This is a genomic window from Pseudomonas sp. UYEF17 (assembly GCF_040546125.1).
Taxonomy (GTDB): domain Bacteria; phylum Pseudomonadota; class Gammaproteobacteria; order Pseudomonadales; family Pseudomonadaceae; genus Aquipseudomonas; species Aquipseudomonas putida_Z.
Genome location: NZ_JBEPNE010000007.1, coordinates 171854 through 284032, shown reverse-complemented (window position 1 = coordinate 284032; position 112179 = coordinate 171854). Strand labels below are relative to the sequence as shown.

At 63.9% G+C, this 112179-nt stretch carries 104 protein-coding genes, 2 tRNA genes and 2 pseudogenes (2 of these 108 only partly in view); 49 read left to right on the top strand and 59 right to left on the bottom strand.

Annotated features, from left to right (window positions below; all coding sequences use genetic code 11):
• Window positions 1-43, bottom strand: partial view of a hypothetical protein gene (locus ABIB24_RS14345; protein ID WP_025338356.1) — the 5' end (the start) only. It extends 221 nt beyond the left edge of the window; 43 of the gene's 264 nt are visible here — the first part of the coding sequence; the start codon lies at window positions 41-43; its stop codon lies beyond the left edge, outside the window.
• 130 nt (window positions 44-173) lie between these two features.
• Here ABIB24_RS14345 and ABIB24_RS14340 point away from each other — a divergent pair, with 130 nt between their 5' ends.
• Complete coding sequence (locus tag ABIB24_RS14340) at window positions 174-494, top strand: ElaB/YgaM/YqjD family protein (RefSeq protein ID WP_025338355.1); 321 nt, start codon at window positions 174-176, stop codon at window positions 492-494.
• A gap of 22 nt (window positions 495-516) precedes the next feature.
• Here the strand turns inward: ABIB24_RS14340 and ABIB24_RS14335 are convergent, their stop codons facing one another.
• On the bottom strand, window positions 517-1134 hold the full coding sequence (locus tag ABIB24_RS14335; protein ID WP_085665501.1) for a MiaE family protein: 618 nt from the start codon (window positions 1132-1134) through the stop codon (window positions 517-519).
• Between the two features lie 154 nt (window positions 1135-1288).
• On the opposite strand from ABIB24_RS14335, the gene ABIB24_RS14330 reads away from it, so the two are divergent.
• Window positions 1289-2152: a universal stress protein gene (locus tag ABIB24_RS14330; protein WP_137163416.1), complete on the top strand. Its 864-nt coding sequence runs from the start codon at window positions 1289-1291 to the stop codon at window positions 2150-2152.
• Window positions 2153-2315: 163 nt separating this feature from the next.
• Here the strand turns inward: ABIB24_RS14330 and ABIB24_RS14325 are convergent, their stop codons facing one another.
• The 7 genes from ABIB24_RS14325 to ABIB24_RS14295 form a co-directional block, all read right to left on the bottom strand.
• On the bottom strand, window positions 2316-2519 hold the full coding sequence (locus tag ABIB24_RS14325; RefSeq protein WP_015269628.1) for a formate dehydrogenase subunit delta: 204 nt from the start codon (window positions 2517-2519) through the stop codon (window positions 2316-2318).
• Window positions 2516-5398: a formate dehydrogenase subunit alpha gene (gene fdhF, locus ABIB24_RS14320; RefSeq protein ID WP_354316682.1), complete on the bottom strand. Its 2883-nt coding sequence runs from the start codon at window positions 5396-5398 to the stop codon at window positions 2516-2518. Before fdhF ends, ABIB24_RS14325 begins: the two co-directional genes overlap by 4 nt.
• Entirely contained in the window at window positions 5395-6963 is a 1569-nt protein-coding gene (locus ABIB24_RS14315) for a formate dehydrogenase beta subunit (RefSeq protein WP_137163414.1), read from the bottom strand. The genes fdhF and ABIB24_RS14315 overlap by 4 nt, the downstream gene beginning before the upstream one ends.
• Complete coding sequence (locus ABIB24_RS14310; protein ID WP_137163413.1) at window positions 6957-7439, bottom strand: formate dehydrogenase subunit gamma; 483 nt, start codon at window positions 7437-7439, stop codon at window positions 6957-6959. The genes ABIB24_RS14315 and ABIB24_RS14310 overlap by 7 nt, the downstream gene beginning before the upstream one ends.
• Window positions 7440-7789: 350 nt before the next feature.
• Window positions 7790-8884 (bottom strand): dimethylsulfone monooxygenase SfnG, encoded by a 1095-nt coding sequence (sfnG, locus tag ABIB24_RS14305; RefSeq protein ID WP_354316679.1) that lies wholly within the window; start codon window positions 8882-8884, stop codon window positions 7790-7792.
• 170 nt (window positions 8885-9054) lie between these two features.
• On the bottom strand, window positions 9055-9342 hold the full coding sequence (locus ABIB24_RS14300; RefSeq protein WP_039614149.1) for a DUF3077 domain-containing protein: 288 nt from the start codon (window positions 9340-9342) through the stop codon (window positions 9055-9057).
• A gap of 103 nt (window positions 9343-9445) precedes the next feature.
• Complete coding sequence (locus tag ABIB24_RS14295; protein ID WP_075044237.1) at window positions 9446-9703, bottom strand: hypothetical protein; 258 nt, start codon at window positions 9701-9703, stop codon at window positions 9446-9448.
• 483 nt (window positions 9704-10186) lie between these two features.
• On the opposite strand from ABIB24_RS14295, the gene ABIB24_RS14290 reads away from it, so the two are divergent.
• Entirely contained in the window at window positions 10187-10690 is a 504-nt protein-coding gene (locus ABIB24_RS14290; protein ID WP_137163410.1) for a hypothetical protein, read from the top strand.
• Window positions 10691-11337: 647 nt separating this feature from the next.
• A pseudogene (locus ABIB24_RS14285) lies at window positions 11338-11613 on the top strand (chitin deacetylase); the annotation flags it as partial.
• A 33-nt stretch (window positions 11614-11646) separates the two neighbouring features.
• Here ABIB24_RS14285 and ABIB24_RS14280 read toward each other — a convergent pair.
• Window positions 11647-12684 (bottom strand): sterol desaturase family protein, encoded by a 1038-nt coding sequence (locus ABIB24_RS14280; protein ID WP_354316676.1) that lies wholly within the window; start codon window positions 12682-12684, stop codon window positions 11647-11649.
• Window positions 12685-12928: 244 nt separating this feature from the next.
• Between ABIB24_RS14280 and ABIB24_RS14275 the strand changes: the two genes are divergently transcribed.
• The 5 genes from ABIB24_RS14275 (at window position 12929) to ABIB24_RS14255 (ending at window position 21768) form a co-directional block, all read left to right on the top strand.
• Window positions 12929-15337, top strand: a complete 2409-nt coding sequence (locus ABIB24_RS14275; protein ID WP_354316674.1) for a TonB-dependent siderophore receptor — start codon at window positions 12929-12931, stop codon at window positions 15335-15337.
• A gap of 253 nt (window positions 15338-15590) precedes the next feature.
• Complete coding sequence (locus ABIB24_RS14270; protein ID WP_274079410.1) at window positions 15591-17111, top strand: NCS1 family nucleobase:cation symporter-1; 1521 nt, start codon at window positions 15591-15593, stop codon at window positions 17109-17111.
• A 366-nt stretch (window positions 17112-17477) separates the two neighbouring features.
• On the top strand, window positions 17478-18488 hold the full coding sequence (gene dusA, locus ABIB24_RS14265; protein ID WP_354316672.1) for a tRNA dihydrouridine(20/20a) synthase DusA: 1011 nt from the start codon (window positions 17478-17480) through the stop codon (window positions 18486-18488).
• A gap of 295 nt (window positions 18489-18783) precedes the next feature.
• A complete protein-coding gene (gene tal, locus ABIB24_RS14260; RefSeq protein WP_075044231.1) occupies window positions 18784-19710 on the top strand; it encodes a transaldolase in 927 nt (308 codons plus the stop codon).
• Window positions 19711-19917: 207 nt separating this feature from the next.
• The gene (locus ABIB24_RS14255) at window positions 19918-21768 is read left to right on the top strand and encodes an alkaline phosphatase D family protein (RefSeq protein ID WP_274079408.1); all 1851 of its coding nucleotides are present in this window, start codon (window positions 19918-19920) and stop codon (window positions 21766-21768) included.
• 140 nt (window positions 21769-21908) lie between these two features.
• Here ABIB24_RS14255 and rssC read toward each other — a convergent pair whose 3' ends face one another.
• On the bottom strand, window positions 21909-22391 hold the full coding sequence (rssC, locus tag ABIB24_RS14250) for an anti-sigma factor antagonist RssC (RefSeq protein ID WP_013971741.1): 483 nt from the start codon (window positions 22389-22391) through the stop codon (window positions 21909-21911).
• Window positions 22388-23572 (bottom strand): two-component system response regulator RssB, encoded by a 1185-nt coding sequence (rssB, locus tag ABIB24_RS14245; protein WP_015269551.1) that lies wholly within the window; start codon window positions 23570-23572, stop codon window positions 22388-22390. Before rssB ends, rssC begins: the two co-directional genes overlap by 4 nt.
• Window positions 23573-23842: 270 nt before the next feature.
• Between rssB and ABIB24_RS14240 the strand changes: the two genes are divergently transcribed.
• Window positions 23843-24142, top strand: coding sequence for a PilZ domain-containing protein (locus ABIB24_RS14240; RefSeq protein ID WP_085601673.1), 300 nt, complete (start codon window positions 23843-23845; stop codon window positions 24140-24142).
• Between the two features lie 166 nt (window positions 24143-24308).
• Here the strand turns inward: ABIB24_RS14240 and ABIB24_RS14235 are convergent, their stop codons facing one another.
• Window positions 24309-25016 carry an MlaA family lipoprotein gene (locus ABIB24_RS14235; RefSeq protein WP_137163349.1) on the bottom strand — a complete coding sequence of 236 codons (708 nt, stop codon included), beginning with the start codon at window positions 25014-25016 and terminating at the stop codon, window positions 24309-24311.
• 200 nt (window positions 25017-25216) lie between these two features.
• Between ABIB24_RS14235 and pcrP the strand changes: the two genes are divergently transcribed.
• Both pcrP and ABIB24_RS14225 read left to right on the top strand, forming a co-directional pair.
• Complete coding sequence (gene pcrP, locus ABIB24_RS14230) at window positions 25217-25780, top strand: HAD superfamily inactivated hydrolase PcrP (RefSeq protein WP_025338338.1); 564 nt, start codon at window positions 25217-25219, stop codon at window positions 25778-25780.
• A 122-nt stretch (window positions 25781-25902) separates the two neighbouring features.
• Complete coding sequence (locus ABIB24_RS14225; RefSeq protein WP_004376395.1) at window positions 25903-26166, top strand: DUF4404 family protein; 264 nt, start codon at window positions 25903-25905, stop codon at window positions 26164-26166.
• Between the two features lie 125 nt (window positions 26167-26291).
• Here the strand turns inward: ABIB24_RS14225 and queF are convergent, their stop codons facing one another.
• Entirely contained in the window at window positions 26292-27122 is an 831-nt protein-coding gene (gene queF, locus ABIB24_RS14220) for an NADPH-dependent 7-cyano-7-deazaguanine reductase QueF (protein ID WP_085721133.1), read from the bottom strand.
• Window positions 27123-27386: 264 nt separating this feature from the next.
• Between queF and cinR the strand changes: the two genes are divergently transcribed.
• Window positions 27387-28067: a two-component system response regulator CinR gene (gene cinR, locus ABIB24_RS14215; protein WP_015269546.1), complete on the top strand. Its 681-nt coding sequence runs from the start codon at window positions 27387-27389 to the stop codon at window positions 28065-28067.
• On the top strand, window positions 28064-29416 hold the full coding sequence (locus tag ABIB24_RS14210) for a heavy metal sensor histidine kinase (RefSeq protein ID WP_137163346.1): 1353 nt from the start codon (window positions 28064-28066) through the stop codon (window positions 29414-29416). Before cinR ends, ABIB24_RS14210 begins: the two co-directional genes overlap by 4 nt.
• 141 nt (window positions 29417-29557) lie before the next feature.
• Here ABIB24_RS14210 and ABIB24_RS14205 read toward each other — a convergent pair whose 3' ends face one another.
• From ABIB24_RS14205 to ABIB24_RS14195, 3 genes are all read right to left on the bottom strand, one after another.
• Window positions 29558-30799 (bottom strand): lipoprotein-releasing ABC transporter permease subunit, encoded by a 1242-nt coding sequence (locus tag ABIB24_RS14205; RefSeq protein WP_274079407.1) that lies wholly within the window; start codon window positions 30797-30799, stop codon window positions 29558-29560.
• A gap of 61 nt (window positions 30800-30860) precedes the next feature.
• A complete protein-coding gene (gene lolD / locus ABIB24_RS14200) occupies window positions 30861-31544 on the bottom strand; it encodes a lipoprotein-releasing ABC transporter ATP-binding protein LolD (protein WP_169774647.1) in 684 nt (227 codons plus the stop codon).
• A 7-nt stretch (window positions 31545-31551) separates the two neighbouring features.
• Complete coding sequence (locus ABIB24_RS14195) at window positions 31552-32802, bottom strand: lipoprotein-releasing ABC transporter permease subunit (RefSeq protein ID WP_046615859.1); 1251 nt, start codon at window positions 32800-32802, stop codon at window positions 31552-31554.
• A 93-nt stretch (window positions 32803-32895) separates the two neighbouring features.
• Between ABIB24_RS14195 and ABIB24_RS14190 the strand changes: the two genes are divergently transcribed.
• Together ABIB24_RS14190 and ABIB24_RS14185 are read left to right on the top strand one after the other, a co-directional pair.
• A complete protein-coding gene (locus ABIB24_RS14190) occupies window positions 32896-33480 on the top strand; it encodes a PilZ domain-containing protein (protein ID WP_075044221.1) in 585 nt (194 codons plus the stop codon).
• A 31-nt stretch (window positions 33481-33511) separates the two neighbouring features.
• Window positions 33512-34234, top strand: a complete 723-nt coding sequence (locus ABIB24_RS14185; protein ID WP_274079405.1) for a glycerophosphodiester phosphodiesterase — start codon at window positions 33512-33514, stop codon at window positions 34232-34234.
• Window positions 34235-34276: 42 nt separating this feature from the next.
• On the opposite strand, the gene sthA is transcribed toward ABIB24_RS14185, so the two are convergent.
• From sthA to ABIB24_RS14170, 3 genes are all read right to left on the bottom strand, one after another.
• Window positions 34277-35671, bottom strand: coding sequence for a Si-specific NAD(P)(+) transhydrogenase (gene sthA, locus ABIB24_RS14180; RefSeq protein ID WP_015269541.1), 1395 nt, complete (start codon window positions 35669-35671; stop codon window positions 34277-34279).
• Between the two features lie 202 nt (window positions 35672-35873).
• Window positions 35874-36872 carry an FAD:protein FMN transferase gene (locus ABIB24_RS14175; RefSeq protein ID WP_274079404.1) on the bottom strand — a complete coding sequence of 333 codons (999 nt, stop codon included), beginning with the start codon at window positions 36870-36872 and terminating at the stop codon, window positions 35874-35876.
• A 231-nt stretch (window positions 36873-37103) separates the two neighbouring features.
• Window positions 37104-38567: a glyceraldehyde-3-phosphate dehydrogenase gene (locus ABIB24_RS14170; protein WP_031324543.1), complete on the bottom strand. Its 1464-nt coding sequence runs from the start codon at window positions 38565-38567 to the stop codon at window positions 37104-37106.
• A 167-nt stretch (window positions 38568-38734) separates the two neighbouring features.
• Between ABIB24_RS14170 and mfd the strand changes: the two genes are divergently transcribed.
• From mfd to ABIB24_RS14155, 3 genes are read left to right on the top strand one after another with little or no spacing between them, the layout of a single operon-like run.
• Window positions 38735-42184, top strand: a complete 3450-nt coding sequence (gene mfd / locus ABIB24_RS14165) for a transcription-repair coupling factor (RefSeq protein WP_025338331.1) — start codon at window positions 38735-38737, stop codon at window positions 42182-42184.
• Between the two features lie 9 nt (window positions 42185-42193).
• Window positions 42194-42766 (top strand): CsiV family protein, encoded by a 573-nt coding sequence (locus tag ABIB24_RS14160; RefSeq protein WP_137163344.1) that lies wholly within the window; start codon window positions 42194-42196, stop codon window positions 42764-42766.
• Between the two features lies 1 nt (window position 42767).
• Complete coding sequence (locus tag ABIB24_RS14155; protein WP_274079402.1) at window positions 42768-46094, top strand: DEAD/DEAH box helicase; 3327 nt, start codon at window positions 42768-42770, stop codon at window positions 46092-46094.
• 266 nt (window positions 46095-46360) lie between these two features.
• Here ABIB24_RS14155 and nagZ read toward each other — a convergent pair whose 3' ends face one another.
• Genes nagZ through ABIB24_RS14140 form a run of 3 tightly spaced genes read right to left on the bottom strand, consistent with a single transcriptional unit; the run spans window position 46361 to window position 48660 of the window.
• Window positions 46361-47359 (bottom strand): beta-N-acetylhexosaminidase, encoded by a 999-nt coding sequence (nagZ, locus tag ABIB24_RS14150; protein WP_354316695.1) that lies wholly within the window; start codon window positions 47357-47359, stop codon window positions 46361-46363.
• Between the two features lie 22 nt (window positions 47360-47381).
• Window positions 47382-47906: a L,D-transpeptidase gene (locus ABIB24_RS14145; protein ID WP_274079401.1), complete on the bottom strand. Its 525-nt coding sequence runs from the start codon at window positions 47904-47906 to the stop codon at window positions 47382-47384.
• Between the two features lie 40 nt (window positions 47907-47946).
• Complete coding sequence (locus ABIB24_RS14140; RefSeq protein ID WP_025338327.1) at window positions 47947-48660, bottom strand: TetR/AcrR family transcriptional regulator; 714 nt, start codon at window positions 48658-48660, stop codon at window positions 47947-47949.
• A 215-nt stretch (window positions 48661-48875) separates the two neighbouring features.
• Here ABIB24_RS14140 and lexA point away from each other — a divergent pair, with 215 nt between their 5' ends.
• Together lexA and sulA are read left to right on the top strand one after the other, a co-directional pair.
• Window positions 48876-49484 (top strand): transcriptional repressor LexA, encoded by a 609-nt coding sequence (gene lexA / locus ABIB24_RS14135; RefSeq protein WP_004376420.1) that lies wholly within the window; start codon window positions 48876-48878, stop codon window positions 49482-49484.
• A 13-nt stretch (window positions 49485-49497) separates the two neighbouring features.
• Window positions 49498-49974 carry an SOS-induced cell division inhibitor SulA gene (sulA, locus tag ABIB24_RS14130; protein WP_025338326.1) on the top strand — a complete coding sequence of 159 codons (477 nt, stop codon included), beginning with the start codon at window positions 49498-49500 and terminating at the stop codon, window positions 49972-49974.
• 49 nt (window positions 49975-50023) lie between these two features.
• Here sulA and ABIB24_RS14125 read toward each other — a convergent pair whose 3' ends face one another.
• The 7 genes from ABIB24_RS14125 to ABIB24_RS14095 all read right to left on the bottom strand — a co-directional run bounded on the left by ABIB24_RS14125 (window position 50024) and on the right by ABIB24_RS14095 (window position 58533).
• Window positions 50024-50257, bottom strand: coding sequence for a hypothetical protein (locus tag ABIB24_RS14125; protein ID WP_004376430.1), 234 nt, complete (start codon window positions 50255-50257; stop codon window positions 50024-50026).
• A gap of 50 nt (window positions 50258-50307) precedes the next feature.
• Window positions 50308-50823: a DUF6586 family protein gene (locus ABIB24_RS14120; protein ID WP_274079400.1), complete on the bottom strand. Its 516-nt coding sequence runs from the start codon at window positions 50821-50823 to the stop codon at window positions 50308-50310.
• Window positions 50824-51080: 257 nt separating this feature from the next.
• Window positions 51081-53690 (bottom strand): type I DNA topoisomerase, encoded by a 2610-nt coding sequence (topA, locus tag ABIB24_RS14115; RefSeq protein ID WP_025338324.1) that lies wholly within the window; start codon window positions 53688-53690, stop codon window positions 51081-51083.
• Between the two features lie 100 nt (window positions 53691-53790).
• Complete coding sequence (locus tag ABIB24_RS14110; protein WP_023661154.1) at window positions 53791-54042, bottom strand: DUF1653 domain-containing protein; 252 nt, start codon at window positions 54040-54042, stop codon at window positions 53791-53793.
• Between the two features lie 77 nt (window positions 54043-54119).
• Window positions 54120-55295 (bottom strand): acetyl-CoA C-acyltransferase FadA, encoded by a 1176-nt coding sequence (gene fadA, locus ABIB24_RS14105; RefSeq protein ID WP_013971712.1) that lies wholly within the window; start codon window positions 55293-55295, stop codon window positions 54120-54122.
• A gap of 31 nt (window positions 55296-55326) precedes the next feature.
• Window positions 55327-57474: a fatty acid oxidation complex subunit alpha FadB gene (fadB, locus tag ABIB24_RS14100; protein WP_137163341.1), complete on the bottom strand. Its 2148-nt coding sequence runs from the start codon at window positions 57472-57474 to the stop codon at window positions 55327-55329.
• 621 nt (window positions 57475-58095) lie between these two features.
• On the bottom strand, window positions 58096-58533 hold the full coding sequence (locus tag ABIB24_RS14095) for a hypothetical protein (protein ID WP_274079399.1): 438 nt from the start codon (window positions 58531-58533) through the stop codon (window positions 58096-58098).
• A 110-nt stretch (window positions 58534-58643) separates the two neighbouring features.
• Here ABIB24_RS14095 and ABIB24_RS14090 point away from each other — a divergent pair, with 110 nt between their 5' ends.
• Window positions 58644-59084, top strand: a complete 441-nt coding sequence (locus ABIB24_RS14090; RefSeq protein ID WP_013971709.1) for a universal stress protein — start codon at window positions 58644-58646, stop codon at window positions 59082-59084.
• A gap of 63 nt (window positions 59085-59147) precedes the next feature.
• On the opposite strand, the gene ABIB24_RS14085 is transcribed toward ABIB24_RS14090, so the two are convergent.
• Window positions 59148-61076 carry an ATP-binding cassette domain-containing protein gene (locus ABIB24_RS14085; protein ID WP_137163340.1) on the bottom strand — a complete coding sequence of 643 codons (1929 nt, stop codon included), beginning with the start codon at window positions 61074-61076 and terminating at the stop codon, window positions 59148-59150.
• A gap of 221 nt (window positions 61077-61297) precedes the next feature.
• Between ABIB24_RS14085 and ABIB24_RS14080 the strand changes: the two genes are divergently transcribed.
• Window positions 61298-63223 carry a transglycosylase SLT domain-containing protein gene (locus ABIB24_RS14080; protein WP_025338321.1) on the top strand — a complete coding sequence of 642 codons (1926 nt, stop codon included), beginning with the start codon at window positions 61298-61300 and terminating at the stop codon, window positions 63221-63223.
• Between the two features lie 129 nt (window positions 63224-63352).
• On the opposite strand, the gene ABIB24_RS14075 is transcribed toward ABIB24_RS14080, so the two are convergent.
• Both ABIB24_RS14075 and ABIB24_RS14070 read right to left on the bottom strand, forming a co-directional pair.
• Complete coding sequence (locus ABIB24_RS14075) at window positions 63353-64156, bottom strand: MOSC domain-containing protein (RefSeq protein WP_137163339.1); 804 nt, start codon at window positions 64154-64156, stop codon at window positions 63353-63355.
• 56 nt (window positions 64157-64212) lie between these two features.
• Window positions 64213-65148, bottom strand: a complete 936-nt coding sequence (locus ABIB24_RS14070) for a chemotaxis protein CheV (RefSeq protein ID WP_015269524.1) — start codon at window positions 65146-65148, stop codon at window positions 64213-64215.
• Between the two features lie 350 nt (window positions 65149-65498).
• Here ABIB24_RS14070 and ABIB24_RS14065 point away from each other — a divergent pair, with 350 nt between their 5' ends.
• The 3 genes from ABIB24_RS14065 (at window position 65499) to ABIB24_RS14055 (ending at window position 67929) form a co-directional block, all read left to right on the top strand.
• Window positions 65499-66008 carry a hypothetical protein gene (locus tag ABIB24_RS14065; RefSeq protein WP_025338319.1) on the top strand — a complete coding sequence of 170 codons (510 nt, stop codon included), beginning with the start codon at window positions 65499-65501 and terminating at the stop codon, window positions 66006-66008.
• A gap of 375 nt (window positions 66009-66383) precedes the next feature.
• A complete protein-coding gene (locus ABIB24_RS14060; protein WP_025338318.1) occupies window positions 66384-67280 on the top strand; it encodes a sensor histidine kinase in 897 nt (298 codons plus the stop codon).
• A complete protein-coding gene (locus ABIB24_RS14055; RefSeq protein ID WP_025338317.1) occupies window positions 67270-67929 on the top strand; it encodes a response regulator in 660 nt (219 codons plus the stop codon). Before ABIB24_RS14060 ends, ABIB24_RS14055 begins: the two co-directional genes overlap by 11 nt.
• Here the strand turns inward: ABIB24_RS14055 and yegS are convergent.
• Entirely contained in the window at window positions 67913-68800 is an 888-nt protein-coding gene (gene yegS / locus ABIB24_RS14050) for a lipid kinase YegS (RefSeq protein WP_289515183.1), read from the bottom strand. The two genes, ABIB24_RS14055 and yegS, sit on opposite strands and share 17 nt — an antisense overlap.
• 269 nt (window positions 68801-69069) lie before the next feature.
• Here yegS and ABIB24_RS14045 point away from each other — a divergent pair, with 269 nt between their 5' ends.
• A complete protein-coding gene (locus ABIB24_RS14045; RefSeq protein ID WP_075044210.1) occupies window positions 69070-70296 on the top strand; it encodes a glycosyltransferase family 4 protein in 1227 nt (408 codons plus the stop codon).
• 9 nt (window positions 70297-70305) lie between these two features.
• Here ABIB24_RS14045 and ABIB24_RS14040 read toward each other — a convergent pair whose 3' ends face one another.
• Both ABIB24_RS14040 and moaB read right to left on the bottom strand, forming a co-directional pair.
• Window positions 70306-71493, bottom strand: a complete 1188-nt coding sequence (locus ABIB24_RS14040; protein WP_085589521.1) for a molybdopterin molybdotransferase MoeA — start codon at window positions 71491-71493, stop codon at window positions 70306-70308.
• 22 nt (window positions 71494-71515) lie between these two features.
• Window positions 71516-72055: a molybdenum cofactor biosynthesis protein B gene (gene moaB, locus ABIB24_RS14035; protein ID WP_025338313.1), complete on the bottom strand. Its 540-nt coding sequence runs from the start codon at window positions 72053-72055 to the stop codon at window positions 71516-71518.
• Between the two features lie 188 nt (window positions 72056-72243).
• Between moaB and ABIB24_RS14030 the strand changes: the two genes are divergently transcribed.
• Together ABIB24_RS14030 and ABIB24_RS14025 are read left to right on the top strand one after the other, a co-directional pair.
• Entirely contained in the window at window positions 72244-72465 is a 222-nt protein-coding gene (locus tag ABIB24_RS14030) for a YgdI/YgdR family lipoprotein (RefSeq protein ID WP_025338312.1), read from the top strand.
• A gap of 80 nt (window positions 72466-72545) precedes the next feature.
• Window positions 72546-72622, top strand: a tRNA-Pro gene (locus tag ABIB24_RS14025).
• Window positions 72623-72812: 190 nt separating this feature from the next.
• On the opposite strand, the gene mqo is transcribed toward ABIB24_RS14025, so the two are convergent.
• The 4 genes and pseudogenes from mqo to ABIB24_RS14010 form a co-directional block, all read right to left on the bottom strand.
• Window positions 72813-74387, bottom strand: coding sequence for a malate dehydrogenase (quinone) (mqo, locus tag ABIB24_RS14020; RefSeq protein WP_025338311.1), 1575 nt, complete (start codon window positions 74385-74387; stop codon window positions 72813-72815).
• 313 nt (window positions 74388-74700) lie between these two features.
• A complete protein-coding gene (locus tag ABIB24_RS26855; protein WP_371917556.1) occupies window positions 74701-75405 on the bottom strand; it encodes a methyl-accepting chemotaxis protein in 705 nt (234 codons plus the stop codon).
• Window positions 75406-75633: 228 nt separating this feature from the next.
• A pseudogene (locus ABIB24_RS26850) lies at window positions 75634-75744 on the bottom strand (hypothetical protein); the annotation flags it as partial.
• Between the two features lie 764 nt (window positions 75745-76508).
• Entirely contained in the window at window positions 76509-78272 is a 1764-nt protein-coding gene (locus ABIB24_RS14010) for an ABC transporter transmembrane domain-containing protein (protein WP_274079396.1), read from the bottom strand.
• A gap of 213 nt (window positions 78273-78485) precedes the next feature.
• On the opposite strand from ABIB24_RS14010, the gene ABIB24_RS14005 reads away from it, so the two are divergent.
• Window positions 78486-78659, top strand: coding sequence for a PA1571 family protein (locus tag ABIB24_RS14005; RefSeq protein ID WP_170978823.1), 174 nt, complete (start codon window positions 78486-78488; stop codon window positions 78657-78659).
• Window positions 78660-78835: 176 nt separating this feature from the next.
• Here ABIB24_RS14005 and pdxB read toward each other — a convergent pair whose 3' ends face one another.
• The 3 genes from pdxB to ABIB24_RS13990 form a co-directional block, all read right to left on the bottom strand.
• Complete coding sequence (pdxB, locus tag ABIB24_RS14000) at window positions 78836-79978, bottom strand: 4-phosphoerythronate dehydrogenase PdxB (RefSeq protein WP_025338308.1); 1143 nt, start codon at window positions 79976-79978, stop codon at window positions 78836-78838.
• A 60-nt stretch (window positions 79979-80038) separates the two neighbouring features.
• On the bottom strand, window positions 80039-80281 hold the full coding sequence (gene tusA, locus ABIB24_RS13995; RefSeq protein ID WP_003248727.1) for a sulfurtransferase TusA: 243 nt from the start codon (window positions 80279-80281) through the stop codon (window positions 80039-80041).
• Between the two features lie 829 nt (window positions 80282-81110).
• The gene (locus tag ABIB24_RS13990) at window positions 81111-81329 is read right to left on the bottom strand and encodes a DUF1127 domain-containing protein (protein ID WP_003260420.1); all 219 of its coding nucleotides are present in this window, start codon (window positions 81327-81329) and stop codon (window positions 81111-81113) included.
• A gap of 96 nt (window positions 81330-81425) precedes the next feature.
• Between ABIB24_RS13990 and ABIB24_RS13985 the strand changes: the two genes are divergently transcribed.
• Entirely contained in the window at window positions 81426-82277 is an 852-nt protein-coding gene (locus ABIB24_RS13985) for a LysR substrate-binding domain-containing protein (RefSeq protein ID WP_061552405.1), read from the top strand.
• 111 nt (window positions 82278-82388) lie between these two features.
• On the opposite strand, the gene ABIB24_RS13980 is transcribed toward ABIB24_RS13985, so the two are convergent.
• Window positions 82389-83138 carry a sulfite exporter TauE/SafE family protein gene (locus ABIB24_RS13980; RefSeq protein ID WP_025338180.1) on the bottom strand — a complete coding sequence of 250 codons (750 nt, stop codon included), beginning with the start codon at window positions 83136-83138 and terminating at the stop codon, window positions 82389-82391.
• 114 nt (window positions 83139-83252) lie between these two features.
• Between ABIB24_RS13980 and ABIB24_RS13975 the strand changes: the two genes are divergently transcribed.
• The 3 genes from ABIB24_RS13975 (at window position 83253) to ABIB24_RS13965 (ending at window position 85290) form a co-directional block, all read left to right on the top strand.
• A complete protein-coding gene (locus ABIB24_RS13975) occupies window positions 83253-84206 on the top strand; it encodes a LysR family transcriptional regulator (RefSeq protein ID WP_025338179.1) in 954 nt (317 codons plus the stop codon).
• A gap of 58 nt (window positions 84207-84264) precedes the next feature.
• Entirely contained in the window at window positions 84265-84720 is a 456-nt protein-coding gene (locus ABIB24_RS13970) for a MarR family winged helix-turn-helix transcriptional regulator (protein ID WP_025338178.1), read from the top strand.
• 141 nt (window positions 84721-84861) lie between these two features.
• The gene (locus tag ABIB24_RS13965; RefSeq protein ID WP_013971531.1) at window positions 84862-85290 is read left to right on the top strand and encodes an organic hydroperoxide resistance protein; all 429 of its coding nucleotides are present in this window, start codon (window positions 84862-84864) and stop codon (window positions 85288-85290) included.
• Between the two features lie 211 nt (window positions 85291-85501).
• Here ABIB24_RS13965 and efp read toward each other — a convergent pair whose 3' ends face one another.
• Both efp and earP read right to left on the bottom strand, forming a co-directional pair.
• Entirely contained in the window at window positions 85502-86071 is a 570-nt protein-coding gene (gene efp, locus ABIB24_RS13960) for an elongation factor P (RefSeq protein ID WP_013971530.1), read from the bottom strand.
• Between the two features lie 48 nt (window positions 86072-86119).
• Window positions 86120-87247 carry an elongation factor P maturation arginine rhamnosyltransferase EarP gene (earP, locus tag ABIB24_RS13955; protein ID WP_354316665.1) on the bottom strand — a complete coding sequence of 376 codons (1128 nt, stop codon included), beginning with the start codon at window positions 87245-87247 and terminating at the stop codon, window positions 86120-86122.
• Between the two features lie 130 nt (window positions 87248-87377).
• Here earP and ABIB24_RS13950 point away from each other — a divergent pair, with 130 nt between their 5' ends.
• Entirely contained in the window at window positions 87378-87776 is a 399-nt protein-coding gene (locus ABIB24_RS13950) for a hypothetical protein (RefSeq protein ID WP_354316664.1), read from the top strand.
• A 2-nt stretch (window positions 87777-87778) separates the two neighbouring features.
• Entirely contained in the window at window positions 87779-88249 is a 471-nt protein-coding gene (locus ABIB24_RS13945; protein WP_137163256.1) for a GreA/GreB family elongation factor, read from the top strand.
• A 123-nt stretch (window positions 88250-88372) separates the two neighbouring features.
• On the opposite strand, the gene ABIB24_RS13940 is transcribed toward ABIB24_RS13945, so the two are convergent.
• The gene (locus ABIB24_RS13940; RefSeq protein WP_025338173.1) at window positions 88373-89311 is read right to left on the bottom strand and encodes a LysR family transcriptional regulator; all 939 of its coding nucleotides are present in this window, start codon (window positions 89309-89311) and stop codon (window positions 88373-88375) included.
• Window positions 89312-89429: 118 nt separating this feature from the next.
• On the opposite strand from ABIB24_RS13940, the gene ABIB24_RS13935 reads away from it, so the two are divergent.
• The 4 genes from ABIB24_RS13935 (at window position 89430) to ABIB24_RS13920 (ending at window position 94445) form a co-directional block, all read left to right on the top strand.
• Window positions 89430-90179 (top strand): 3-oxoacyl-ACP reductase family protein, encoded by a 750-nt coding sequence (locus tag ABIB24_RS13935; protein ID WP_137163255.1) that lies wholly within the window; start codon window positions 89430-89432, stop codon window positions 90177-90179.
• Window positions 90180-90421: 242 nt separating this feature from the next.
• Window positions 90422-91609, top strand: coding sequence for an MFS transporter (locus ABIB24_RS13930; RefSeq protein WP_354316663.1), 1188 nt, complete (start codon window positions 90422-90424; stop codon window positions 91607-91609).
• A gap of 120 nt (window positions 91610-91729) precedes the next feature.
• The gene (locus ABIB24_RS13925) at window positions 91730-92110 is read left to right on the top strand and encodes a hypothetical protein (protein ID WP_354316662.1); all 381 of its coding nucleotides are present in this window, start codon (window positions 91730-91732) and stop codon (window positions 92108-92110) included.
• 202 nt (window positions 92111-92312) lie between these two features.
• Window positions 92313-94445, top strand: a complete 2133-nt coding sequence (locus ABIB24_RS13920) for a TonB-dependent siderophore receptor (protein ID WP_274120083.1) — start codon at window positions 92313-92315, stop codon at window positions 94443-94445.
• Between the two features lie 169 nt (window positions 94446-94614).
• Here the strand turns inward: ABIB24_RS13920 and ABIB24_RS13915 are convergent.
• Window positions 94615-94704: transfer RNA gene (locus tag ABIB24_RS13915), tRNA-Ser, on the bottom strand.
• A gap of 198 nt (window positions 94705-94902) precedes the next feature.
• Here ABIB24_RS13915 and ABIB24_RS13910 point away from each other — a divergent pair.
• The 3 genes from ABIB24_RS13910 (at window position 94903) to ABIB24_RS13900 (ending at window position 97529) form a co-directional block, all read left to right on the top strand.
• The gene (locus ABIB24_RS13910; protein WP_274120082.1) at window positions 94903-95592 is read left to right on the top strand and encodes a crotonase/enoyl-CoA hydratase family protein; all 690 of its coding nucleotides are present in this window, start codon (window positions 94903-94905) and stop codon (window positions 95590-95592) included.
• 181 nt (window positions 95593-95773) lie between these two features.
• On the top strand, window positions 95774-96493 hold the full coding sequence (locus ABIB24_RS13905; RefSeq protein WP_137163252.1) for a lysophospholipid acyltransferase family protein: 720 nt from the start codon (window positions 95774-95776) through the stop codon (window positions 96491-96493).
• A 64-nt stretch (window positions 96494-96557) separates the two neighbouring features.
• Entirely contained in the window at window positions 96558-97529 is a 972-nt protein-coding gene (locus tag ABIB24_RS13900; protein WP_015269363.1) for a magnesium and cobalt transport protein CorA, read from the top strand.
• Window positions 97530-97660: 131 nt separating this feature from the next.
• Here ABIB24_RS13900 and ABIB24_RS13895 read toward each other — a convergent pair whose 3' ends face one another.
• Window positions 97661-98392, bottom strand: coding sequence for an amidotransferase (locus tag ABIB24_RS13895; protein ID WP_354316660.1), 732 nt, complete (start codon window positions 98390-98392; stop codon window positions 97661-97663).
• A 219-nt stretch (window positions 98393-98611) separates the two neighbouring features.
• Between ABIB24_RS13895 and ABIB24_RS13890 the strand changes: the two genes are divergently transcribed.
• On the top strand, window positions 98612-98854 hold the full coding sequence (locus tag ABIB24_RS13890; protein ID WP_128637193.1) for a hypothetical protein: 243 nt from the start codon (window positions 98612-98614) through the stop codon (window positions 98852-98854).
• Between the two features lie 66 nt (window positions 98855-98920).
• On the top strand, window positions 98921-99721 hold the full coding sequence (locus ABIB24_RS13885) for a c-type cytochrome (protein WP_137163250.1): 801 nt from the start codon (window positions 98921-98923) through the stop codon (window positions 99719-99721).
• 125 nt (window positions 99722-99846) lie between these two features.
• Here ABIB24_RS13885 and ABIB24_RS13880 read toward each other — a convergent pair whose 3' ends face one another.
• The 4 genes from ABIB24_RS13880 to ABIB24_RS13865 all read right to left on the bottom strand — a co-directional run bounded on the left by ABIB24_RS13880 (window position 99847) and on the right by ABIB24_RS13865 (window position 103307).
• On the bottom strand, window positions 99847-100179 hold the full coding sequence (locus ABIB24_RS13880; RefSeq protein ID WP_003260395.1) for a ribonuclease E inhibitor RraB: 333 nt from the start codon (window positions 100177-100179) through the stop codon (window positions 99847-99849).
• A gap of 176 nt (window positions 100180-100355) precedes the next feature.
• Complete coding sequence (locus ABIB24_RS13875; protein WP_025338164.1) at window positions 100356-100592, bottom strand: hypothetical protein; 237 nt, start codon at window positions 100590-100592, stop codon at window positions 100356-100358.
• A 207-nt stretch (window positions 100593-100799) separates the two neighbouring features.
• A complete protein-coding gene (locus tag ABIB24_RS13870) occupies window positions 100800-102875 on the bottom strand; it encodes an LTA synthase family protein (protein WP_354316659.1) in 2076 nt (691 codons plus the stop codon).
• Between the two features lie 240 nt (window positions 102876-103115).
• Window positions 103116-103307 carry a PLDc N-terminal domain-containing protein gene (locus ABIB24_RS13865; RefSeq protein WP_012271091.1) on the bottom strand — a complete coding sequence of 64 codons (192 nt, stop codon included), beginning with the start codon at window positions 103305-103307 and terminating at the stop codon, window positions 103116-103118.
• A gap of 124 nt (window positions 103308-103431) precedes the next feature.
• Here ABIB24_RS13865 and ABIB24_RS13860 point away from each other — a divergent pair, with 124 nt between their 5' ends.
• Entirely contained in the window at window positions 103432-104370 is a 939-nt protein-coding gene (locus ABIB24_RS13860) for a ZIP family metal transporter (protein WP_085590062.1), read from the top strand.
• A 62-nt stretch (window positions 104371-104432) separates the two neighbouring features.
• Here the strand turns inward: ABIB24_RS13860 and ABIB24_RS13855 are convergent, their stop codons facing one another.
• A complete protein-coding gene (locus tag ABIB24_RS13855) occupies window positions 104433-104963 on the bottom strand; it encodes a hypothetical protein (protein WP_013971513.1) in 531 nt (176 codons plus the stop codon).
• A gap of 60 nt (window positions 104964-105023) precedes the next feature.
• Window positions 105024-105548, bottom strand: a complete 525-nt coding sequence (locus ABIB24_RS13850; RefSeq protein ID WP_137163248.1) for an ankyrin repeat domain-containing protein — start codon at window positions 105546-105548, stop codon at window positions 105024-105026.
• 266 nt (window positions 105549-105814) lie between these two features.
• On the opposite strand from ABIB24_RS13850, the gene ABIB24_RS13845 reads away from it, so the two are divergent.
• On the top strand, window positions 105815-106087 hold the full coding sequence (locus ABIB24_RS13845) for a DUF3509 domain-containing protein (protein WP_025338158.1): 273 nt from the start codon (window positions 105815-105817) through the stop codon (window positions 106085-106087).
• Between the two features lie 124 nt (window positions 106088-106211).
• Here ABIB24_RS13845 and ABIB24_RS13840 read toward each other — a convergent pair whose 3' ends face one another.
• The 3 genes from ABIB24_RS13840 to aroC all read right to left on the bottom strand — a co-directional run bounded on the left by ABIB24_RS13840 (window position 106212) and on the right by aroC (window position 109126).
• On the bottom strand, window positions 106212-106748 hold the full coding sequence (locus ABIB24_RS13840; protein ID WP_354316657.1) for an oxidase: 537 nt from the start codon (window positions 106746-106748) through the stop codon (window positions 106212-106214).
• Window positions 106748-107902, bottom strand: coding sequence for an MFS transporter (locus ABIB24_RS13835; protein ID WP_354316656.1), 1155 nt, complete (start codon window positions 107900-107902; stop codon window positions 106748-106750). Before ABIB24_RS13835 ends, ABIB24_RS13840 begins: the two co-directional genes overlap by 1 nt.
• Before the next feature lie 132 nt (window positions 107903-108034).
• Complete coding sequence (aroC, locus tag ABIB24_RS13830) at window positions 108035-109126, bottom strand: chorismate synthase (protein WP_025338155.1); 1092 nt, start codon at window positions 109124-109126, stop codon at window positions 108035-108037.
• Window positions 109127-109362: 236 nt separating this feature from the next.
• Between aroC and ABIB24_RS13825 the strand changes: the two genes are divergently transcribed.
• Entirely contained in the window at window positions 109363-110325 is a 963-nt protein-coding gene (locus ABIB24_RS13825) for an alpha/beta hydrolase (protein WP_084785076.1), read from the top strand.
• Between the two features lie 214 nt (window positions 110326-110539).
• A complete protein-coding gene (locus ABIB24_RS13820; RefSeq protein ID WP_354316655.1) occupies window positions 110540-111322 on the top strand; it encodes a hypothetical protein in 783 nt (260 codons plus the stop codon).
• A 153-nt stretch (window positions 111323-111475) separates the two neighbouring features.
• Here the strand turns inward: ABIB24_RS13820 and prmB are convergent, their stop codons facing one another.
• A protein-coding gene (prmB, locus tag ABIB24_RS13815; protein WP_015269350.1) for a 50S ribosomal protein L3 N(5)-glutamine methyltransferase crosses the window boundary here: on the bottom strand, window positions 111476-112179 show its 3' portion. 205 nt of this gene lie beyond the right edge of the window; 704 of the gene's 909 nt are visible here — the last part of the coding sequence; its start codon lies off the right edge, out of view; the stop codon is at window positions 111476-111478.

Here is a 112179-nt window from a genome sequence, read left to right as displayed (position 1 = left end):
GCGCCCGTTCCTCGAAGCTCATGTTGGCCAGATTGAAACTCATGAAGGGTACCTGCAGGTTTGAAAATGGCCGCTATCTTACACCCAGGTACTGCAACAGCCCAAAGCCGCCGCAACTTTCCCGACGCGCCGGCATCCATTGTTCAAACCACACCATCGACGAGGACGAGTTCATGGCCCGGAAAAACGCCGCGCTGGCCGACAGCGATCAGATCAAGGACCAGGTATTCAGCGAACTGCAGGCGCTGATCGAAGAATCGGAAAGGCTGCTGAACGACAGCGCCGCCCTGGTGGGTGACGAGGCGGAAACCCTGCGCGCGCAGGTAAGCCTCAAGCTACGCCAGGCGCGCCATGCCGCCGACAAGGTGCGTAGCAAGGCGCAACCGGTGGTGGAGGCTACCCAGGACTACATCGGCGGCCACCCGTGGCAGACCGTGGCCATTTCCGCCGGCCTCGGGCTGGTGGTCGGCCTGCTGCTGGGCCGCCGTCACTGACGCCTGGGCCGCCTGGTGCGAATCAGGCGGCCTGCGCCATCGGGATACCGCTGTGGAAGCGCAGCTCCTGGTCCGGTGACTGGATCAGCTCCACCTCCGCTGCACGCACCAGTTCCACCCGGCGGGCAATGTCTGCTTCATCGCCGTAGTTGTGCGCCAGTTTCAGGTACCCCTGGTAGTGGCGCGCTTCGCTCTTCAGCAGGCCGTGGTAGAAGCGGCCCAGCTCCTCGTCCAGGTGCGGTACCAGCGCGGCAAAGCGCTCGCAGCTGCGCGCCTCGATGAACGCCCCCACCACCAGCGTATCCACCAGCTTGACCGGCTCGTGGGCGCGCACCAGGCGCCGCAGCCCCGACGCATAACGCCCCGCCGACACCGGGCGCAGCGGCACACCGCGACGCTTCATCAGGCGCAGCACCTGCTCGTGGTGCACCAGCTCCTCGCGGGCCAGGCGCGACATCATGTTGATCAGGTCGAGGTGGGTGTTGTACTTGGCGATCAGGCTCAGGGCGGTGCTGGCAGCCTTGAATTCGCAGTTCTTGTGGTCGATCAGCAGGGTTTCCTGGTCGGCGAGCGCCGCTTCGATCCAGGCGTCTGGTGTCGGGCAACCAAGAAAGGCGTCGATTTCGGGGATCAGGGACATGAGCGTGCAACCACAAAGAACAGGCAGGGCCGGCGATTATACCGGCGGCGGCGGGCGGCGCCAGTGACTATGCTTGATGTACATCAAGCGCCAGCGGGGGAAGCGCCGACTATAGTCAGGCATTGGTCGCCACCTTTGAAGGGAGTTAACGCCCATGCAAGCCGTCCGCAGCATCCTCGTCGTCCTCGACCCCGAGCACGCCCACAGCCGGGCACTGACCCGGGCCAAGCTGATCGCCGGTGTCACCGGCGCGCGCCTGCACCTGCTGATGTGCGACAAAAGGCATGACCACAGCGCGCTGCTGAGCCTGCTGAGCAGCCAGTTGCATGATGACGGGTACGACAACGTCACCCATGAGGAGGCCTGGCGCGACAACCTGCACGACACCATCATCTACGTGCAGCAGGCCGAGGGCTGCGAGCTAGTGATCAAGGAACACCGCCCGGACAACCCGCTGAAAAAGGCCCTGCTCACCCCCAGCGACTGGAAGCTGCTGCGCCAGTGCCCGTGTGCCGTGCTGATGGTCAAGAGCGAGCGGCCGTGGACCGGCGGCAAGGTCCTGGCTGCGGTGGACGTGGGCAACCAGGACGAGGACCACCGCCGCCTGCATGCCAGCATCATCGACCATGGCTATGACATTGCTGCGCTGGCCAAGGGTGAGTTGCACGTCATCAGCGCCCATCCGTCGCCGATGCTGTCGGCATCGGACCCGGTGTACCAGCTGAGCGAGACCATCGAAAAGCGCTACCGCGAGGCGTGCAAGGCATTCCAGGCAGAGTACGACATCAGCGAAGACCGCTTGCATGTGGCCGAAGGGCCGGCGGATGTGCTGATTCCGCATACCGAGAAGAAGATCGATGCCGTGGTGACGGTGATCGGCACGGTTTGCCGCACGGGGATTTCCGGGGCGTTGATTGGTAATACCTCGGAGGTGGTGCTGGATGCGCTGGAGGGGGATGTGCTGGTGCTCAAGAGCGAGGAGGCAATTGCCCATCAGGCGGAACTGGCCCGCGGCTAAAAGTGACGCGCGCCATGTAGGAGCGGCCTTGTGTCGCGAAAGGGCCGCAAAGCGGCCCCAGGATCCTGGCGTCTACGCAGGAATCGCTGGGGCTGCTACGCAGCCCTTTCGCGACACAAGGCCGCTCCTACAAGGACCGCGCACGTCTTGGAACTTGAGCCAGTCAGGCCAACGCTTCCTGCACCTTCGGGTCCAACCCCTCCCCTGCATTGGCCTCGATCCATTGCGCCAGCTGCCGGCGCATCGCCGGCGTCCAGAAGCTCTGCAGATGCTGCCGTACCCCTTGCACCGCCAGCGCCCGGTCTGGCTCGCTGTCGAAGTAATGGGCAATCTGGTTGGCCATCTTGACCAGGTTTTCACTGCTCATCGGCGCACCTCGGCTTTTTCCGCAATACGGCGCTCCTTCAGCAAGCGTCGCTGCTCGTCACTGAAGTCCTGGTAGCGCTTCTGCCACTGCGACGGCTGGAACACTTTCACCACCTCCACCGCCGTCACCTTGTACTCAGGGCAGTTGGTGGCCCAGTCGGAGTTGTCGGTGGTAATCACGTTGGCCCCCGACTCGGGGAAGTGGAACGTGGTGTACACCACCCCCGGCGCCACCCGTGCACTGACCTTGGCGCGCAGCACCGTCTGCCCGGCGCGGCTGCCGATGCCGACCCAGTCACCGTCCTGGATGCCACGGCTTTCGGCGTCGGTCGGGTGGATTTCCAGGCGGTCGGCGTCATGCCAGGCAACGTTGCCGGTACGCCGGGTCTGGGCGCCGACGTTGTACTGGCTGAGAATGCGCCCGGTGGTCAGCAGCAGCGGGTAGCGGTTGTTGACCTTCTCCTCGGTGGGCACGTAGCCGGTAAGCATGAAGCGCCCCTTGCCACGTACGAACTGGTCGATGTGCATGGTCGGCGTGCCATCGGGTGCTGCGTCGTTGCACGGCCACTGCAGGCTGCCGTGGCGGTCGATCTCGGCGTAGCTGACGCGGTGGAAGGTGGGCGTCAGGCGGGCGATCTCGTCCATGATCTCGGATGGGTGGCGGTAGCTCATCGGGTAGCCCAGGGCATTGGCCAGGGCCACGGTCGCTTCCCAGTCGGCCTTGCCGGCCAGCGGCTCCATGACCTTGCGCACCCGCGAAATGCGCCGCTCGGCGTTGGTGAAGGTGCCGTCCTTCTCCAGGAACGAGCTGCCCGGCAGGAACACATGGGCGAACTTGGCTGTTTCGTTGAGGAAGATGTCCTGCACCACCACGCATTCCATGGCCAGCAGGGCCGCAGTGACGTGCTGGGTGTTGGGGTCGCTCTGGGCAATGTCCTCGCCCTGGCAGTAAAGGGCCTTGAAACTGCCGTCCAGCGCAGCCTCGAACATGTTGGGGATGCGCAGGCCCGGGTCAGGCTGCAGGGTCACGCCCCAGGCACGCTCGAACTCGGCACGCACGCCCTCGTTGGAAATGTGCCGGTAGCCGGGCAATTCGTGAGGGAACGAACCCATGTCGCACGAGCCCTGCACGTTGTTCTGCCCGCGCAGCGGGTTCACCCCTACCCCTTCGCGGCCGATGTTGCCGGTGGCCATGGCCAGGTTGGCGATGCCCATCACCGCGGTGCTGCCTTGGCTGTGCTCGGTCACGCCCAGGCCGTAGTAGATCGCCGCATTGCCGCCGGTGGCGTACAGCCGGGCGGCGGCGCGGATCTGTTCGGCAGGCACGCCGCAGACCGGGCCAAGCACTTCGGGGGCGTTTTCCGCCAGGCTGACGAAGTCGCGCCAGCGGGCGAAATCTTCGGTTTCGCAGCGGGCATCGATGAAGCGCTGGGCCAGCAGGCCTTCGGTGACGATCACGTGGGCCAGGGCGTTGAGCATGGCCACGTTGGTACCGGGGCGCAGTTGCAGGTGCAGCTCGGCGCGGGCGTGCGGCGAGTCGACCAGGTCGATGCGCCGCGGGTCGATCACAATCAGCCGCGCGCCCTGGCGCAGGCGGCGCTTGAGCTGCGAGCCGAATACCGGGTGGGCGTCGGTGGGGTTGGCGCCAATCACCAGCACCACGTCGGCCTGCATCACCGAGTCGAAGCTTTGTGTACCGGCCGATTCACCCAGGGTCTGCTTCAGTCCATAACCGGTGGGCGAATGGCATACCCGCGCACAGGTGTCGACGTTGTTGTTGCCGAACGCCGTGCGCACCAGTTTCTGCACCAGGTAGGCTTCTTCGTTGGTGCAGCGGCTGGAGGTGATGCCGCCGATGGAATCGCGACCGTACTTCAGCTGGATGCGGCGGAACTCGCTGGCGGCGTAGGTCACCGCCTCGTCCCAGCTGACTTCCTGCCATGGGTCTTCCAGGCGCTTGCGGATCATCGGCTTGGTGATGCGGTCCGGATGGGTGGCGTAGCCCCAGGCGAAGCGGCCCTTGACGCAGGCGTGGCCGTGGTTGGCGCCGCCGTTCTTGTCCGGGACCATGCGCACCAGCTGGTCGCCCTTCATTTCGGCGCGGAACGAGCAGCCGACGCCGCAATAGGCGCAGGTGGTGATGACCGCACGCTCGGGTTGGCCCAGCTGTACCAGGCTCTTTTCCGTCAGGGTCGCGGTCGGGCAGGCCTGCACGCAGGCGCCGCACGACACGCACTCGGAGGCGAGGAAGTTTTCACCACCCGCCGCCGCCACCCGCGATTCGAAGCCGCGCCCGGTGATGGTCAGGGCGAAAGTGCCCTGGATATCCTCGCAGGCGCGCACACAGCGGCTGCAGACGATGCACTTGCTTGGCTCGTAGTCGAAATACGGGTTGGATACGTCCTTTTTCTCGGCCAGGTGGTTGGCACCGTCGTAGCCATAGCGCACCTCGCGCAGGCCCACCTGGCCGGCCACGGTCTGCAGCTCGCAGTTGCCGTTGGCCGAACAGGTCAGGCAGTCCAGCGGGTGGTCGGAGATGTACAGTTCCATCACGTTGCGGCGCAGGCCGGCCAGGCGCGGGGTTTCGGTGTGCACCACCATGCCTTCGCTGACCGGGGTGGTGCAGGAGGCCGGGTAGCCGCGCATGCCTTCGATTTCCACCATGCACATGCGGCACGAGCCGAAGGCTTCGAGGCTGTCGGTGGCGCACAGTTTGGGAATGCTGGTGCCGAGCATGGCCGCGGCACGCATCACCGAGGTACCGGCGGGCACAGTGATGGCACGGCCATCGATGCTCAGGCTGACCTGTACCTCGCTGTCACGGGCCGGGGTGCCGAGGTCGCTGCTTTTATCAGAAGCGGGGTCGAAGAAATTGATCACTGCGCGGCCTCCGTGTGGGTCAGCCCGAAATCGGCGGGGAAGTACTTCAGCGCGCTGGCCACCGGATAGGCGGTCATGCCGCCCATGGCACACAGCGAGCCGTATTGCATGGTGTCGCACAGGTCACGCAACAACAGGGCCTGGTCATGCCGTTCGGTCATGTCGCTGGTGGCGATCAGCCGGTCGACCACTTCCATGCCGCGGGTCGAGCCGATGCGGCACGGGGTGCACTTGCCACAGGACTCCTCGGCACAGAACTGCAAGGCGAAGCGCGCCATGCTGGCCATGTTCAGGGTGTCGTCGGCCACTACCACACCACCGTGGCCGAGCATCGCGCCCATGGCGGCGAAGGCTTCATAGTCCAGCGGTGTGTCGAAGTGGCTGGGCGGTACCCAGGCACCGAGCGGGCCACCCACCTGCGCGGCCTTCAGCGGCCGGCCGCTGGCCGTGCCGCCGCCATAGCCTTCCACCAGCTCGCGCAGGGTCAGGCCGAAGGCGCGTTCCACCAGGCCGCCCTGGCGGATGTTGCCGGCCAGCTGGAACGGCATGGTGCCCAGCGAGCGACCCATGCCGAAGTCGCGGTAGAACGCCGCGCCCTTGGCCATGATGATGGGTACCGAGGCCAGGGTGAGTACGTTGTGCACCAGCGTCGGCAAACCGAACAGGCCCTGCAGCGCGGGTAGCGGAGGCTTGGCGCGGACGATGCCGCGCTTGCCTTCGATAGATTCGAGCAGCGCGGTTTCTTCGCCGCAGATATAGGCGCCGGCGCCGACCCGCACTTCCAGGTCGAAGGCCTGGCCGCTGCCGGCCACGTCGCTGCCGAGGTAGCCAGCGTCACGGGCGATGGCGAAGGCCTGGTCGAGCACGCGGATGGCGTCGGGGTACTCCGAGCGCACATAGATGTAGCCCTTGTCGGCACCCACGGCGAGGCCGGCAATGATCATGCCTTCGATCAGCAGGAATGGGTCGCCTTCCATCAGCATGCGGTCGGCGAAGGTACCGGAGTCACCCTCGTCGGCGTTGCACACCACGTACTTCTGCCCGGCCCCGGCGTCACGCACGGTGCGCCACTTGATGCCGGCCGGGAACGCCGCACCGCCGCGGCCGCGCAGGCCGGAATCGAGCACGGCGGCGACCACCTCGGCACCGTCCAGGGCCACGGCCGCTTCAAGGCCGGCGAAACCGCCATGGGCACGGTAGTCGTCCAGCGACAATGGGCGGGTGATGCCGGCGCGGGCGAACAGCAGGCGCTGCTGGGTCTTGAGGTAAGGGATGTCCTCGACCGGGCCCAGGGCCAGCGAGTGGCCACCAGATTCACCGGGCTCACCGGTAAAGGCGTCGAGCAAGGACGGCACGTCTTCCGGGGTGATCGGGCCGAAACCCAGGCGCCCTTGCGCGCTGTCGCACTCCAGCAGCGGTTCCAGCCAGTACAGCCCGCGGGAACTGGTGCGCTGGATGTCCAGCGGCAGCTGGCGGCGTTCGGCCTCACGTTGCAAGGCATCGGCGACCTGGTCGGCGCCCACGGCACGGGCTACCGAATCGCAGGGGATGTACAGCTTCAGCATGCTGCGTCCTCCCGGCAGGCGTTGACCAGCGCGCGCAGGCGCTCAGGGGTAAGGCGCGCATGCACCTGGCCGTCCAGTTCCAGCGCTGGCGAGCAGGCACAGGCGCCCAGGCAGTACACCGGGCGCAGGCTGATGGCGCCGTCGGCGCTGGTGCCGTGGTCGTCCAGCGCCAGCTGTTCGCGCAGTTGCGCGGCCAGCACCTCGGCGCCCCGGCTCTGGCACGACTCGGCGCGGCACAGGCGCAGGGTGTGGCGCGCCGGTGGCGTGGTGCGGAAATCGTGGTAGAAGCTGATCACCCCACGCACCTCGGCCAGGCTGAGGTTCAGGGCATGGGCAATTTCGGCGACAGCGGCATCGGGGATGTAGCCGATGTCGTGCTGGATGGCATGCAAGATCGGCAACAGCGCGCCGGGGGTATCCTTGTCACGGGCCAGAATGCGGTGGATCACAGGCAGGTGGAGCAATTCATCAGGCATACAGCGGACCTCGGCATCACGGACCCTACCTGAATTGTTGTAAGGGCAGGTATCCGGCGTGTTCTGCTGCGGCGCGCCGGCCACGTCACGGTTGCGTGGTGCCAGCGGCCTCCTTGCCTGCGGCCGCACGTCTGCGCGCGCTGGTCCGAGGCATCCTGCAAGCATGGCACTTGTGGCGCCGGGGGGTTGCGTGCGAACGACCAGGCGCATCCTGAAACCGACGCGGGTTGTTTCTGGCCTTATGCCGTCTGCTGCGCTGTCGCTTAGAGAACTGAATTCGCAAGCGGTCCGCGTACCCTGTGGGAGCGGCTTTAGCCGCGAAGAATCCAACGCGGTGCATGGCACCGGCTTCAGGCCACCGCCTTGTCCACGCTGCGCTCGGCCTCCAGTTCACGCACCAGCGGCAGCACATGTTCGCCGAAGTACGCTACTTCCTCCTGGAAGTGCAGAAACCCGGACAAGATCAGATCCACACCCACCGCCTTCAGCGCAACGATGCGCTCGGCAATCTGCTGCGGTGTACCGATCAGGTTGGTCTTGAAGCCATCGTTGTACTGCACCAGGTCTTCGAAGCTGGACCTGGCCCAGTTGCCCTCGCCCTCCGGGCTGGCAGAACCGGCATGCTTCACTTCCTGGCCAAACGCCCGCACCGCCTCGGGGTTGGCCTTGTCGATGATCTCCTGCAGCACCGCACGCGCCTGCTCTTCGGTGTCGCGGGCGATGATGAAGGCATTGACTCCAACCTTTACCGAATGGCCGTTGGCCGCCGCCTTGGCGCGGATATCGTCGACCTGCGCCTTGATCCCTTCCACGCTGTTGCCGTTGGTGAAGTACCAGTCCGACACGCGCGCCGCCATGTCCCGTGCGGCGCGCGAGCTGCCGCCCTGGAAAATCTCCGGGTGCGGCTGCTGCAGCGGCTTGGGTTTGAGGTTGTAGTCTCGATAGCGATAGAAGTCACCGTTGAAGGTGAAGTTGTCCTCGGTCCAGATGCCCTTCAGCGCGCGGATGAATTCCTCGGAACGGCGATAGCGTTCGTCGTGGTCCAGCCAGGGTTCGCCGATGGCGTGGAACTCGCCCTTGAACCAGCCCGAGACCACGTTGATGGCGATGCGGCCGTTGGTGAACTGGTCGATACTCGCCAGCTGCTTGGCCGCCAGCGCCGGGTTCCACGGGCCTGGCAGGATGGCGGCGATGACCTTGAGCTTTTCCGTGGCAGCGAGCAGCGTGTGGCTGATGGTGACCGACTCGTGCTGGTTGTCGGCGCCGTAGCCGGCGGTGAAACGGATTTGCGACAGGGCGTAGTCGAAACCAGCCTGTTCGGCGATTTGCGCGAGCTTGCGGTTGTAGTCGATGTCCCAACTGGTGCGCTGTTCGATGGTGCTGACCACCAGGCCACCACTGACGTTGGGGACCCAGTAGGCGAACTTGATCGGGGCTTGGCTCATGGTGAGGCTCCTTGGTGATCCTCGGGTTCAAGGAGGCAGGAGCAGCAAACATGCCAGGCTTTAAAGTGTTTTTATTTCAATTGGTTAGCTGAAATTGGCGGCGATGTTGGCTGCATGCGGTCGAACAAGCTGCTGGATCGCTGTTGCCTGTACGCCGCCCCGGGGGCAGGTCAGCGGTTCTTGCGCATGCCCATATGCGCGTCATCCATCAGCGCCTTGGCCATGTCGCAGAGAAAGTGCGAAGCCCAGACCAGCACCGGTTCGTTGTCCATCACCCCGATGAACGACGCTCGCCGTGAGCAGTCCATCAATACCGACGCTTGTTCGATCGCATGGTCGCAGCAGTTTCCCGCCTCTACGCGGAACAGTTTCTTGCCGTCCAGCACACCATCCAGGAACGTGGCCGCACCTACGGTCAGGCCCAGTGTGCCGGTGTCGTCATCCAATTCCTTGTCCATCTGAAACCCTCTTTTGAATCTGCCGGCCAGTGCGATTTCCCGGTTGCAGTCCCTGGCAGGAAAACCACACCGCCCAGGCTGGCAAAATTTGAAAATCAGCTCATCAGTGCAATGTATGCACCGGCTGCCCGCCCCGAAGCTGCACCTGCGCAATCGCCGACTCCAGCAGCGTGCGCACAGCCTCCATTTCATGCATGACCGCCAGGGTCATGATCGTGGCGGGAGATCTGGGGAGCGAGGCTATCGCGTGATGGCCTACGGACAAGGCGCAGAGCACGTATTCCGTGGCCTGGATCAGGGTGTCTTCCAGGTGATGGGGTGACTCAGTGGAGAAAGGTGGATCGGGAACGAGTTTCAGCATGACAGCCTCCAGACAATAACAAGTCGGACCGTCGCCAGATCACTTGCAGATGATAGGGTGGCGGCTACATGCGGGCCTGCAAGACCGGGCTTGGAGGTCGATTCCCGGCTGGCCCGAAGACCACCCGCACGCAGCCACCGTTGAACGAAGCCAACAGCAAACTGAGACCAAACCAAGCATCGGGCTTGCAGACCCGGTCGTTGAATTTGCAACGACAGGGCGAGACTAGGGGGCTCAGGTTTCCATCGCAATGGCGAAACGGCTTGAAAAGGATGATTCAGAAATAGACTACGAGGAAGGGGAAAAAACTGATTCGGTCTTGTAGGACCAGCTCACACCGACGCACCAGAACCATACGCTCAACGTTTTTTAGGCTTACAATTTCCAGACTTGGCAGCAATTGACTATCAGGCTTCAACGCCGATAATTGCCCCCAAGTTTTCAGTAATCGCAGCAAAATCCGAGCAGCAAATGGAGGTATTCATGCCAGTCAAAGCAGCAGCACCGGCGCTCATCGTCGCCGCGCTCGCATTGGTGGGTGATTACACAACTCTCTCACTTCAATCACGTGCCGTTGAGGTTCGTGAAGCCAGCGCTCCCCCCCCCTCTTCCCCTGACCTGCGCAGCGTAATCGCTGAGCTGACTCATGGCTGGCTGGTCCTGGAGTCGATCTATTCGAGGCGTGTTGTTGCACTCATGAAATCGGATACCTTCGACCAGACCAAATACCTCAAGAATGCTGAGTTGCTCAAAGCGGTAAGGCAGTTGGAGGGCGGACTGCAAGCGGCAAACGTGCCAACCGCTCTTTACGATGAGCACCAGAACCTGCGCCGAGCAGTGGCCAAGGTACGCAGCAAAATGGTTGTCATCGATGGGATCTACCAGCAGTTCTTCCTCACGCCGGATGAGTTCCAGAGCGCACTGAGTGCCCCTGGCCTTCGCGATCTTGCCGATCACACTACCCGCAAGCTCAACCGACTGGCGTAAGGTGACCAATGCTAGTCGAGTTATGGCCGGATGCGCACACCAAAGCCCAGGATATTTCGACCATGCAGTATCTGGCTCGACTGGCGAAAGAACGGCGCGATAACAATTGATCGCGATTATCCGAAACGACGGCGTGACTCTCGGATGGCTGGCGTAGATTGAGGTGTAAGGGCGACCACGCCATCGCAACGGAAACACACACCCACCCATCGTCCGCACCGTAGCGCAGAGCTGTGTAAATAACGCTTTCATGACTAGCCCCGACTGCCCAGTTCGCAGGTAAACCCTCCCAACCACACGAAATCCGGCGCTGCTCAGCGCCACGGCGGCGGGCGGGCTCTCATGGAACAGCACATAACTCATTGCATTAGCAGGGACCCTGTGGGAGCGGCTTTAGCCGCGAACACCGGCGCAGCCGGTGCCATGCACCGCGTTGGATTCTTCGCGGCTAAAGCCGCTCCCACAGAGTACGCGCAGCACAGGCCAACGGGCTGGACGATCTTCCAATGGGATCACGGCAAGCCGCAATGCAACCACCACGGACGGTACCCATGCATTCACTGACTGACGAACAAGTGCTGGCAATCATCCACGAGAACCCGATAAACCGGGTATTACTGGCGGCCCTGCCCGCGCTGGATATCCAGCTGGTCAACAACGACGCCCGCTATCTGCTGCCCAATGGTTTCGCCTGCGGTGAAGACTTCTTCCGGCTGCTAAAGGATGCTTTCGGCCTGTTGTGGCAGGAGGGCGCGCACCACCCGAGGATGATGAGCGTGGGCCTGCATGGACGGATCAGTGGCCATCCTGGTCGTGCGATGGCGCTGGCGCGCTTTCTCGATTACGCGCAGGGCCACGACGGGGTGTGGGTCTGCCGGCGCGAAGAGATTGCCAGGCACTGGATAGCCCAGTTCCCCGCCTGAGCGGTCAGTCGTTCGCAACAAACACGGGATCAGCTAACGGCCTGCCCTGCCGGACGCGCCAAGCACAGCCTTGCGCTGGCATTTCACCAGGACCTTGCGGCCTGTTTCGACAAAGGGCGTGACGATCAGGCTATAGACCGTCAGGTAACGCTGGTGGTCCTGCTCGCCGGTACCGAAGCGGATGCATTCGGGCGTTGATGTGGTGACATAGAGCGTGCCGAACATCCAGTCCCAGAGGGACAGGTTGGTGCCGAAGTTCCGGTTGAAATGGCGCGGGGCGTCACTGTGATGGATCTGGTGCTGGGCCGGGCTGTTCAACACATGTTCCAGCTGCGGGCCGAACGACAGCCAGACATGGCTATGCCGCAGGTTGGCCGCCAGGCTGTTGAAGATGAACACCAGGTAGGTGACGCCGAACAGGGTGTAGCGGCTGACTTCACCGCCGCAAAGGTACCAGAAGCATCCGGCGTAGAAGCCGATGCAAATGCCGGTGCTCAGTTTCTCGACGATCTTTTCCACGAAATGCACCCGGCTCGCCGTCGCCGGCACCAGAACGGGCGCCGAATGATGGACCTTGTGAAAGGCCCAGAGCCAGCGGGAGTGAAAGGCCCGGTGCGCCCAGTAATGGATGAAGTCCTTGAGCAGGAACACCCCCAACCCATAGAGCAGGGACAGTGCAAGGTTCTCGCCCAGGCGCGGGCGCGCGCCCCAGAGGTTGCTGAAAAAGGCTAGGTAATCGCCGGAGCGCAGGATGTAGGGGTCGACCAGATGGATGACGGGCAGCACCAGCGCAACCTTGAGGATGGCCCGCACGAAGTAGTAGCGGTAGTCCAGCAGCGCCGAGGGATGCAGATGTACCCGGGCGCCACCGATGAATTGCCAGAACGACTGGGCGTCGCTCAGGCCGCGCTGCTTCCTGAAGCGGAACAGGCCATAGGCTGCGCCATAGGAGATGCAAAGGAACAAGGCCCCGAAACGGCCGTTCACATTGAAAATGCCGAGAAACTGGTCGGTAACGGGCGTGATCACCCAATCGGTCACGTGCTCATAGACAAGCGACAGGGCATCCACGGAACGTCAGCCTCGGCAAAAGGGACGCAATTGTAAATCAGATTGATTTACTCGAGTGGCTTTCTGCATGAAGTGGTGCTTCAAGCACCGGGTAATCGATTGCCCCCCACCCGCAAAACACAACACACCGATTGACAACTGCAGGAGGAAGGACAACTATCCGGCCGCCTTTATGCGAAGCTTTATCATTATCAATACGCTTCTCATCATTGCGCCCGCATAGTCCATCGAAAGGAGCCAATGGATGTCCGCCTGTTTTTCTCCCCCCGCCTTCAGCATTCGCCAAGCCGCACTGGTAGCAAGCCTTTCTGGCTCGCTGCTGGCCAGTGCCAATGCCTGGGCCGTGCCTGTCAGCTACAGCATCCCGGCGGGGCCGCTGGGGGCCGCAATCAATCAGTTCGCCACGGCAAGCGGGGTGACTGTCAGCGTCGGCAACGAAGAAATCGCTGGCCTGCGCAGTGAGGGACTGCAGGGCAGCTACGAGCTGGAGCAAGGCCTCGCGCAACTGCTGCAAGGCAGTGGCCTGCAGGTGCTGCAAGCGGGAGACAAGCACTACATGTTGGCCCGCCCGAGCCAGGATGGCACGATGGAACTCGCTGCAACGACGGTCTCCAGCGTGGGGCTGGGTGCCACCACCGAAGGCACCGGCAGCTACACCACAGGTTCGGCCAATACGGCAACCGGGCTGCGCCTCTCGGCACGCGAGACACCGCAGTCGATCAGCGTGGTGACCCGCCAGCAGATCGAAGACCAGAACCTGAACGATGTTGCCCAGGTACTGGAACAAACCCCAGGCGTGGTCGTCGACAGCATGGGGCCGGCCGGCAGCGACGCCAATCATATCTACGTACGTGGTTTCGAGGTCGGCACCATCCAGGTCGACGGCCTCAACCGGCCTGACAGCTTTGGCTTTCGCGATGACCTTGCCGACATGGTGTCGTATGACCGGGTCGAGGTGGTACGCGGGGCCACGGGGCTGATGTCCGGCACCGGTGACCCCGGTGCGACCGTCAACCTGATCCGCAAGAAGCCGACCTTTGAAACGCAACGCAAGCTGACCCTGAAAGCAGGCTCGTGGGACACCTACCGCACCGAGCTGGACGTGTCCGGCAAGCTGTCGGAAAGCGGCAATGTACGCGGGCGCCTCGTGGCCTCGAACACCGACAGCCAGAGCTACGTCGACCGCCAGTCCCTGGAGCGGCAGGTGGGCTATGGGGTGCTGGAATGGGACATCACCGACAGCACGATGCTGACCGTGGGGGCGGAGTATCAGGAAATGGACAACGACGGCGCCGGTAACCACGGCTTCCCGATGTTCAACTCCGATGGCAGTCACTTCAGCCCTTCCCGCTCGTTCAACTCGGCCTCGGAATGGAGCTACCACAAGCGTCGCACCAAGACCCTGTTCACCACCCTGGATCACGACCTGGCCAACGGCTGGCACCTGAAATTCAATGCTGAGCACAGTCGCCGAAGCTATGACGACGTATTTGCCACCGCCGCCAGCGGCACCGTCAAACCTGATGGCAGCGGCATCCAGACCTGGACTGGCCGTTGGGCAGGCGAACCTCGGCAGACCTCGTTCGACCTGTCGGCTACGGGCCCGTTCGAAGTGCTGTCGCGGGAGCACCAGGCGTACGTCGGGCTCAGCCACTACCGGGCCTACTACCGCAACGACGGCTACCATCTGTGGACCAGGCAAGATATCGACAACATCCATGAATGGGATGGCTCGTTGCCAATACCTGACGCCATCCACAACAAGACGACGGAAAATGCGCTGGACGAAACCCAGGACGGCCTGGTGGCTTCGGTGCGCTGGAGCCTGGCCGATGGCCTGTCACTGATTACCGGCGCACGGGTGATCGACTGGCGACGTGACGAAACCGAGGAGCAGTTGGCGAGCGGCGAAACCAAACCCTCGCGCAGCGAAACCGGGGTCGTCACCCCTTACATCGGGCTGGTTTACGACATCAATGACAACTGGTCGGCCTATGCCAGCTACACCACCATCTTCAACCCGCAAGACAAACAGACTGCATCGGGCAGCTACATCGACCCGTTGGAGGGCGTGAACTACGAGCTGGGCCTGAAGAGCGAGTTCTGGGACAAGCGCCTGACTGCTGCACTCAGCGTGTTCGAAGTGCACCAGGACAACCTGGCCGTGGCGGACGGCGACGCCAAGGCGCCGGACGGCAACCAGGCCTACCGGGCCGAGTCCGGCACCAAGACCCGCGGTTTCGAGATGGAAATGGCGGGCGAGATCCTGCCTGACTGGCAAGTATCGGCCAGCTACACCTATGCCGTGAGCAAGAACTCGGATGGCGCCCGCCTGCTTACCGAAGTGCCACGCGACACCCTCAAACTGTTCACCAGCTACCGCCTGCAGTCATTGCCACAGCTGAAAGTGGGCGGCGGTGTGCGTTGGCAAGGCACGGAATACAAGAAAAACGCAGGCCCCAACCACGAGACCTTCACCCAAGGCGCCTACAGCGTGGTCAACCTGATGGCGCAATATACCTTCACGCCGCAAACCAGCGTCTCGCTGAACCTCGATAACGTGTTTGACAAGACCTACTACACGGCGATCGGCTCACGTGGCTGGTACGGCAGCCCACGTAGCGCCACGGCCACGTTGGTATACGCGTTCTGACCCAGCCGGCGCTTGCTGCCAATGCCCGGCAGCGGCGCCGAACAAGTATCCATATTTGGCGCAGCCAGTAACACATGCGCACAATATGTGTGTACAAATTTCCCATCCCCAGGCTCGCACCAGCGGTGACGGCGACCAATAAAGAGGATACAAAAGCCCGAGAACCGCCAACTCCAACTGCTAGGTGGGTTGGTACGAATCTTGTCTGTATACAAAACCAAAAATAAAAGTACACAAGAGTTACGGAGTCCCGATGGCGTCAATTTCACGTTCCGGTGTCAGCCAGCTTGATGTTCTCCCTGCCGAAACGGCTGGGCCCACTCAGTTGGAGTTGAGCCCGCGCCTTTACAGTGCCGACCTTGCACCGACCCGCGCGGCAAATCGCACCTGGGGCCGCTACAGCCTGTTTGCACTGTGGACCAACGATGTGCACAACATCGCCAACTATTCCTTCGCCATCGGCCTCTTCGCCCTGGGCATGAGCGGCGCCCAGATCCTCGCAGCCTTCGCGCTCGGCGCACTGGTGATCTACGGCCTCATGAACCTGTCCGGCTACATGGGGCAGAAGACCGGCCTGCCCTACCCCGTCATGTGCCGGATCAGCTTCGGCATCCATGGTGCGCAGATCCCGGCATTGATCCGCGCGGTAATCGCCATCGCCTGGTTCGGCATCCAGACATACCTCGCCTCGGTAGTACTGCGCGTTCTGCTCACCGCCATCGCTCCCGAGCTCAAGCCCTACGACCAGAACTCGATCCTCGGCCTGTCGACCCTGGGCTGGATCACCTTCCTCGGCATCTGGTGCGTGCAAGTGGCGATCTTCGCCTATGGCATGGAGATGGTGCGCCGTTACGAATCCTTAGCCGGGCCGATCATCCTGGTCGCCTTCGCAGGCCTGGCGGGCTGGATGTACTGGCGCAGCGGCCTGTCGATTTCCTGGTCCAGCGGCAACGCGCCGACCGGCTCCACGATGTGGCTGAAGGTGCTGGGTGCCGCCGCGCTGTGGGTCTCGCTGTACGGCACCATGATCCTCAACTTCTGCGACTTTACCCGCAACTGCCCGGACAAACGCACCATCAGCGTGGGCAACTTCTGGGGCCTGCCGGTGAACATGCTCGGTTTCGCACTGATCGCCGTGGTGCTCGCCGGTGCGCAGTTCAGCATCGACGGCAAGCTGGTGCAGGGCCCGACCGAGATCGTTGCAGCCATCCCGAACACCGCCGGCCTGGTGCTGGCCTGCCTGGCCTTCCTGATCGTCACCGTGGCGGTGAACATCATGGCCAACTTCGTCGCCCCGGCCTACGTACTCACCAACCTGGCCCCGAACCTGCTGAACTTCCGCCGCGCTGGCTTGCTCAGTGCCGCCATCGCCGTGCTGATCCTGCCCTGGCACCTATACAACAGCCCGTCGGTGATCGTGTATTTCCTCGGCGGCCTGGGCGCCCTGCTCGGCCCACTGTACGGGATCATCGTCACCGACTATTACCTGGTTCGCCGCAGCCGGGTGAACCTGCCGCAGCTGTATAGCGAAAGCAGCGAGGCCGCCTATCACTATCGCGGCGGGGTCAACCTGCGCGCCGTAGCGGCATTCATCCCGGCGTCGCTGATCGCCATCGTGCTGGCGCTGGTGCCGGCGTTCGAAACGCTGTCGCAGTTCTCCTGGTTCTTCGGCGCGGGCCTGGGTGGGCTGATCCACTATGCCCTCGCCAACCGCAGCGCAAGGTACCTTGAGGTTTCCGGCGAAAGCATCGCAGTGGATAGCACGCACCACTGACCGGGGCTGCCAGCGCGCCCTGATCACGGCCAGCGCGGCCCCCTGTAGGAGCGGCCTTGTGTCGCGAAAGGGCTGCGCAGCAGCCCCAGCAATTTGTGCCTCTGCGCTGAACCCCAGGGACTGCTGCGCAGCCCTTTCGCGACACGAGGCCGCTCCCACAAGGGTCCCACCAGCCATCTGAGATGCCCGCTCGCTCGGCAGGACCATCCGATCTGTTTCCAGACGCATGCCCTGCTCTCTTGGTAAACTAGCCGCCTGCCCTGGCAATCACCGATCTCCTGCCGCCGACTTTTGCTACGTCGCGCCCTCGGTTTGCTACAAACACCCTCGAAATTGCTGAATTTGGTACAAGACACGTTGAACGATATGACCACAAACCCAGGCTCTAACCCAGCAACCACGCGCCCTGAGCCTTCGCGTCGCTTCAGCGTTGCACCGATGATGGACTGGACAGACCGCCACTGCCGGTTCTTCCTGCGCCTGCTTTCCAAAAACACCCTGCTGTACACCGAAATGGTCACCACCGGTGCCCTGCTGCACAACGACGCCCACCGTTTCCTGCGCCACGACGTCTCCGAGCACCCGCTGGCCCTGCAACTGGGCGGCAGTGTGCCGACCGACCTGGCCGCCTGTGCCCGTCTGGCCGAGGAGGCCGGCTACGATGAGGTCAACCTCAACGTCGGCTGCCCGAGTGACCGGGTACAGAACAACATGATCGGCGCCTGCCTGATGGCCCACCCGGCGTTGGTGGCCGACTGCGTGAAAGCCATGCGTGACGCGGTGTCGACCCCGGTGACGGTCAAGCACCGCATCGGTATCAATGGCCGCGACAGCTACGCCGAGCTGTGCGACTTCGTCGGCCAGGTGCGCGAGGCAGGTTGCCGGAGCTTTACCGTGCATGCGCGCATCGCGATCCTGGAAGGTTTGTCGCCGAAGGAGAACCGTGAGATTCCGCCTCTGCGCTATGACGTGGCGGCGCAGTTGAAGGCGGACTTCCCGGACCTGGAGATCGTGCTCAACGGCGGGATCAAGACCCTGGACGAGTGCCAGGCACACCTTGAAACCTTCGATGGGGTGATGCTGGGGCGTGAGGCGTACCACAACCCTTACCTGCTGGCCGAGGTGGACCAGCAGCTGTTCGGCAGCGAGGCGGTAGTGGTCAGCCGCAGCGAGGCGCTGGCGCAGTTGCGGCCTTATATCGTCGCGCACATGGAAAGTGGTGGCGCGATGCACCACGTTACCCGGCATATTCTGGGGCTGGCCCAAGGGTTCAAGGGGGCGCGGCGCTTCCGTCAGCTACTGTCGGCGGATATCCACAAGGCGGCGGAGCCGCTGGCGGTGTTCGACCAGGCGGTGGAGTTGTTGCAGGGGCGGTAACCCGGCCCGAGCATCTGACGCGGTCGGGTGTAGGAGCGGCCTTGTGTCGCGAAAGGGCTGCAAAGCAGCCCCGGCAATTTGTGCATCAGCGCTGAAGCCCTGGGGCTGCTTTGCAGCCCTTTCGCGACACAAGGCCGCTCCTACAAGGGGTCGCGACAGCTTCAGACGTGTGCATACGGAACCTAGGGGCCGCTTGCGACTCGAATCCTCACCTTTCGCACCGCGCTTCGCGAGCCCTTGAGTGGCCGTCGGGGCTCGGGTAATGTCGAGTCATTGCACAGGACAGAGCACGCCCATGACCTCCAAGCTGGAACAACTCAAGCAGTTCACCACCGTGGTCGCCGACACCGGGGACCTGGACGCCATCACCCGCCTGAAACCGGTCGATGCCACCACCAACCCGTCGCTGCTGCTCAAGGCGGCGGCTATCCCGGGTTACGCCGAGCTGCTCAAGCAGGTGAAGGCCGATGCCAAGGGTAATGTCGACCTGGCCTGCGACAAGTTCGCAGTGGCCGTGGGTTCGGGCATCCTCAAGGTCATCCCGGGGCGTATCTCCACCGAGGTCGATGCCCGCCTGTCGTTCGATGAACCCGCCCTGCTGGCCAAGGCGCGCAAGCTGATCGAGCTGTACGAAGCCGCTGGCATTGGCCGCGACCGCGTGCTGATCAAGCTGGCCTCCACCTGGGAAGGCATCCGCGCCGCCGAAAAGCTGGAAAAGGAAGGCATCCAGACCAACCTCACCCTGCTGTTCTCCTTCGCCCAGGCCCAGGCCTGCGCCGATGCGGGGGTGTTCCTGATTTCGCCGTTCGTGGGCCGTATCTACGACTGGTACAAGAAGAGCACCGGCAAGGAATACGTGGGCGCCGAAGACCCGGGCGTGCAGTCGGTCACTCGCATCTACAACTACTACAAGGCCAACGGCTACAACACGGTGGTCATGGGTGCCAGCTTCCGCAATATCGGCCAGATCGAGCAACTGGCCGGCTGCGACCGCCTGACCATCAGCCCAGAGCTGCTGCAGCAGCTCAGCGATGACCAGGGCGACCTGCCACAGGTTCTGAAGCCGGGCAATGCCGGCGAGCCCAAGCAACAGCTGAACGAAAGCCAGTTCCGCTGGGCCATGAACGAAGATGCCATGGGTACCGAGAAGCTGGCGGAAGGCATTCGCCAGTTCGCGCGGGACCAGGAGAAGCTGGAGAAGTTGATGGCTGAAAAGGCCTGATACATTTCGGGATTGCCTGACGGGCGGGAAGTGTTCAGCATTTTCCGCCCGTTTTGTTTTACCTGGCCTTAGATTTTGTATTGAATTCCAGGGCCTCTTCGCGGGTAAACCCGCTCCCACAAGGATCCCCACAGGCCAGAAGTTGGCGCTGTACCTGTGGGAGTGGGTTTACCCGCGAAGAGGCTCGAGAAGCCACCTGAGCTGTCGATGACCTCCTCTACCCCATTGCCCCTCGTACTCGCCGGCCCGGTACTGCGCCGCCTGGAACCCCAGCGCCTGGCCATCTGGCTGGTCGCCACGCAACCGCTGCAACCCGAATTCATCTTCCCGGCAAGCGAGGCCCAAGTCGATTGCCAGGTGGTCGCGGTGGGCCAGCACGCCTTCATCCACCTGCTGGACATCCACTTCGCCCAGCCGCTGCCCTGCAACCAGCTGCTCGACTATGACCTGCTCATAAACGGCCAGGGCATCGCCGGCTGGGCACCGCACCTGCTCTACCCCGGCGCCCGGCGCCCAAGCCTGGTGCTGCGCGATCGGCTCGACCACCTGCTGCACGGCTCCTGCCGCAAGCCGCATTTTCCGGCCGCCGATGGCCTGCTCTGCGCCGACCGCCTGCTGCAGGCCTGCGAAACCCCCGCGGACCGCCCCGCCGTGCTGCTGATGACCGGCGACCAGGTCTATGCCGACGACGTCGCCGGCCCGATGCTGCGCGCCATCCACAGCCTGATTGCGCGCCTGGGCCTGTTCGACGAGCAACTGGAGGGCGCGGTGGTGCCCGACAGCCAGGCGCTGTACCAGCACCCGGCCTGCTATTACCACCGCGCCGACCTGCTGCCGGCGCAGGAACGCAACGAAACCCTGCGCGAGCGCTTTTTCGGCGGCAAGCGCAAGCCGATTTTCTCCTCCAGCAACGCCGACAACCATCTGGTGACCTTCGCCGAGGTCATGGCCATGTACCTGCTGGTGTGGTCACCGGTGCCCTGGCAGCTGGTGAACCTGGACATGCCCAACGGGCTCACCGCACCGCGCCAGGCCCGTTACCGGCAGGAGCTGCCGCTGATCCAGGCGTTTGCCGACAACCTCGGCCAAGTAGCGCGAGTGATGGCCCACCTGCCGTGCCTGATGATCTTCGACGACCACGACATCACCGATGACTGGAACCTCTCGGCGCTGTGGGAAGAAACCGCCTACGGCCACCCCTTTTCGCGGCGGATCATCGGCAATGCCCTGCTCGGCTACCTGCTGTGCCAGGCCTGGGGTAACGACCCGCAGGGTTGCAAGCCCCTGGTCGGGCAATGCCAGGCGTTGAACAGCCAGACCCAGGATGAGCTGATCGGCGCACTGCTGCGCTTCCAGGGCTGGCAGTTCAGCCTGCCCACCAATCCACCCTTGCTGGTGCTGGACACCCGCACCCGCCGCTGGCGCAGCGAAAGCAGCCTGGCCAAGCCGTCCGGCCTGCTCGACTGGGAGGCGCTGAGCGAGTTGCAGCAAGCACTGCTGGACCACCCGTCGGCGATCATCGTGTCGCCTGCGCCGATTTTTGGCGTGAAGCTGATCGAGACGGTGCAAAAGCTATTCAGCTGGCTGGGCTATCCCCTGCTGGTGGATGCCGAGAACTGGATGGCCCATCGCGGTGCAGCACAGGTCATCCTCAACATCTTCCGCCACTCGCGCACGCCGGGGCACTACGTGGTGCTGTCCGGCGACGTGCATTACTCGTTCGTCTATGAAGTGCTGATCCGCCACCGCCAGCGCAGCCCGCACTTGTGGCAGGTGACCAGCAGCGGGATCAAGAACGAATTCCCGCGGCGCCTGCTGGATGTGCTCGACCGGCTCAACCGCTGGCTGTATGCGCCGCGCTCGCCGCTCAACTGGTTTACCAAGCGGCGGGAAATGGAGGTGGTGCCGCGTACTCCCAGCCATAGCAAGGCTGGCGAGCGGTTGTGGAATGGCGCGGGGTTGGGGCAGGTGTTCTTCGATGAACAGGGGCGGCCGGCGCGGGTGTATCAGCTGGATGCGGGTGGGGGTGAGGCTACCGAGTTTGCGCGGCGGGGGTGATCAGGCAGGTAATGCTTGTGTTGGCCTTGCCGGCCTCTTCGCGGGCACGCCCGCTCCTACAGGTAGAGTGCATGACTCAAGACTGGTGCATAACCTGTGGGAGCGGGTTCACCCGCGAAGAGGCCGGTACAGGCTGAAGATCAGGTCCGCTCCAGCGCATTGACCAGGTCATGGAAGGCTTCGCGGTTGGAGTCGTTCAGGCCCATGAGGATCTTGTGCGCCTCCAGCACCTTGGAGCGCACCACATCTTCGTTCTGGTCCTGGGACGGCAGGTCGGTCAGGCATTCCGGGCACGGGATCGGCCGATCGACGATGTTGAACACCTGATCGAAGCCCATCGACTGCAACAACCGGGAAATGTCCGGATTGGTGGTGACCACGGTCGGCAACAGGCCCACCTTCTGGCGCGACAGGATCGACAGCTTGGCCAGCAGGCCCAGGGTGGTGCTGTCGATGCTCTCGGTTTCGGTCAGGTCGATGACAATCGCCGAGAAGTTCAACGCGGTGAAAATCTTCTCGATCGTCGCATCCAGCGCCGAACACAGGGTCAGGCGCACTTCACCGACGAATTTCAGGACGAAGGTACCGCTCTGCTCGGCGAACTGGATTCTACCGGTACTCATTGAAGGTTCCTGCTCAACACCAATAGGGCGATATCATCCGGCATCTCCCCAAGCGTAGCCAATCCAAATCGTTGACGCAGCCCATCCAGGCTGCCACCTGCTGCCCTGACGATTTCCGGCAGGGCGGTTTCTTTATCTTTGAGCGTGTCACCCGGCAAAAGGTCCAGAATGCCATCGGACATCAGGCTGAGGCTGAACTGCGGCGGCAGCTCCACCACCAGGTCCTGGTAGGTGGCCTCGTCGAACAGCCCCACCGGCAGGCCGCGGCCTTCCAGGTAGCGGGTGTGCTCGGGGGTGTGCAGCACCGGCAGCGGCAGATGGCCGCCAACGGCGTAGGTCAGCAGGCCGGTGTCTTCATCGATCACCCCGCCAACCATGGTCACGTGCTTGCCCAGCTTGCAGTTGATCAGCCCGCGATTGATGTGGCTGAGCACCTGCGAGGGTTTGAATTCGCGCATCTTGCTGCCGCGCTTGAATTCGAACAACAGCCGCGTGGTCATGAACTTCAGCAGCACGGTGACGAACGCTGACGACGCGCCATGCCCGGAGACGTCGGCGAGATAGAAAGCGATACGCCGTTCGTCCACCCGGAAGTAATCGGCAAAATCACCCGACAGGTACAGCGATGGGATGATCTGGTGCTCGAAGGCGAACTCGCCGGCCACCCAAGGGCTTTCCGGCAGCATGTTCATCTGCACCTGGCGACCGGCGGTCTGGTCCTCCTGCAGCAGGTGCAGGCTGGCTTCCAGTTCGCGGTTGGCGGCTTCGAGCTTGTCGCGGTAGCGCTGGTTTTCCAGCACCAGGCGCGAGCGGTCGAGGGCGCGGCGCACCGAATGCTCGAGCACGGCCAGGTCTTCCAGCGGCTTGATCAGGTAGTCGGCAGCGCCCAGGCGCAACGCTTCCACCGCATCGCTCATGACGCCGGCACCGGACACCACGATCACGGGTAACTGCGGCGCGCGCTCGCTGACCTGGCGGATCAGTTCAAGGCCGCCCATCTGCGGCATGCGCAGATCGCAGATCACGAGGTCGGGCTGGTGTTCTTCGAAGACCTGAAGCCCCTGCTGGCCATTGCCGGCCTGGAGGACGCTGAAGCCACTGTCTTCAAGATAGGCGGCGAGGCTTGCACGGACCACGTCGTCGTCATCGATGATCAGCAGCGTTGCACTGGTTTTCTGCATGTGGGCGAACGGCGCCGATTTGGGTTGGTGCAGCGGTGTCGGCAAGGCAGACGGCCAGCTACGGGAATTCTTTGTGGTCACACTCTACTTGAGTTGTAGGACAAGAACACTTGCCCGGCAACTGTCAGAGGGACCTTGTAAGGCGCAGACGGTACTCCCATCCGGCAGGCGTTTCAAGCATGCAAAGGTTCACCTCGACGCACTTTACAGGCCAAATCACCGGGAGTTATAAGAAAGTCGACCAGCGCAACCCGATGGGAAGGATGCAGCATGCCTCATACGCCCTCCAGCCATGACGAGAAACGCGATTTCATCCGCATGCGCATCGACACCGAGGTCAGCCTGCTGCACGCAGGCCAGGTGATCGCGGCAGTGTGCCTGGACCTGTCCAGCGGCGGCATGCAGGTGCAGGCACCGCAGCGCTTCCATGTGGGGGACCATATCGAGGTACGGATCGAGTCCGACCACCCGGCGCTGAAGGGGCTGCACGCCAGCACCGAAGTGGTGTGGATTGCCGACCAGCCGGGCGGGCAGCAGAAGTTCGGTTTGCGGATTCTGGCGATGCATTGATGGGCCTGCTGGGCACCCCTGTAGGAGCGGCCTTGTGTCGCGATGGGCTGCGCAGCAGCCCCCGGCTTCAGCTTCGCCGCATGAATTGCCGGGGCCGCTTTGCGGCCCTATCGCGACACAAGGCCGCTCCTACACGGGGACTGTGCAGGACCAAGCACGCGCAGGATCAGAAGTCGTCTTCGACCTCGCCATCCTTGACCTTGAACTCGCGGTTCTGCAGGTAGGCGTTGCGAATGAAGATGTACTTGTCACCCTGGATCAGCTTCTCTGCCGACAGCAGGTCGGCGCGGGTGTCGATGATATCCAGGGCGAAGATCGAATTGCGCGTCGGCACATGGTCGATGTAGCGGTAGGGTTCGGTATAGGTGTCCGGGTACTTGGCCACGCCGTCACGCACGGTGCTCGGGCCCAGCAGCGGGATGACCACGTACGGGCCGCTCGGCACGCCCCAGTAGCCGAGGGTCTGGCCGAAGTCCTCGTCGTTGCGCTGTAGGCCCATCTTGGTACCCACGTCGAAGAAGCCGCCCAGGCCGAAGGTGGTGTTGACGATCAGCCGCGCCGTGTCCACGCCCGCAGCATGGGGCTTGAACTGCAGCAGGTCGTTGGCCAGGTTGGTCACGTCACCCAGGTTGCGGAAGATGTTGTGGATGCCATCTTCGAGGAACTGCGGGGTGACCGCCTGGTAGCCCTTGGCCAATGGCTTGAGGGCATAGGTGTCGAGGGTATCGTTGAAACGGAAGATCGGACGGTTGACCGCTTCCCAGGGATCTTCCTCGGTGGCGGCCTGGGTGGCTGCCACGGGCGCCAGCAGCATGCTGGCGCAGACACAGGCCTGGGTGACTCGTTCGATCACACTGGCACCGATCCTACGCATAGGTGTTTCTCCATCGAATTTCTCGGCCGCAAGCGCAAACGGGTGCGCTGCTGTACGGCGGCAGTATAGAGGCTTGCGGGCTGATAAACAGCTTTACACATCTCTGCTCAATATTTTGTGAACAACTGTTGCGCGGCGCCCGCTGTCACAGGGCGGTAACAATCGCCGAATAGCCTGCGGACTATTTGAGGGAAGTTGCCATGGACGCTGCACCCGCCTTCACCGCTGTGCTGTTCGGCTTGCGCGGCTGCCTGGTGCAAGCCGCCAATGGCGCCCCCTCGCCCGCCCCCGGCGCCCTGGCCACCCTCGCCAGCCTGCGCCAGCGCCAGGTGCCGTGCATCTGGCTGGACGACCTCGACGCCACCCAGAGCAAGCGCCTTGCGCACGTACTGCCCGCCTGGCTGCCGGGGCATTCGGTGAACGGCGTGCGCTGGCCGGCGCCGAATGCCTGCTGGCAGGCCCTGATGACGCTCGACAGCCAACGCCTGGACGGCTGCGTGCTGGTCAGCGGCGACCCTCGCCTGCTGCAATCTGGCCTGAACGCGGGGTTGTGGACGGTAGGGCTGGCAGCCTGCAGCCCGTTTTGCGACCGCAGCTCGCGGCAATGGCAAGCCATGACTGCGCAGGAACAGGACCTGGCCCGTGGCAAGGCGACGCTGGAACTGTTCAGCCTGGGCGTGCACTCGGTGATCGACCACCTGGAAGCGCTGGACACCTGCCTGCAGGACATCGCCCAACGCCGGCGTAAGGGCGAAAAACCCTGATACAGCACCTTTGACGCGGATCATGCAAAGCAACGGCAGGTGGATTACGCTGAAGACAGGCCAGAACCTTTGCCGCTTCGCTGAGGTCCATGGCTTGCCAAGCCATTGATGGAGAACTGCCAATGCCTGCCCGCGAATTGCAAGAGCGCCTGAACAGCTTGCGCGAGCAACTGGACCGCAACGTGCCGCTTTCTGACGAGGAACTGGCCGCGCTGCACGAAGAAGCGCGCCAGATCGAGGCGCAACTGAAGCTTGAGGAAGCCACGCCAGACAACAACCTGGTGGACGGCGTGAACCTGGCGATCGAACGCTTCGAGGCCGACCACCCCGACCTCACCGCCACCCTGCGCAGCATTGCCAACTCGCTGCACAGCATGGGGATCTGAAAAAGCCGGGGCTGCTTCGCAGCCCATTCGCAGCACAAGGCTGCTCCTACTGGGGTTATGCGTTTCCCTGTAGGAGCAGCCTTGTGCTGCGAATGGGCCGCAAAGCGGCCCCGGCGCACTTGAACTTACTGCCGAACCAGGCGCTTGTTGTCCGGGCTGATCGCCCCCGTGCTGCGGTAAGGGTTGATATCCAGCCCACCTCGGCGCACATAGCGCGCATAAACCGTCAAATGCTCCGGCTGCAGCAGGTTCTTCAAGTCCAGGTAGATCCGCTCCACACACTGCTCGTGGAAGTCGGCATGCTGGCGGAAGCTGATCAGGTAGGTCAGCAGGCTGGCATGGTCCAGCGCCCTGCCCTTGTACTCGACCACCACGCTGCCCCAGTCCGGCTGGCCGGTGACCGGGCAGTTGGACTTCAGCAGGTGGCTGTGCAGGGTTTCTTCCACCTGCCGCTCCGGGTTGCAGTGCAGCAGCTCTGGCTGTGGCTGTTCGTAATTGCTGATGGCAACGTCCAGCGCATCGATGCACTGCCCCGGCAAGGCCACTACGCCTTGGGCCTCGACCTCGGCCAGGGTGCGCACTTTCACGCCGACCGGCTTGCCGGCGGCGGCGGACAGGTCTTTCTCCAGGCACGCCTGCAGTTCGCCAAGCGAGGCGAACACTGTCTGGTTCAGCGAATTCAGGTACAGCTTGAACGACTTGGACTCGATGATGTTCGGCGAATCGGCGGGGATGGCGAACTCGCCGATCGCCACCACCGGCTTGCCCGACGGCAGCAGCCAGCTCAGCTCGAAGCAGTTCCAGTAATCCACACCCTGCCACGGCAAAGTCTGGGCGGTAACGCCCAGTTCGGCCCACTTGGCGGTACGCGGGATCGGGAACAGCAACTCCGGAGAATAGGTGGCAATGTATTCGCTGGACTTGCCCAGCGGGGAATGTTCGGCAGCGGGATGCATGGAAACTGACCTGAAGGTTCGAAATTGCCCCTAGTCTACCGGTTTTGCACCCCGCCTTGGAGCGCAAGTCAGCGGGATTACATCTTCGTCAGTTTGGGGCGAGCGGGTGCATCGTCACGTATCATCTCAGCATCACCCAATCCCTGTGGGAGCGGGTTCACCCGCGAACACCGGCAAAGCCGGTGCCATGCACCGTGTTGAATTCTTCGCGGGTAAACCCGCTCCCACAGGGTTTTGTGCCGTTTGCTGGAGTCAATTCACCCAATGAAACTGCTGATCGTCGAAGACCAGGCCCGTACCGGCCAGTACCTGAGCCAGGGCCTGAACGAGGCCGGCTTCGCCACCGAACTGGCCACTGACGGCGAGACCGGCCAGTTCCTCGCCCTGACCGGCGACCACGACCTGCTGATTCTGGACGTGATGCTGCCCGGCCGTGACGGCTGGCAGATCCTCCAGGCCGTGCGCCAGGCCGGCCTGGACACCCCGGTACTGTTTCTCACCGCCCGCGATGCCGTGGAGGACCGGGTGCACGGCCTGGAATTGGGCGCCGATGATTACCTGGTCAAGCCGTTCGCCTTCTCCGAACTGCTGGCGCGGGTGCGCAGCCTTCTGCGCCGGGGCACCAGCCCCAGCCAGGACACCACCCTGGGCCTGGCCGATCTGCGCCTGGACCTGATCCGCCGCCGCGCCGAGCGCGCCGGCCAGCGCATCGACCTGACCGCCAAGGAGTTCGCCCTGCTTGAACTGCTGCTGCGCCGCCAGGGCGAGGTGCTGCCCAAATCGCTGATCGCCTCGCAGGTGTGGGACATGAATTTCGACAGCGACACCAATGTGATCGAAGTGGCGATCCGCCGCCTGCGCCTGAAGATCGACGACCCGCACCCCAACAAGCTGATCCATACCGTACGCGGCATGGGCTATGTACTCGAAGAGCGCGCTGAGTGATGCGTCGGGTCTCCCTCGGCAGCCGCCTGGCCCTGCTGTTCGCCGCCTGCACCGCCGCTGTCTCGCTCGGTGCCGGCCTGATATTCAGCCGGGCCAGCGAACAGCATTTCGTCGAACTGGACCAGCAACTGCTGGACTCGCGCCTGTCGCTGTTCCGCACCCAGCTGGCCGGCATCACCACCCCGGCCGAGCTGCAGGCGCGCCTGCCCGCCTTGCGCGATGAACTGGGCCACCAGGCCGACCTGGCCCTGCGCATCAACGGCAGCGACGGCGCCACCTGGTTCGAAAGCCGCACAGGCCTGCCCCGGACGCCACTGCCCGACGGGCTGGCAACCCTGCATGCGCAAGGCACCGACTACCGCAGCCTGGCCGTGCACCTGGCGCAAGACGCCCCGCAGTCGCCACAACTGACCCTGTACCTCGACATCACCCATCACCAGCACTTCCTGCAGGGCATGCAACGGCTGATCTGGCTGACGGTGGGCCTGTCGGCGCTGGCCACGGCGCTACTCGGTGCCTGGGCTGCACGCCGCGGGCTGCGACCGTTGCGGCAGATGGGCCAGGTGGCTGCCAGCGTATCGGCGCGCTCGCTCACCACACGCCTGCCGGTGGCACAGATGCCCGAAGAGCTGGCCGAACTGGCGACGGCCATGAACGCCATGCTGCAGCGCCTGGACGATGCCTTCCAGCGCCTGTCGGCATTCTCCGCCGACATCGCCCACGAGCTGCGCACGCCGCTGTCCAACCTGCTGACCCACACCCAGGTCACCCTCACCCGCCCGCGCAGCCTCGAAGAGTACCGCGAAGCCCTGCACGGCAACCTCGAGGAGCTGCAATGGATGGCGCAGATGATCAACGACATGCTGTTCCTGGCCAAGGCCGACCATGGCCTGCTGGTGCCGGGGCAAGCACCGCTAGTGCTGCATGAGGAGGTGGATGCACTGCTGGAGTACTACGCGCCGCTGGCAGAGGACAGCGGCGTGCAGATGCTGCGCGAGGGTGAGGCGCTGCTGCAGGGCGACCGGCATATGCTGCGCCGGGCGCTGTCCAACTTGCTGGACAATGCCTTGCGCTTCACCCCGGCGGGTGGGCAGATAAAGGTGACATTGGGGCCAGGGCCGAGGATTGGCGTGGCCAATACCGGGGCGGCTATCGAGCCGGCAGTGTTACCACGGTTGTTCGACCGCTTCTACCGGGTGGACCCGGCGCGGCGGGAAGGCAGTAGCGAGCATGCCGGGTTGGGGTTGGCGATTACCCGGTCGATCGTGCAGGCCCATGGTGGGAGCATTCGGGCGCAATGCGAGGATGGGTGGACGCGGTTTTTGATCGAGTTCACTCAGGGTCGGTGAAACTGGGGCTGCTTCGCAGCCCATCGCGACACAAGGCCGCTCCCACAAGGATCGCGTCAGCTTGGCCAATTCGCGATCCTTGTGGGAGCGACCTTGTGTCGCGAAAGGGGCGCAAAGCGCCCCCAGACTCTCAGGTAAACATCAAACTGCCAGGCCAATCGCCGGCTGCACCTGCGATGCCCGATAAGCCGGGTAAATGGTCGCCAGGAAGCTCATCACCAACCCGGCAGTGCAGATGATCGCCACATCGCCCCACTGCAACTGCGACGGCAAGCTGCTGACGAAGTACACATCCGAAGTAAAGATGTGCTGCCCGCTCACCCGCTCCAGCCAACCGACGATCTGGCTGACGTTGAACGCCGCAATTACCCCAAGCACGCCACCGATCAGCGTCCCGACAATGCCGATCAGGCTGCCCTGGACCATGAACGTGCCCATGATCTGCGCAGGCGTGGCGCCCAGGGTACGGAGGATGGCGATGTCCGGGCCCTTGTCGTTCACCACCATCACCAGGGTGGCGATGATGTTGAACGCTGCCACCGCGATGATCATCAGCAACAGCAGGCCGATCATGGTCTTTTCCATCTTCATGGCGCTGAACAGGCTGCCCTGGGTATGCGACCAGTCATCGGCACGGTAGGCATCGCCCAGCCCGGCAGCGATGGCCTTGGACACCTGCGGTGCGGCATACAGGTCGTGCAGTTTCAGGCGCACGCCCTGCACCTGGCCCGGCGCCCAGCGCTGCATGGCGCCGGCATCGTCGACGTGGATGTAAGCCTGCGAGCCGTCCAGCTCGGCGCCGACCTTGAAGATGCCGACCACGGTCAGGCGCTGCATGCGCGGGGTGATGCCACCCGGCTCCTTGCTGATTTCCGGCACGATCAGGGTCAGTTTGTCGCCGGTATTCAGGCGGAAGCGCCGCGCAGTCAGCTCACCGATGACCACGCCGAACTCACCCGGCTGCAGGTCCTGCAGGCGGCCCTGGACGATATGCTGGCCGACGATCGAGACCTTGTCCTCTTCAGCCGGGTCGATACCGCCTACCTGGATCGGCTGCATCGCGCCCTTGTACGACAGCATGCCTTCCATTTCGGTAATCGGCGCCGCCGCCATCACCGCCGGGTCGCGCATGGCCGCGTCCGCCACCTTGTGCCAGTCGTCCAGCGGCTGCACGCCGAGGATGGCGGCATGCGGCACCAGGCCGAGGATGCGCGAACTCATTTCGCGCTGGAAGCCATTCATCACCGACAGCACCACGATCATCGCCAGCACGCCCAGCGACAGGCCGATCATCGAGGTCATCGAGATGAACGAGATGAAGTGGTTGCGGCGCTTGGCTCGGGTGTAGCGCGCGCCGATGAAGATGGGCAAGGGTCTGAACATGTACGAAATCACCCAATGAAAACAGGAAAACGGGGCGGCACCGGCCACCCCGTGCAGTCGATCAGATCGCCACCAGGTGGCCGTCGTCGAGCTTCAATACACGGTCCATCTGGCGCGCCAGGTTGAGGTCGTGGGTAACCACCAGGAACGCCGTGCGCGACGCGCTGGACAGTTCCTGCATCAACTCCTGGATGCCCTGGGCGGTGTGGTGGTCGAGGTTGCCGGTCGGCTCGTCGAGCATTACCAGGCCGGGGCGGTTGACCAGTGCCCGGGCGATCGCCACCCGCTGGCGTTCACCACCGGACAGTTCGGCCGGCTTGTGGTTGAAGCGGTGGGCCAGGCCCACGCGCTTGAGCAGCGCCTCGGCACGCTCACGGGCTTCGGGGATGGGCGTGCGGCCGATCAGCAATGGCATGCACACGTTCTCGATGGCAGTGAATTCCGGCAGCAGGTGGTGGAACTGGTAGACAAAGCCCAGCTCGCGGTTGCGCAACAGGCCACGGGCACGCTCGCCCAATGCCGACAGCTCCTCGCCGGCCAGCCAGACGCTGCCCTGGGTCGGCCGGTCGAGGCCGCCCAGCAGGTTGAGCAAGGTACTCTTGCCCGAGCCGGAGCTACCCACGATGGCTACCCGCTCCCCGGCATGCAGCTCGAGGTTGAGCCCGGACAGCACCTGCACCGATTCCGGGCCCTCGTCGTAGGACTTGCCCAGGTTGCGGCAACTCAGAACGGCTTTATCACTCATGCGCGACTCACTCATAACGTAGCGCCTCTGCAGGCTGGGTGCGGGCCGCACGCCAGGCCGGGTACAGGGTGGCGAAGAAACTCAGGACCAGCGCCGCACCGCAGACCATGTACACGTCCTGGGCCTGGATCTGCGACGGCAGGTAATCGATGAAATACACGTCGGCGTTGAGGAACTTGTGCCCGATCAGTTTCTCGATGCCGGCGATCACCGCGCTCACGTTCAGCGCGGCGACGATCCCGACCACGGCGCCGATCAGGGTACCGATCACCCCGATCACCGTGCCCTGGACCATGAAGATGAGCATGATCTGCCCGGGCGTGGCGCCCAAGGTACGCAGGATGGCGATGTCGCCACGCTTGTCGTTGACCACCATCACCAGGGTGGAAATGATGTTGAACGCCGCCACCGCCACGATCAGCAGCAACAACAGGCCGATCATGGCCTTTTCCATGCGGATCGCCTGGTACAGGTTGCCGTGGGTACGGGTCCAGTCACGGCTGTAGAACTCCTGCTCACCCAGGCGCTGGGCGATGTCCCAGGCCACCCGTGGCGCCTGGAACAGGTCGTCGAACTTCAGGCGCAGGCCCTGGACCTGGTCGGGCTTCCAGCGGTGCAGGCGGGACAGGTCGCTGATGTTGGTCAGGCCCAGGTAGCCGTCGATCTCGCCCGCGCCCACGTGGAAGGTGCCGACCACGGTGAAGCGCTTCATGCGCGGGAACATGCCGGCCGGGGTCACGCTGACCTCGGGGGCGACGAAGGTGAGCTTGTCGCCGATGCCCACGCCCAGCTTGGCCGCGGCCTTGTCGCCGATCATGATGCCCCACTCGCCCGGCGCCAGCTGGTCGAGGCGGCCTTGCAGGACGAACTTGTCGATGATCGACACTTCGCGCTCGCGGGCCGGGTCGATGCCGTTGAGCAGCACCTTCTGCACCTTGCCTTCATGGGTCAGCAGGCCCTGCATCTGGGTGAAGGGCGCAACCGCCACCACCTGCGGATTCTGCTTTACTTGTTGGGCAAGGGCCGGCCAGTCGGCAATGGGCTGGCCGCTCTCCAGCGTGGCATGCGGGATCATGCCCAACACGCGGGTGCGCATCTCGTGGTCGAAACCGTTCATCACCGAGAGCACCACGATCATCACCACCACGCCCAGGGCGAGGCCGATCATCGAGGTCAGGGAAATGAACGAGACGAAGTGATTGCGACGTTTGGCACGGGTATAACGCGTGCCGATGAATGCGAAAAGAGGTCTGAACATGTCGGGGCTTGTTCGGATGAAAGGGAACGTCCTTGTGGCGAGGCGCCTACGGCGGCTTTACACTCGGACCACCGCCGCTACCTTGGGTTCGCCATGACGACATTAGACGAAGAAGATCGCCGCGAATACTACCGCATCGAAGATCGGATCGCACTTCAAATCAGCCCCCTCAGCGCGGCCGAAGCCCTTGACCCAGATGTGTTGCAAGATGATTCGCCACTATTCAACCTGCTCAGCGAACTGCACCTGTCCGACTTCGAGTCGCAGCACCTGCTGCGCCAGCTGAGCGAAAAGGACCGCACCCTCGCCGCCTTCCTGCGCGCGCAGAACAAACGCCTCGACCTGCTTAGCGCGGTGGTTGCCCAGACCCTGATCGGCGAAGTCGGCCAGCCCCAGCCGGTGGTCATTTCCGAGGGCGGCATCGAATTCGCGCAAGCCGCAGCGGTGGCCCCCGGCACCCGAGTCAAGGTGAAGATGGTGCTGATGCCGCGCGCCCACGGCCTGCTGCTGCGCGGCAAGGTAACCCATTGCGACCCGCGCCCGGAGGGCGGCTTCGAGGTCGGCACCGAATTCACCGACATGACCGACGCCCAACGGCAACTGCTGGCCCGCTACATCCTGCAGCGCCAGCAGCAGCAACGGCGCCAGCAACTGGAACAGAACGACCCCGCCTCCTGAGCCCATTTTTCTCTGATTTGAAGGAACGAACGTGACCCTGATCTACGGCCACCGCGGCGCCAAGGGCGAAGCGCCCGAGAACACCCTGAAGAGCTTCCAGCAATGCCTCGCCCATGGCGTGACCCGCTGCGAGCTGGACCTGCACCTGTCGGCCGACAACGAGCTGATGGTGATCCACGACCCCACTCTCAAGCGCACCACCGGCAAACGCGGCAAGGTGGTCGAGCACCCGGCCGCCGAGCTGGTCAAGATCGATGCCCGCAAAGGCGGCCCGGGCCACGTCCAGCCCTGCCCGATCCCGAAACTGGAAGAACTGTTCCAGAAATGCCCGTTCGAGCACTGGCAGCTGGAGGTGAAAAGCGCCTCGCGCACCCGTGCCGCCACTACCGTGCTGGCAATCCGCGAACTGGCCCAGCAGTACGGCCTGCTGGACAAGGTGACCATCACCTCCAGCTCACGCGAAGTGCTGGGTGCCGCCCTGGAGCTGGTGCCGGACGTCAAGCGCGGGCTGGTGGCCGAATACGCCTGGCTCGACCCGCTGAAAGTGGCGCAGAACTACGGCTGCGAGCTGCTGGCATTGAACTGGACACTGTGCACCCCCGAGCGCCTGCTCAAAGCCCAGGGCCAGGGTTTGCACGTGTCGGTGTGGACGGTCAACGAACCGGCACTGATGCGCCGGCTCGCTGATTTTGGCGTGGACAGCCTGATTACAGACTTTCCCGGTTTGGCCAAGACCACCCTCGGGCAGGGTTGAAATCGGTCTCTCCGACCGGCTCAGGCCACCGGTCGGAGCCGCTCAAAAAAGCCGGTTCAGGCCGTCGTAGGCAGCTACCCGATAGGCTTCGGCCATGGTCGGGTAGTTGAACGTGGTGTTGACGAAGTACTTCAGGTTGTTCTGCTCACCCGGCTGGTTCATGATCGCCTGGCCGATGTGGACGATCTCCGAAGCCTGGTAGCCGAAGCAGTGTACGCCAAGGATTTCCAGGGTTTCGCGGTGGAACAGGATCTTCAGCATGCCCTGCGGCTCACCGGCGATCTGCGCGCGCGCCATGCCCTTGAAGAAGGCCTTGCCCACTTCGTACGGCACCTTGGCCTGGGTCAGTTCCTGTTCGTTGCGGCCGATCGAGCTGATCTCCGGAATGGTGTAGATGCCGGTCGGCACGTCGTTGACGAAGCGCCAGCTGCCATTATCGACGATGCTGCCAGCGGCAGAGCGGCCCTGGTCATGAGCGGCACTGGCCAGGCTCGGCCAGCCAATCACGTCGCCGGCACCGTAGATGTTCGGCACGCTGGTGCGGTAGGCCTCGTCGACCTCGATCTGGCCGCGGCTGTTGACCTTGATACCGATGTTTTCCAGGCCCAGCTTGTCGGTGTTGCCGGTACGGCCGTTGCACCACAGCAAGGCGTCTGCCTTGATCTTCTTGCCCGACTTCAGGTGCAGGATCACCCCGTTGTCCAGGCCTTCGACGCGCTCATACTCTTCGTTGTGGCGCACGGTGATGTTGTTGTTGCTGAAGTGGTAGCTCAGCGCCTGGGAAATTTCCGAGTCGAGGAAGCTCAGCAACTGGCCACGGTTGTCCACCAGCTCTACCAATACACCCAGGCCGCTGAAGATCGAGGCGTATTCGCAACCGATCACGCCGGCACCGTACACGATCAGCTTGCGTGGGGTGTGGCTGAGGCTGAGGATGGTGTCGCTGTCGTAGACGCGCGGGTGGTGGAAGTCGATGTCGGCCGGGCGGTACGGGCGCGAGCCGGTGGCGATGATGATGTGCTTGGCGTTGAGCTTTTCCACCACACCGTTCGGGCAGACCACTTCAACGGTCTGCTCGTCGGCGAAGCTGCCGGTGCCGAAGAACACGTCCACGCGGTTACGCGCGTAGTAGCCGGTGCGCGACGCTACCTGCTTGGCGATGACCTTCTCGGCGCTTTTCAGCACGTCCGGGAACGAGAACCAGCGCGGCTCACCGATGGCACGGAACATCGGGTTGGTGTTGAACTGCATGATCTGCCGCACCGAGTGACGCAGTGCCTTGGACGGGATGGTGCCCAGGTGGGTGCAGTTGCCCCCGACCTGGCGACGGCTATCGACCATCGCCACCTTGCGCCCTGCTTTGGCGGCGTTCATTGCCGCACCTTCTCCGGCCGGGCCGGAACCCAGCACCACTACGTCGTAGTTGTAGACAGCCATGCGTACTCCTTCAGAACTGGCCCGCAAGCCACGGTCGCTCGCGGGGCGCGATCATGCCGCCGGGGCGTCATGAGAAAATTCGGGTGCAGTCTAATCAAGCGTGAACGCCGCGCACATTAACCCTTGGTCGCGTCGTAGGCCAATTTTGCCCGCACTACATGTGTGAACCATTCCCTGGCGGCGATCATCCCTGCTTGCGCTTTCATTCGCCTTTCACTGCCCGTTCGAATGCGGGCGTAGCTCGGGAGACGAAGCCACCCTCGGCCCGAGTCACCAATACCGCGGCCAGGTCATGCGCCACGGCAAAATCCCAGCCACGTTCCGGGCCCAGGATCAACAGCAGCGTCGAATAGCCGTCGGCCTGCAGCGCCGAGGCATCGAGCACGGTGACCGCGGCCAGGTCGTGCTGCACCGGGCGCCCGAGGCGGGCATCGAAGGTGTGCGAATAGCGCCGGCCATTCTCCTCGAAATAGTGCCGATAGTCACCCGAGGTTGATACTGAAAGGCCATTGACCGGGATGATCTGGCGGGCTATCTGGCGATCTTCGCGGGGCAGCTCCAGGGCGATGCGCCATGGGCTGCCATCGGGCTTGCGGCCGGCGGCCTTGAGCTCGCCGGTGGCTTCGGCGACAAAGCTGGCCACGCCCATGGCCTGCAGGCGCGCGGCGATCAGGTCGACGGCATGGCCGGCGGCGATGCTGTTGAAGTCGAGTTGCACCGGGGCGTCCTTGCAAAGGGCCTGGCCGTCGATGTGCAAGTGCCGGTAGCCCACGCGCTGGCGCACCTGGGCCAGGGCCAGCGGGTCGGGCACCTGCTCGTGACGGGCCTGGGGGCCGAAGCCCCACAGGTCGAGCAAGGGTTCGACGGTAAGGTCGAAGGCGCCGCCGCTCTGCTCGGCCAGGTGCTGACCAAGGCTGACCAGTTCGAGCATGTCGGACGGCAGGACCAGGCACTGATTGGCGGGCAACTGGTTGAAACGGCTGACGGTGGAGTCGCCGCGGTAGGTCGAGTAATGCTGGTCGATGTCGTGCAGGATGGTTTCGACTGCCGCCTGCACCTGGACCGGCGCCGGGCCGCCGGGTTCGCGCACGTACTGGATGCTGTAGCTGCTGCCCATGGTCGGGCCGCCCAGGCGCTCCAGGGTGGGGCCCTGGTTGCAGGCGGTGAGCAGCATGAGGATGAACAGCAAGGCTGTGCGCAAGGTTCGGGCTCTCGATTACCTGTACTGGCCCTGTGGGAGCGGCCTTGTGTCGCGAAAGGGCTGCGCAGCAGCCCCGGCATTTTCAGATGTGACGCTGACAACCGGGGGCTGCTGCGCAGCCCTTTCGCGACACAAGGCCGCTCCCACAATGACCGCGCCAGCACAGAAAATATCAGGCGAAAAAAAACGGGAACCCGAAGGTTCCCGTTTTTTCATTGCCTTACAAGCGTATCAGTGCGGAAACGCTGGCGGGTTCACACCGGCCATCTCTTCCATCACACGAACCACCTGGCAGCTGTAACCGAATTCGTTGTCGTACCAGACGTACAGAACAACGCGGTTGTCGTTGCAGATGGTCGCTTCGGCGTCAACCACACCGGCGTGGCGCGAACCGACGAAGTCGGTCGAAACCACTTCCTGCGAGCTGACGTAATCGATCTGCTTGTGCAGTTCCGAGTGCATGGCGGTCTGGCGCAGGTACTCGTTGATCTCGTCGCGGCTGGTGGCCTTCTCGAGGTTCAGGTTGAGGATGGCCATCGAAACGTTCGGCGTCGGTACGCGAATGGCGTTGCCGGTCAGCTTGCCCTTCAGCACTGGCAGTGCCTTGGCGGCAGCAGTGGCGGCGCCGGTTTCGGTGATGACCATGTTCAGCGGCGCGGCACGGCCACGGCGGCTGCCCTTGTGGAAGTTGTCGATCAGGTTCTGGTCGTTGGTGAACGAGTGAACGGTTTCGACGTGGCCGTTGACGATGCCGTACTGGTCGTTGATGGCCTTGAGCACCGGCACGATGGCGTTGGTGGTGCAGGAAGCGGCCGAGATGATCTTGTCATCGGCAGCGATGTCACCGTGGTTGATGCCGTGCACGATGTTCTTCAGCGCGCCCTTGCCAGGTGCGGTGAGGATCACGCGGGCAGCGCCCGGGCAGGCCAGGTGCTGGCCCAGGCCGTCGGCATCACGCCATACGCCGGTGTTGTCGACGATCAGCGCGTTTTCGATGCCGTACTGGGTGTAGTCGACTTCGCTCGGGCTCTTGGCGTAGATAACCTGGATCAGGTTGCCGTTGGCGGTGATGGTGTTGTTGGCTTCGTCGATGGTGATGGTGCCATCGAACGGGCCGTGCACCGAGTCACGGCGCAGCAGGCTGGCACGCTTGACCAGGTCGTTCTCGGCGCCCTTGCGCACGACGATGGCGCGCAGGCGCAGGCCGTCGCCGCCACCGGTCTTCTCGATCAGGATGCGCGCCAGCAGGCGGCCGATGCGGCCGAAGCCGTACAGGACAACGTCAGTGCCCTTGCGCGCCGAAGCGTTCTGCTGGCCAACCACCTCGGCCAGTTCTTCACGGACGAACTGCTCGGCAGTGCGGCCATTGCCTTCCTGCTTGAACTTGTTGGCCAGCTTGCCCAGGTCGACCGAAGCGGCGCCCAGTTTCAGCTCACTCATGGCCTTGAGCAGGGGGAATGTCTCGTGGACGGACAGTTCGGTTTCGTCGGCTTGACGATGACGCGCAAAGCGGTGCGCCTTGAGGATCGAGATAACCGAACGGTTGATCAGGCTACGGCCATAAATCGAGCTCACCACGTTGTTGTTGCGGTAGAGCTGACCGATAAGCGGGATCATCGCTTCAGCCAGGGCTTCACGATCGATCCACTCACCAAGACACTGGTCGGGCTTCTGAGTCACGGGAACCTTCCACATGTAGGGACAGAAAAAAGGGGCTACATTATGACGCCCCAACGCGTTACGGGCAATGAGCGCCTGTCGCGGCCACGCAAGCCAGCGTTCACGCCCTTTCGAACCTGACAGCCGGCACCGTCACCGGTACAATTGATCTCTTTGCCGCAACGCTTGGAGTGCAATCTCCCGTGTCAGTTCTGCGCCTACCGCAAATGTCGGCCACGGCCGGCAAACAAACCTGGGGCAATCTACCCGGTGCCACCCTCAGCCTGGCCATCGCCGAGGCCGCCAGCAGCGCGGGCCGCTTCACTTTGCTGCTGACTGCCGACAGCCAGGCTGCCGATCGTCTGGAACAGGAACTTCGCTTCTTTGCCCCGGACCTGCCGGTGCTGCCGTTCCCCGATTGGGAAACCCTGCCCTACGACCTGTTCTCGCCGCACCAGGACATCATTTCCCAGCGCATCGCCAGCCTCTACCGCCTGCCGGAGCTGAGCCACGGCATCCTCGTGGTGCCGATCACCACCGCCCTGCACCGCCTGGCGCCGACCCGCTTCCTGCTGGGCAGCAGCCTGGTGCTGGACGTGGGCCAGACCATCGACGTGGAGCAGATGCGCCTGCGCCTGGAGGCCAGTGGCTATCGCTGCGTCGACACCGTCTACGAGCATGGCGAGTTCGCCGTGCGCGGCGCGCTGATCGACCTGTTCCCGATGGGCAGCAAGCTGCCCTACCGCATCGACCTGTTCGATGACGAGATCGAGACGCTGCGCACCTTCGACCCCGAGACCCAGCGCTCGATCGACAAGGTAGATTCGGTGCGCCTGCTGCCGGCGCGCGAGTTCCCGATGCAGAAAGAGGAAGTGACCCGCTTCAAGGCGCGCTTCCGCGAACGCTTCGATGTCGATTTCCGCCGCAGCGCGATCTTCCAGGACCTGGCCAGCGGCATCATCCCCGCCGGCATCGAGTACTACCTGCCGCTGTTCTTCGAAGAAACCTCGACCCTGTTCGACTACCTGCCGGCCGACACCCAGGTGTTCTCGCTGCCCGGCGTGGAACAGGCCGCAGAACACTTCTGGAACGACGTGCGCGGGCGTTATGAAGACCGCCGTGGCGACCTGAGCCGGCCGCTGCTGCCACCGGCCGAACTGTTCCTGCCGGTGGAAGACTGCTTCGCCCGGCTCAAGCAATGGCCACGGGTAGTGGTCAGCACCGAAGACCTCGACCCGGGCGTGGGCCGCGAGCGCTTCCCGGCGCGCCCCCTGCCCAACCTGGCAATCGAGGCCAAGGCCAACCAGCCCCTGGCCGAACTGGCCAATTTCCTCGACCAGTTCCCTGGCCGAGTGTTGTTCACCGCCGAATCGGCAGGCCGGCGCGAAGTGCTGCTGGAGCTGCTCGAACGGCTGAAACTGCGCCCGCATACCGTCGACGGCTGGGCCGACTTCATCACCGGCAACGAACGCCTGGCAATCACCATCGCCCCGCTGGACGAAGGCCTGCTGCTGGACGACCCAGCCATCGCCCTGGTCGCCGAAAGCCCGCTGTTCGGCCAGCGGGTCATGCAGCGCCGGCGCCGCGACAAGCGCGGCGAAACCGCCAACGACGCAGTGATCAAGAACCTGACCGAGCTGCGCGAAGGCGCGCCGGTGGTGCACATCGACCATGGCGTGGGCCGCTACCTGGGCCTGGCCACCCTGGAAATCGACGGCCAGGCCGCCGAATTCCTCACCCTGGAATACGCCGAGGGCGCCAAGCTGTACGTGCCGGTGGCCAACCTGCACCTGATCGCCCGCTACACCGGCAGCGACGATGCCCTGGCACCGCTGCACCGACTGGGCTCGGAGGCCTGGCAGAAGGCCAAGCGCAAGGCCGCCGAACAGGTGCGCGATGTGGCCGCCGAACTGCTCGACATCTATGCCCGCCGCGCCGCGCGCAAGGGCTATGCATTTGCCGACCCGTCCGCCGACTACGCCACCTTCAGCGCCGGCTTCCCGTTCGAGGAAACCCCGGACCAGCAGGCTGCCATCGAAGCGGTGCGCGCCGACATGCTGGCGCCCAAGCCGATGGACCGCCTGGTATGCGGCGACGTCGGCTTCGGCAAGACCGAAGTGGCCATGCGCGCGGCATTCATTGCCGTGCACAGCGGCCGCCAGGTGGCCGTGCTGGTGCCCACCACCCTGCTCGCCCAGCAGCACTACAACAGCTTCCGCGACCGCTTTGCCGACTGGCCGGTGACCGTGGAGGTGATGAGCCGCTTCAAGTCGGCCAAGGAAGTGGCCAACGCCGCCGCCGATCTGGCCGAAGGCAAGATCGACATCCTCATCGGCACCCACAAGCTGCTGCAGGACGATGTACGCTTCAAGGACCTGGGCCTGGCCATCATCGACGAAGAGCACCGCTTTGGCGTGCGCCAGAAGGAACAGCTCAAGGCCCTGCGCAGCGAGGTGGACATCCTCACCCTCACCGCCACGCCGATCCCGCGTACGCTGAACATGGCGGTGGCGGGCATGCGCGACCTGTCGATCATCGCCACGCCGCCGGCGCGCCGCCTGTCGGTACGCACCTTCGTCATGGAGCAGAACAAGAGCACGGTCAAGGAGGCGCTGCTGCGCGAGCTGCTGCGCGGTGGCCAGGTGTACTACCTGCACAACGATGTGAAAACCATCGAGAAATGCGCCGCCGACCTTGCCGAACTGGTGCCAGAGGCGCGCATCGGCATCGGCCACGGGCAGATGCGCGAGCGCGAGCTGGAACAGGTGATGAGCGACTTCTACCACAAGCGCTTCAACGTGCTGGTGGCCTCGACCATCATCGAAACCGGTATCGACGTGCCCAGCGCCAACACCATCGTCATCGAGCGCGCCGACAAGTTCGGCCTGGCCCAGCTGCACCAGCTGCGCGGCCGTGTTGGCCGCAGCCACCACCAGGCCTACGCCTACCTGCTGACGCCAACCCGGCAGAAGGTCAGCGCCGACGCCGAAAAACGCCTGGAGGCGATCGCCAACACCCAGGACCTCGGCGCCGGCTTCGTGCTGGCCACCAACGACCTGGAGATTCGTGGCGCCGGCGAGCTGCTGGGCGAAGGCCAGAGCGGGCAGATCCAGGCGGTGGGCTTTACCCTGTACATGGAAATGCTCGAGCGCGCGGTCAAGGCGATCCGCAAGGGCACCCAGCCCAACCTTGAGCAGCCGCTGGGCGGCGGCCCGGAAATCAACCTGCGCCTGCCGGCCCTGATCCCCGAGGACTACCTGCCCGACGTGCATGCGCGGCTGATCCTGTACAAGCGCATTGCCTCGGCGGCCGACGAAGAAGGCCTCAAGGACCTGCAGGTGGAAATGATCGACCGCTTCGGCCTGCTGCCCGAGCCGACCAAGAACCTGATGCGCCTGACCTCGCTCAAGCTGCACGCGGAAAAGCTCGGCATCAAGAAAGTCGACGCCGGCCCCAACGGCGGCAAGATCGAGTTCGAGGCCGAGACCCCGGTCGACCCGCTGACCCTGATCAAGCTGATCCAGGGCCAGCCCAAACGCTACAAGTTCGAAGGCGCCACCCAGTTCCGCTTCCTGGTACCGATGGAACGCCCCGACGAACGCTTCAATAACCTGGAGGCGCTGTTCGAGCGCCTGACCCCACAGCCTGCCTAAGGAAGATCCATGCGTGCCATCCGTTGCCTGACCCTGCTGCTGGCGCTGTTCGCCCCGGCCGCCTTCGCCGAAGGCCTGTATCAGGTAGAAATGATCCTGGTGCGGCAGAACAGCGTGCCCGCCTTCACCAGCCCGTTCGCCCCCGAAGACTGGAGCGCTGGCGCTCCACGCCTGGAAAAGGACGCCGAGCGCCGCCTGGCGCTGGAAGATGAAGCCACCCGCCTGGAAGCCACCGCCGACTACACCGTGCTGCTGCACAAGGCCTGGCAGCAGCAAGTGGGCAGCGAGCCCAGCCGCATCGCCCTGGGTGAAGGCACCGAGCAGTTCGGCCACTTCCCCATCGAAGGCAACCTGAGCATCGCCGAGGGCCGCTTCATCGCGGTCGAGGCCAACTTCTGGGTCAACCAGCTGGACGGCAACGGCAACGTGCTGCAAAGCGAGCAGTTCAAGCAGAGCAACAGCAACGTCAAGGGCGGCCAGCTGACCTTCCTCGACGGTGGGCACCTGGCGGTGCTGCTGAAGGTGACACCACCAGGTACGCCTAAAATGCCGGTAATGGACCCGGAGATGATGGAGCAGTGATGTGAGCGACGGTGATGCGCAGCAACTGCTAAGAGCCTATCCGGACTGGGTCGACTTCTTCGAGGCCGGTGCACTGGCACGAGGCCGCAATTATGCGGCGCAAGAGCGGACGCGCATCCTGTCGAAGCATGGCCCGAAGGTCGAGGCAACCTGCAAGGGCTCGGCAGGCCAGACTTACCAGCAGAACATCCAGCTGGTGGTCAACCACGGTGACTTGCGCGTGTTCGGACGCTGCACCTGCCCGGTCGCGCTCAACTGCAAGCACTGCGTTGCGGCGCTGCTGCAACTGCAGGACGGTAACGATGGCCTTGACGCCGCGGCCCCGCCGGAGCAAGCCGCGCTGTCGCTGCCACCGGACCTCAACCTGTGGGTCCAGGCACTCGAGTCACCGTCGCAACCCGCAGCCCCCCACGAGCCCGCGCGCAAAGGCCCGGCAATCTATTACCGTATCCACATGGATCATGAGCACTGTCGGCTCGAACCGATCAAAGGCACCCGGCAAACAGACGGCAGCCTGAAGATCGGTCGCATCACTTCGATGCCCGAGATGATCTACTACACACCCCGTTACGTCACCGAGGACGATGCGCGGCTGTTGCGCCTGATCGATGCCCGCAGCAAGACGATGACACCCATTGTGCAACTGGAAGGCAAACAGGGCGCGGAGCTTTACGGCTACGCCCTGGCCACTGGTCGCCTTCTGTTCGAAGACGATGCTGCGCCACTGTCCCCCGGGCCGGAGCTGCATGCCGAGTTCCGCTGGGTCAGGCTGGACAATGGCAGCTACCGAGGCGCCTGGTACCACAATGGTCACCAGCAGCTACAGGTGCTGCCCATCGAGCCCATGCACTATGTCGACAGGCATTCGCACCAGACCGGCAAGCTGCGCCATGACCTCGACCCTTTCATTGCCAGCCAGCTCGCGCGCGCGCCTATTGTTCCCGAGCACCTGGTCGTCCCCTTGAGTCATCGATTGAACGCCTTGAACCGCCAGGTTCCCACCCCCACAGCCGTGAGCACCAAGCAAATCGACGACCTCGCACCAAGAGGCAGACTGACCCTGGGCAGTCTCGAATTCAGCGCCTACATGCCCAAGACCGGTCGCATGCAACGGCAGATGCAACACCGTGCCGCGCTGGCATTCGACTACGACGGCCTGCGCGCCACCGGCAGCGACGACAAGCCGCTGACCCGCCTGGTCGACGACACCAGCCAGCGCATCCGTCGCCAGCCCCAGGCCGAGCAGGTGCTGCGCAAGGCCCTGCGCGACCTCGGCTTCAAGGCGGCCACCCGACAGAGCAAGGCGCTACCCGACAGCGCCGGCGAAATGTACCAATTGCCCGACGACGAAGCCTGGCTGCGCTTTGCCCGCGAAGGCCTGCCGCGCCTGCGCGAAGCCGGTTGGAACATCGACATCCACCGCGACTTCGCCTTCAACCTGCAGGAAGTGGACGACTGGTACGCCACCATCGACGAAGCGCCCGGCCATGAATGGTTCGACCTGGAGCTAGGCATCGTGGTCGATGGCCAGCGCCACAGCCTGCTGCCGATCGTGCTGCAACTGCTGCGCAGCAACCCGGAGCTGCTGCGCCCCAGCGAACTGGCCCGGCGCAGTGACGACGAGCACCTGCTGATCGACCTCAACCGTGGCCGCCTCGATGCCCCGGCCCTGCGCGTTGCCTTGCCCTATGGCCGCATCAAGGCAGTGATGGGCACCCTGGGCGAACTGTACCTGCACGAAGACGCCGCAGGCCCGTCCCTGCGCCTGGACCGTGCCGATGCCTCACGCCTGAACGACATCGACGGCCTGCCCCTGCATTGGGAGGGTGGCGAGCATGTGCGCGACCTGGGCCGTCGCCTGCGCGATGCCCGTGACTTGCAGGTAGAACCGCCGTCCGGGCTACAGGCCAGCCTGCGCCCTTACCAGCAACAAGGCCTGAACTGGCTACAGGCGCTGCGCGAGATGGGCACCGGCGGCATCCTCGGCGACGACATGGGGCTGGGCAAGACCCTGCAGGCCCTGGCACACCTGCTGCTGGAGAAACAGTCCGGGCGCCTGAGCGCACCGGCCCTGGCGGTTATGCCGACCAGCCTGGTGCCCAACTGGCTGGACGAAGCCCAGCGCTTCGCCCCCGGGCTGCGCGTGCTGGCCCTGCAAGGCCCGGGGCGCAGCAAGCATTTCGCCAAACTGCACGAATACGACCTGGTCCTGACCACCTATGCCCTGGTGCCGCGCGACCTCGAGCACCTGCGCGCCCAGGCCTGGCATGTGCTGGTGCTGGACGAGGCACAGAACATCAAGAGCAGCACCAGCAAGGCCGCCCTCGCGGTTTGCGAGCTGCGGGCCAATCAGCGCGTCTGCCTGACCGGCACGCCAATGGAAAACAACCTGGGCGAGCTGTGGTCGATTTTCCACTTCCTCATGCCTGGCTGGCTGGGTGACCTGAAGCGCTTCAACCAGGACTACCGCACACCGATCGAGCGTCACGGCGACAGCGAGCGCATGGCCCACCTGGCCAGCCGCATCCGCCCGTTCCTGCTGCGCCGCACCAAGGAGCAGGTAGCCACCGAGCTGCCGGCCAAGACCGAGATGGTGCACTGGGTCGAGCTTAGCGATGCCCAGCGCGACACCTACGAGGCCGTGCGGGTGGCCATGGACAAGAAAGTCCGCGATGAAATCGCCCGCAATGGCGCCGCGCGCAGCCAGATCATCATCCTCGACGCCCTGCTCAAGCTGCGCCAGGTATGCTGCGACCTGCGCCTGGTCAAAGGGGTAGAAAGCAAAGGCAACCAGGCCGACAAGGGCAAACTGGGCGCGCTGCTGGAAATGCTCGAAGAGCTGCTGAGCGAAGGGCGCCGGGTGCTGTTGTTCTCGCAGTTCACCTCGATGCTGGCGTTGATCGAGCAGGAGCTGGAGAAGCGCAAGATCCGCTACAGCCTGCTGACCGGCGACACCCGCGACCGGCGCACGCCGGTGCAGCAGTTCCAGCAGGGTGATAGCGAAGTGTTCCTGATCAGCCTCAAGGCGGGTGGCGTGGGCTTGAACCTGACGGCCGCAGACACGGTGATCCACTTCGACCCCTGGTGGAACCCGGCCAGCGAAAACCAGGCCACCGACCGCGCCTACCGCATCGGCCAGGACAAGCCGGTGTTCGTGTTCAAGCTGATCACCCGGGGGACAGTGGAAGAAAAGATCCAGCTGTTGCAGCAGGAGAAGGCGGCGCTGGCGGCGAGCCTGCTGGATGGCGGGCAGGCCGGGCAATGGCGGCTGGGGGATGAAGAGATCGAAGCGCTGTTTGCGCCGCTGCCGGGGAAGCGCGGGCGGTAGCCTAGAATCCTTCGCTGCCTGTACCGGCCTCTTCGCGGGCACGCCCGCTCCCACAGGTACAGCGCTGCTTTTCAGGCTGTTGTGCTGCCTGTACCGGCCCCTTCGCGGGTAAACCCGCTCCCACAGGGATATCAGTGCCCTCAAGGGCGGTGCTGTACCTGTGGGAGCGGGTTCACCCGCGAAGAGGCCGGCACAGGTACAACACTAATTTCGAAACCCGCGCTGCACCTGTGGGAGCGGGCGTGCCCGCGAAGGGGCCGTCGCGGTCAATCGACCAACTGCGCCTCCCGCAACGCCCCCAACACCTCCAGCCACCGCGGCTGCTGGCGATAATCCGTCCGCGCAAACCCTTGCCCACGCATCCGCGCAATCCGTTGCGAGGGCTTAACCTTCATCCGCTGCGCCGCACTCAACGCCAGCTCCGCCGCCGCCCGGTCATTGCACACCAGGCCCATGTCGCAGCCAGCGCTCAACGCCGCCTCGATCCGACTGGCCGCGTCCCCGACCACATGCGCACCCGCCATTGACAGGTCATCACTGAAGATCACCCCGTCAAAGCCCAGCTCGCCACGCAGAATGTCCTGCAACCAGCGCCGCGAGAAGCCAGCCGGCTGGTTGTCGACCTGCGGATAGATGACATGCGCCGGCATCACTGCCGCCAATTGCCCGCTCAGGCGGGTGAACGGCACCAGGTCGGCCTGGCGCAGCTGTTCGAGGCTGCGCTCATCGGTGGGAATGGCCACATGCGAATCCGCTTCGGCCCAGCCATGCCCCGGGAAGTGCTTGCCACAAGCCGCCATGCCCGCTGCATTCATGCCACGGATGAACGCCCCGGCCAGTTGCGTGGCGCGCAGCGGGTCACCCTCGAAGGCGCGGCTGCCCACCACGGCGCTGCGCTGGTGGTCCAGGTCGAGTACCGGGGCAAAGCTGAGGTCCAGGCCAACCGCCAGCACCTCGGTCGCCATCAACCAACCGCACTGCTCGGCCAGGTACTCGGCGTTGTCATTGTCGGCCAGCGCACGCATTGCCGGCAGGCGCACAAAGCCCTGGCGCAGGCGCTGCACGCGGCCGCCCTCCTGGTCCACCGCCAGGATCAGGTCGGGGCGGATGGCGCGGATCGACGCGCACAGTTCACGCACCTGGCGCGGGCTGTCGATGTTGCGGGCAAAGATGATCAGGCCGGCCACTTCAGGCTGGCGCAGCAGGTGACGGTCTTCGGCGGTCAGCCATTTACCGGCGATATCCACCATCAGGGAGCCTTGCAGGCTGACAGTCATGGGTAATCCTTCATTGAAGACTGAGAGAAGCCCACTGGGGGCAGGCGGCCTGCTCGATGCGCACCGGGCAATGGGCCGGCACCTGCTCGAACAGGCTTAGCAAATCGGTGTTGCGCAGGCGTATGCAACCATGGGACAGCGCTACGCCCATGGGTTCCGTATCCGGGGTGCCGTGCAAGTAGATATAACGGCGGAAGGTGTCGACCGCACCCAGGCGGTTGACACCCGGCTCGCAGCCGCTGAGCCAGAGAATGCGGGTAAGGATCCAGTCCCGGCCGGGGCATTGCGCATGCAAGGCCGGTGACCACACCTCGCCGGTCCAGCGCCGCCCGGCCAATACCGCATTCAGCGGCAAGCCCGCACCGATCTTCGCCCGCACCTGGTGCATGCCACACGGCGTGCAACCCGAGCCGTTGCGCTCGCCGGCGCCGTTGCGCGCCGTGGAAACCGGCACGCGCAAGCGCAGCTGGCCATCGGCAAAGCCATAAAGGCACTGGTCAGCGAGGGAAATGTGCAGGAAGTCGAGGTCGGGCATGGGCGCTAGCTTAGCCGAAGCGCCCTGCCCCGCCCAGCCTTCAGGCCTTGGCGGTGGAGGCGCCTGCGCTGGTCTTGGTGCGCGGGCGCAACTGCGCGGTGGCCATGGCGTCGTCGGTAACACCGCTATCGGCACGCATGCCCGCAGCCAGGAACGGCACCATCAGGCGCATTACCTGCTCGATTGAGGTGTTGATGCCGAAATCGGTCTCGGCAATCGCCCGCAGGGCCTTGATGCCAGACATGCTGAAGGCGGCGGCGCCAAGCATGAAGTGCACGCGCCAGAACAGCTCCAGCGGCGGGATGCGCGGTGCAGCCTCGTTGACCAGCAGCATGTAGCGGCGGAACACCTTGCCGTACATGTCTTCCAGGTAACGCCGCAGGTGGCCCTGGCTCTGGCTGAAGGCCAGGCCCAGCAGGCGCATGAAGATCGACAGGTCGTTGTTGCTGCGCGGCTGCACGGCCAAAGCCTGCTCGACCAGCATTTCCAGCAGCTCTTCGAGGCTCGGCTTGTGCTCTGGCTTGGCCTGGCGCCGCTCCAGCTCACGTTCGAGGCTGGCGCAGAACGGCCCGAGGAAGCGCGAGAACACTGCCTGGATCAGGGCCTTCTTGGAGCCGAAGTGATAGTTGACCGCCGCCAGGTTGACCCCGGCCTTGCTGGTAATCAGCCGCAACGAGGTTTCTGCGAACCCCCTTTCCGCGAACAGCTGCTCGGCAGCATCGAGAATGCGTTCAACGGTTTCCGATTGGGCCATGACTACTCCGACTACTCCGCCAGACAAACAGGTGTTTGAAACATACGTTTCAGCCCTGCTTCTGTCAAGGCTCGGTGACCGGCCGGTCGCCATTTAAAAGCGCCATGCGGGCGGCTGCAAGCGCCATTGCTGCTGTTTATTGCAGGTTTTGGCTTGCAGCGCATCCAGTACTGTATATAATCCCAGTCACTGTACAAAAAGACAGAGCGCTCACCATGTTGAAACTGACGCCACGCCAAGCCGAAATTCTCGCGTTCATCAAGCGTTGCCTGGAAGACAACGGCTTCCCGCCGACGCGCGCCGAGATCGCTCAGGAGCTGGGCTTCAAGTCGCCCAACGCCGCCGAGGAGCACCTCAAGGCCCTTGCCCGCAAAGGCGCGATCGAGATGACCCCGGGCGCCTCCCGTGGTATTCGCATCCCCGGTCTGGAAGCCAAGGCCGAGGAAAGCGGCCTGCCAATCATCGGCCGGGTTGCCGCTGGTGCGCCGATCCTTGCCGAACAGCACATCGAGCAATCCTGCAACATCAACCCCGACTTCTTCCACCCCCAGGCCGACTATCTGCTGCGCGTACACGGCATGAGCATGAAGGATGTCGGCATCTTCGATGGCGACCTGCTGGCGGTACACACCTGCCGCGAAGCCCGCAACGGCCAGATCGTCGTAGCCCGCATCGGCGACGAAGTCACCGTCAAGCGCTTCAAGCGCGAAGGCAGCAAGGTCTGGCTGCTTGCCGAAAACCCCGAATTCGCCCCCATCGAAGTCGACCTGAAAGAACAGGAGCTGGTGATCGAGGGCTTGAGCGTCGGCGTCATTCGCCGCTGATCCAGGAGGCGTCATGCAGCAGTTCATTCACGCACCCGAGCAAGCCCAGTTGCCATTGTTCGAAGCATTCCTCGCCCAGCCCGTACTGCCTGGCCTGAAAACCAGCGAAGTGGCGCGCAAGAGCAGCCAGCCCGAGCTGTTCAGCGAACTGTCGCTGCGCGGAGCCCCCGGGCACTGCCAAAGCCTGCTGGCACCGGTGCTGCGCGAACTGAGCGAAGAGGACGAAACCCGCTGGCTGACCCTGATCGCCCCGCCGTCAAGCCTGACCCAGGCCTGGCTGCGCGATGCCGGGCTCAACCGTGAACGCATCCTGCTGCTGCAACCTCGCGGCAATCAGAGCCCGCTTCAACTGGCCTGCGAAGCCTTGCGCCTGGGCCGCAGCCACACTGTGGTCAGCTGGCTGGGCAACGTCAACGCCACTGCACGCCAGCAATTGCTGCGCGCTGCCGGTGCCGGAAACGCACAAAGCCTGAACATCCGCCTCGGCTGATGTTCAGGCTTTGCCTGTCATTGCATGAAACCTGATGCCCTGCTGCACCTCAGTGCAGCACACGCGGCCCTTCATCACGCTCAAGCTCGCCATCCATCAGGCGACCGGCCATCTGCACGCCCACGCTGAGCATGGCCTTGGCCACTTCCACATGCTGACCCTGCAGGAACGCCTTGGCGTCTTCCGAGAAATCCAGGGTTACCAGAGAGCCCTCATCCTCGGCGCGACGCAGTTCGATGCGGCCATCAGGCAACTCGACAATTTCCAGAAACGACGTAGACATAAATGGCAGTTCTCCGCGAAAGGCCAGTATTGTACCAGCCGTAGCAGCTATCAGCACTCACTCAACGCGTCGCGGAAACGTCTCACCAGGCCCTTGAGGTTGCTGCGCCAGCTTTCCAGTTCGGCACGCGACAGCGCCGGATGCTCGGGCTCATCGAGATTGACCGCCTGGATCAATGGCTGGGTGACGTCGGTTTTTGGCGCTTTTTTCGCGACCGGTGGTCGGAACAAATCGGCATAAGCACTGAGCATTTGCGCCAGCCAGGTTTCGCGCTGGCGGGCCAGCTCCAGCAGCTCGGCCACTTCCGGGATGGCGATGCCGTTCAGGGCATCGTCGGCCAGTGCTTGCTCGACCGTTGCAACAACTGGCAGGCGGTAGAAGCCACCAATTTCATGACACAGGCCCATTAGTGCGCCGTAGAGATGGAACAACGCCGACTCGCGCTCGGCCTGGACCAGGCCCTGGGCATTCATGGCCTGGCTTTGTTCGGCCTTGGCCATGGACTCCAGGGCGAGGCCGGCAAAGAACAGTTTCTGATTGGTGCGGGTGTAGAGTTCCTGGGCCATTTCAGTGCCCTCCCTAAGGCTGCAAGGCGGATAGCCTCATCATAAATGATTGGGGCCGCTTTGCGCCCCTTCGCGGGCTTGCCCGCCTGACCGGTTAACGCGGTCAGCTGTAGGAGCGGCCTTGTGTCGCGAAAGGGCTGCAAAGCAGCCCCAGCAATTTGTGCATCTGCGCTGAAATCCTGGGGCTGCTTTGCAGCCCTTTCGCGACACAAGGCCGCTCCTACAAGGGCGCGCGCAGGTCAGAGACTGATGAAGAATCAGCGCTTGTCTTCAACCTTCCACGCATTGCCGTCGTAGAACGCCTTCCAGCCGGTCGGCTTGCCATCAACCTCGGACTGCACGTACTGCTCCTTGGTCTTGCGGCTGTAGCGAATTACCGCCGGGCGGCCTTCCGGGTCTTTCTGCGGCGCATCGCACAGGAAGTGGTACTTCGGATCGATCTCATGCTTGTGCGGCACGATCTCCAGCACCAGCGGTGCGCGGGTTTCGCGATTCTTGGGGAACTGGCTGGCGGCCAGGAACAGCCCCGAAGCGCCATCACGCAGCACGTAGGTATCGTCGACCTTCTCGCACTTGAGCTCTGGCATGTCCACCTTGTCCATCTTCGGTGGCGCCGCCTCGCCGCTCTTGAGCAGCTTGCGGGTGTTCTTGCACGCCGGGTTGGTGCAACCGAAGAACTTGCCGAAGCGGCCAGTCTTCAACTGCATCTCGCTGCCGCACTTGTCGCACTCCAGGCTCGGCCCTTCGTAACCCTTGATGCGGTAGTTGCCTTCCTCGATCTCGTAGCCGGCGCAATCCGGGTTGTTACCGCAGATGTGCAGCTTGTGCTTCTCGTCCAGCAGGTAGGCATCCATCGCCGTGGCGCAGATCGGGCAACGGTGCTTGCCCAGCAACACACGGGATTCCGATTCGCCCTCGTCGTCGGCGGCAATCTCGTCGCCCGGCACCAGGTTGACGGTGGCCTTGCAGCGCTCTTTCGGCGGCAGGCTGTAGCCCGAGCAACCGAGGAACACGCCGGTGGAGGCAGTGCGGATCATCATCGGCCGGCCACATTCCTTGCACGGAATGTTGGTCATGGTCGGTTGGTTGGCGCGCATGCCGTCTTCGCTGGACTCGGCGGTCTGCAGTTTCTTGCTGAAGTCGCCGTAGAACTCGTCGAGCACGTTCTTCCAGTCACGCTCGCCCTGGGCCACGTCGTCGAGGTTCTCTTCCATGTCGGCGGTAAAGCCGTAGTCCATCAGGTTGGAGAAGCTCTCGGACAGGCGCTCGGTGACGATGTCGCCCATCTTCTCGGAATAGAAGCGGCGGTTGTGCAGGGTCACATAGCCACGGTCCTGAATGGTCGAGATGATCGCCGCATAGGTCGACGGGCGGCCGATACCGCGCTTTTCCATTTCCTTGACCAGGCTGGCTTCGGTGAAGCGCGCCGGTGGCTTGGTGAAGTGCTGGCTCGGGTCGATCTGGATCAGCTTCAGCGCTTCACCCTGGACCATTTCCGGCAACACGTCGTCTTCGCCAGGCTTGCTCTGCTGCGGCAGCACACGGGTGTAACCGTCAAACTTGAGGATACGGCCCTTGGCACGCAGCTCGAAGTCGCCTGCGGCCACGGTGACGCTGGTGGACAGGTATTGCGCCGGCGGCATCTGGCAGGCCAGGAACTGGCGCCAGATCAGCTCGTACAGGCGCTCGGCGTCGCGCTCCATGCCAGTGAGCTTGCTCGGGTGGGTATTCACGTCGGAAGGACGAATCGCTTCGTGCGCCTCCTGGGCGCCTTCCTTGCTGCCGTACACCAGCGGTGCCTCGGGCAGGTACTGCTTGCCGAACTCGCGCTCGATGTAGCTGCGCGCCATGTCCAGGGCGTCGGCCGACAGGTTGGTGGAGTCGGTACGCATGTAGGTGATGTAGCCGGCTTCGTACAAGCGCTGGGCCATCATCATGGTTTTCTTCACACCGAAGCCCAGGCGGTTGCTGGCGGCCTGCTGCAAGGTGGAGGTAATGAACGGTGCCGACGGCTTGCTGCTGGTCGGGCGGTCTTCGCGCTTGACCACGCTGTAGCTGGAAGCCTTGAGCTTCTCCAGCGCGGCCATGGCCTGGGCTTCGTTCAGCGGCTTGAAGGCTTCACCCTTCTCGCGTGCCACTTCGAAACGCACCTTGGCGTTCTTGGCGGTGCCGAGGTCGGCGTGGATTTCCCAGTACTCTTCCGGGATGAACGCGCGGATTTCGCGCTCGCGCTCCACCACCAGCTTCACCGCCACCGACTGTACACGGCCGGCGGACAGGCCACGGGCGATCTTGGCCCACAGCAGCGGCGAAACCATGTAGCCGACCACGCGATCGAGGAAACGCCGCGCCTGCTGCGCGTTGACCCGGTCGATATCCAGCTCGCCCGGCTGCGAGAAGGCTTCCTGGATGGCCTTCTTGGTGATTTCGTTGAACACCACGCGCTTGTAGCGGGTGTCGTCGCCGCCGATGGCCTCGCGCAGGTGCCAGGCAATGGCTTCCCCTTCGCGGTCCAAGTCGGTTGCGAGATAGATGGTGTCGGCATCCTTCGCCAGGCGGCGCAGCTCTTCGATCACCTTTTCCTTGCCAGGCAGGATCTCGTACTTGGCCTTCCAGCCGTGGTCGGGGTCGACGCCCATGCGTGCCACCAGCTGGCGGCGGGCCTTTTCCTTCGGCGACAGGGCCGGAGCCTCACCCGCGGCCTTGCCACGCTTGGCGGCTGGCTCTTTGCTGGCGCTGGCCGAACCGCTGGTGGGGAGGTCTCGGATATGGCCGATACTCGACTTCACCACGTACTGGTTGCCCAGGTACTTGTTGATGGTCTTGGCCTTGGCCGGGGATTCCACAATGACCAGCGATTTGCCCATGGATCGGAGTATTCCTGAATCTGAAGATGAAAAACGCGTCAGGTGCCAGACGCGGCACCGCTATATATAGTGGCAAAAGTGTGAGGTCAAGTTCGGACTATCACTCGTGCGACTTGCCCAGCAACCCGGGCAGCCCCTCTTCGGCCTTGACCAAAGCAAAGCGTGGCACCTGCTCGCCGTCAACCTCGACGGACTCCTGGAACATCGAAAGTGGCCGTACCCAGAAGCTGTAATCACCATACAGGCATTGGTAGAACACCATCCACTCTTCGCTTTCAGAGTGCCGCGCAACACTGAAGACACGGTACTCAGGCCCTTTGTAATGCCGGTATACGCCTGGTTGTATCTGCATGTTGCCCACCCTTTTGAATAAAACCTGTAAAAAACAAAACCGGGGCACAAGGCCCCGGTCGCTGTCCCGCTACGCGATCAGACGCGTTCGAAGACAGTGGTGATACCTTGGCCGAGGCCGACGCACATGGTCGCCACCCCCAGGGTACCGCCATTCTGCTTCATGACGTTGAGCAGGGTGCCGGAAATCCGTGCCCCGGAGCAACCGAACGGGTGGCCCAAGGCAATGGCGCCGCCGTGCAGGTTAACCTTCTCATCCATCTTGTCGAGTACTTTCAAGTCTTTCAGCACTGGCAGGGCCTGTGCAGCGAAGGCTTCGTTGAGCTCGATGAAGTCGATGTCGGCCATGGTCAGGCCAGCACGCTTGAGGGCTTTCTGGGTCGATGGCACCGGGCCGTAGCCCATGATCGCCGGGTCGACACCAGCCACCGCCATGGAACGGATGACCGCCAATGGCTGGATACCCAGGTCCATGGCGCGCTGGCCGGACATGACGATCATGCACGACGCACCGTCGGTGATCTGCGACGAGGTACCGGCAGTGACGGTACCGCCTTTCGGGTTGAACGCCGGCTTCAGCGACGCCAGGCCTTCGAGGGTGGTTTCCGGGCGAATGGTTTCGTCGAAATCGAACACCTTCAGGAAGCCGTTCTCGTCATAGCCCTGCATCGGGATGATTTCGTCCTTGAACTTGCCTTCGACCGTGGCCTTGTGCGCCAGCTGGTGCGAACGCAGGCCGAACAGGTCCTGCTGCTCTCGGGTGATGCCGTGCATCTTGCCGAGCATTTCCGCGGTCAGGCCCATCATCCCGGAAGCCTTGGCGGCATGCAAGGACAGGTGCGGGTTGGGGTCGACGCCATGCATCATGCTGACGTGGCCCATGTGCTCCACGCCACCGACCACGAATACATCACCGTTGCCGGTCATGATCGCCTGGGCGGCGGTGTGCAGCGCGCTCATCGACGAGCCGCACAGGCGGCTGACAGTCTGCGCCGCGGAGGTGTGCGGGATCTGGGTCATCAGCGAGGCCATGCGGGCGATGTTCCAGCCCTGCTCGAGGGTCTGGTTGACGCAGCCCCAGATCACGTCCTCGACTTCTTTCGGGTCGACCTTGTCGTTGCGTTCCAGCAGCTTGCTGATCAGGTGCGCCGACATGTCTTCGGCGCGGGTATTGCGGTGCATGCCACCCTTGGAGCGGCCCATCGGCGTGCGACCGAAGTCGACAATCACGACGTCTCTTGGATTCAGGCTCATATCAAATCTCTCGCTCTAGCTCGTTGACCGCTCAGTTGAAGAAGCGCTGGCCGTTCTTGGCCATTTCACGCAGCTTGGCGGTCGGGTGGTACAGCGGCCCCAGGTCGGCGTACTGATCGGCCAGGGCAACGAATTCAGCCACACCGATCGAGTCGATGTAGCGCAGCGCACCACCGCGGAAGGGAGGGAAACCAATGCCGTAGACCAGGCCCATGTCGGCTTCGGCGGCGGTTTCGACGATGCCGTCTTCCAGGCAGCGCACGGTCTCCAGGCACAGCGGGATCATCATCCAGTTGATGATGTCTTCGTCGGTGACTTCACGCTGCTCGAAGATGATCGGCTTGAGCACGTCGAGCACGCTGGCGTCGGCGACCTTCTTCGGCTTGCCGCGCTTGTCGGTTTCGTAGGCGTAGAAGCCCTTGCCGTTCTTCTGGCCCAGGCGGTTGGCCTCGTACAGTGCGTCAACGGCCGAGCGGCGCTCGTCCTTCATGCGGTCCGGGAAGCCTTCGGCCATCACGTCGCGGCCGTGGTGGCCGGTGTCGATGCCGACCACGTCCATCAGGTACGCCGGGCCCATCGGCCAGCCGAACTTTTCCATGACCTTGTCGATTCGCACGAAGTCGACACCGGCGCTTACCAGCTTGGCGAAGCCGCCGAAGTACGGGAACAGCACGCGGTTGACCAGGAAGCCCGGGCAGTCGTTGACCACGATCGGGTTCTTGCCCATTTTCTTGGCGTAGGCCACGGTGGTGGCGACCGCCACTTCACTGGACTTCTCGCCACGGATGACTTCCACCAGCGGCATCATGTGCACCGGGTTGAAGAAGTGCATGCCGACGAAGTTTTCCGGGCGCTTGAGCGCCTTGGCCAGCAGGTTGATGGAAATTGTCGAGGTGTTGGAAGCGAGGATCGCATCGTCCTTCACCTGGGTTTCCACTTCAGCCAGCACGGCCTGCTTGACTTTCGGGTTCTCGACCACGGCCTCGACGACGATGTCGACATTGGCGAAATCGCCATAGGACAGGGTCGGGCGAATGGCGTTGAGTGCCTCGGCCATCTTGGCCGGGGTCAGGCGGCCCTTCTCGACGCGGTTGCCGAGCAGCTTGGAGGCCTCGTTCAGGCCCAGCTGGATGGCTTCCTCGCGGATATCCTTCATCAGGATCGGGGTGCCCTTGACCGCCGACTGGTAGGCGATGCCGCCACCCATGATGCCAGCGCCGAGCACGGCGGCCTGCTTCACGTCGTGGGCGATTTCGTCATGCGCCTTGGCCTTGCGCTTGAGTTCCTGGTCGTTGAGGAACAGGCCGATCAGGCTCTCGGCAACCGAGGTCTTGGCCAGCTTGGCGAAGCCTGCGGCTTCGACTTCCAGGGCCTTGTCACGGCCGAAGTTGGCAGCCTTCTGGATGGTCTTGATGGCTTCGACCGGAGCTGGGTAGTTCGGGCCGGCCTGGCCAGCGACGAAGCCCTTGGCAGTTTCGAAGGCCATCATCTGCTCGATGGCGTTGAGCTTGAGCTTTTCCAGCTTGGGCTGGCGCTTGGCCTTGTAGTCCAGCTCGCCACTGATGGCGCGCTTGACCAGGTCAAGGGCACCGGCCATCAGCAGTTCAGGCGCGACCACGGCGTCGACGGCACCCACTTTCAGGGCGTCTTCGGCACGGTTTTCCTTGCCGGCAGCGATCCACTCGATGGCGTTGTCCGAACCGATCAGGCGCGGCAGGCGCACGGTACCACCGAAGCCCGGGTAGATACCCAGCTTGACTTCCGGCAGGCCGATCTTGGCGCTGGTGGACATGACCCGGTAGTCGGCGGCCAGGCACATTTCCAGGCCGCCGCCCAGGGCGATGCCGTTGATGGCGGCGACGGTCGGCACTTCGAGGTCTTCGAAGGCGTTGAAGATGCGGTTGGCTTCCAGGTTGCCGGCGACCAGTTCGGCCTCGGGCAGCTTGAAGTTGTCGACGAACTCGGTGATGTCGGCGCCGACGATGAACACGTCCTTGCCACTGCTGACGATCACGCCCTTGACCGAGGCGTCGGCCTGGATGGCATCGACGGCCTGGCGCAGTTCGTTCAGGGTCAGGCGGTTGAACTTGTTGACGGACTCACCCTTGAGGTCGAACTTGAGCTCGACGATGCCACTTTCAAGAGCCTTAACCGTGATGGCTTTACCTTCGTAAATCATCAACTGATCTCCACGATATGGAAGCTGAACAGTACACGCCGATCGCTGCAGCAAAAGCAGGCCTAGCTGCCCTGCCCCAGGCACACCCGTCAGCGCGCTAGTCGGAAGTATGGCTTGGCGTCATGACATACAAACGCTCAATTCATACGCCCGTTTGATTTGGGTGTGCACACATTCTCCGAAAAGATCGGCGTTGTCAAATGCTCGCGAGCAAGGTGAAAACACGACTTTCCGGTCATTTTGTAGCGTCTTGGTACAAAACATGATGACAGTGATTGCTGACCATTCATGTCGGCGATTGACCATGAGCCGCAGGAGAATGCTGCAGCTTTTGCCTTGCGCGGCGACCTCGAACGGCTACACTGGCACTTGCTTGAATGCATACCCGGCCTGCCTGGCCTTTTCTGCGCAGCAGAACGCAAAGCGGCGACTTGGCACCCCACCCCTTCAGGGGATCGGCCAAGCCGCCGCTTTGTCGTTATAGAGGCTTAAAGAGCGCCGCATACCCTTGTGCTGCGCAGCAGCCCCGGCAATCTTTGCTTTTCTCTGATATCTCAGGGGCTGCTGCGCAGCCCGATCGCGACACAAGGCCGCTCCTACAGGGCCCGTGCAAAACAGGTTTCAGGCCAGGGTTTCGAGGACGTGGGCAATATCCTGCAACACAGCCGTATCGCCCCGCTCGGTCCAGTACAGCGCGATCATCCGGGCATCGGCCTCGACCTTGTAGACACTCGCCGGCAAGCGCGCCAGGGCCTCCATGAAGCGTGGGTCCGCGCAGGGCTCACGCCACTGGTTCCACCACACTCCCGGGGTGATCTGCCAGAAGCTGAAGCTGTCATCATGCCCGCGGCGACGTGCCCGGTGGTATTGCGGGCACGGGCTTGGCGGCTCCTTTTCCAGCCAGTGCGGCCACTGCTGCGGCGCCAGCTGCATGGCCAAACCCATGCGCCGAGCCTCCAGGCGCAGCTTCATCTGCTCGCTCTGCTTGCGCGAGGTGCGCAACCAGGAAAGCGGGCTGAGAATCAGCGCGAGGATTGACACCACCAGCAATACCGTCATATCTGTAGTTCCCATAAAACGTTGCAAATGAGCTGGTTAGCCATTTTTCACGGAAGACCCGCCCGAAAGCGACCATACTTCTTCTATCGCGATTGTCAGGAGTTCCGCTCATGTCCTACGAACATCTTCTGGTCGCCGTCGACCTGACCGAGGAATGCGACCCGGTGATCAAACGTGCCATGGCGCTGGCCGCACCGTCGAATGCCAAGGTTTCGCTGGTACACATCGTCGAGCCGATGGCCATGGCGTTTGGCGGTGACGTGCCGATGGACCTGTCGCAATTGCAACAACAGCAGTTCGACCAGGCCAAGGAACGCATGGACCGCCTGTTCAACAAATACCCGGACATCCACCGCGGCGACTCGCACCTGACCTATGGCCAGCCGCGCCAGGAAATCCACCAGCTGGCCAAGGACCAGAAGTGCGACCTGATCGTTGTCGGCAGCCATGGCCGTCATGGCCTGGCGTTGCTGCTGGGCTCCACGGCCAATGACGTGCTGCATGGTGCGCCGTGCGATGTACTGGCGGTGCGGTTGCAGAAGAAGGAATGATTCAACCTGTCCCGGCCATTTCGCGGGTGAACCCGCGAAGGGGCCGGGCCAGGCTAACGCCGATCAGCCTTCCAGTTCGGCCCAGCGCTCCACCAGCACATCCAGCTCACCCTGCAGCTTCTCGATCTTGGCCAGCACTGCCGAGGTTTCCGCAATCGGCCGCTGATAGAAGCCCGCCGCATTCACTTCTTCCTGGGCCTCGGCCATGCGCTGCTCCAGTTCGTCGATCTGCCCCGGCAGCATTTCCAGCTCACGTTGCAGCTTGTAGCTGAGCTTCTTCTTCGAACCATCGGCCACCTCTGCAACAGGCGCAGGCGCCGGCTTGGCCTCGAGCTTCTCCACCACCGCGCTGTTGAGCTCGGACTTGCCGCCCTTGCTCTCGGTCACGCCCAGCAGCTTCGGCGAGCCACCCTGGCGAATCCAGTCCTCGTAACCACCGACGTATTCGCGCACCTTGCCCTCGCCTTCGAACACCAGGGTGCTGGTGACGACGTTGTCGAGGAAGGCCCGGTCGTGGCTGACCATCAGCACGGTGCCCTTGTAGTTGGACAGCACCTCCTCGAGCAGCTCGAGGGTTTCCACATCCAGGTCGTTGGTCGGTTCGTCAAGCACCAGCAGGTTGGCCGGCTTGCTGAACAGCTTGGCCAGCAACAGCCGAGCACGCTCGCCACCCGAGAGCGCCTTGACCGGCGTACGGGCACGCTGAGGGCTAAACAGGAAATCGCCCAGGTAGCTCAGCACATGGCGGTTCTGGCCGTCGATCTCGATGAAGTCGCGGCCTTCGGCCAGGTTGTCGATAACAGTCTTTTCCAGGTCGAGCTGGTGGCGCATCTGATCGAAATAGGCCACTTCCAGCTTGGTGCCGCGCTCGACCTTGCCGGTGGTCGGCTCCAGGTCGCCGAGCATCAGCTTGAGCAGGGTGGTCTTGCCGGTACCGTTGGCGCCCAGCAGGCCGATGCGGTCCTCACGCTGCAGGACCATGGAGAAGTCCTTGACCAGCACAGGCCCGTCGGGGTGATGGAAGCTGACGTTTTCCAGCACCATCACCTGCTTGCCGGACTTTTCCGCCGCCTCGATCTGGATATTGGCCTTGCCCTGGCGCTCGCGGCGTTCGCTGCGCTCCACGCGCAGGGCCTTCAGCGCGCGCACGCGGCCTTCGTTGCGGGTGCGGCGAGCCTTGATGCCCTGGCGGATCCACACTTCTTCCTGAGCCAGGCGCTTGTCGAACAATGCGTTGGCGGTTTCCTCGGCGGCCAGCGCGGCCTCCTTGTGCACCAGGAAGCTGGCATAGTCGCCGTTCCAGTCGATCAGGCCGCCGCGGTCCAGTTCGAGGATGCGGGTGGCCAGGTTCTGCAGGAAGGAACGGTCGTGGGTGATGAACAGCACCGCGCCGTTGAAGCCGCGCAGGGCCTCTTCGAGCCAGGCGATGGCACCGATGTCCAGGTGGTTGGTCGGTTCGTCGAGCAGCAGCAGGTCGGGTTCCGACACCAGCGCCTGGGCCAGCAGCACGCGGCGGCGCCAGCCACCGGACAGTTCGGCCAGGGTCTTGTCGGCCGGCAGCTGCAGGCGGCTGAGAGTGCTTTCCACCACCTGCTGCAGGCGCCAGCCGTCACGGGCTTCCAGCTCGTGCTGGACGTGCATGAGTTTTTCCAGGTCTTCATCGCCCTGGATGTTCAGGCTCAGGTGGTGGAACTGCGCCAGCAACTCGCCCACGCCATCCAGGCCTGCGGCCACCACATCGAACACCGTGCGCTCGTCGGCCACCGGCAGTTCCTGCGGCAGCTCGCCGATCTTCAGGGCCGGGGCACGCCAGATTTCGCCGTCGTCGCCCTTCTGCTCGCCCTTGACCAGGCGCAGCATGCTCGACTTGCCGGTGCCGTTGCGGCCGATGATGCACACCCGCTCGCCACGAGCGATCTGCCAGGACACTTTGTCCAGCAGCGGCATGGCGCCGAATGCGAGGGACACATCGCTGAATTTGAGCAGGGTCATGTTGGTCTCCATAAATCGGGCGCGCATTCTACCTGACTTGGCCCTCGACGGCATCCGCCTGGCCAACCGGCGAGGCCTTTGCGACATCTGGTCGAACTTAATATCCCGATACAAGCACAGTGCTTTCACCCGCCGCCGGCAAACAGCTAAGCTAAGGCAATAGCTTCCAACAGTGCTGGCTCCGCCGTCACTTCCCCATGGTTCAACTGCCCGGACGTATCATGCGCAGCCGCCTGTTACATATTGCATCCTGCCTGCTGCTCACCGCCGCCACCTGCGCGGCGCAGGCCGCCGACCTTTCCCTGCAACGCCAGTACTATGACGAGGCCAAGCGCGCGCTGGCCAAAGGCGACAAAGGCCCGTACCTGCGCTATGCCCAGGCCCTCAGCGACTACCCGCTGACGCCCTACCTGGCCTACGACGAACTCACCGCCCGCCTGAAAACCGCCAGCAACCAGGAAATCGAAGGCTTCCTCGCCAAGCATGGCGACCTGCCCCAGGCCAACTGGATGAAACTGCGCTGGTTGCGCTGGCTGGCCGAACGCGGCGAATGGAACACCTTCGCCAAGTACTACGACCCCAAGCTCAACTTCACCGAACTGGACTGCCTCAACGGCCAGTACCAGCTCAGCCACGGCCTGCGCGCCGAAGGTTTTGCCACGGCCGACAAACTGTGGAACGTCGGCAAGTCGCAGCCGGCCACCTGCGACACGCTGTTCGGCATGTGGGCGGCCGAGGGCCAGCTGACCGAGGCCAAGCGCTGGCAACGCACCAAGCTGGCGGCCCAGGCGCGCAACTACGGCCTGGCCAACAACCTGGTCAAGACCCTGACCACCCTCGCCCCGCAGGGGCGCCTGCTGGTCGATGTGGCGCAGAAACCCGAGCTGCTCAACCAGCCGTCGCGCTTCACCCCGGTCAACGAAGCCATGTCCGACGTGGTCAGCCTCGGCCTGCGCCGCCTGGCCCGGCAGGACCCGGAGCGGGCCATGGCGCTGCTCGACGACTACGCCCAGCGCATGCACTTTTCCCGTGACGAGAAGGTGGCCATCGCCCGTGAGATCGGCCTGACCCTGGCGCGCCGCTACGACCCGCGCGCACTCGACCTGATGACCCGCTACGACCCCGAACTGCGTGACAACACCGTCAGCGAATGGCGCCTGCGCCTGCTGCTGCGCCTGGGCCGTTGGGAAGACGCCTACGAACTGACCCGCCGCCTGCCCCAGGACCTGGCCAGCAGCAGCCGCTGGAAGTACTGGCAGGCGCGCAGCCTGGAGCTGGCACAGCCGAACAACCCTCAGATCCCGCTGCTGTACAAGACCGTGGCGCGTGAGCGTGACTTCTACGGCTTCCTCGCCGCCGACCGGGCACAGACCCCTTACCAGCTGAACAACAAGCCGCTGGTGCTCAGCCCGCAGCTGGTCAACAAGGTACGCAACACCCCGGGCATCCGCCGTGCCCTGGAGTTCCACGCCCGCGGCCAGATCGTCGAAGGCCGCCGCGAGTGGTACCACGTCAGCCGCCACTTCACCCGCGACGAAATGGTCGCCCAGGCGCGCCTGGGCTACGACCTGCGCTGGTACTTCCCGGCCATTCGCACCATCAGCCAGGCGCAGTACTGGGACGACCTGGACATTCGCTTCCCGATGGCGCACCGCGACACCCTGGTGCGCGAGGCCAAGGTCCGCGGCCTGCATTCAAGCTGGGTATTCGCCATTACCCGCCAGGAAAGCGCGTTCATGGAGGATGCCCGTTCCCCGGTGGGTGCCAGCGGCCTGATGCAGTTGATGCCGGCCACGGCCAAGGAAACCGCGCGCAAGTTCAGCATCCCGCTGGCATCCCCGGCGCAAGTGCTCAACCCGGACAAGAACATCCAGCTGGGTGCGGCCTACCTGAGCCAGGTGCACAGCCAGTTCAACGGCAACCGGGTACTCGCTTCGGCAGCCTACAACGCCGGGCCCGGGCGCGTGCGGCAGTGGCTCAAAGGCGCCAAGCACCTGAGCTTCGATGTGTGGGTGGAATCGATCCCGTTCGACGAAACGCGCCAGTATGTGCAGAACGTGCTGTCGTATTCGGTGATCTACGGGCAGAAGCTGAACTCGCCGCAGCCGCTGGTGGATTGGCACGAGCGGTATTTCGATGACATGTGATTGCTACTGAGCCTGTGCCGGCCCTTTCGCGGGCTTGCCCGCTCCCACAGGTATTGCACCGGGTTTGAATGCGGTGCAGTACCTGTGGGAGCGGGCAAGCCCGCGAAGAGGCTGGAACAGGCAACACAGCTACTCCAGGATTTCGACCTTCATCCCTACCTCCAACCACCCACTGCCATCCACCGCCAGGTTCTGCCCGAACAGCACATCCCCCTCCTTCTCACGGAAGGTCCTGAGCGTGGCCATCGGCTCGCGGTCCTCGCTGCGCTCGCCGGTAGCCGGGTCGATGGTGGTAAAGATGCAGCGCACACTGGGCTTGAGCACGCGAAACTCCAGGGTGCCGATACGAATCCGCTTCCAGCCATCTTCGGCAAACGGTTCAGCCCCCTGCACCACCAGGTTGGGCCGAAAGCGCAGCATCTCCATGGGGCGTCCGATACGCCGCTCGAGTTCGTCCAGCGAACCCTGGCCGATCAGCAACAACGGGAAACCGTCCGGGAACGCCGCCCGGTCACTGTTGAAGCCATAGCCATTGGGCAGGTAACGCGCACGCTGCTCCGGGCAATGCACCAGGCGCACGGCCTTGCCCAGCAGCTGGCTCAGCCAGGCCGCCGCCGCATCGCCCGCATCCGGCACGCGCAGGGTATCGCGCCAGATGGTCACGCCGCGCAGGGCGTCATCGGCAGGCGGCACAGGCACCCGCAACGGTGCCTGCCCAGGTGCTTCCAGCAGCAACTGGCCGCTGTCATCATCGCTAGCCTTGATCTGGCCTAGCTGAGGCCAGGCGCGCTGGGTAAGGAAGCGTCCGTTTTCTTCCTCCACCACCATCCAGCGCCGGTCACCCTGCAACCCCAGCAATCCCACCGGTGAAGCCTGCAGGCGTTGCGCCTGCCCCGACTTCACCGGGTACCGATACAGCTCACTGAGAAACATCCTTGCCGCCTCGCGTCATGCCAAAACGCCAAGCTTATACCCGGCAGGGGCCGGGATCACGCGGTAGCGGCATCCAGCAACAGGCGTTGCTTGACTACGTCGACCAGGCGATCGGGCTGGAACTTGGACAGGAAGTTGTCGCAGCCCACCTTCTTCACCATGGATTCGTTGAAACTACCCGACAGCGAGGTGTGCAACACCACGTACAGCTGGCGCAAACGGGCATCGCCACGGATCTCGGTGGTCAACCGGTAGCCATCCATTTCCGGCATCTCGGCGTCGGTGAACACCATCAGCAGCTTCTCGCACACGTCCTCACCAGCGTCAGCCCAGCCCTTGAGCATGCGCAGCGCCTTCAGGCCATCACTGGCCACGTGCAGCTTCACGCCCAGCTGGGACAGGGTGTCGCGCAATTGCGCCAGGGCCACGCTGGAGTCGTCCACCAGCAGCACTTCGCGACCACGTGCCCGGGCCAGCACCGGGTCGGCGAGCTTGTCGCCGGAAACCCGGGCGTTGTACGGCACGATCTCGGCCAGCACCTTCTCCACATCGATCACTTCCACCAGCTTGTCATCGACCTTGGTGATGGCGGTCAGGTAATGCTGGCGTCCGGCGCTGGATGGCGGCGGCATGATCGCTTCCCAGTTCATGTTGACGATGCGGTCGACACCGCCCACCAGGAAGGCCTGTACCGAGCGGTTGTATTCGGTGACGATGATGGTGCTGTCCGGCCCCGGCTGCAGCGGGCGCATGCCGATCGCCTGGGACAGGTCGATCACCGGCAGGGTCTGGCCGCGCAGGTTGACCACGCCGCAGACGAAAGCGTGGCGCTGGGGCATCAGGGTCAGCTTGGGCAGTTGCAGCACTTCCTGCACCTTGAACACGTTGATCGCGAACAGCTGGCGGCCGGCCAGGCGAAACATCAGGATTTCCAGGCGGTTCTCACCCACCAGTTGCGTGCGTTGGTCTACCGTGTCGAGAATGCCAGCCATTGGAAAGCCCCCAGGCTTGAGTCGGAAAAAGTGAAATCATCCACCCTGTATCGGCGGCTTCACGCACACCTTGACCCTTGCGGGAAAATGCCGTGAAGGCGATTGATATCACTTTACCATCATGCTTTACTGCGGGAAGTACGGGTGATTAAGCGGGACAGTAAAAGTTCCCCACCTGAGGCCCTTATCAGGGAAACCCTTAGCCACAATCGGGTGCAACCTGATGTTCGCGATATCCTTTAGCCATTAATGTGACGCCATTCTCATTGCATGAATGGAGTCAGGCTTTTGCTAGCTATCGTTTTGGCGTGCCCGTCCCCTGCGCCCGCCCCACGCGCGGGGGCATCATGATGGACAGCGCCTTGTCGTTCGATAACGCCCTGCAGGGGTTCCTGCTGGATGCCCAGGTACTGCTGACCCAGGCCCAGGAATGCCTGCAGCATCTGGAGCTGATCGACAACGACCCGGATGCCTGCCACTGCCTGGACAACGCCCTCGACAACCTTGCTCGACAGGCCACACACCTGGGCCTGCGCGAAGTCGCCCATTACACCACCGCCCTGCAGCAGTTGCTGGCACCGGCCTGCCAGGTCGGTCGCCTGCAGCGCGAAGCCCTGCCCGCGGTAGGGGCCTGCCTGACCCTGCTGGCCTGGCAACTGGAACTGGTCGACCCTTGCACCGGGCGACTCAACCTGGACATCGGCGAGCAGCTGGTACTGCTGGGTGAACTGGCCAAGGCCGTGCAGCAAACGTTTGCACAACCCTGCACCTCCTGCGACGAGCAAGGCAGCGTGTGCATCCACCCGCATACCGAGACGGCAGGCAGCACGCACTCCGGCCGCTCATCTGCCACATATTGAACTGGCTTGAAATGCAGCCGGGCACGTTTATTCAGGCCCACCCAGGTCGAACTTGGAAAGTTCTCGAAGTTTTCCAGGTTGCCGGGGGCCAAGTTGAATCAACAGCGCGCAAGTTCAATGGCAAGTGCCTGTTGTGCGATCAAGCCAAGTGGCACTTTGCTACCCTCCAGCGCCCGCCCCGCAGGCGTTTCATAGCGTTACCCGATCGCGACCAATGCACTGCGAAGTGGTAATATGCGGCCCCACAAACGCTTGCGACCTGCAGCAAGGTCGCAAGATCACGTGTTCGAAAGAAAATATAAAGTACTGCTCCAAAGCCTCTGACATGGATTGTGCAAGGCCTCCATCAGCAATACTTCAGTGGCTTCCCTACCTATGTTTCCACGCTTGAAGACTTCTTTGCGGTGCTGCTTCCGCACTACCCTGCTGCGCTGGGCGACGGTCGGGCTGTGCGTGGCCTCGCTGGTTGCCACCCTGTCGCTGTACCTGACCGACCAGGCGATCCCGGCCAGCCTGCTGCTGCTGCAGCTGGCCGCCACGCTGGGCGCTGCCGTGCACCTGGCCCTGGGCGCCAGGTCGATCAGCCTTCGCCCGGCGGAACTGGCCGGGCGCATGCTCAAGGTCCAGGAAGACGAGCGCCAGCACCTGAGCCGGGAATTGCACGATGACATCGGCCAGCTGCTCACCGCCGCCAAGCTGCAGCTGCAGTGGCTGCAGAAGCGCATGCCCGATGACCTGCAAGGCCACTGCGACGCCCTGCGCAGCACGCTGGATGACACCCTGGGCAACGTGCGCGATGTCTCCGCCCTGCTCAACCCGCGGCAGCTGGCCAGCCTGGGCCTGGAGGCCAGCCTGCGCGCACACCTGGTGCGCACCCTGGGCAACAGCGGCGTGCACTGGAGCCTGGCGTGCAACCAGCGCCTGGGCGGCATCGACGAGGCCGTGGCCATGGCGGTGTTCCGCATTACCCAGGAAGCCGTGACCAACATGCTGCGCCACGCCCAGGCACGCAACCTGGTCGTCCGCCTGCAGCGCACCCCCGAGGGGTTGGCGTTATCGATCCACGACGATGGCCGCGGCTTCGTGCCAGCCAGGCAACCGGCCGAAGCAGGCCAGCGGGGCTTGGCCGGCATGCAGGAGCGGGTAACCGCGTTGCAGGGCAGCCTGGACATCACCAGCCAGCTCGGCCTGGGCACGCGCATCGAGGCAATGTTCCCATGGCCACCGCGCACCCAGGAACGCGCCAGGAGTACTGCAACCCATGACCTGTAGACTGCTGCTGGTAGACGACCACTCGCTGATCCGCGCCGGGGTGCGCGCACTGGTCTGCGACATCCCCGGCTATGACGTGATCGGTGAAGCCGACGACGGCAGCCAGTTGCTCGAACAGGTGCGCACGCTGGCGCCGGACATCGTCTTGCTGGACATCTCCATGCGCTCGACCAGCGGCCTGGACGCCCTCACCCAACTGCGCGCCAGCGGCAACACCTGCAAGGTGCTGATCCTGTCGATGCACACCGACCCGGACCTGATCATGCGGGCCCTGGAAAGCGGCGCCCACGGCTACCTGCTCAAGGACACCAGCGCCACCGAACTGGAACAGGCCCTGGCCGCGGTGCGCAACGGCGAGCGCTACCTCAGCCCAGCCATCGCCCATACGGTCATCAACCAGGCGCTGCAGCACGCCAGGCAGGGCAAGCAACCCGCGGGCGAGCGGCATAACCTCACGGCGCGACAGCTGGAAATCCTGCGCCTGATCGTGCGTGGCAAGTCCACCCGGGAAATCGCCACCGGCCTGGGCCTGTCGATCAAGACCGTGGAAACCCACCGCTCGCAAATCATGAAACGCCTGCAGATCCATGACGTGGCCGGCCTGGTGCTGTTCGCCGTGCGCGAGAAAATCATCAGCCTGGACGACTGAGCAACGGCGACCCGTCCGGCAGGTGGAGGCGCAGTGCAGCGGGCCTGGCCTGGAAGCGCAACTTGTCGGCCTGCACCGGCTCGCCATCGAGGTTGATGTCCAGGCCCTGCGAGCACTTGATCTCGACCCAGGGCAACCTGGCCCTGACTAACAACCCGTTGCCAGCCAACAGCTCACGCAGCGCCCCGACCATCTCCTGTGGTGCCGGCAGGATGGCGATGTCGAGCAAGCCGTCGTCCACCAGGGCCTCGGGGCACAGCACTTGCCCACCCCCGGCCTGGCGGCCATTGCCGATCCCCAGCGCCAGCAGGTCACCCTGCCAGTCGAAGCCCGGCCCTTGCAGCTCCACCGAGGCTGCCTGCAGTTCGCTGAAGCGCGACAAGCCAGTGAACAGGTAGGCAGCCGCGCCCAGCACTTTCTTCAGGTCTTCGGAGGTGTTGGCCGTAACCTGGCTGCCAAAACCGCCCGTGGCCATGTTGAGGAACAACTGATCGCCGGCCTGGCCCAGGTCTATTGGCCGTGCGGGTATGTTCAGCAATGCCAGGGCCGTGGCAGGCTCCAGGGGTATGCCGGCGGCCTTGGCAAAATCATTGGCCGTGCCCAGCGGCAACAACGCCAGGGTGGCCTTGGTACCTGCCTGCCCCATGGCCTCGGCGACATCACGCAGCGTGCCATCGCCGCCTCCGGCGACGATATGGCCGTAGCCGGCGGCCAGCGCCTCGGTGACCAGGCGCTGCGCGTCGCCGGCCTCCCAGGTGACCCGCACATCCAATACCCAGCCGCTGTCGCGCAGGCCATGCACGGCGCTGCGCACGTCTTCGTTCATGGCCTGCTTGCCGTGCAGGATCAGCATTGCCTTGCGCCCTTGCATGTGCGCGCCTCCGTGAAGTGATCAACCCAGATCTCGACCCTTTGCAATTGCGGATCGTTGCATGCGCCCGAAAAAATAGCAGGCCAACGCGATCGATTGTGGGCATCAACCGACAAGCGTCGGCCGGTCTTTTCCCACACACCTGGCAATGCACGGCTATGCTCAGCAGATACACTTTATTGCCACGGACGCGCCCCCGGCAGTGGTTCTACCACTGCTGCCCAAGGGCGCGTCTTGCTATCCGCAGCCTTTAGCGAGGATTTCGGGTCATGCGCATTCTCTGGACACTGCCGTACCTGCCCTGGCCAACCACCAGCGGCAGCAAGACCCGGCAATACCACCTGATACGCGCACTGGCACAGCGGGGCCACCGGATTACCCTGCTGGTGCAATCGAAGATCCCGCTCGGCGATGCCGCCCGCGAAGCCCTGGAACCGCTGCTCGAGCGCCTGATCGTGCTGCCCCGTCGGCCCCTGCACAGCCCGCTGAACCTGCTGGCCTCACCGATCATCGCCTACCCCATGCGGGCAATCATCAATGGCTTGGCCCCTTGCCTGCGGCACCGCTTCGAGCAATTGCTGGACGAGCCTTGGGACGTGATCCAGATCGAACACAGCTACAGTTTCCAGCCCTTCGAAAAGGCCCTGCAGGCACGCGGACTGCCGTACATGCTCAGCGAGCACACCCTGGAGTCGGTGATGGGTGGCGCCAGCCACGATCGCCTGCCGCTATGGCTGCGCCCGCTCAACGCCTTCGACCGCTGGCGCTATCGACGCTGGGAACAGCGGGTCTTGCGCCAACCCACCGAACTGGTGGCAGTCAGCGCCCACGATGCCGAATTGATCGCGCAGATCAGCGGGCGCCCGGTGAACGTGGTGGTGAATGGCGTGGACTGTGATTTCTACCAGCACGTGCAACCCGCGCTGCACAGCCAGCGCCTGCTGTTCGTTGGCAACTTCGAGTATGGCGCCAACCTGGAGGCCATCGAATGGGCGCTGGAAGACATCATGCCGCAGGTCTGGATGAGCAACCCGGCGGTGCGCCTGGCGATTGCCGGGCATGCCATGCCGGCCAGCTGGAAACTGCACTGGAACGACCCACGCATCGAATGGTTCGGCTACCGCCCCGACCTGCGTGAACTGCAACGGCGTTCGGCATTGTTCTTCGCACCGCTGCGCTATGCCGGTGGCTCCAAGGTGAAAATCCTCGAAGCGATGGCCGCCGGCTTGCCGGTGATCACCACCGGCAAAGGCGTTTCAGGCCTGGCCGCGAACAATGGTGAGCACTACCTGGGCAGTGAGGATGGCGACCAGCTGGCCCTGCTGATCACCCAGTTGCTCAACCAGCCCTGGCGCATGAGCCAGTTGAGCGACGCCGGGCGCCAGTTCGCCCGCCAGCGCCACGACTGGAGCGTGGCCGCCCAGCAACTGGAGAACGTGCACATGCGCCTGGCACTGGCGGCACCGGCCGAGGCCACGCCGCTGGCCAGTGCCTGACTGGGCCGCTCAGCCAAGTAGTTCGCTGAAGGGGATGAACGGCACGCTGTCACCCTGCTTCGGCGTACTGCCTTCGCGTACCTCCACCAACCCCTCGGCCCAGGCCGCACTGCGCAACACGCCAGAGCTCTGGTTCTTGTAGATGCGCACCTGGCCCTGTTCGATGCGGGCGCGCAGGTACTCGCGGCGCGTGCCGGCCTTGGGCCAGTCAAAGCCGGCCGGCATGTCGAAGCGCAACGGCGTGACATCGGCCACGCCCTGACGCCGTAACAGGTAGGGCCGGGTCAGCAGGCCGAAGGTGACCAGGGTCGAGGCCGGGTTACCCGGCAGGCCGATTACCGGCACGCCCTGGAAGTGGCCGAAGGTCAGCGGCTTGCCCGGTTTGATCGCCAGCTTCCACAAGGCCAGCTCGCCAGCTTCGCGCAGGGCGGCGCCGAGGTAGTCGGCCTCCCCCACCGAGACACCGCCGGTGGACAGGATCAGGTCGACATCGCCCAGCTCGGCCAGGCAGCTGCGGGTGCGTGCCAGGTCATCCGGCAGGATGCCCGCATCGACCACATCGCAGCCCAGCCTCTGCAGCCAGCTGACCAGCAGCCGGCGATTACTGTTGTAGATCTGCCCCGGCCCCAGCGGCAGGCCGGGTTCGACCAGTTCGTCACCGGTGGACAACACCGCCACCCGCACCTTGCGCACCACGTCCAGCCGGCCATGGCCCAGGGTCGCGGCCAGGCCCAGCTCGATCGGCCCCAGCCGGGTGCCGGCGCTCATCACCTGTTCGCCCTTGCGGGTTTCCTGGCCCTGGGGACGAATGTTCTGCCCGGTCTTCAGCGCTTCGAGAAAGCGTACCCGGCCATCCTCCGCCACTTCGGTGTTTTCCTGCATCTCGACGCAGTCGGCACCTTCGGGCAGCGGTGCCCCGGTGAAGATGCGCGCGCAGGTGCCCGGTTGCAGCGGCTGCGGCGCATGGCCGGCGAAAATCCGCTGGCTGACCGGCAGTGGTTCGCCCTGCCAGTCGGCCATGCGCAGGGCGTAACCGTCCATGGCACTGTTCGGCCAAGGCGGCAGGTCGAGCGAGGCCACCAGGTCGGTGGCCAGCACACGGCCCTCGGCCTCGGCCAGCGGCAGGTTCTCGGTGTCGCGGATCGGTGCCGCTTCGGCCAAAGCCAGCAGCTGCTCCAAGGCCTGTTCTACCGGCATCAGCGGCCGGGCCTGGCGGACCTCAGCCACGGCTGTCGCAGGCCGCTGCCTGTTTCAGGTGCGGCACGAAGTTGCACGGGCGATGGCGGGCATCCAGCTGCTCGGCGAGGATACCGTCCCAACCGGTGCGCACCGCGTTGGTCGAACCCGGCAGGCAGCACACCAAGGTACCGTTGGCCAGCCCGGCCAGGGCGCGCGACTGCACGGTGGAGGTGCCGATGTCGGCCACGGAAATCTGCCGGAACAGCTCACCAAAGCCTTCTACCTGCTTGTCCAGCAGGCAGGCCACGGCCTCGGGCGTGCTGTCGCGGCCGGTGAAGCCGGTGCCGCCGGTGATCAGCACCACCTGCACGCTGTCATCGGCAATCCAGGTGGCGACCTGGGCGCGAATCTTGTACAAGTCATCTTTCAGCAGCACGCGCTCGGCCAGGCGATGGCCAGCCGCGCTCAGCCGGTCGACGAACAGCTGGCCGGAGGTATCGGTGTCGAAAGTACGGGTGTCGCTGACCGTGAGCACGGCGATGTTCAGCGGCACGAAGGGGGTATCTGCCTTGGCTTTCATGGGGGTCCGTCACAAGAAGATGGGATGGCCGCAGTTATAACACAGCGCGCCCCCATCACAGCGTGACGCCCGTGGCCCTTGCCCTCGATCAATGCCCCGGGTTTGCCGCTATGCTGCACTGTAGACGGAACTTGCGTGGACGCCCTGCGTCTTAATGTCATCTAGCACCATCGCACTGGAGAAACACGATGATTCAACGGACCCTACCCGCCTTCCTGCTCGCCTTGGGCCTGGGCGCCCTCGCTGGCTGCGCATCGCCAACCGTCATTACCCTGAACGACGGTCGCGAAATCCAGGCCACCGACACACCGAAGTTCGATGAAGACTCCGGTTTCTACGAATTCGAGCAGCTGGACGGCAAGCGCACACGCCTGAACAAGGACCAGATCCGCACCGTCAAAGAGCTCTGATCGCAGCCTGTTTTTTGCAAAGGCCCTTTTAACAACAAGGGCTTGCGTGCAAAAAAAGTATGCAGTAGGATTTCCTTCATCGGAGTGTAGCGCAGCCAGGTAGCGCGTCTCGTTCGGGACGAGAAGGCCGCAGGTTCGAATCCTGTCTCTCCGACCAAATCCTCGTCAAAAAGCCCGCCTAGTGCGGGCTTTTTGTTGCGCATTGAAATGCCCCTGTAGGAGCGGCCTTGTGTCGCGATGGGCCGCAAAGCGGCCCCAGATCCCGGCATCGCTGCACATATCGCCGGGGCTGCTTCGCAGCCCTCTCGCGACACAAGGCCGCTCCTACAAAGGGCTGCGTCAACCGGTCATAACGCTTGCTCGGCCTCCACCGGCACATACAGCAACTGCAGGCGCTCACTGCTCCAGGCCCGGGTCTGGTTGGTCAGCGCCAGGTTGTTGTTCAGCTTCTGCCCATAGCTTGGCACGATTTCCTTGAGCCTGGCCTGCCAGGCTGGCGACTGGATACGGTCCTTGAAGGTCTTTTCCAGCACGGTCAGCATGATCGGCGCCGCGGTCGAGGCACCCGGCGATGCCCCCAGCAACGCAGCGATGCTGCCGTCCTGGGCCGCCACCACTTCAGTACCGAACTGCAGCACACCGCCCAGTACCGGGTCCTTCTTGATCACCTGCACCCGCTGGCCGGCCTGCAGCAGCTTCCAGTCCTCGTTCTTGGCGTTGGGGAAGTACTCGCGCAGCGCGTTCATGCGGTCATCGAAACTGAGCATCAACTGCCCCATCAGGTAGGTGCTGAGGTCGATGTTGTCGATACCGGCATTGACCATCGGCAGCACGTTGTGGCTGTTCAGCGAGGCGAACATGTCCAGCAGCGAGCCGTGCTTGAGGTACTTGGTGGAGAAGGTGGCGAACGGGCCGAACAGCAGCACCTGCTTGCCATCGATCATCCGCGTGTCCAGGTGCGGTACCGACATCGGCGGCGCACCGACCGAGGCCTTGCCGTACAGCTTGGCCTGGTGGCGGGCGACCAGGTCGGGGTTGTCGGTCATCAGGAACTGGCCACCGACCGGGAAGCCGGCATAGCCTTCGGCTTCAGGGATGCCCGACTTCTGCAGCAGCTTCAGCGCGCCACCACCGGCACCGATGAACACGAAGCGGGCGTTGACGGCCTTTTCCTCGCCGCCGTTGGCCAGGTCGGCCACCCGCACATGCCAGGTGCCGTCGTCGTTGCGCACGATGTCGCGCACTTCATGACGCAGGTTCAGCGACACATTGGGGTTGCGGGTCATCGCCGCGAACAACTGGCGGGTGATTTCGCCAAAGTTCACGTCGGTGCCGATGGCCATGCGCGTGGCGGCGATTTTCTGCTCCGGGTCACGGCCTTCCATCACCAGCGGTGCCCACTTGCGGATCTGCTCGTGGTCTTCGGAGATTTCCATGCCGCGGAACAGCGAGCTGTGCTGCAGGGCGTCGACGCGCTTGTGCAGGAAGGCGACGTTGTCGTCACCCCAGACAAAGCTCATGTGCGGCACGTTGTTGATGAACGACTTCGGGTTGCTCAGCACGCCCTGCTCGACCTGGTAGGCCCAGAACTGCTTGGACACCTCGAACTGCTCGTTGACCCCAACGGCCTTGCTGATGTCGATGCTGCCGTCTTTGCCGACGCTGGTGTAGTTCAGCTCGCAGAACGCGGAGTGACCGGTACCGGCGTTGTTCCAGGCGTTGGAGCTTTCTTCGGCCACCTGGTCCAGGCGTTCGTAGACGTCGACCTTCCAGGAAGGCTCCAGCTCGGTGAGGTAGGTGCCCAGGCTGGCACTCATGATGCCACCGCCAATCAGCAGCACATCGACGGTCTTTTCCGGCTCCGCGGGTTTGGAGCAGCCGATGACGCCCAGGCAGAGGAACGTCAGCAGGAATTTCTTCATTGATGTTATCCAGTTGTTGTGTACACGCGCGCCGCCTTGAGCAGGGAACGTGCCAACTGGGTCTGAAGCAGTGAATACAGGGGGCGGGCGACGGGGAGGATGGCGACAATCCGCCAGAGGGGCCGGATGCACTGCAATGAAATGGCGGATTTCCCCGCCTTGCGCTGCCCTTGTAGGAGCGGCCTTGTGTCGCGATGGGCTGCAAAGCAGCCCCCTGCGATATCCGCACTGTTGCCGAGACATTGGGGCCGCTTTGCGGCCCATCGCGACACAAGGCCGCTCCTACAGGGACCGCGTCAGGCATGACAGGGCGTCAGGCGGTGAGGCGGGAGGTGACTTCACCCAGCTGCCCCGACAACCCATGCAGGCGCTGCCCCGCCCGTTCGGTATGCTGCACCGCCTGCTGGTTGGCCGTGGCGATGCGGGTGATTTCGATCAGGTTGCACGAGATGTCCTCGGCCACGCTGGTCTGCTCTTCGGCCGCCGTGGCGATCTGCCGGTTCATGTCGCGAATCGCTTCCACTGCCAGGGTGATGCGCTGCAGCATCTGCCCGGCCTGCTGCACCTGCTCGGCACCCTCCTCGCTGCGCTGCTGGCCGCTTTCGATGGCCTTGACCGCCTCGACCGCCCCAGACTGCACCGCTTCGATGATCTGGTGGATCTCGGCGATCGACGCCGCCGTGCGCTGGGCCAGGCTGCGCACTTCATCGGCGACGACCGCAAAACCTCGCCCGGCCTCGCCGGCACGGGCCGCTTCGATGGCGGCGTTGAGCGCCAGCAGGTTGGTCTGCTCGGCAATGCCACGGATCACTTCGAGCACTTTGCCAATGCGCGTGCTGTCATGCTCCAGGTCGCGAATCACCGCCGCCGTGCCGGCAATTTCGCGGTTGACCGCGCCGATGATGTCGATGGTCTGCTGCATCACCTGCTCGCCCGCCTGGGCACTGTGGTCGGCGTCGTCCGCCGCGCGGGCAGCCTCGGCGGCGTGGCGGGCGACTTCCTGGGCGGTGGCGGACATCTCGTGCATGGCCGTGGCCACCTGGTCGGTGCGCTGGAACTGGTCGTGGGTACCACGGGCCATGTCGCCGGCGATACTGCGCAGCTGGCCGCTGGCGCCTTCCAGTTCCTGGGCGTTGTCCTGCAGCCGGCCGACCGTGTCGGCGAGGAAATCGCGCAGGGTGTTGGCGGCCCGCGCCAAGCGGCCCAGTTCGTCCTCGCGGCGGCTGTCTACCCGGGCGGCAAAGCGGCCCTGGCTAAGCTGCGCGACATATTCGATCAACTGGCGGATCGGCTCGATCAGGCTGCGGTTGACCAGCCACAGGCTGAGCAGCCCCACCAGCACGGCCGAGGCCAGCATCACCAGCAGGCCCAGCCATACCGTGCGCTCGGCGCCGGCACTCAGGCTGGCGGCGTGCTGACGGGCTTCGGCACGCAGTTGCTCGACCAGTTCGCTCATCTGCTCGCTGGCGGCGCGGTCCACGCCCTTGACCGCCTGGTCGCCGGCTACCGGGTCGCCGCCCGCCGCCAGGAATGCCTGGCGACCCTGCGCATAGGCCTGGCCCAGCTGCCGGTGGCTGTCACGCAGTTGCTGCAGCGGCGCCTTGAGCCTCGCGTCGCTGCTGTCGATCAATTGCCCGAGCAGTTGCTGCACCTGCTGCTCGCGAGCCTGGAACTGCTGCCAGTACTTGTCCATGTCAGCCGGCTGGCGCCCGCGCAACAGCACATTCTTCCATTCCTGCACCTGGATCTTGAACTGCAGGTTGGCTTCGTCGATCAACTGCGAGGCCCGCAGCGGCCCGTCGACCAGCTCGGCGTAGCCGCGCACGCTGGACGAGAGGAACTGGAAGCACACCAGGGCGATCAGCAACATCGCCACCAGACTGCCGCCGAGCAGGGAGAGAATTTGCACTCTGAGGGATTTACGCAACATCTTGGATCTCGGAAAGCAGAAGTAAGACCGGGGGCCGCGCAAGTTGGCAACAAGGTACAACGCAGCCCGGTTGCGGGCAGGCCAAAAAAAGGCTGCCATCAAGCAATGGCAGCCAGGTCGAGCACTTACGCAACAGTTGAGCTAGATACTCTCAGGCAAATACTACAGAAATGTTACAACGCCACTACAAGCTACCCCGTGGTGAACTGCAAGGCCGCCAGCCGAGCATACAGCGGGCTCTCTTCGATCAGCTGGCGATGCGTCCCCACCGCCACCAGCCTGCCCTTGTCGATGACCGCGATACGGTCAGCATGCTGGACCGTAGCCAGGCGATGGGCGATCACCAGGGTGGTGCGCCCGGCCATCAGGCTGGGCAGCGCCTGCTGGATCAGGTGTTCACTCTGTGCGTCGAGTGCGCTGGTGGCTTCGTCCAGCAACAGGATCGGCGCATCGACCAGCAACGCACGGGCGATGGCCAGGCGCTGCCGCTGCCCGCCGGACAGGCCGATGCCGCCCTCGCCCAGCGGTGTCTGGTAGCACTGCGGCAATTGCCGGATGAATGCGTCGGCATGAGCACCCCGGGCGGCTGCCTCGACCTCGGCCAGGGTCGCCTCGGGCCGGCCATAGCGGATGTTGGCCTCGACCGTGCCGCGAAACAGCGAGGGGTTCTGTGCCACCAGGGCGAACTGCTGGCGCAGGTGATCGGGGTCGAGTTCGGTGATCGCCCGGCCATCGAGCAGGATGCGCCCCTGCTGGGGGTCGTAGAAGCGCAGCAACAAATCGAACAAGGTCGACTTGCCCGCCCCCGACGGGCCCACCAGCGCCACGGTCTGCCCCGGCTCGATGGTCAGGCTCAGGCCATCGACAGCCGCCACCGAGGGCCGTGATGGGTAGGCGAACACCAACTGCTGCAGCTCGATATGCCCACTGGCCCGCTGCTGCGGCAGCACCTGCGCCATGGCGGGCGGCAGGATCGCACTGCGCGCCGCCAACAGTTCGGCAATGCGCTCGGCGGCGCCCGCCGCCCTCTGCAACTCGCCGATCACCTCGCTGAGGGTGCCGAAGGCACTGCCTACGATCAGGCTGTAGAACACGAAGGCGGCCAGCTCGCCCGCGGAAATGCGCCCGGCGATCACGTCCATGCCGCCAACCCACAACATCACCCCCACCGCTCCCAGAACCAGCACGATCACCAGGGTGATAAGCCAGGCGCGCTGGGCAATCCTCTGCCGGGCCACGGCAAACGCCGCTTCCACCGTGCCGGCGAACAGCTCGCGGTCATGCGCCTGGTGGTTGTAGGCCTGCACGGTCTTGATCTGCCCGAGGGTCTCGGCCACATAGCTGCCCACATCGGCCACCCGGTCCTGGCTCTGCCGCGACAGGCTGCGTACCCGGCGGCCGAACAGCAGGATCGGCGCCAGCACCAGCGGCAGGGCCACCACCACGATACTGGTGAGCTTGGGGTTGGTGATGAACAGCAACACCACGCCACCGATGACCATCAGCGCGTTGCGCAGGAACATCGACAGCGAAGAGCCGATTACCGATTGCAGCAAGGTGGTGTCGGCGGTCAGCCGCGACTGGATCTCGGAGCTGCGGTTGTCTTCGAAAAACCCGGGATGCAGGCCGATCAGGTGGTCGAACACGGCCCGACGGATATCGGCCACGCAGCGCTCGCCGATCCACGACACCAGGTAGAAGCGGCTGAAGGTACCCACCGCCAGTGCCACCACCAGCAGCAGGAACAGGCCGATGGTCTGGTTGAGCTGATGCGCGGAGCGGGTCATGAAGCCCTGGTCCACCAGCAGGCGGATGCCCTGGCCCATGGACAGGGTGATGGCGGCGGTGACTACCAGGGCCAGCAAGGCCAGCAGCACCTGACGACGGTATGGACGGACAAACTGCCAACCCAGGCGCAAGGCGCGGCGTTGACGCGGGGAAACCGATTCGGGCATGGCGCTGACCACATTGGCGGGGAAACCGCAGCCTACCACTCATCTACGCCTGTGGAACCCTTGCAGGGTTGCTATAGCCTATCGGTCTAACCAGGCTATGGAGCTTTACCGCCGTTTCTGTTCGACTGTGCCTGCCGTGACCCTGCAGGTACTGTCACAGGCCAGTCACGGCACAGGGTTAACCTGCGCTTGAACCTGATGAGGAGACAATACATGAGCTTGCAGCATGGCAGCGACAACCAGAAGCCCCGGACTACCCCTCAGCCGCAGGTGTGCGGTTCGATCATCGATGCCCAGGGGCGCGAAGTACCGATCACCGAGCAGATGATCCAGAAGGCCTGCAAGGCCCTGGAAGAAAGCCGGGTAGAGCGCGTACGCAAAGGTTGATCGGCGAATTCCTTGCAACCCGGCGCTTGCGCCGGGTTTTTATTTGCCTGAATCCTGTACCGGCCCTTTCGCGGGTAAACCCGCTCCCACAGGGACAACACAAGCCTTGAGGTCAGCGGGCTACCTGTGGGAGCGGGTTTACCCGCGAAGAGGCCGGTACAGCTTTCAAGAAGCTGTCAGACCAACACCCCACCCAAGGCACTGACCAGCTGCGCCAACTGCGGCGACTCCCCGCGCAAGCGCACCGCCAGCCCTTCGATCTCGCGCCGTGGCGGGTACTGCTTGCGCAACTGGTCGAACGCTGCACGCTGCTGCTGCGGGTCGTCGCTGAGGCTGCGGCGGAAATCGGCATCGTCGCGGCGTGGGTCATACACCGCGCGGCACAGGGTGGCCAAGGCCCAGGCCGGGTCGGTGCTGGCATCCAGCTCGATCTGCGCCAGCGGCGGCCGGGGCAGCAGGTCGGCCAGTTGCACCTGTTCATCCACACCGAGGAAGCGGCACAGCGCCTGGTAGATCTGCGCCGTACCACGCTGGCGGCCGTCGAGGCTGTAGCCGGCAATGTGCGGCGAAGCCAACGTGCACAGGTCGGCCAGTTGCAGGTCAACCTGCGGCTCCCCCTCCCACACATCCAGCACCGCATGCAGGTCTTCGCGGTCCAGCAGCAGTTCGCGCAGGGCGGCGTTGTCCACTACAGGGCCACGGCTGGCGTTGACCAGCCAGGCACCGGGGCGCAACTGCGCCAGCTGCGCCTGGCCCAGCAGGTGCCAGGTCGGGTGCTCGCCGCCACGCTGCAACGGGGTGTGCAGGCTGATCACATCGCACTGTTGCAGGATGGTTTCGAGGCTGACGTAGTCACCGCCCTCGGCGGCCTGGCGCAGCGGGTCGCATACCAGTACCTTCCAGCCCAGGCCATGCAGCACCCGCACCAGGCGGCCACCCACCTCACCCGCGCCTACCACGCCATACACGCGCTCGGGCAGTGCCACGCCATCCAGTTCCGCCAGGGTCAGCAGGCTGCCCAGCACGTAATCGACCACGCCGCGGGCATTGCAGCCCGGTGCGCTGCTCCAGTGGATGCCGGCCTCGGCAAAGTAGTTCAGGTCGAGGTGATCGGTGCCGATGGTGCAGGTGCCGACAAAGCGCACGCGGCTGCCTTCGAGCAACTGGCGGTCGACCTTGGTCACCGAGCGCACCAGCAGGATGTCGGCGTCCTTTACGCTGGCGGCATCGAGGCTTCGGCCCGGGTAACGACGGATTTCGCCGAAACCCTGGAAGAAGGCATCGAGCAGCGGGATGTTCTCGTCGGCAACTATCAGCATGGCGCTCTCCTGTCTGGGGAACGCAGTGTAGGCGCAACGCCGGGCGTGTTCCAGAGCGGCTCAGTCGGCTTTCTTGCGGATCCAGTACAGGAAGGTACCGGCGTCTTCCTGCTGCTGCAGCAGTTCGTGGCCGAGGAAGTTGCAGAACTTGGGGATGTCGCGGCGGGTCGAGGGGTCGGTGGCGATGACCTTGAGCAGGCCGCCAGCGGCCAGATTGCGCACGTGCTGGTGCAGCATCATCACCGGTTCCGGGCAGTTCAGGCCGGTGGCGTCGAGGATGGCGTCGGGGGTGAAATCGGTCATGGGGGACTCCGCAAATGATCGCTATTGTCGCGCATCGCGCGACGTGGTCCAAGCACCGCCTGTGAAGACGCGCCCTGCTCTTGCTCTTGCTCTTGCTCTTGCTCTTGCTCTTGCTCTTGATCTTGATCTTGATCTTGATCTTGATCTTGATCTTCGCGACTTCAGGAGGCCGAGCAGAGGGCTTGCGGAGGGAGGTGACGGGCATGGATGCCCGTCAAGCGCTGAGGCCCCATGGATGGGGCCTGCAGCGCGTACTCCCGGGAGCAAGACCGGCGCGAGGGAACCCCGGAGCGCAGCGCAGGGGCCGGATGATGGGAGCGCAGCGTTTTTTGGTTACTTTTTGCCGCGTTTGGCAAAAAGTGACTCGCCGTAAGGGCGAAAAGGTGAGTATGCGTCGCCATCGTAAATGGACTATGCGCGAGATCAAGACCAGTAATTTTCCGCTCTTCGCTCTTCGCTCTCAAGCGTGGGCATCAACAACAAGGTCAACATTCATTTTCGAAGGTGGCGCTTATTCACCTTTCCGCCCTTACGGCGGGTCCCTTTTTGTCGTGGCAAAAAGGAACCAAAAACCGTCGGCTCCCATCATCCGGCCCCTCCGCTTCGCTCCGGGGTCCCCTCGCTACGGGCCTGCTCCCGGGAGGACGCGCTGCAGGCCCCATCCATGGGGCCTCAGCGCTTGACGGGCATCCATGCCCGTCACCTCCCTCCGCAGCCCCTCCGCTCGGCCTCCTGAAGTCGCAATCGGCGGCGCCTGAACTGTCGCGCGCTTAGAAGCAAAAGCCGAAACGAGCAAGAGCAAGAGCAAGAGCTGCTGCCACGCTTGGCATCACTTACTCAGCGGATCATCCCAGAAATGCCGCTCGGCCTCCTGCTGGATATCCGCCCGGCTCAACCCCAGGTCGTGCAGGGTCGCATCACTCAGGCTGGCCAGTTCCTGGCGCTGGCGGTACAGCTGCAGCCAGCGCGCCGGGCGCTGCAGGGCGGCATGCCACAGGTGGTTCAGGGAAAAGGCAGGTTGCTGGATGCTGCTGACATGACCTTTCATCGTGAAGCCCTCCGTGTTGATGGCTCCAGTCTCCTGCCAGGCATAAGATCAATCCAACGAATGTTTCTGATGCCATGCATCTCGGAGATTGATGCAATGTCCCAGTACCAGAGCCTCGATGCGGACGTACTGCGCACCTTCGTGGCCATCGCCGAGCAGGGCGGCTTCACCCGCGCCGGCGAGGTGGTCAACCGCACCCAGTCGGCGGTGAGCATGCAGATGAAACGCCTGGAAGAAGACATTCTGCAGCGCCAACTGTTCGAGCGCGACGGCCGCCAGGTGCGGTTGACTGCCGAAGGCCAGGTGCTGCTCGGCTATGCGCGGCGCATCCTCAAGTTGCATGGGGAAGTGTTCAACACCCTGCGCATGCCGCACATGGTCGGGGTCGTACGCATCGGTACGCCGGACGACTATGCCATGCGTTTCCTGCCGACCATCCTGTCGAGCTTTGCCCAAGCCTACCCACTGGTGCAGGTGGAGGTGCATTGCGACTCCTCCAAACAACTGATGCTGCGCCAGGACCTGGACCTGACCATCGTCACCCGTGAGCCGGGTAACGAGATTGGCCAGCTGCTGCGCCAGGAACGCCTGGTCTGGGCCGCCGCGGAAGGCTTCTGCCCGCAGGAGCAACGCCCCATGCCGGTAGCCTTGTTCAACACCGACTGCTTCTGCCGGGCCTGGACCTGCAATGCCCTGGAGGCCCAGGGCATCGACTACCGCATCGCCTATACCAGCCCGAGCCTGGCAGCGATCTTCGCCATTGTCACCGCTGGGTTGGCGGTGACCGCACAGCTGCAAAGCCTGATTGGCGGGAACATCCGCATTCTGGGCGAGAGCGAAGGGTTGCCGCAGTTGCCGGTGGCCAATGTGATGCTGGTGCGCAGTACCCAGAACCCTTCGCCGATTACCGACTGCATGGCCGACTACATTGTCGAAGGGTTCAAGTGAGCCGGGGCTGCTGCGCAGCCCATCGCGACACAAGGCCGCTCCTACAAGGGCACGCGATCCCCTGTAGGAGCGGCCTTGTGTCGCGATGGGCCGCAAAGCGGCCCCAAAATCTCAAAGCTCGAACCCGAGCATCACCGCACACCCCACCAAAAACACACAGAACATCGCCCGCAACACCTTCTCCGGCAACGCATGGGCCAATTTCACCCCCCAGCTGATACTCAGCAGGCCGCCCACCGCCAATGGCACCCCCACCCCCCAGTCAACACTGTGGTGCACCCCATAGGTCACCAGGGTTACCAAGGTACTCGGCGCCGCCAGCGCCAGCGACAGCCCCTGCGCCACCACCTGGGTGGTACCGAACACACTGGTCAGGATCGGCGTGGCCACCACGGCCCCACCCACCCCGAACAAGCCGCCCATGGTGCCGGCAAAGCTGCCCAGCACACCCAGCCACGGCCAGGCATAGCGCAACTCGGCGCTGGGCGGCGTCACCTTCATGAACATCCGCGCCACGTTCCACACCGCCAGGGCCACCAGGAAGCCGACAAAGCCCAGGCGCATGGATTGCGCATCCAGCCCCACCGCCCAGATCGACCCCAGCCAGGCGAACACGAAGCTGCACAGCGACAGCGGCACCGCATGGCGCAACTCGATGCGGTTACGCTGGTGATAACGCCACAGCGCCAGCAGCACATTGGGCACTACCATCACCAGCGCCGTGCCTTGCGCCAACTGCTGGTCCAGGCCGAACAGCACGCCCAGCGCCGGAATCGCGATCAGCCCGCCGCCAATGCCGAACAGGCCACCCATGGTCCCCAGGGCTGCGCCCAGCACGATATACAACAACCACTCGATCATCAGGGGCCTCATCCGCCTGTACACATAATGCGAGCATGCTAACGATTGCGGGCTGGCGGGGAAACGCACAGCAGCGCACAATGGCTGTGCGTTTTTCGCAAAAGCAAGGCAGCCATGAGCCCCGATACCCTGACCGACCAGCTAAGCCTGTTCCTCGATGTGCTGGAAACCGGCAGCTTTTCTGCCGCCGCCCGCCGCCACCCGCTGACCCCGTCCGCCGTGGCCCGGCGCATCGACAACCTGGAAAGCGCCGTGGGCAGCCGCCTGTTCACCCGCAGCACCCACGCCGTGCGCGCCACACCTGCAGGCAATGCCTTTGCCGAACGGGCCAGGCGCATCATCGAGGAACTGCGCCTGGCCCGCGCCGAAGCAGTGTCGCTGAGCAATGCCCCCGAAGGCCTGATCCGCATCGACGCCCCCGCCGCATTCGGCCGCCGCCACCTGGCCCCGGCCATCGCCGATTTCCTGGTCGCCTACCCGGGCCTTGATGTGCAACTGCGCCTGATCGACAGCTTCGTCGACCTGCATGGCAGCCACCTGGGCGAGGTCGACCTGGTGCTGCGCGCTGGCCCCCTGGCCGACACCCGGCTGGTCGCCACGCCATTGGCCTACATGGTGCGCATCGCCTGCGCCAGCCCGGCCTACCTGGCCAGCCGCGGCATGCCCACCTGCCCCAGCGAACTGCCCGGGCACGACGGCCTGGACTGGGACGGCCTGGCGCCGCCATTCGCCTGGCGTTTCAACGTGGCCGGGCAAACCCGCCTGTACCGCCCCTCACGCATGCGCATGGCCGCCAACAACGCCGAAACCCTGCTGTTCGGCGCCCTCGCCGGTTTAGGCATAGCCCACCTGCCCACTTGGCTGATCAGTGAATACCTGCTACGTGGCGAGCTGATACCTTTGTTTTGCGACGGTGGCTTGCCCCAAGCGGAAACCAGCGGTATCTACGCGCTTCGCCTGGAACATGAAACGAACTCTCGCAGCCGTTTGCTGCTCGAATTTCTCAAGAGCCGCTTCAGCCCGATTCCACCCTGGGACCTGGCCTTGCGCAGTGAACTGCGCGAATAAAGCGCGCACTAACGATCCGCGTGCCAGACTTTCCCATTGATTACCTTCAAGGACCTGCATGAACGCCAACACCCAAGCCTCCTGTGACGAGCTGCTGCTGGACAACCAGGTCTGTTTCGCCCTGCACTCCACCTCGTTGCTGATGACCAAGGTCTACAAACCGCTGCTGCAGGCCCTGGGCCTGACCTACCCGCAGTACCTGGCCATGCTCGTGCTGTGGGAGCACGACGGCCTGACCGTAGGCGAGATCAGCCAGCACCTGCTCACCGACCCCGGCTCGCTGACGCCGCTGCTCAAGCGCCTGGAAAGCGAAGGCCTGCTGCAGCGCAACCGCAGCCGCGAGGACGAACGGGTGGTACTGGTGCAGCTGACCGACAAGGGCCGCGCCTTGCAGCAGCAGGCCAAAGAAGTGCCGCAGTGCATCCTCAAGGCCAGCGGGCGCAGCCTGGAACAGTTGCAACAGCTGCAGGCCGACCTGCTGGCGCTGCGCGAGAACCTGCAGAAAACCCTCTGACAGCTATGCTGTGCAATGGCCGTTCGGATGAGCGGTGACGATTTATCTTGCGCACTAACTAATTGCGCGCTAATTTAAATCCCACACCAACCCGCGCCCTCCTCCAGACGGGGAGCGCACAGCACATTAGCGAGGCTCAAGATGCAAAAGGTCACTCCGCTGTACATCGCAGAAGCTACCTCCACCGGTGGGCGCGACGGCAAGTCCCGTTCCAGCGACGGCAAGCTGGTGGTCAGCCTGAGCACCCCCAAGGAACTGGGCGGCGCAGGCGGTGACGGCACCAACCCCGAGCAGATGTTCGCCGCCGGTTACTCGGCGTGCTTCATCGGTGCCCTGAAGTTCGTGGCCGGGCAGGAGAAAAAAGCCCTGCCGGCGGACGCCTCGATCACCGCGAAGGTGGGCATCGGCCAGATTCCAGGTGGTTTCGGCCTGGACATCGACCTGCACATCAACCTGCCGGGCCTGGCCCAGGCCGATGCCGAAGGGCTGGTGGAAAAGGCGCACAAGGTATGCCCGTACTCCAACGCCACCCGCGGCAATGTGGATGTGCGCCTGCACGTGACCGTGTAAGGCTGTGGGAGCGGCCTTGCGTCGCGATGGGGCGCGAAGCGGCCCCGGAATCTCGGGTACACCTTGATATTGCCGGGGCCGCTTTGCGGCCCTTTCGCGACACAAGGCCGCTCCCACAAAAGCAAGAGCAAGAGCACGCATCGAGATCTGCAGGAATCGCAGGCACAAAAAACCCGGCCTAGGCCGGGTTTTTTGCGTTTCACAAGAAGGATTACTTCTTGGAACGGCCTTTGAAGCTGTTGTCGCGAGTGTCGATATCGATCCACTCGTCGATCTGGATGAAGTCGGCAACCGAGATCTCGGTACCGTTCTTCAGCTTGGCAGGCTTCATCACCTTGCCCGAGGTGTCGCCGCGTGCAGCGTTCTCGGTGTAGACAACCTGGCGGCTGATGGTGGTCGGCAGTTCAACCGATACCAGGCGGCCTTCGAAGAACACGGCTTCGCAGACGTCTTCCATGCCTTCTTCGATGTACGGCAGAACGGCTTCGATGTCCTCGGCGTTCAGTTCGTACATGGTGTAGTCGGTGGTGTCCATGAAGGTGTATTCGTCACCGTTGATGAACGACAGGGTCGCTTCTTTGCGATCCAGGATCACGTCGTCCAGCTTGTCGTCTGCACCGTAGACGGTTTCGGTCTTGTAGCCGGTCAGCAGGTTCTTCAGCTTGGTCTTCATGATCGCGCTGTTACGGCCCGACTTGGTGAACTCAGCTTTTTGAACCAGCCACGGGTCGTTGTCGATCCGCAGGACGGTACCGGGTTTCAGTTCTTTACCAGTTTTCATTACGAAGTATCCGAATCTGGATGGATTTATAAAAATCGAGGCCGCGTATCATAGCGAATTTCGGTAAAAGTGTACTAGCGCTGTGGCAAGGTCCGGCTGAGCGGCCTGTCGCGCTGCCCAAAGCCGGGCATGCTGCTGCAGTTCCGGCCAGTGCTGGCGGGCCGCCTGCCAGGCCTGGCCCATGTCGCGGTCCATGTTCCAGGCACGCCACAAGCCAAGCAGCGCGGCATCGGCATCGCCTGACAACCCCTGTCGATAATGCGCGAGAAACGCTTCGAGCTTTTCCCAATGGGCATTCTCGTCCTGCACGTAGATGTGCCACAGCATCGGCTGCCCGGCCCACTGCGCGCGCACGAACGAGTCTTCGCCGCGCACGGCATTGAAATCACAGCTCCACAGCAACCGGTCGTAGTCGTCCTGGCTGACGAAAGGTAGCACCTGCACGGTCAGCGCCCCTCGCTTGCGCACGCTGCCCACTTGCAGTGCCGCCTCGCCAAACCACTGGCCGAGCCCCGCGACGACGCGCCCTTGCGGCACCAGCAGGTGGCAAGGTTGCTCGCCTGAGGCCAAGGCATCAAGCCAGTTGCCCAGTTGCGGGTTTTCGTAGGCGAACAGGGAAATCAGCAACGCCCCCGCTTCAGGGTTTACGCCAAGCCCCTGCAAGAAGGCCTGACGTGCGCCTTGCTGGAACGCATCACGCCGCGCCAGCAGCGAGCCCTCGCGCAGCAGGCCACCGGTTTTTTCGGTAAAGCCGGGAAAGAAAAATACCTTGCGCAAGCCATTGGGCTGCGGCGAAGGCAAGCCATGGCAGCCCTCCACCCAGTCCTCGGCACTGAGGTATTCGAGGTTCAACCACAGCGGCGGCGTGGCACGAACACGCATTGCCTCCACATAAGCTGCTGGCAACTGGCAGGCGAAGGCACCGATTACCACATCAGCCGGCGCCACCGGCAACCAGGTCACCGGCCACTGGCGCACTTCCACACCGTGCTGCCACTGCTGCGGGGCGTCGGCATCGGCCCCGGGGCACATGGGCGTGAACGCATTGAGGTCATCCACCCACAGGCGCACTGCCAGGCCGTGCTCGGCCACCAGCTGCCGGGCCAGGCGCCAGGTCACGCCTATATCGCCGTAGTTGTCGACGACGCTGCAGAAGATGTCCCAGGTGGCTTTCATGTGCCCTGCCCTCGCCCAGCGGAAAAACCGCGCATTCTGCGCATAAATTGTCGCTGACAAAAGCACCTGCGCGGAAAAATACCCAGGCGCATGCGACAATGCACCCCGACCACCCTGCCAGGAGGCTGCCATGCCGCGCCACCGTGAATTGAAGATCACCCTCAAGCCGATGCCGTTGATCCTGTGCGTTGCCTTTGGCCTGTGGCTGGGCGCCGTGGCCATCGCCGCCAGCCTGTGGCTGGCCCTGCAACTGTGGCCACAGCAGGTACAGCCACTGGCCCAGGCCGTGGCCCCCGCCGCGTACCGGCCTGCCGCGCCGCCAGCGCCAGCCCCTGCGGCGGATGCCCAGGCGGAAATGTTCGAACGCTACAAGGACATCCTGCACAAGCAGGAGGTGCAACAGGCCGCCGAGGCCGCCCAGGGCAACCCGCGCAACCTCAACAGCCCCAAGTGCCAGTTCTGGCTGCAGCAGAACCGCACCGCGCCCACCGACAAAAGCCAGGCCAACGTGCTGGAGTTCTGTTACTGACCATGGACAAGCCCAGCCTGCTGGCGCAAATAGTCGCCACCCTCGAGCATGACCTGGATGTGCTGACCCGCGCGGCGCAAACCGCGTACGAAGCCGCCACTGCCGAAGAGAACATCGCCGAAAACAAGTACGACACCCTGGGCCTGGAAGCCTCGTACCTGGCTACCGGCCAAGCCCGCCGCAGCGCCGAGATCCGCAAGGCGCTGGTGACCTACCAGCAACTGCTGCTGCGCGATTACGACCCGGCACGCGGGGTGCAGGTGAGCAACCTGGTAACGCTGGAGGATGAAGATGGCGGGCAGCGCCGACTGTTCCTCGGGCCCGAGGCGGCGGGGTTGAAGATTGGCGAGGGGGATGGGCTGGTGACGGTGATTACCCCGCGCTCGCCGCTGGGGCAGCAGTTGGTCGGCAGGAAGGTTGATGATGAGGTGAGCCTGGGGGCACAGGCATTGTTCATAGTCGATGTTGTCTGAACCGGCCTCTTCGCTCCCCAGGCCAGTGATCCCCGTGTAGCAGCAGCCTTGTGCTGCGAAGGGGCCATGAGCGACACAGAAAGTCATTTGCCTTACCGGCCTCTTCGCAGCACAAGGCTGCTCCTACACGGATTGCAAGGCATCGAACCGCCGCGCCAACCCCTGCTCTTCGAACTGTTCCACCACAAAATCGATAAACGCCCGGGTCTTGCCCGGCAACAGCTTGTGCTCGGCGAAATACAGGCTGATATGCCCATCGTCCACGTACCAGTCCGGCAGCACCCGCTGCAGCCGCCCGCCTTCCAGGTACGGCACTGCAAACGGCAGGCTCACCAGGGCAATCCCCAAGCCCTGCTCGGCCACCGCGCAAGCCGCATCCGAATCGCTCATGGTCATCGCCTGGCGCAACTGCAATGGCTGCTGCACCTGCCAACGGCTGGTCAACGGCCATGAACGCACCCGCCCGGTCTGCGGCGAGCGGATCAGGATACCGTCATGCCGTTGCAATACCTGCGGGTCGTCAATCGGCGCGTGCCGGCCCAGGTACGCCGGCGCCGCCACCAGCACCCGGTGCGCGGGGGTCAGCTTGCGCGCCACCACCCCTGGCGGCAAATCGAAGCCTCCGCCAATCGCCGCATCGAAACCCTGGCCGATCAGGTCGACCTGGCGGTTGTCGAAATGCCAGTCCGGGGTAATGGCCGGGTAGCGACGCAGGAACTCGGCCAGCAATGGCAACACATACAAGCGCCCGAACACCGTGCCCATGCTCACCCGCAACAACCCGGCCGGCTGGCCTTCGCTGCTGGCCAGGTTGGCCACGGCGTACTGGATGGTGCGGAAGCTGTCACTGACCTCCCCCAGAAATCGCTGCCCGGCCTCGGTCAGGGTCAGCTTGCGGGTACTACGCTGGAACAACCGCACGCCCAGGCGCGCTTCCAACTGGGCAACATGCTTGCCCACGGCAGCCGGGGTAATGCTGAGGCGCCTGGCGGCCTCGGCAAAGCTGCCGACTTCGGCACTGCGGATGAAGCATTCCAACGCGTTGAACGATTCCATGGCCATGATTGGCAACCAAAGGTTTACTCTGCTGATACTGATTGCCATCTTATCAGCAGGTAATCAAGCGCCGATACTGCGCCCATCCTAGGCATTCCGGCCTGGCTTCCAGCAGGAGATCAGCATGTCCAAGCAACACACCCTCGAAGGCAAAGTAGCCCTGGTACAGGGCGGTTCCCGCGGCATCGGTGCAGCCATCGTGCGACGCCTGGCCCGCGAAGGCGCGCAGGTGGCCTTCACCTATGTCAGCTCCGCCGGCCCGGCGCAGGCGCTGGCTGAGGAAATTACCAAAAATGGCGGCAAGGCCCTGGCCCTGCGGGCCGACAGCGCCGACGCGGCGGCCGTGCAACTGGCCGTGGATGACACTGTGAAGGCCTTCGGCAGGCTGGATATCCTGGTCAACAACGCCGGTGTGCTGGCGGTAGCACCGGTGACCGAATTCGACCTGGCCGACTTCGACCACATGCTGGCGGTGAACGTGCGCAGCGTATTCGTCGCCAGCCAGGCCGCTGCGCGCTACATGGGCCAAGGTGGGCGCATCATCAACATTGGCAGCACCAATGCCGAGCGCATGCCGTTTGCCGGCGGCGCCCCCTATGCCATGAGCAAATCGGCGCTGGTCGGCCTGACCCGCGGCATGGCCCGTGACCTGGGGCCGAAAGGCATTACCGTGAACAACGTGCAGCCAGGTCCGGTGGACACCGACATGAACCCGGCCAGCGGCGAGTTCGCTGACAGCCTGATCCCGCTGATGGCGATCGGGCGCTATGGCGAGGCGGATGAGATTGCCAGCTTCGTGGCTTACCTGGCGGGGCCTGAGGCGGGGTATGTCACTGGGGCCAGCCTGACGGTCGATGGCGGGTTTGCTGCCTGATTGAAGGGTTGCCTGTTCCGGCCTCTTCGCGGGTAAACCCGCTCCCACAGGGATATCACAGGCCCCGAGCCCAGTGGTGTACCTGTGGGAGCGGGTTTACCCGCGAAGAGGCCAGCACAGGCTTAACCGACCCCCGACCTCCAGCCCCCTCCCCCGCTCTGCTCTGCCGCACAATTGCATTGATGTAGTGCCCGACACTTTCCGATAATCCCCCCTTTACTCCTGCCCGCCACGAGAACTGCATGAACGCCCCCACTCTCAGCCGCGCCCTGATCCTGCTGATGGCCACCGCCACCGGCCTGGCCGTGGCCAGCAACTACTATGCGCAACCACTGCTGCACAGCATCGCCCAGCAGTTCGGCCTGAGCACCGCCAGTGCCGGCAGCATCGTCATTGCCGCGCAACTGAGCTATGGCGCCGGCCTGTTGCTGCTGGCGCCGCTGGGCGACCTGTTCGAGCAGCGTCGACTGATCACCGTGATGACCGCCATTTCCACCCTGGGCCTGGTCATCAGTGCCTGCGCACCGAGCCTGCCCTGGCTGATCCTTGGCACGGCGCTGACCGGGCTGTTCTCGGTAGTGGCGCAAATCCTCGTGCCCATGGCCGCGACCCTCAGCGAGCCACACCAGCGCGGGCGCGCGGTCGGCACGTTGATGAGCGGCCTGCTGCTGGGCATCCTGCTGGCACGTACCGCCGCCGGGTTCATGGCCGAACTGGGTGGCTGGCGCAGCATCTACGTGCTGGCTGCAGTGCTGATGGCCATCACCGCCGTGGCGCTGTACCGCAGCCTGCCGCAACACCACAGCCATGCCGGGCTGAAATACCCAGCGCTGATCGGCTCGGTGTTCCGCCTGTTCGTCGAAGAACCGGTGCTGCGCCTGCGCTCGCTGCTCGGCCTGCTGGCATTCAGCCTGTTCGCGCTGTTCTGGACGCCACTGGCGTTCCTGCTGGCGAAAGGCCCATACCACTATTCGGACGCGGTGATAGGCCTGTTCGGCCTGGCCGGTGCAGCGGGTGCGCTGTCGGCCAACTGGGCCGGGCGCCTGGCCGACCGTGGCAAGGGTTCGCTGGGCACCACCGTGGGCCTGGTGGTATTGCTGCTGTCGTGGGTGCCGCTGGGCTTTGCCGAGCAATCGTTGCTGGCCTTGCTGCTGGGCGTGCTGATGCTCGACCTGGCAGTGCAACTGGTGCACGTGAGCAACCAGAACGCGGTGATTGCCCTGCGGCCCGAAGCGCGCACGCGGCTGAATGCCGGGTATATCACCTGCTACTTCATTGGCGGGGCCTTGGGGTCGTTGCTGGGCACGCAGTTGTTCCAGCGCCAGGGCTGGATGGGGATTGTGGTGGCCGGGTTGGTGATTGGCGGGCTGGCGTTGCTGGCGTGGGGTTTGGCCGAGCGCAAGCGCAAGAACGCTTTGCAGGTGGCCTGAAGTCCATTGACCTGGGCGACAATGCACCGCACGACCCTCCGTCGCATGGCCGTTGACTTGCCTGCCCGGGCAGCGCTCAGTAGGCGCTGGTCACTGCCCTTTCCCTGACAGGACGACGTTATGACAAGACTCACGGTGCAATCCGGCGATTTCTTGCAAGGCGAAGGCGAGTATCGCAACGGATCGCTCACACTCAAGACCCCGCGCAGCCCCTCCCCGGGCGAGCGGATTTCCCTGGCACGCATCAGCGACCTGTGGCTGCCCAGCCTGGAATCCAGCCGTAGCCTAGGCAGTGCCCTGGGCTGGGGCGTGGCCGGGGCCCTGGTGGCCGGGCCGGTGGGGTTGCTGGCCGGGCTGTGGCTGGGTGGCAAGGAAGAGGAAGCCACCTTCCTGGCCACCTTCAAGGACGGGCGCAAGCTCATGGCCATTACCGATGGCAAGACCTGGTCGAAGATCGATGACAACTGGCGGCAGCACAGGCGGCCGGCCCGCAAAGGCTGACTGGATATCGCAGAGCCCGGATCGTTTTATGTTGAAGGCGGCTGTAAGATGCCGCCTTTTTCATGGCCTGTGCCGGCCTCTTCGCGGGTAAACCCGCTCCCACAGGGATATCACTGCACCTGAGGATAGTGATTTTCCTGTGGGAGCGGGTTCACCCGCGAAGAGGCCGGCACAGGTGTCGCGCATCCAGGAGCCCCACCGCATGCCCCCGCGTCACCCCCGCCTGCCCCTGAGCCTGCTCAGCCTGGGCCTGGCCCTGCATTGCCCCCATGTGCTTGCCGAAGACACCGTACTACTGGCCCCGCTGCAGGTGTCCGATACCTACACCAACGACGGCTATCAGGCACGCCAGGCAGCAGTAGGCGGCTTCCAGCCCGCGCCCCTGCTCGACACCCCGGCCTCGATCAGCGTGTTCAACCAGCAACTGCTGGAAGACCGCCAGGTACGCCAGCTCAGCGAAGTGCTGCAAAGCGACGCCTCGGTGGGCGAAAGCTACGCCCCCATCGGCTACTACGAAAACTTCAACGTGCGCGGCTTCGAGCTGAATGCCGCCAGCAGCTACCGCATCAATGGCCAGACCATCGCCGGCGAGCAGAACGTGGCCCTGGAGAACAAGCAGCAGGTGGAGCTGCTCAAGGGTTTGTCCGGGCTGCAAAGCGGTGTTTCGGAGCCGGGCGGCCTGGTCAACTACGTGACCAAGCGCGCCGAAGACGTGCGCAGCGTCACGGTGTCGACCAACGAACAAGGCGAACGCTACCTGGCCACCGACCTGGGCGGCTGGTTCGGCAGCGAGCGGCAGTTCGGCCTGCGGGCCAACCTGGCCCATGAAGACATCCGCTCCTACGTCGACCACGCCGACGGCAAGCGCGACTTCGCCTCGCTGGCCTTCGACTGGCAGATCAACCCGGATGCCACCCTGCAGCTGGATGCCGAATACCAGCATCGCGAACAGCGCTCGGTGCCGGGATACCAGCTGCTCGGTGGCAGCGAAGTCCCCCATGGCATCGACCCCGACGACCGCCTGGCCTACCAGCACTGGGCCAAGCCGGTGCAGAACGATTCGCTGAACCTGGGTGGGCGCTTCGAGTACCGTTTCAACGAAGCCTGGACCGGGACCTTGAGCGCCTCGCGCAGCAAGGTGGTTATCGATGACTACAGCTCGTTTGCCTGGGGTTCGAGCGAAGGCGCGTTCTTCGGCAGCAACGGCGACTACGACATCTACGACTTCCGCAGCCCCGACGACACCCGCCGTACCGACGAGGCGCAGGCCATGCTCAACGGGCGTTTCGATGCGCTGGGCGTGGGGCATGAGCTGACCGTGGGCACCAGTGCGCAGCGGCGCACGCTGGATCAGCGCCCCAGCTATATGGAATGGGTAGGTACAGGCAACATCTACACGGGTGCACCGGCCTTTGACCCATCCGACAAGCCCATCAGGTCTAGCGAACGTCGCCTGGACAGCCGCCAGTACGGGTTGTTCGTGAGCGACCGCATCAGCTTCAACGAGCACTGGCAGACCGTACTGGGTGCCCGTGAAGTACGCCTGGACGAGAAAACCTGGAATGAGGACGGCGTTGCCGGTCGCCATACCCGGCAGTACGAGTTGCTGCCCAACGCCGCGCTCATCTACAAGCCGCAGCCGGATACCACGGTATATGCCAGTTATTCCAAAGGCCTGTCGGCAGGCGGCACCGCACCGTGGTTCGCCGAGAACAAATTCGAAATCCTGGCACCGACGACCTCGCACCAACTGGAACTGGGCCTCAAGCATGACTGGCAAGGCCTGAGCTTCAGCGCCGCACTGTTCCAGATACGCCAGGCATACCAGTACGCGCGCCCGGACGGCGCCGGCACTTTCACCTATGTGCAACAAGGCCAGCAGAAGAACACCGGCCTGGAACTGGGCGCCAGCGGCTGGGTGACCTCGAACCTGCAGGTGCAGGCCAGCGCTGCGGCGATTCGGGCGCGGGTGCAGAACAGCGACACCGATGCCTATGAAGGCCACCAGGCGATCAACGTGCCCAGGTTCCGGGCGGCGCTGCAGGCGGAATACACCCTGCCGGTACCGGGCTTGGCACTGCTGGGCGGGGCGCGCTACAGCGCCAGCAAATATGCGAGCCAGGCGGGGAATGTGGAAGTTGGTGGGTATACGGTGTTCGATGTGGGTAGCCGCTACCGCACGCGCATTGGTGGGTATGACACGGTGCTGCGGCTGACTGTGGACAACGTGTTCGACAAGCGTTATTGGCGCGATGTGGGGGATTACCTGGGGGATAACTACCTGTTCCAGGGGGCGCCGCGGACGGCTCGGCTTTCGGCTTCGGTCAGCTTCTAGGTTTTTGGGGCTGCCTTGCAGCCCATTCGCAGCACAAGGCTGCTCCTACAGGGGCGCACCCCATCCTGTAGGAGCAGCCTTGTGCTGCGAATGGGCCGCAAAGCGGCCCCCAAAGGCGCCAAAAACAAAAAGCCCCCGGCTTCTCAGCTCGGGGGCTCTTCGTAGAATGTGGCGGTGAAGAAGGGATTTGAACCCTTGATACGATTTCTCGTATACACACTTTCCAGGCGTGCTCCTTCGACCACTCGGACACTTCACCGTTTCTCTTCAAGCCTTGCAGCCTGTCGAGGTGCGCTAATTTAGTGAAAGACTTTCCCTTTGGCAAGCATTTTTTTCAATTTTTTCATGCATTTGCATTTGAGCCCCGGCGAACGCTGACCGACCAGTCAGCCTTACTGCTTTACCTCGCCCCTGACGCTGGGTAACGTCGTCGCCACGCCAACAAAAGGACTCTGCCATGAGCGAGCTGATTACCTACCACGCCGAAGACGGCATCGTTACCCTGACCCTGAACAACGGCAAGGTCAACGCCATCTCGCCAGACGTCATCGCCGCCTTCAACGCCGCGCTCGACCGCGCCACGCAGGAGCGTGCGGTGGTGATCATCACCGGGCAGCCGGGCATCCTGTCTGGCGGCTACGACCTCAAGGTGATGACCAGCGGCCCCAAGGAAGCAGTCAGCCTGGTCACCGCCGGTTCCACCCTCGCCCGCCGCCTGTTGTCGCACCCGTTTCCGGTCATCGTCGCCTGCCCGGGCACAGCCATCGCCAAGGGGGCGTTCCTGCTGCTGTCGGTCGACTACCGCATTGGCGTCGAAGGGCCGTACAAGGTGTGCCTGAACGAAGTGCAGATCGGTATGACCATGCACCATGTCGGCATCGAACTGGCCCGCGACCGCCTGCGCCGCTCGGCCTTCCACCGCTCGGTGATCAATGCCGAGGTGTTTGACCCGCAGGGCGCGGTGGACGCAGGCTTCCTCGACAAGGTGGTGCCGGCCGAGCAACTGCAGGATGCGGCACTGGAGAAAGCGCGGGAGCTGAAGAAGCTGAACATGCTGGCGCACAAGAACACCAAGCTGAAGGTGCGCAAAGGGCTGCTGGAAGCGTTGGACAAGGCGATCGAGCTGGACCAGCACTATACAGGTTGACCGTAGCGGCCTCTTCGCGGGTGAACCCGCTCCCACAGGGATATCGCAGGCCTCAAGAGCAATGAGGTACCTGTGGGAGCGGGTTCACCCGCGAAAGGGCCAGTACAGGCTTGCTCCAGGGTTTGCCCCAACCAGTGCACATCCGTACACTGCCCGGCGACTGTCTGGTGTGAGTCGTACCATGCTTTATTCATTGCGCATGTTCCTGCTGGCGCTGCATTTCCTTGTGGTTGGCACCCTGGGCCTGGTCATCGGCCTGTGCCGCCCCTTCAACCCCGACAACAGCCGCGTGTTCGCCCGCCTCTACAGCCTGCCGGCCACCTGGCTGATGCGCATCAGGGTCAAGGCCGAAGTCGGCCCGCTGTGGGATCAGCCGCCAGGCTGCGTGATCGTCGCCAACCACCAGTCCAACTTCGACCTGTTCGTGCTAGGCCAGGTGGTACCGCAGCGCACCGTCGCCATCGGCAAGAAAAGCCTGGGCTGGATCCCGCTGTTCGGCCAGCTGTTCTGGCTGGGTGGCAACGTGCTGGTCGACCGCAAGAACGCCTACCAGGCACGCAAGGCCATGCAGAAGACCACCCGGGTGCTGCAGGACGATACCTCGATCTGGATTTTCCCCGAAGGCACGCGCAATCCCGGCGAGCACCTGCTGGCCTTCAAGAAAGGCGCGTTTCACATGGCCATCGAGGCCGGTGTGCCGATCGTGCCGGTATGCGTCAGCCGCTATGCCGGGCGCCTGAGCCTGAACAGCTGGCGCCAGCGCACGGTGATCGTGCGCTCGCTGCCACCGATCGCCACGGCGGGCATGACCCTGCAGGACATGCCGGCGCTGATCGAACAGTGCCGGGGGCAGATGCAGCAATGCATCGACCGCATGGAAGGGGAACTGGCCAAGCGCTAGGTTGCTCTTGAGCCCACTACAGCCCAAGCTGTAACCCGTGTCCAACCGGAATAAGCGAACAACCATGGGTCGAGTCGTGGCATCGGCGGTGTACAGCGCCGGCAGAAAGGTCACCAACATCAGCATCGATGAAGGCAGCGAGTGGGCGCGCAAGCCGGGGCACTTTGTATGGATCGGCCTGGAAGAGCCCAACGCAGAGGAGCTGGCCAACCTGCAGTGCCAGTTCAACCTGCACGAACTGGCCATCGAAGACGCCCTGGAAAAGCACAGCCGGCCCAAGCTGGAAACCTTCGGCGACGCCCTGTTCATCGTCACCTACTCGCCGGTGCGCCACGAAGGCAAGCTGGAGTTCATCGAAACCCACATCTTCGCCGGCAACGGCTACATCATCACCTGCCGCAACGGCCACTCGAAATCCTATGCCCTGGTGCGCCAGCGCTGCGAGGCGAGGCCGTTGCTGCTGGAGCACGGCGAAGACTTCGTGCTGTACGCCCTGCTCGACTTTGTCACCGAGAACTACCAGCCGGTCAGCGAGGCCATTCATGGCGAGATCGAAGAGCTGGAGCAGAGCGTGCTTGGCGGTTCGCTGCAAGAGGACGATATCCGCCGCTTGCACAGCCTGCGCCGCGACATCCTGCGCCTGCGCCGCTACGTGGCACCGATGGTGGAAGTGAGCGAGGAACTGCAGCGCCTGAGCTTCCCGTTCATCGACAAGAACATGCGCCCGTACTTCCGTGATGTGCAGATCCATGTGACGCGGCAGATGGAAGACCTGGCTGGCATCCGCGACATCGCCAGCCAGACCATCGAGATCGGCATGCTGCTGGAGTCGTCACGGCAGAGCATCGTGCAGCGCAAGTTTGCAGCCTGGGCAGCGATCCTGGCGTTCCCCACGGCAATTGCCGGGGTTTACGGGATGAACTTCCAGAACATGCCAGAGTTGGGGTGGCACTATGGGTACTTCGGGGTGCTGGGGGTGATCGGGCTGGGCTGTACAGCGTTGTATGCCAGCTTCAAGAAGTCTGGCTGGCTTTGACCCCAGGCCCGGCGCGCTTCCTGTAGGAGCAGCCTTGTGCTGCGAAAAGGCCGGCAAGACCAACAGATGCTATGTGGTCGTGAGGGCCTCTTCGCAGCACAAGGCTGCTCCTACAAAAACAGCGCTCGGCTTCAGGCCGCGCTGTGCTTGCTCACCGGTTGCTGGATAAACCGCAACATCCACTCCCCCACCAGGTCGCCCTGGTGCTCAGTGGCCAGGCTGGCCACGGCCTTGTGGTACACCTCATCACCCAGATACTCCTGGCGCGCATCGAGCAGTGCGCGGGAGTAGTCGTGCACGAACTCGGGGTGCCCCTGGAAGCACAGCACCTGGTCACGAATGTGGTACGCAGCGTTCGGGCAGAAATCGCTGGAGGCGATCACCGTGGCGCCTTCCGGCAGCTCGGTCACCTGGTCCTGGTGGCTGATCAGCAAGGTCAGCTCCGACACCTCCGGGTCCATCCACGGTGCATGGGCCGCCAGCGAATAGCGGTGGATACCCACGCCCCAGCCCTGCTCGGCACGCTCGGCCTTGCCACCCAGGGTCAACGCCAGCAACTGGTGGCCGAAACACACACCCAGCAGCTTCTCGCCACGCTCGTACAGCTTCAGCAGGTAGGCCTTGAGGGTCTGGATCCACGGGTCGATACCAAACGAGTCGGCCTTGCTGCCCGTCACCAGGTAGGCATCGAACACTTCGTTGTCGGCGGGGTAATCGCCATTCATCACGTTGTACACACGAAACTCGGCGGCGATCGGCTGACGCGAGAAGAGCTGCTCGAACATCCTGCCGTAGCCCTGGTACTGCGCGGTCAACTCCGGTCGCAGGACATCGGTTTCAAGGATGCTGATGCGTAACGACATAGGGGTAGTCCTGAACGACATGGGTGGGAATCTGCTGTAGAGACTGACGCGAAAGGCACGTACAAGCAAGTAGGCCGCACTGACGAACGGTCACATTTCGTCGGTGCCCTGCTGGCACTTGCGCCACCGTCTAGCCAGAGCATGCCAGCCGGCTGGCACTTGGCCTCATAGCCAGACGAAATCAACGAACTACAGTATTAGAACAAAGGGTTCTCAAACATGGATGACGCACACCCTACTGTTGGTTGTATATCCACTTTCAAGAGGCAGGCAGTTCAGGCGTCACGCAACGCCACTGCGATCGACCCGAAGCGCGACAGGGAAGCCAACGGGTATTCAGGAATAACAACAAGAAGGCGGTCCGCCATGTTCAGACAATCAAAAATTCGCCAAGCTGGGCTCATTCTCTTCGCCACGACTTTGCTGCTGATCCTGCCGAACCTCACACGTTTGTTCGGCTGACTGCCGCTGTGGCGCCGACAGGCAACGCACAGGTAACCTGCTGGCCTTGATGGTCGGAGATTACCCATGCGCCACTGCCTTGCACTGTTAGTGTTGCTCCTGAGCCTGCCGCTGTCGGCGGCGCAACTGCACCTTGAACTGGGCGCTACGACGCGCCAGTGGAGCAGTGCCGAACTGCTCGACCACCCGCAGGCCCGGGACATCAGCATCGACCAGGACGTTTCCTACAAGCAGCCCATGCATTATCGGGCGGTGCCGCTGGCCGCGCTGCTGGATGGCGTGAACGCCAGCGACCACCTGCAGGCGGTGGCGCTGGACGGTTTTGCCGCCGAAATGCCGGCGGCGCCACTGTTGCAGCACGGGCCGGCACAGGCCTGGCTGGCGGTGGAGGAGCCGGGCCGGCCGTGGCCACCACTGGGCCAGGGCAAGCCAAGTGCGGGGCCGTTCTACCTGGTGTGGACTGCACCGCAGGCAAGCGGCATCCGCCCGGAGCAGTGGCCGTTCCAGATTTCCACGATTCGCAAGCTGGCTTCTGTCGAGGCGCGTTTTCCGGCGCTGCTGCCCGACCCGAAGCTGTCGGCCGACAGCCCTGTGCGCCGGGGCTTTGCCTTGTTCCAGCAGAACTGCCTGGCGTGCCACCGGCTGAACGGCGCGGGGGATGCACAGGTGGGGCCGGACCTGAATGTGCCGCATAACCCGACCGAGTATTTTCGGCCTGAATATCTACGCCAGCTGATTCGTGACCCACAGAGCCTGAGGCAGTGGCCGCAGGCGAAGATGCCGGGGTTTGCAGAAAGTGTCTTGAGTGAAACGGAGCTGGATGAATTGCTGGCCTATTTGAGGCATATGGCCGGGCGCAGGCCTTGAGAACCTGGGGGCGCTTTGCGCCCCTTTCGCGACACAAGGCCGCTCCTACAAGGGTACGCGCACGCCTGTAGGAGCGACCTTGTGTCGCGAAAGGGCCGCAAAGCGGCCCCAAATTCCCAAAAATCTCAGGCTATGGGCCGCTCCTGCTTGACCCCCCACCCTTCCACCTCACCGCCATAAGGTGTCACCAGCTGCTCGAAGGCCTCTTCGAAGTCGCCAATCCCGCCATGGGTGGCATACATGACCTTGCTCAGCTCCAGATGCCAGGCACCGTCGCCCAGCTCCTTCACCTGGGCATTCAGCGATTCACCGCGAAACTGCCCGGCCGCGCGGCGGGCCCCTGCTTCGTCGGGGAATATGGCGTAGAACTCGATGGGGTGGATCTGGGTGAAGTCGAAACCGCCTGCCTTCATCTGGCGCAGGACGTTGCTGCTGATATCGTCGTTCTGGCTGCTCATGAAACGTCCTCCTGAATAATGCGATGGATAGACTTTCCGTGCACTACGCACCTGCCGGCAGCGGCCGGGCAGTTCGAGCTGATGCAAGACGCGAAGGGATGCGGTGCCGACCCGCAGAATAGGCCGGCACCTTCTTGCAGCGTAGTGCCTGCCAGGGCACCACGCAAACGTGTGGTTCAGGGCGTTTCGTGGATGCTGGTGATGGTCACGCCACTCTGTTCCTTGAGCCAGCGTGCGGTGGGTGAAACAGTGCGGTCCTGGAAGTCGTTGAGGTCCAGCTCGTCCATCACCGGGAACAGGTGCGAACGGATGGCCCGCGCGGCGTCCTCCTCGCTGGGGCACTGGTCGCCGTGCAGCGTCAGGGTGGTGAGCACGCCCTTCTGGTCGGCAAAGATGACTTCCCACTCTTTCATTGAACGAACCCTCTAAGTCAACGAACACCGGGTGTGTGATGCCTGAAACAAGTGACCTTGAGGTGGGGAGAATGTTCAGTCTGAGGGATTTGTGTTGGGCCCATTCGCGGGCACGCCCGCTCCCACAGGGCCACCACAAGGTCCGAAACCTGTGCTGTACCTGTGGGAGCGGGCGTGCCCGCGAATGGGCCGTGAAACGGCCCCGATCTACTTCGGCGAGCCGTGCACTACACCGGCAGTGTTATCCAGCAAGCTCTTGGTCGCGGTCTGGATATACGCTTCCAGCTTCTTCAGCATTTCCGGCTGGTCCGGGCTTTCGATCAGCTCGGCCTTGAACTCGCTGCCCAGCTGGTAGCGGTACATGCGCGGGGTCATGTCCTTGGACTCGATCAGGATGCGGTCGCCCTGCACCAGGCCGACGATCTGCTCGCTGCCCGATGGCTTGATCATGCCCACGCCCTGGTCGCCCTCAGGCAGGTTGAGCAGGTCGCGGCCCCAGCACTGGTGACGGGCCTGGCCACCCAGGCGGCCCATGATGGTCGGCACGATGTCGACCTGGGTGCCCACGGTGTGGTTGACCGCACCGAACTTCTCCTGGATGCCCGGGGCAATCAGCAGCAGCGGCACGTTGAAGCGGCCCAGATCCAGCTCGGTGACCTGCTGGTGGTTGCCAAAGCCATGGTCGCCAACAATGACGAACAGGGTTTCCTTGAAGTACGGCTCCTTGCGCGCCTTCTCGAAGAACTGCCCCAGCGCCCAGTCCGAATAGCGCATGGCGGTCAGGTGCTCGTCCAGGCGGCCCTGGCCGGTTACCGGCTCTACCGGCAAGTCCTTGGGCAGCGCGTACGGGGTGTGGTTGGACAGGGTCTGCAGCAGCGCGTAGATCGGCTTCTTGCCATCGTGCTTGGCCAGCTCTTCGGCGCCGCGGTCGAACATGTCCTGGTCGGACACGCCCCAGGTCGGGTCGGAGAACACCGGGTTGACGAAGTCGTTACGGCCAATGAAGGTGGTCATGCCCTGGTTGCCGAAGAACCCGGACTGGTTGTCCCAGGCAAAGTCGCCGTTGTAGACGTAGACGTCGTCGTAATCGCGGGCGCTGAGCAACGCTGGCAGGCCGGACAGCTTGTGGCCGCCTTCCGGGGTCTGCATCAGGTATTCGAAGCCTGGCAGGTTGGGGAAGCAGGCCATGGTGGCAAACATGCCCTGGTGGGTATGGGTGCCGTTGGAGAAGAAGCGGTCGAACAGCAGGCCCTCTTTGGCCAGCTTGTCGAAGTACGGGGTGATGTTGTTGGGGCTGCCCAGCGCGCCCACCGAGTGGCCGGCGAAGCTTTCCATCAGGATCACCACCACGTTCTTGATCGGCAGGGTGCGCTCGGCCGGCGGCACGAAGTCGCGGCGGATGGCAGCCTCGTCGGCATCAACCAGGGTGTCGTTGGCGGTCAGCAGCTGCTCGCGCACGCTCTGCGTGGCCACGTCCTGCTCCAGCACCGGTTTCCAGATGTTGGCGCGGTCTTCGCCGAAGCGGCTCTTGGCAGCATCGATCAGGGTCAGGGTGCCGTTCAGGCCCAGCTGGTTGACGAAGTTGGAATCGGTGGTGAAGGCATCACCCCAGCGCATCGGCGGGCCCTGGCGCAGTGTGCCACGGGCGGCGACCACGGCCACCAGCAGGATCACCATGAACACCGCCAGGCGGTTGTACCACGGCGCCGCGCGGCGCTGCAGGGTGACCTCGCCGGCGCCATTGCCCCGGGTCATGCGGTCGATGCCCTTGAACAGCAGGCTCAGCAGCCAGGTGCCGAACAGCCAGGCCAGCAGGTAGCGCACCACCGGGAAGCCGTACCAGAGCATGCTCAGCACGGTCTTCGGGTCTTCCTTGATGTACTGGAACACCAGGCCGTTGAGGCGCTGGTGGAACTCGCGATAGAAGTCCATCTCCATCAGGCCGAGGAACATCACCACGCTCGAGGTGATGGTCAGCCAGAAACGGAACAGGCCACGCCGGGCCATGGCCCAGGGACTAAGGATGGCCAGCAGCAGCGGAATGCTGATGTACACCACCACCCGCAGGTCGAAGCGCAAGCCGTTGAGGAAGCCTTCGGCGACGGTCGCATTGGGGGTATCGCCGATCATGTCGCTGTTGTAGACCAGCAGCGCCAGGCGCACGAGGCTGAGCATCAGCATGATCACCAGACCGCTGAGCAGCGTGTAGGCCAGGTGGGATTTCAGGGTGGGCGAGAACGACGCTCGCGCGCCCCGTTGCTTCAAGGCGTCCGGGTTAGCCATGAATGGGAAGGTCCTAGGATTGCGGGTTTGCGGAGATGGCGCAGGTGTATACCAACGCAGCATTGTGCGGGTGCGGATTCTGTTTAAACCAATGTGAAAATTTTGTCACGGGGGTGTTGCCGCTTTTGTCTGTTACGGCCTCTTCGCGGGCACGCCCGCTCCCACAGGGGATCACTGCCCTCGGTGCCGGTGATATCCCTGTGGGAGCGGGCGTGCCCGCGAAGAGGCCAGCACAGCCATTCAGATCCGCACATTCCCCCGCGGCCCGGCAATCGCCCAGATCACCAGGCCCACCACCGGCAGCAAGGCGATCAGCAGGATCCACAACACCTTGATGCCCACTTCGCTGCCACTCTTGATCACATTGAGGATGGCCCAGATATCCAGCGCCAGGATGATCAGCCCGACCAGGCTGTTGAACGTCGACCCCATGCCTAAACTCCTGTCCAGAGGCTTTGCCACAGCATAGCCAGCTATCACGTCGATAGAAGGGAATCCTTGGCCGTTTGCGCGGGTCACTGCTTAAACTGCTGTATCCATTGATTTCGAGGTTGCCATGCCCCCCGCTCATACCCACCCCGTTGCCCTGCCCTCGCCCGTCAGCGCCTGGCGCCAACAGATGCACGACAACCCATGGATAGGCGCCGGCCTGGCCCTGAGCCTGCTGGTGGTACTGGTACTGCTGGGGGCAAGCCTGTGGAACGCAGTGAACGGCGACCACGCCGAAAACCTGCATCTGGCCGCACTGGGCGGGTTGTCCGGCTTTGGCGCCACGGCGCTGGGCGCGGTGCTGGCGGTGGTGCTGCGCGATGTCAGGGCGCGCACCCAGGATGTGATGCTGGGTTTTGCCGCCGGCATGATGCTGGCGGCCAGTTCGTTTTCGCTGATTCTACCGGGCCTGGATGCCGCCCGCGAAATTACCGGCAACGGCCCGGCCGCGGCCTTTACCGTGGTGCTGGGCATGGGCCTGGGCGTGCTGCTGATGCTGGGCCTGGACCGCTTCACCCCGCATGAACACGAAAGCACCGGCCCGTGCGGCCCGGAGGCCGAGCGCATCAGCCGGGTTTGGTTGTTCGTGCTGGCGATTACCCTGCACAACCTGCCTGAGGGCATGGCCATTGGCGTGAGCTTTGCCAATGGCGACATGAACATCGGCCTGCCGCTGACCAGCGCCATTGCCATCCAGGACATCCCCGAGGGGCTGGCCGTGGCGCTGGCCTTGCGCGCTACCGGGTTGTCGAACCTGAAGGCTGCGTTGGTGGCGATCGGGTCGGGGCTGATGGAGCCGCTGGGAGCGGTGATCGGCCTGGGGATTTCAACCGGCTTTGCCCTGGCCTACCCGGTGAGCATGGGGCTGGCGGCGGGGGCGATGATCTTTGTGGTTAGCCACGAGGTGATTCCCGAAACCCACCGCAATGGGCACCAGACAGCGGCGACCCTGGGGTTGATGGGTGGGTTTGCGGTGATGATGTTCCTGGATACCGCACTGGGCTGACTATTCAGGTTGCCTGAACCGGCCTCTTCGCGGGCATGCCCGCGAAGAAGCAAACGCGGAAATCAGACGTGCACGGCGACCTTCAGGGCCTCCAGGGCCGGCTCGACCTTGATCCCCACCTCTGCCCCCAGCTCCAGCACCCGCGCCAGGTCGTTCTGCCCCACCATCACCATCTGCAGCTCGTCATCCAGCAACTGGCTGAAGTTGAGCAGCACATAACCACCGGCCTCTTTGTTCAGCGCGCCCATCTGCACCTGGATGCGGTTGAGTGCGGTCAGCGGCTCGGTGCGGGCCAGTTGCTTGGGCTTGAGGGTGAACGGCACGCTCTGGTCGAACGAATCGCTGATCTGCTGGAACAGGTCCTGGTAGCTGTCGGCCTGGAACACCACGGTGTCCGGCAGGCTGCCCAGCACCACCCATTCGCCCAGCGGGATGGGGAAGCTGTCGTCGTAGTTGATGTCGGGGTTGGCGGCCAGGAAGGCGGCGGGGTCGGCGTAGGCCTGGGCGGCCTCGTCGGCGATGCGCTCGATGTCTTCCTCGCGCATGCAGCCAGCGCCAATGAGGCTGATGAATTCGAGCAACTGAGTTTTCATGAAAGGGGGCCTGCGACGGGTGAAAAGTCGCCAAGGATAGCCGCAAATGCCCCCTTGCGGTTAGCCGGCCAGCACTTGCAGGCGCGCTGCGGCGTCCACGGCCCCCATGGTTTGCGCTGCCATCAGCGCGGTGGTACCACGGGCATCCTGACGGGCCGGGTCGGCCCCCTGGGCCAGCAGGTAGTCGAGGATTTCGCCGCGGTTGAACATGGCCGCCAGCATCAGCGCGGTGCGGCCATCCTGCGCGGCGGCATCCACCGGTACGCCGTGCTCCAGCAACAGGCGGATCATGGCCAGGTCGCCCTTGAACGCGGCACCGGCGATGGGTAGCTGGCCGTTATCGTTGGCAATCAGCGGGTCGGCGCCATGCGCCAGCAGCACGCGCACTGCGCCGTGGTGGCCGTGGTAGCTGGCCAGCATCAGCAGGGTGTCACCCTTGTGGTTGCGCAGGTTGGCCGGCAGGCCACTGGCAAGCAGGCGCCCGAGCATCTCGGCATCGCCTTGGCGAGCACGTTCGAACACCTGCTCGGCGAAGGCGGCGGTTTCGTCGTCGGTCATGGTGGCAGGCGTGGGTTGGGTGGACATTTGGAACCTCCTGGCAGAAATCGTTGCCCAAGTCTTTGTCAGGCAAGGCTGCCGGGTCAAAGGTTCAGATTCTATCGGGGCGATAGCTGGCCACGGGTCGTGCAATATGCACTGTGCAAAATGCACGACCGTGCAGCTTGCACGACAGCGCTTCGAAAAAAAAATGCGTAAGCAACTGATTTTAAAGGGATTTTTCAGAAAAAATTTCCTGGCACGGTCACTGCAATAATCAACTCACGTCTGCCACGCAACAGCCAGGAGTTGATATGGACCTCATCCAGGAAAAGTTCGTTTCGGTATTTTCGGCCTACCAGGTGAATACCCAGGCCCGACCCGACGGCGGTGTGCTGCTGACCCTGCGCGCTGCTGATGGCAAGGTCACCCGCCGGGTACTGACCTATACGCAATTGCACAGTGCCGAACAGCTTTCGTGGGCGATCAGTGCGATTCGCCGGGATCTGGCCGAACAGGCCAGTGAACTGCCGGTGATTTCGATGCTGCAGAGCCAGCAGCGGTTTGCCTTGCCGACTTATCGCTGAGTTTTGTGTTGGTTTAACTGGCCTCTTCGCAGCACAAGGCTGCTCCTACAAAGCCCGCGCCGGCCTCAGGCTTCGCGTTTTACTTGTAGGAGCAGCCTTGTGCTGCGAAGAGGCCGGCAAAGCCTTACAACTCATCAATGCCCAGAAACGCCCGCGCAGTCACATCCCCGGTAAACCTCGGCTGCATCCCCTGCTCGCTGCCATACAACCGCAACGCCAGGCAAAACGGCGCATCGCCCAGCTCGACCCAGCGCCGGGTCCCCGCTTGCACCACCAGCTGGTCACCCTTCTCGCACAGCACCGAATACACCCAATCCCCCAACCGCAGGCCAACCTGCGCCCGCCCGCTGATCACGGCAAACACCTCGTCGGCGTCATGCACATGCTCATCGCGCACGTCCACCTGCGCCGGGGCCTCGCCGTCACGGTTGAGCACCACGAAGGCTTTGCTGCCATGCGCTGTCATCAACTGGTCCAGGTGATCGCGGCAGGCTTCCAGCACCTCGTCCTGGGCCGTACCCGGGCGCACCCGCAGGCCATGCTCGGCCTGGGTAAAGCGCACGCCCTGCTCGGCCAGGGTGGCGGCGATGTCGTCGTGGTGGGTCAGCACCTTGTTCGGCAGTTCCGGGCTGGAGGGGTGGAAAACGCTGAGAATGCTCATCAGGGGCGGGTCCTGGTCGGTTGCGAACAAAGGGCAATGATAACGGCTGCAGCCAAGGCTGCGGCACTGGCCATACCAAAGGTGAAGGTGGGCCCCAGCACTTTCCAGCTGTAACCCGAATACAACGCCCCGAGCGCACCGCCAGTGCCCGACAGCGCCGCATACAGCGCCTGGCCCTGGCCCTGCTGGCGGGCGCCGAAGCTTGCCTGGACGAAAGCGATGCTGGCGGCATGGAAGCAGCCGAAGGTGGCAGCATGCAGCACCTGGGCGAACACCAGCACCGCCGGCTCGCCGGCCAGGTTGCCCAGCAACAGCCAGCGCAGCGCCGCCAGCACGAAGCTGGCCAACAGCACCTGCTGCACCGAAAAGCGCGCGAAGATGCGGCTCATGGCCATGAACACCAGTACTTCGGCCACCACCCCCAGTGCCCACAGCAAGCCAATGGCACCCCGGGCATAGCCCAGGTGTTCCAGGTGCAGGGTGAGGAAGGTGTAGTACGGCCCGTGGCTGAGTTGCATCAGTGCCACGCAGGCGTAGAACGCGATCACCCCGGGCGCGCGCAGCTGCTGCAGGAAGCCGCCCGCGCCGCTGCGCTCGCCCTGCTCCACCGGCTGGGCATTGGGTACCCACAGGCTGGCGGCGACGATGCCGGCCATGATCGTGACCAGCGCCACCGGGTAGATATCCAGGCTCAGCCACTCGAACAGCCGGCCCAGGCCAACCACGGTGAGGATGAAGCCGATCGAGCCCCACAGGCGCACCTGGCTGTAGCGCGCGGTTTGCCCGTGCAGGTGGGCCAGGGTGATGACCTCGAACTGCGGCAGCACCGCATGCCAGAAGAACGCGTGCAGGGCCATGACCAGCGCCAGCCAGGCGTAGCTTTTGCCAAGGAAGATAAGAGCGAAGGTGGCCAGCGTAGACAATGCGCCCAGGCGCACGATCAGCAGGCGCTGGCCGGTGCGGTCACCCAGCCAGCCCCACAGGTTGGGGGCGATGCAGCGCATGAGCATGGGGATGGCCACCAGCTCGCCGATGCGTGCTGGAGAGAAGCCCAGGTGGTCGAAGTACAGCGCCAGGAACGGGGCGGTGGAACCGAGCAGGGCGAAGTAGAACAGATAGAAGCTGGACAGGCGCCAGTAGGGGATTGGTTGCATGGGGTGGCCTTGTGGGGACCTGTGCCGGCCTCTTCGCGGGTAAACCCGCTCCCACAGGAATATCACTGGGCCTGAGGGCAGTGAGGTACCTGTGGGAGCGGGTTTACCCGCGAAGAGGCCGGTACTGGCGAATCAGAGCTGGCCCAGCACCGGGGTATTCACCTTCACATCGGCATTCTGCGCGCGGTGGCGCAGCAGGTGGTCCATCAGCGCGATGGCCATCATCGCCTCGGCGATCGGCGTGGCGCGGATGCCCACGCACGGGTCGTGGCGGCCTTTGGTGATGACGTCCACCGGGTTGCCGTCGATGTCGATGGAGCGGCCCGGGGTGGTGATGCTGGAGGTCGGCTTCAGCGCCAGGTGGGCAACGATCGGCTGGCCCGAGGAAATACCGCCGAGGATGCCGCCAGCATTGTTGCTGAGGAAGCCTTCCGGGGTCAGTTCGTCACGGTGCTCGGTGCCGCGCTGGGCCACGCTGGCGAAGCCGGCGCCAATTTCCACGCCCTTGACCGCGTTGATGCTCATCAGCGCGTGGGCCAGTTCGGCGTCGAGGCGGTCGAAGATAGGCTCGCCCAGGCCCGGCATGACGCCTTCGGCGACCACGGTGATCTTGGCACCCACCGAGTCCTGGTCACGGCGCAGCTGGTCCATGTAGGCCTCCAGCTCCGGCACTTTGCTCGGGTCTGGGCTGAAGAAAGCATTCTGCTCCACCGACTCCCAGGTCTTGAACGGGATTTCGATCGGGCCCAACTGGCTCATGTAGCCGCGCACGGTAATGCCCTGGGTGGCCAGGTATTTCTTGGCGATGGCACCGGCGGCCACGCGCATGGCGGTTTCGCGGGCCGAGCTGCGGCCACCGCCGCGGTAGTCGCGGATGCCGTACTTGTGGTGGTAGGTGTAGTCGGCGTGGGCCGGGCGGAACAGGTCCTTGATCGCCGAGTAGTCCTTGGACTTCTGGTCGGTGTTGCGGATCAGCAGGCCGATCGAGCAGCCGGTGGTGCGGCCTTCGAACACGCCGGAGAGGATCTCCACCTCGTCGGCTTCCTGGCGCTGGGTGGTGTGCCGGCTGGTGCCGGGCTTGCGCCGGTCGAGGTCGTGCTGCAGGTCGGCGAGGGAAATTTCCAGGCCCGGTGGGCATCCATCGACAATGGCGACCAACGCCGGGCCATGGCTCTCGCCAGCGGTGGTGACAGTGAACAGCTTGCCGTAGGTATTGCCGGACATGGACGCTCCGCGAGATCTGCCTGAAGTGAACGAAAGCGGCAGTATACAGATGGATTGATCGCCTGTGCTGGCCTCTTCGCGGGTAAACCCGCTCCCACAGGGTGGTCACAAGATGCGAAAATCGTGCTGTACCTGTGGGAGCGGGTTTACCCGCGAAGAGGCCAGTACAGGCAACCTCCCCTTCGAACCTTCCCGCAAACACTGGGTCAAACCCTCATCTCCCCATGTAGTACCGCATGATGTCGCGCCTCGTCGCCCTCTTCTTCCTGCTGTGCACCGGCCTGGCCCAGGCCGCCGCCCCCACCGTGCTGCAACGCCCGATCGACCTCGACACCGGCCAGGGCGTGCTGCACGGCAGCCTGCTGCTGCCGCAACAGCCCACCCCGCCACCGGTGGTGCTGATCATCGCCGGCTCCGGCCCCACCGACCGTGACGGCAACAACCCGGCGTCAGGCCGGGTCGACAACCTCAAGCGCCTGGCCCTGCTGCTGGCCAACGAGCACATCGCCAGCGTGCGCTACGACAAGCGCGGGGTGGCCGCCAGCCAGCCGGCCACGCCCGACGAGCGTGACCTGAGCGTGGAGCGCTACGTGGCCGACGTGGTCGCCTGGAGCCACAAGCTCAAGGCCGACCCGCGCTTTGGCCCGTTGATCCTGATCGGGCACAGCGAAGGCGCGCTGATCGCCAGCCTGGCCGCCGAGCAGGCCGGCGCCAGCGCGGTGATTACCCTGGCCGGCAGCGGCCGGCCGCTGGCCGAGGTGCTGCGCGAACAGCTGGCCCAGCGCCTGCCGCCGGCACAACTGGCCGGTGGCAGCGCCCTGCTCGACCGCCTGCAGGCCGGGCAGACCAGCCTGGAGGTGCCGGCGCCGCTGCGCCAGGTGTTCCGCCCCAGCGTGCAGCCCTACCTGATTTCGCTGTTCCAGCAGAACCCGGCGGCGGCCTTTGCCCGCCTGCCCATGCCCGCGCTGATCGTGCAGGGGCGCAACGACGTGCAGGTGGGCGTGGTCGACGCCGAACGGCTGAAGGCTGCCAAGCCGGATGCCCAACTGGTGCTGATCGATGGCATGAACCACATGCTGCGCATCAGCCCCAAGGCGATGAGCCAGCAGCGCGACAGCTACCTCAACCCTGAACTGCCGCTGGCAAGGGAGCTGGGCGAGCAGATTGTGACGTTTATCCAGCATTTGCCTTCGGCGTAAGGGAAATAGGCTCAGGTCCTGGGCGCTTCTGCCGATAGGGTGGATAACGGCGAAAATTGGGGCCGCTGCGCGGCCCTTCGCGACACAAGGCCGCTCCTACAGCGTTACGCGTCGTCTCTGCGATGCGCGATCCTCTGTAGGAGCGGCCTTGCGTCGCGAAAGGGGCACGCAGTGCCCCCTCTTGCAGCCGGCACGCACTTGAGGACAAGCCCTGATGACAACCGCCCCCGCCGCCGTAGAGCCGGCCGAAGAGCCCGAGGAAAGCACCGCCCTCCCCTGGGCCGAGCTGGCCGCCGAACATTTCCAGCTGTTGCGCCTGGCCGCCCTGCCCACCGACCGCAACACCGGCGCACGGCCGCTGCGCTTTGTGCAGTTCGGTTATGCCGAACGCCACGACAATGCCCACAGCCTGTTGCGCATGGAAATCCAGCTGCCCGGGCAGAAGGTGCACAAGGAACAGAACCGCCTGGACATTCGCGTCGACCACACCGCGCGCCGGGTGCGCATCGGCAATGAACATGGCCTGCAACTGGAGCCACTGAACCGTGGCATCGGCCGCTTCTTGCTGGCCCAGGCCGCGCAGTGGCTGCAGCGCAAGTGGTCGCACTACCAGATCGAGGGCATGGCGCTGCCGAGCAAGGATGCGCTGAACGAAGACTCGCGCCTGCGTCGTGACCACTGCCTGCGCGGCATGGGTATCGAGGTGGAGTACGAGGACAGCCAGCATCTGAAGGGCCGTACCGTGGAAATGACGGTGGGCCAGCTCAAGGGCGCGTGGAACAGCGAGCGCTTGCAGCGAGTGGGGATACTGGATGCTGCCGGCCTGCTGCAACAGGCTGACCAGCAGTTGCAGGAGAAGGAAGGGCAACTGCGTGAGCGGGATGAACGGGTTGCCAAGTACCAGCGTGAAGATAGTGGGTTGCGCTTTACCATCACCTGCCTGGTGGCGTTTGCGGTGTTCCAGGCGGGGTTGCTGATCTGGATTGCCACGCGCTGACACCGCGTCGCCTAGCCGTTAGGAATTGGGGCCGCTTTGCGGCCCATCGCGACACAAGGCCGCTCCTACAGGAAATCGCGTAGCACAGGGATGACGCGTATCCCTGTAGGAGCGGCCTTGTGTCGCGATGGGCTGCAACGCAGCCCCAATGAATCAGACCCGGGCCTTGAACAGTTCCTGATGCTGGCGGCACTGCTCGGCAGTCAGCATGAACACCCCATGCCCGCCGCGCTCGAACTCCAGCCAGGCAAAGTCCACTTCGGGGTACAGCGCCTCGACATGCACCTGGCTGTTGCCCACCTCGACAATCAGCAAGCCCTTGTCGGTCAGGTGGTCCGCTGCTTCGGCCAGCATGCGCCGCACCAGGTCCAGGCCATCGTTGCCGCAGGCCAGGCCCAACTCGGGCTCGTGGTGATACTCGGCCGGCATGTCGTCGAAGTCCTCTGCATCGACATACGGCGGGTTGGACAGGATCAGGTCGAAACGCTGCCCCGGCAAACCGCCAAAACCGTCGCCCTGCACGGTATACACGCGCCCGTCCAGGCCGTGGCGTTCGATGTTCTGGTTGGCCACTTCGAGCGCTTCGAACGACAGGTCGGCCAGCACTACCTCAGCCTCGGGGAACACGTCGGCGGCAACGATGCCGATGCAGCCAGAACCGGTGCACAGGTCGAGAATGCGCGCCGGCTCGCTCGCCAGCCACGGCTCGAAGCGTTTCTCGATCAGCTCGCCAATCGGCGAACGCGGCACCAGCACGCGCTCGTCGACGATGAACGACATGCCGCAGAACCAGGCCTCGCCCAGCAGGTAGGCGGCCGGCACGCGTTCTTCGATACGGCGCTTCAGCAGGTGCTGCA

Excerpts from the sequence above, each read along its gene's own strand:
- ABIB24_RS14075 (WP_137163339.1), bottom strand. The coding sequence starts at position 64,156 with ATGTTTCTCAGTGAGCTGTATCGGTACCCGGTGAAGTCGGGGCAGGCG.
- ABIB24_RS14340 (WP_025338355.1), top strand. The coding sequence starts at position 174 with ATGGCCCGGAAAAACGCCGCGCTGGCCGACAGCGATCAGATCAAGGAC.
- sfnG (WP_354316679.1), bottom strand. The coding sequence starts at position 8,884 with ATGAGCCAAGCCCCGATCAAGTTCGCCTACTGGGTCCCCAACGTCAGT.
- ABIB24_RS14170 (WP_031324543.1), bottom strand. The coding sequence starts at position 38,567 with ATGTGGAAGGTTCCCGTGACTCAGAAGCCCGACCAGTGTCTTGGTGAG.
- ABIB24_RS13890 (WP_128637193.1), top strand. The coding sequence starts at position 98,612 with ATGGATGACGCACACCCTACTGTTGGTTGTATATCCACTTTCAAGAGG.
- fadA (WP_013971712.1), bottom strand. The coding sequence starts at position 55,295 with ATGAGCCTGAATCCAAGAGACGTCGTGATTGTCGACTTCGGTCGCACG.
- ABIB24_RS13855 (WP_013971513.1), bottom strand. The coding sequence starts at position 104,963 with ATGAAAACTCAGTTGCTCGAATTCATCAGCCTCATTGGCGCTGGCTGC.
- ABIB24_RS14335 (WP_085665501.1), bottom strand. The coding sequence starts at position 1,134 with ATGTCCCTGATCCCCGAAATCGACGCCTTTCTTGGTTGCCCGACACCA.
- ABIB24_RS13925 (WP_354316662.1), top strand. The coding sequence starts at position 91,730 with ATGACAAGACTCACGGTGCAATCCGGCGATTTCTTGCAAGGCGAAGGC.
- ABIB24_RS13975 (WP_025338179.1), top strand. The coding sequence starts at position 83,253 with ATGAGCCCCGATACCCTGACCGACCAGCTAAGCCTGTTCCTCGATGTG.
- ABIB24_RS13950 (WP_354316664.1), top strand. The coding sequence starts at position 87,378 with ATGCCGCGCCACCGTGAATTGAAGATCACCCTCAAGCCGATGCCGTTG.
- ABIB24_RS13840 (WP_354316657.1), bottom strand. The coding sequence starts at position 106,748 with ATGAGCATTCTCAGCGTTTTCCACCCCTCCAGCCCGGAACTGCCGAAC.
- ABIB24_RS13825 (WP_084785076.1), top strand. The coding sequence starts at position 109,363 with ATGATGTCGCGCCTCGTCGCCCTCTTCTTCCTGCTGTGCACCGGCCTG.
- ABIB24_RS14300 (WP_039614149.1), bottom strand. The coding sequence starts at position 9,342 with ATGGACAAGGAATTGGATGACGACACCGGCACACTGGGCCTGACCGTA.
- lolD (WP_169774647.1), bottom strand. The coding sequence starts at position 31,544 with ATGAGTGATAAAGCCGTTCTGAGTTGCCGCAACCTGGGCAAGTCCTAC.
- efp (WP_013971530.1), bottom strand. The coding sequence starts at position 86,071 with ATGAAAACTGGTAAAGAACTGAAACCCGGTACCGTCCTGCGGATCGAC.
- mqo (WP_025338311.1), bottom strand. The coding sequence starts at position 74,387 with ATGAAGAAATTCCTGCTGACGTTCCTCTGCCTGGGCGTCATCGGCTGC.
- rssB (WP_015269551.1), bottom strand. The coding sequence starts at position 23,572 with ATGCAGAAAACCAGTGCAACGCTGCTGATCATCGATGACGACGACGTG.
- dusA (WP_354316672.1), top strand. The coding sequence starts at position 17,478 with ATGACCACAAACCCAGGCTCTAACCCAGCAACCACGCGCCCTGAGCCT.
- tusA (WP_003248727.1), bottom strand. The coding sequence starts at position 80,281 with ATGACCGATTTCACCCCCGACGCCATCCTCGACGCCACCGGCCTGAAC.
- cinR (WP_015269546.1), top strand. The coding sequence starts at position 27,387 with ATGAAACTGCTGATCGTCGAAGACCAGGCCCGTACCGGCCAGTACCTG.
- ABIB24_RS14140 (WP_025338327.1), bottom strand. The coding sequence starts at position 48,660 with ATGGCCCAATCGGAAACCGTTGAACGCATTCTCGATGCTGCCGAGCAG.
- aroC (WP_025338155.1), bottom strand. The coding sequence starts at position 109,126 with ATGTCCGGCAATACCTACGGCAAGCTGTTCACTGTCACCACCGCTGGC.
- ABIB24_RS14295 (WP_075044237.1), bottom strand. The coding sequence starts at position 9,703 with ATGCTGAAACTCGTTCCCGATCCACCTTTCTCCACTGAGTCACCCCAT.
- ABIB24_RS13935 (WP_137163255.1), top strand. The coding sequence starts at position 89,430 with ATGTCCAAGCAACACACCCTCGAAGGCAAAGTAGCCCTGGTACAGGGC.
- ABIB24_RS14085 (WP_137163340.1), bottom strand. The coding sequence starts at position 61,076 with ATGACCCTGCTCAAATTCAGCGATGTGTCCCTCGCATTCGGCGCCATG.
- ABIB24_RS14290 (WP_137163410.1), top strand. The coding sequence starts at position 10,187 with ATGCCAGTCAAAGCAGCAGCACCGGCGCTCATCGTCGCCGCGCTCGCA.
- topA (WP_025338324.1), bottom strand. The coding sequence starts at position 53,690 with ATGGGCAAATCGCTGGTCATTGTGGAATCCCCGGCCAAGGCCAAGACC.
- ABIB24_RS14125 (WP_004376430.1), bottom strand. The coding sequence starts at position 50,257 with ATGTCTACGTCGTTTCTGGAAATTGTCGAGTTGCCTGATGGCCGCATC.
- ABIB24_RS14120 (WP_274079400.1), bottom strand. The coding sequence starts at position 50,823 with ATGGCCCAGGAACTCTACACCCGCACCAATCAGAAACTGTTCTTTGCC.
- ABIB24_RS14195 (WP_046615859.1), bottom strand. The coding sequence starts at position 32,802 with ATGTTCAGACCTCTTTTCGCATTCATCGGCACGCGTTATACCCGTGCC.
- ABIB24_RS13965 (WP_013971531.1), top strand. The coding sequence starts at position 84,862 with ATGCAAAAGGTCACTCCGCTGTACATCGCAGAAGCTACCTCCACCGGT.
- ABIB24_RS14070 (WP_015269524.1), bottom strand. The coding sequence starts at position 65,148 with ATGGCTGGCATTCTCGACACGGTAGACCAACGCACGCAACTGGTGGGT.
- ABIB24_RS14030 (WP_025338312.1), top strand. The coding sequence starts at position 72,244 with ATGATTCAACGGACCCTACCCGCCTTCCTGCTCGCCTTGGGCCTGGGC.
- ABIB24_RS13985 (WP_061552405.1), top strand. The coding sequence starts at position 81,426 with ATGTCCCAGTACCAGAGCCTCGATGCGGACGTACTGCGCACCTTCGTG.
- ABIB24_RS13865 (WP_012271091.1), bottom strand. The coding sequence starts at position 103,307 with ATGGGGTCGACGTTCAACAGCCTGGTCGGGCTGATCATCCTGGCGCTG.
- ABIB24_RS14255 (WP_274079408.1), top strand. The coding sequence starts at position 19,918 with ATGACCTCCTCTACCCCATTGCCCCTCGTACTCGCCGGCCCGGTACTG.
- ABIB24_RS14205 (WP_274079407.1), bottom strand. The coding sequence starts at position 30,799 with ATGTTCAGACCCTTGCCCATCTTCATCGGCGCGCGCTACACCCGAGCC.
- rssC (WP_013971741.1), bottom strand. The coding sequence starts at position 22,391 with ATGAGTACCGGTAGAATCCAGTTCGCCGAGCAGAGCGGTACCTTCGTC.
- ABIB24_RS14160 (WP_137163344.1), top strand. The coding sequence starts at position 42,194 with ATGCGTGCCATCCGTTGCCTGACCCTGCTGCTGGCGCTGTTCGCCCCG.
- ABIB24_RS14190 (WP_075044221.1), top strand. The coding sequence starts at position 32,896 with ATGACGACATTAGACGAAGAAGATCGCCGCGAATACTACCGCATCGAA.
- ABIB24_RS14275 (WP_354316674.1), top strand. The coding sequence starts at position 12,929 with ATGTCCGCCTGTTTTTCTCCCCCCGCCTTCAGCATTCGCCAAGCCGCA.
- fadB (WP_137163341.1), bottom strand. The coding sequence starts at position 57,474 with ATGATTTACGAAGGTAAAGCCATCACGGTTAAGGCTCTTGAAAGTGGC.
- queF (WP_085721133.1), bottom strand. The coding sequence starts at position 27,122 with ATGCATCCCGCTGCCGAACATTCCCCGCTGGGCAAGTCCAGCGAATAC.
- ABIB24_RS13820 (WP_354316655.1), top strand. The coding sequence starts at position 110,540 with ATGACAACCGCCCCCGCCGCCGTAGAGCCGGCCGAAGAGCCCGAGGAA.
- ABIB24_RS14270 (WP_274079410.1), top strand. The coding sequence starts at position 15,591 with ATGGCGTCAATTTCACGTTCCGGTGTCAGCCAGCTTGATGTTCTCCCT.
- ABIB24_RS14010 (WP_274079396.1), bottom strand. The coding sequence starts at position 78,272 with ATGCCCGAATCGGTTTCCCCGCGTCAACGCCGCGCCTTGCGCCTGGGT.
- ABIB24_RS13970 (WP_025338178.1), top strand. The coding sequence starts at position 84,265 with ATGAACGCCAACACCCAAGCCTCCTGTGACGAGCTGCTGCTGGACAAC.
- ABIB24_RS13880 (WP_003260395.1), bottom strand. The coding sequence starts at position 100,179 with ATGAGCAGCCAGAACGACGATATCAGCAGCAACGTCCTGCGCCAGATG.
- ABIB24_RS13850 (WP_137163248.1), bottom strand. The coding sequence starts at position 105,548 with ATGTCCACCCAACCCACGCCTGCCACCATGACCGACGACGAAACCGCC.
- tal (WP_075044231.1), top strand. The coding sequence starts at position 18,784 with ATGACCTCCAAGCTGGAACAACTCAAGCAGTTCACCACCGTGGTCGCC.
- ABIB24_RS13845 (WP_025338158.1), top strand. The coding sequence starts at position 105,815 with ATGGACCTCATCCAGGAAAAGTTCGTTTCGGTATTTTCGGCCTACCAG.
- ABIB24_RS13945 (WP_137163256.1), top strand. The coding sequence starts at position 87,779 with ATGGACAAGCCCAGCCTGCTGGCGCAAATAGTCGCCACCCTCGAGCAT.
- ABIB24_RS14005 (WP_170978823.1), top strand. The coding sequence starts at position 78,486 with ATGAGCTTGCAGCATGGCAGCGACAACCAGAAGCCCCGGACTACCCCT.
- ABIB24_RS13875 (WP_025338164.1), bottom strand. The coding sequence starts at position 100,592 with ATGAAAGAGTGGGAAGTCATCTTTGCCGACCAGAAGGGCGTGCTCACC.
- ABIB24_RS14045 (WP_075044210.1), top strand. The coding sequence starts at position 69,070 with ATGCGCATTCTCTGGACACTGCCGTACCTGCCCTGGCCAACCACCAGC.
- ABIB24_RS14040 (WP_085589521.1), bottom strand. The coding sequence starts at position 71,493 with ATGCCGGTAGAACAGGCCTTGGAGCAGCTGCTGGCTTTGGCCGAAGCG.
- ABIB24_RS14065 (WP_025338319.1), top strand. The coding sequence starts at position 65,499 with ATGGACAGCGCCTTGTCGTTCGATAACGCCCTGCAGGGGTTCCTGCTG.
- ABIB24_RS13920 (WP_274120083.1), top strand. The coding sequence starts at position 92,313 with ATGCCCCCGCGTCACCCCCGCCTGCCCCTGAGCCTGCTCAGCCTGGGC.
- ABIB24_RS13930 (WP_354316663.1), top strand. The coding sequence starts at position 90,422 with ATGAACGCCCCCACTCTCAGCCGCGCCCTGATCCTGCTGATGGCCACC.
- ABIB24_RS13870 (WP_354316659.1), bottom strand. The coding sequence starts at position 102,875 with ATGGCTAACCCGGACGCCTTGAAGCAACGGGGCGCGCGAGCGTCGTTC.
- ABIB24_RS14325 (WP_015269628.1), bottom strand. The coding sequence starts at position 2,519 with ATGAGCAGTGAAAACCTGGTCAAGATGGCCAACCAGATTGCCCATTAC.
- ABIB24_RS14055 (WP_025338317.1), top strand. The coding sequence starts at position 67,270 with ATGACCTGTAGACTGCTGCTGGTAGACGACCACTCGCTGATCCGCGCC.
- ABIB24_RS13895 (WP_354316660.1), bottom strand. The coding sequence starts at position 98,392 with ATGTCGTTACGCATCAGCATCCTTGAAACCGATGTCCTGCGACCGGAG.
- ABIB24_RS14060 (WP_025338318.1), top strand. The coding sequence starts at position 66,384 with ATGTTTCCACGCTTGAAGACTTCTTTGCGGTGCTGCTTCCGCACTACC.
- earP (WP_354316665.1), bottom strand. The coding sequence starts at position 87,247 with ATGAAAGCCACCTGGGACATCTTCTGCAGCGTCGTCGACAACTACGGC.
- ABIB24_RS13910 (WP_274120082.1), top strand. The coding sequence starts at position 94,903 with ATGAGCGAGCTGATTACCTACCACGCCGAAGACGGCATCGTTACCCTG.
- ABIB24_RS13990 (WP_003260420.1), bottom strand. The coding sequence starts at position 81,329 with ATGAAAGGTCATGTCAGCAGCATCCAGCAACCTGCCTTTTCCCTGAAC.
- ABIB24_RS14225 (WP_004376395.1), top strand. The coding sequence starts at position 25,903 with ATGCCTGCCCGCGAATTGCAAGAGCGCCTGAACAGCTTGCGCGAGCAA.
- ABIB24_RS13980 (WP_025338180.1), bottom strand. The coding sequence starts at position 83,138 with ATGATCGAGTGGTTGTTGTATATCGTGCTGGGCGCAGCCCTGGGGACC.
- lexA (WP_004376420.1), top strand. The coding sequence starts at position 48,876 with ATGTTGAAACTGACGCCACGCCAAGCCGAAATTCTCGCGTTCATCAAG.
- ABIB24_RS14240 (WP_085601673.1), top strand. The coding sequence starts at position 23,843 with ATGCCTCATACGCCCTCCAGCCATGACGAGAAACGCGATTTCATCCGC.
- ABIB24_RS14090 (WP_013971709.1), top strand. The coding sequence starts at position 58,644 with ATGTCCTACGAACATCTTCTGGTCGCCGTCGACCTGACCGAGGAATGC.
- ABIB24_RS13835 (WP_354316656.1), bottom strand. The coding sequence starts at position 107,902 with ATGCAACCAATCCCCTACTGGCGCCTGTCCAGCTTCTATCTGTTCTAC.
- ABIB24_RS13905 (WP_137163252.1), top strand. The coding sequence starts at position 95,774 with ATGCTTTATTCATTGCGCATGTTCCTGCTGGCGCTGCATTTCCTTGTG.
- ABIB24_RS14080 (WP_025338321.1), top strand. The coding sequence starts at position 61,298 with ATGCGCAGCCGCCTGTTACATATTGCATCCTGCCTGCTGCTCACCGCC.
- moaB (WP_025338313.1), bottom strand. The coding sequence starts at position 72,055 with ATGAAAGCCAAGGCAGATACCCCCTTCGTGCCGCTGAACATCGCCGTG.
- ABIB24_RS13900 (WP_015269363.1), top strand. The coding sequence starts at position 96,558 with ATGGGTCGAGTCGTGGCATCGGCGGTGTACAGCGCCGGCAGAAAGGTC.
- ABIB24_RS14095 (WP_274079399.1), bottom strand. The coding sequence starts at position 58,533 with ATGACGGTATTGCTGGTGGTGTCAATCCTCGCGCTGATTCTCAGCCCG.
- ABIB24_RS14145 (WP_274079401.1), bottom strand. The coding sequence starts at position 47,906 with ATGCCCGACCTCGACTTCCTGCACATTTCCCTCGCTGACCAGTGCCTT.
- ABIB24_RS14110 (WP_023661154.1), bottom strand. The coding sequence starts at position 54,042 with ATGCAGATACAACCAGGCGTATACCGGCATTACAAAGGGCCTGAGTAC.
- pdxB (WP_025338308.1), bottom strand. The coding sequence starts at position 79,978 with ATGCTGATAGTTGCCGACGAGAACATCCCGCTGCTCGATGCCTTCTTC.
- ABIB24_RS13940 (WP_025338173.1), bottom strand. The coding sequence starts at position 89,311 with ATGGCCATGGAATCGTTCAACGCGTTGGAATGCTTCATCCGCAGTGCC.
- sthA (WP_015269541.1), bottom strand. The coding sequence starts at position 35,671 with ATGGCTGTCTACAACTACGACGTAGTGGTGCTGGGTTCCGGCCCGGCC.
- ABIB24_RS14310 (WP_137163413.1), bottom strand. The coding sequence starts at position 7,439 with ATGCCTGATGAATTGCTCCACCTGCCTGTGATCCACCGCATTCTGGCC.
- ABIB24_RS13860 (WP_085590062.1), top strand. The coding sequence starts at position 103,432 with ATGCCCCCCGCTCATACCCACCCCGTTGCCCTGCCCTCGCCCGTCAGC.
- yegS (WP_289515183.1), bottom strand. The coding sequence starts at position 68,800 with ATGCAAGGGCGCAAGGCAATGCTGATCCTGCACGGCAAGCAGGCCATG.
- ABIB24_RS26855 (WP_371917556.1), bottom strand. The coding sequence starts at position 75,405 with ATGTCCGCCACCGCCCAGGAAGTCGCCCGCCACGCCGCCGAGGCTGCC.
- ABIB24_RS14330 (WP_137163416.1), top strand. The coding sequence starts at position 1,289 with ATGCAAGCCGTCCGCAGCATCCTCGTCGTCCTCGACCCCGAGCACGCC.
- ABIB24_RS14315 (WP_137163414.1), bottom strand. The coding sequence starts at position 6,963 with ATGCTGAAGCTGTACATCCCCTGCGATTCGGTAGCCCGTGCCGTGGGC.
- sulA (WP_025338326.1), top strand. The coding sequence starts at position 49,498 with ATGCAGCAGTTCATTCACGCACCCGAGCAAGCCCAGTTGCCATTGTTC.
- pcrP (WP_025338338.1), top strand. The coding sequence starts at position 25,217 with ATGGACGCTGCACCCGCCTTCACCGCTGTGCTGTTCGGCTTGCGCGGC.
- ABIB24_RS14235 (WP_137163349.1), bottom strand. The coding sequence starts at position 25,016 with ATGCGTAGGATCGGTGCCAGTGTGATCGAACGAGTCACCCAGGCCTGT.
- ABIB24_RS13885 (WP_137163250.1), top strand. The coding sequence starts at position 98,921 with ATGCGCCACTGCCTTGCACTGTTAGTGTTGCTCCTGAGCCTGCCGCTG.